This window comes from Ruegeria sp. E5 (assembly GCF_056534105.1).
Genome location: NZ_JBQFPA010000002.1, coordinates 113,725 through 225,585 on the forward strand (window position 1 = coordinate 113,725; position 111,861 = coordinate 225,585).

At 57.2% G+C, this 111,861-nt stretch carries 116 protein-coding genes and 1 riboswitch (2 of these 117 cut by a window edge); of the genes, 41 read left to right on the top strand and 75 right to left on the bottom strand.

The window, feature by feature from the left end; translation table 11 throughout:
- The 3 genes in view from leuS to holA are tightly spaced (each overlapping or abutting the next) and all read left to right on the top strand, a layout consistent with a single transcriptional unit that may run on beyond the window.
- Positions 1-2,128 carry the 3' portion of a leucine--tRNA ligase gene (gene leuS / locus ACR0BI_RS08720; protein ID WP_480562303.1) on the top strand. It extends 425 nt beyond the left edge of the window, so 2,128 of the gene's 2,553 nt are visible here — the last part of the coding sequence; its start codon lies beyond the left edge, outside the window; its stop codon occupies positions 2,126-2,128.
- Positions 2,115-2,606: an LPS assembly lipoprotein LptE gene (lptE, locus tag ACR0BI_RS08725; protein ID WP_170732533.1), complete on the top strand. Its 492-nt coding sequence runs from the start codon at positions 2,115-2,117 to the stop codon at positions 2,604-2,606. Before leuS ends, lptE begins: the two co-directional genes overlap by 14 nt.
- On the top strand, positions 2,603-3,631 hold the full coding sequence (gene holA / locus ACR0BI_RS08730) for a DNA polymerase III subunit delta (RefSeq protein WP_480562302.1): 1,029 nt from the start codon (positions 2,603-2,605) through the stop codon (positions 3,629-3,631). Before lptE ends, holA begins: the two co-directional genes overlap by 4 nt.
- A 3-nt stretch (positions 3,632-3,634) precedes the next feature.
- On the opposite strand, the gene ACR0BI_RS08735 is transcribed toward holA, so the two are convergent.
- On the bottom strand, positions 3,635-4,813 hold the full coding sequence (locus ACR0BI_RS08735) for a TIGR03862 family flavoprotein (RefSeq protein ID WP_480562301.1): 1,179 nt from the start codon (positions 4,811-4,813) through the stop codon (positions 3,635-3,637).
- 44 nt (positions 4,814-4,857) lie between these two features.
- Here ACR0BI_RS08735 and ACR0BI_RS08740 point away from each other — a divergent pair, with 44 nt between their 5' ends.
- Positions 4,858-5,154, top strand: a complete 297-nt coding sequence (locus ACR0BI_RS08740; RefSeq protein WP_480562300.1) for an HNH endonuclease — start codon at positions 4,858-4,860, stop codon at positions 5,152-5,154.
- On the opposite strand, the gene ACR0BI_RS08745 is transcribed toward ACR0BI_RS08740, so the two are convergent.
- From ACR0BI_RS08745 to ACR0BI_RS08755, 3 genes are read right to left on the bottom strand one after another with little or no spacing between them, the layout of a single operon-like run.
- Positions 5,155-5,892 (bottom strand): VOC family protein, encoded by a 738-nt coding sequence (locus ACR0BI_RS08745; protein WP_170562313.1) that lies wholly within the window; start codon positions 5,890-5,892, stop codon positions 5,155-5,157.
- The gene (locus tag ACR0BI_RS08750; protein ID WP_170562309.1) at positions 5,889-6,497 is read right to left on the bottom strand and encodes an enoyl-CoA hydratase/isomerase family protein; all 609 of its coding nucleotides are present in this window, start codon (positions 6,495-6,497) and stop codon (positions 5,889-5,891) included. The genes ACR0BI_RS08745 and ACR0BI_RS08750 overlap by 4 nt, the downstream gene beginning before the upstream one ends.
- Complete coding sequence (locus tag ACR0BI_RS08755; protein WP_170398908.1) at positions 6,494-7,243, bottom strand: SDR family oxidoreductase; 750 nt, start codon at positions 7,241-7,243, stop codon at positions 6,494-6,496. Before ACR0BI_RS08755 ends, ACR0BI_RS08750 begins: the two co-directional genes overlap by 4 nt.
- A gap of 132 nt (positions 7,244-7,375) precedes the next feature.
- Here ACR0BI_RS08755 and ACR0BI_RS08760 point away from each other — a divergent pair, with 132 nt between their 5' ends.
- The 5 genes from ACR0BI_RS08760 (at position 7,376) to lpxK (ending at position 13,375) form a co-directional block, all read left to right on the top strand.
- Positions 7,376-8,899: a DUF2125 domain-containing protein gene (locus tag ACR0BI_RS08760; RefSeq protein ID WP_480562299.1), complete on the top strand. Its 1,524-nt coding sequence runs from the start codon at positions 7,376-7,378 to the stop codon at positions 8,897-8,899.
- Positions 8,900-9,024: 125 nt separating this feature from the next.
- Positions 9,025-10,371: a TldD/PmbA family protein gene (locus ACR0BI_RS08765; protein WP_480562298.1), complete on the top strand. Its 1,347-nt coding sequence runs from the start codon at positions 9,025-9,027 to the stop codon at positions 10,369-10,371.
- Entirely contained in the window at positions 10,358-11,158 is an 801-nt protein-coding gene (locus tag ACR0BI_RS08770) for a 3'(2'),5'-bisphosphate nucleotidase CysQ (protein WP_223117141.1), read from the top strand. Before ACR0BI_RS08765 ends, ACR0BI_RS08770 begins: the two co-directional genes overlap by 14 nt.
- Positions 11,155-12,390, top strand: a complete 1,236-nt coding sequence (locus tag ACR0BI_RS08775; protein ID WP_223117142.1) for a 3-deoxy-D-manno-octulosonic acid transferase — start codon at positions 11,155-11,157, stop codon at positions 12,388-12,390. The genes ACR0BI_RS08770 and ACR0BI_RS08775 overlap by 4 nt, the downstream gene beginning before the upstream one ends.
- Positions 12,377-13,375 (top strand): tetraacyldisaccharide 4'-kinase, encoded by a 999-nt coding sequence (lpxK, locus tag ACR0BI_RS08780; protein WP_480562297.1) that lies wholly within the window; start codon positions 12,377-12,379, stop codon positions 13,373-13,375. The genes ACR0BI_RS08775 and lpxK overlap by 14 nt, the downstream gene beginning before the upstream one ends.
- Before the next feature lie 38 nt (positions 13,376-13,413).
- On the opposite strand, the gene ACR0BI_RS08785 is transcribed toward lpxK, so the two are convergent.
- Both ACR0BI_RS08785 and ACR0BI_RS08790 read right to left on the bottom strand, forming a co-directional pair.
- Entirely contained in the window at positions 13,414-14,079 is a 666-nt protein-coding gene (locus ACR0BI_RS08785) for a DsbA family protein (RefSeq protein ID WP_170398926.1), read from the bottom strand.
- Positions 14,080-14,093: 14 nt separating this feature from the next.
- Positions 14,094-14,600, bottom strand: coding sequence for a DUF721 domain-containing protein (locus ACR0BI_RS08790; RefSeq protein ID WP_480562296.1), 507 nt, complete (start codon positions 14,598-14,600; stop codon positions 14,094-14,096).
- An 81-nt stretch (positions 14,601-14,681) separates the two neighbouring features.
- Here ACR0BI_RS08790 and mutY point away from each other — a divergent pair, with 81 nt between their 5' ends.
- Both mutY and ACR0BI_RS08800 read left to right on the top strand, forming a co-directional pair.
- Positions 14,682-15,737 carry an A/G-specific adenine glycosylase gene (gene mutY, locus ACR0BI_RS08795; protein WP_480502899.1) on the top strand — a complete coding sequence of 352 codons (1,056 nt, stop codon included), beginning with the start codon at positions 14,682-14,684 and terminating at the stop codon, positions 15,735-15,737.
- A 59-nt stretch (positions 15,738-15,796) separates the two neighbouring features.
- A complete protein-coding gene (locus ACR0BI_RS08800) occupies positions 15,797-16,933 on the top strand; it encodes an alkane 1-monooxygenase (protein ID WP_480562295.1) in 1,137 nt (378 codons plus the stop codon).
- Between the two features lie 74 nt (positions 16,934-17,007).
- Here ACR0BI_RS08800 and ACR0BI_RS08805 read toward each other — a convergent pair whose 3' ends face one another.
- The 4 genes from ACR0BI_RS08805 to ACR0BI_RS08820 form a co-directional block, all read right to left on the bottom strand.
- Entirely contained in the window at positions 17,008-18,390 is a 1,383-nt protein-coding gene (locus ACR0BI_RS08805) for an adenylate/guanylate cyclase domain-containing protein (RefSeq protein WP_480562294.1), read from the bottom strand.
- Between the two features lie 132 nt (positions 18,391-18,522).
- Positions 18,523-19,626, bottom strand: a complete 1,104-nt coding sequence (locus tag ACR0BI_RS08810) for a site-specific DNA-methyltransferase (protein WP_170398940.1) — start codon at positions 19,624-19,626, stop codon at positions 18,523-18,525.
- 105 nt (positions 19,627-19,731) lie between these two features.
- Complete coding sequence (locus ACR0BI_RS08815) at positions 19,732-20,349, bottom strand: ribonuclease HII (protein ID WP_170465546.1); 618 nt, start codon at positions 20,347-20,349, stop codon at positions 19,732-19,734.
- A 109-nt stretch (positions 20,350-20,458) separates the two neighbouring features.
- On the bottom strand, positions 20,459-20,938 hold the full coding sequence (locus ACR0BI_RS08820; protein ID WP_170425883.1) for a hypothetical protein: 480 nt from the start codon (positions 20,936-20,938) through the stop codon (positions 20,459-20,461).
- A 175-nt stretch (positions 20,939-21,113) separates the two neighbouring features.
- On the opposite strand from ACR0BI_RS08820, the gene ACR0BI_RS08825 reads away from it, so the two are divergent.
- The 3 genes from ACR0BI_RS08825 to ACR0BI_RS08835 all read left to right on the top strand — a co-directional run bounded on the left by ACR0BI_RS08825 (position 21,114) and on the right by ACR0BI_RS08835 (position 23,724).
- On the top strand, positions 21,114-21,401 hold the full coding sequence (locus ACR0BI_RS08825) for a hypothetical protein (protein ID WP_170398948.1): 288 nt from the start codon (positions 21,114-21,116) through the stop codon (positions 21,399-21,401).
- Positions 21,373-22,074 carry a winged helix-turn-helix domain-containing protein gene (locus tag ACR0BI_RS08830; RefSeq protein ID WP_170398951.1) on the top strand — a complete coding sequence of 234 codons (702 nt, stop codon included), beginning with the start codon at positions 21,373-21,375 and terminating at the stop codon, positions 22,072-22,074. The genes ACR0BI_RS08825 and ACR0BI_RS08830 overlap by 29 nt, the downstream gene beginning before the upstream one ends.
- Positions 22,075-22,164: 90 nt before the next feature.
- Positions 22,165-23,724 carry a DUF427 domain-containing protein gene (locus ACR0BI_RS08835; RefSeq protein WP_170406749.1) on the top strand — a complete coding sequence of 520 codons (1,560 nt, stop codon included), beginning with the start codon at positions 22,165-22,167 and terminating at the stop codon, positions 23,722-23,724.
- 119 nt (positions 23,725-23,843) lie between these two features.
- Here ACR0BI_RS08835 and ACR0BI_RS08840 read toward each other — a convergent pair whose 3' ends face one another.
- The 6 genes from ACR0BI_RS08840 to ACR0BI_RS08865 all read right to left on the bottom strand — a co-directional run bounded on the left by ACR0BI_RS08840 (position 23,844) and on the right by ACR0BI_RS08865 (position 27,531).
- The gene (locus ACR0BI_RS08840; RefSeq protein ID WP_480878501.1) at positions 23,844-24,641 is read right to left on the bottom strand and encodes a DUF1217 domain-containing protein; all 798 of its coding nucleotides are present in this window, start codon (positions 24,639-24,641) and stop codon (positions 23,844-23,846) included.
- On the bottom strand, positions 24,638-25,039 hold the full coding sequence (gene flbT, locus ACR0BI_RS08845) for a flagellar biosynthesis repressor FlbT (RefSeq protein WP_480562292.1): 402 nt from the start codon (positions 25,037-25,039) through the stop codon (positions 24,638-24,640). Before flbT ends, ACR0BI_RS08840 begins: the two co-directional genes overlap by 4 nt.
- Positions 25,039-25,413, bottom strand: a complete 375-nt coding sequence (flaF, locus tag ACR0BI_RS08850; protein ID WP_170425892.1) for a flagellar biosynthesis regulator FlaF — start codon at positions 25,411-25,413, stop codon at positions 25,039-25,041. The genes flbT and flaF overlap by 1 nt, the downstream gene beginning before the upstream one ends.
- 77 nt (positions 25,414-25,490) lie before the next feature.
- Positions 25,491-26,708 carry a flagellin N-terminal helical domain-containing protein gene (locus ACR0BI_RS08855; RefSeq protein ID WP_170406757.1) on the bottom strand — a complete coding sequence of 406 codons (1,218 nt, stop codon included), beginning with the start codon at positions 26,706-26,708 and terminating at the stop codon, positions 25,491-25,493.
- Between the two features lie 210 nt (positions 26,709-26,918).
- Positions 26,919-27,266 carry a flagellar biosynthesis protein FlgN gene (locus ACR0BI_RS08860; RefSeq protein WP_480562291.1) on the bottom strand — a complete coding sequence of 116 codons (348 nt, stop codon included), beginning with the start codon at positions 27,264-27,266 and terminating at the stop codon, positions 26,919-26,921.
- Complete coding sequence (locus tag ACR0BI_RS08865; protein WP_170398972.1) at positions 27,259-27,531, bottom strand: rod-binding protein; 273 nt, start codon at positions 27,529-27,531, stop codon at positions 27,259-27,261. Before ACR0BI_RS08865 ends, ACR0BI_RS08860 begins: the two co-directional genes overlap by 8 nt.
- Before the next feature lie 115 nt (positions 27,532-27,646).
- Here ACR0BI_RS08865 and ACR0BI_RS08870 point away from each other — a divergent pair, with 115 nt between their 5' ends.
- The 3 genes from ACR0BI_RS08870 to ACR0BI_RS08880 are packed head-to-tail and all read left to right on the top strand — an operon-like array spanning position 27,647 to position 30,467.
- Positions 27,647-28,876, top strand: a complete 1,230-nt coding sequence (locus ACR0BI_RS08870; protein WP_480562290.1) for a flagellar hook-length control protein FliK — start codon at positions 27,647-27,649, stop codon at positions 28,874-28,876.
- Positions 28,877-28,879: 3 nt separating this feature from the next.
- Complete coding sequence (locus tag ACR0BI_RS08875) at positions 28,880-29,545, top strand: flagellar hook capping FlgD N-terminal domain-containing protein (protein ID WP_170398978.1); 666 nt, start codon at positions 28,880-28,882, stop codon at positions 29,543-29,545.
- Positions 29,496-30,467 carry a phosphotransferase gene (locus ACR0BI_RS08880; protein WP_480562289.1) on the top strand — a complete coding sequence of 324 codons (972 nt, stop codon included), beginning with the start codon at positions 29,496-29,498 and terminating at the stop codon, positions 30,465-30,467. Before ACR0BI_RS08875 ends, ACR0BI_RS08880 begins: the two co-directional genes overlap by 50 nt.
- On the opposite strand, the gene ACR0BI_RS08885 is transcribed toward ACR0BI_RS08880, so the two are convergent.
- From ACR0BI_RS08885 to ACR0BI_RS08905, 5 genes are all read right to left on the bottom strand, one after another.
- Positions 30,462-31,763: an NAD(P)/FAD-dependent oxidoreductase gene (locus ACR0BI_RS08885; RefSeq protein ID WP_480562288.1), complete on the bottom strand. Its 1,302-nt coding sequence runs from the start codon at positions 31,761-31,763 to the stop codon at positions 30,462-30,464. The two genes, ACR0BI_RS08880 and ACR0BI_RS08885, sit on opposite strands and share 6 nt — an antisense overlap.
- Positions 31,760-32,578 carry an ABC transporter permease gene (locus ACR0BI_RS08890; protein ID WP_170398984.1) on the bottom strand — a complete coding sequence of 273 codons (819 nt, stop codon included), beginning with the start codon at positions 32,576-32,578 and terminating at the stop codon, positions 31,760-31,762. The genes ACR0BI_RS08885 and ACR0BI_RS08890 overlap by 4 nt, the downstream gene beginning before the upstream one ends.
- Positions 32,575-33,465 carry an ABC transporter permease subunit gene (locus tag ACR0BI_RS08895; RefSeq protein ID WP_170398987.1) on the bottom strand — a complete coding sequence of 297 codons (891 nt, stop codon included), beginning with the start codon at positions 33,463-33,465 and terminating at the stop codon, positions 32,575-32,577. The genes ACR0BI_RS08890 and ACR0BI_RS08895 overlap by 4 nt, the downstream gene beginning before the upstream one ends.
- The gene (locus ACR0BI_RS08900; protein WP_480562287.1) at positions 33,465-34,592 is read right to left on the bottom strand and encodes an ABC transporter ATP-binding protein; all 1,128 of its coding nucleotides are present in this window, start codon (positions 34,590-34,592) and stop codon (positions 33,465-33,467) included. Before ACR0BI_RS08900 ends, ACR0BI_RS08895 begins: the two co-directional genes overlap by 1 nt.
- Positions 34,593-34,662: 70 nt before the next feature.
- On the bottom strand, positions 34,663-35,748 hold the full coding sequence (locus ACR0BI_RS08905) for a polyamine ABC transporter substrate-binding protein (protein ID WP_480562286.1): 1,086 nt from the start codon (positions 35,746-35,748) through the stop codon (positions 34,663-34,665).
- A gap of 140 nt (positions 35,749-35,888) precedes the next feature.
- On the opposite strand from ACR0BI_RS08905, the gene ACR0BI_RS08910 reads away from it, so the two are divergent.
- Both ACR0BI_RS08910 and ACR0BI_RS08915 read left to right on the top strand, forming a co-directional pair.
- Positions 35,889-36,572, top strand: coding sequence for a GntR family transcriptional regulator (locus tag ACR0BI_RS08910; protein ID WP_170406782.1), 684 nt, complete (start codon positions 35,889-35,891; stop codon positions 36,570-36,572).
- A 75-nt stretch (positions 36,573-36,647) separates the two neighbouring features.
- Entirely contained in the window at positions 36,648-38,045 is a 1,398-nt protein-coding gene (locus ACR0BI_RS08915) for an aspartate aminotransferase family protein (RefSeq protein WP_480562285.1), read from the top strand.
- Positions 38,046-38,085: 40 nt separating this feature from the next.
- On the opposite strand, the gene ACR0BI_RS08920 is transcribed toward ACR0BI_RS08915, so the two are convergent.
- The gene (locus ACR0BI_RS08920; protein WP_480562284.1) at positions 38,086-39,402 is read right to left on the bottom strand and encodes a lytic murein transglycosylase; all 1,317 of its coding nucleotides are present in this window, start codon (positions 39,400-39,402) and stop codon (positions 38,086-38,088) included.
- A gap of 70 nt (positions 39,403-39,472) precedes the next feature.
- On the bottom strand, positions 39,473-40,180 hold the full coding sequence (locus ACR0BI_RS08925) for a helix-turn-helix transcriptional regulator (RefSeq protein WP_170625762.1): 708 nt from the start codon (positions 40,178-40,180) through the stop codon (positions 39,473-39,475).
- A gap of 82 nt (positions 40,181-40,262) precedes the next feature.
- On the opposite strand from ACR0BI_RS08925, the gene ACR0BI_RS08930 reads away from it, so the two are divergent.
- A complete protein-coding gene (locus tag ACR0BI_RS08930; protein ID WP_480562283.1) occupies positions 40,263-40,961 on the top strand; it encodes a glutathione S-transferase family protein in 699 nt (232 codons plus the stop codon).
- Positions 40,958-41,344: a DUF1801 domain-containing protein gene (locus ACR0BI_RS08935; protein ID WP_170406797.1), complete on the top strand. Its 387-nt coding sequence runs from the start codon at positions 40,958-40,960 to the stop codon at positions 41,342-41,344. Before ACR0BI_RS08930 ends, ACR0BI_RS08935 begins: the two co-directional genes overlap by 4 nt.
- Here the strand turns inward: ACR0BI_RS08935 and rnr are convergent.
- Genes rnr through dapE form a run of 3 tightly spaced genes read right to left on the bottom strand, consistent with a single transcriptional unit; the run spans position 41,335 to position 45,369 of the window.
- Positions 41,335-43,593, bottom strand: a complete 2,259-nt coding sequence (gene rnr, locus ACR0BI_RS08940) for a ribonuclease R (RefSeq protein WP_480562282.1) — start codon at positions 43,591-43,593, stop codon at positions 41,335-41,337. The genes ACR0BI_RS08935 and rnr overlap by 10 nt on opposite strands.
- A 57-nt stretch (positions 43,594-43,650) precedes the next feature.
- Positions 43,651-44,226 carry a TIGR04282 family arsenosugar biosynthesis glycosyltransferase gene (locus ACR0BI_RS08945; protein WP_170611359.1) on the bottom strand — a complete coding sequence of 192 codons (576 nt, stop codon included), beginning with the start codon at positions 44,224-44,226 and terminating at the stop codon, positions 43,651-43,653.
- Between the two features lie 3 nt (positions 44,227-44,229).
- Positions 44,230-45,369 carry a succinyl-diaminopimelate desuccinylase gene (gene dapE, locus ACR0BI_RS08950; protein ID WP_480562281.1) on the bottom strand — a complete coding sequence of 380 codons (1,140 nt, stop codon included), beginning with the start codon at positions 45,367-45,369 and terminating at the stop codon, positions 44,230-44,232.
- Positions 45,370-45,576: 207 nt separating this feature from the next.
- On the opposite strand from dapE, the gene ACR0BI_RS08955 reads away from it, so the two are divergent.
- On the top strand, positions 45,577-46,635 hold the full coding sequence (locus ACR0BI_RS08955; RefSeq protein WP_170514903.1) for a transporter substrate-binding domain-containing protein: 1,059 nt from the start codon (positions 45,577-45,579) through the stop codon (positions 46,633-46,635).
- Here the strand turns inward: ACR0BI_RS08955 and ACR0BI_RS08960 are convergent.
- From ACR0BI_RS08960 to ACR0BI_RS08970, 3 genes are read right to left on the bottom strand one after another with little or no spacing between them, the layout of a single operon-like run.
- Positions 46,632-46,976, bottom strand: a complete 345-nt coding sequence (locus ACR0BI_RS08960) for a hypothetical protein (protein WP_170399025.1) — start codon at positions 46,974-46,976, stop codon at positions 46,632-46,634. The two genes, ACR0BI_RS08955 and ACR0BI_RS08960, sit on opposite strands and share 4 nt — an antisense overlap.
- A gap of 37 nt (positions 46,977-47,013) precedes the next feature.
- Positions 47,014-47,607: a TetR/AcrR family transcriptional regulator gene (locus tag ACR0BI_RS08965; protein ID WP_170399028.1), complete on the bottom strand. Its 594-nt coding sequence runs from the start codon at positions 47,605-47,607 to the stop codon at positions 47,014-47,016.
- On the bottom strand, positions 47,607-47,849 hold the full coding sequence (locus ACR0BI_RS08970) for a hypothetical protein (protein ID WP_255611946.1): 243 nt from the start codon (positions 47,847-47,849) through the stop codon (positions 47,607-47,609). The genes ACR0BI_RS08965 and ACR0BI_RS08970 overlap by 1 nt, the downstream gene beginning before the upstream one ends.
- Positions 47,850-47,991: 142 nt before the next feature.
- Between ACR0BI_RS08970 and ACR0BI_RS08975 the strand changes: the two genes are divergently transcribed.
- Positions 47,992-49,173, top strand: coding sequence for an aromatic ring-hydroxylating oxygenase subunit alpha (locus tag ACR0BI_RS08975; protein WP_480562280.1), 1,182 nt, complete (start codon positions 47,992-47,994; stop codon positions 49,171-49,173).
- Positions 49,174-49,225: 52 nt separating this feature from the next.
- On the opposite strand, the gene dapD is transcribed toward ACR0BI_RS08975, so the two are convergent.
- The 5 genes from dapD to ACR0BI_RS09000 form a co-directional block, all read right to left on the bottom strand.
- Entirely contained in the window at positions 49,226-50,053 is an 828-nt protein-coding gene (gene dapD / locus ACR0BI_RS08980; RefSeq protein WP_170399035.1) for a 2,3,4,5-tetrahydropyridine-2,6-dicarboxylate N-succinyltransferase, read from the bottom strand.
- Positions 50,054-50,145: 92 nt separating this feature from the next.
- Positions 50,146-51,111 carry a biotin synthase BioB gene (gene bioB, locus ACR0BI_RS08985; RefSeq protein ID WP_480562323.1) on the bottom strand — a complete coding sequence of 322 codons (966 nt, stop codon included), beginning with the start codon at positions 51,109-51,111 and terminating at the stop codon, positions 50,146-50,148.
- Entirely contained in the window at positions 51,104-51,691 is a 588-nt protein-coding gene (locus ACR0BI_RS08990; protein WP_480562279.1) for a biotin transporter BioY, read from the bottom strand. The genes bioB and ACR0BI_RS08990 overlap by 8 nt, the downstream gene beginning before the upstream one ends.
- A gap of 121 nt (positions 51,692-51,812) precedes the next feature.
- The gene (locus ACR0BI_RS08995; protein WP_170625755.1) at positions 51,813-52,412 is read right to left on the bottom strand and encodes a GntR family transcriptional regulator; all 600 of its coding nucleotides are present in this window, start codon (positions 52,410-52,412) and stop codon (positions 51,813-51,815) included.
- A 44-nt stretch (positions 52,413-52,456) separates the two neighbouring features.
- Entirely contained in the window at positions 52,457-53,368 is a 912-nt protein-coding gene (locus ACR0BI_RS09000; protein WP_170514917.1) for a threonine/serine dehydratase, read from the bottom strand.
- Between the two features lie 78 nt (positions 53,369-53,446).
- Between ACR0BI_RS09000 and ACR0BI_RS09005 the strand changes: the two genes are divergently transcribed.
- Positions 53,447-54,289, top strand: a complete 843-nt coding sequence (locus tag ACR0BI_RS09005; protein ID WP_170399048.1) for an LOG family protein — start codon at positions 53,447-53,449, stop codon at positions 54,287-54,289.
- A 3-nt stretch (positions 54,290-54,292) separates the two neighbouring features.
- Positions 54,293-55,390: a cystathionine gamma-lyase gene (locus tag ACR0BI_RS09010; protein WP_480562278.1), complete on the top strand. Its 1,098-nt coding sequence runs from the start codon at positions 54,293-54,295 to the stop codon at positions 55,388-55,390.
- Here the strand turns inward: ACR0BI_RS09010 and ACR0BI_RS09015 are convergent, their stop codons facing one another.
- Positions 55,391-55,774 (bottom strand): hypothetical protein, encoded by a 384-nt coding sequence (locus ACR0BI_RS09015; RefSeq protein ID WP_170399056.1) that lies wholly within the window; start codon positions 55,772-55,774, stop codon positions 55,391-55,393. It lies immediately after the preceding gene.
- A 157-nt stretch (positions 55,775-55,931) separates the two neighbouring features.
- Between ACR0BI_RS09015 and ACR0BI_RS09020 the strand changes: the two genes are divergently transcribed.
- From ACR0BI_RS09020 to ACR0BI_RS09030, 3 genes are all read left to right on the top strand, one after another.
- Positions 55,932-56,849, top strand: coding sequence for a DnaJ C-terminal domain-containing protein (locus ACR0BI_RS09020; RefSeq protein ID WP_170399059.1), 918 nt, complete (start codon positions 55,932-55,934; stop codon positions 56,847-56,849).
- A complete protein-coding gene (locus ACR0BI_RS09025; protein ID WP_170611369.1) occupies positions 56,846-57,190 on the top strand; it encodes a hypothetical protein in 345 nt (114 codons plus the stop codon). The genes ACR0BI_RS09020 and ACR0BI_RS09025 overlap by 4 nt, the downstream gene beginning before the upstream one ends.
- A 63-nt stretch (positions 57,191-57,253) precedes the next feature.
- Positions 57,254-58,912 (top strand): U32 family peptidase, encoded by a 1,659-nt coding sequence (locus ACR0BI_RS09030; protein WP_480562277.1) that lies wholly within the window; start codon positions 57,254-57,256, stop codon positions 58,910-58,912.
- Between the two features lie 3 nt (positions 58,913-58,915).
- Here the strand turns inward: ACR0BI_RS09030 and ACR0BI_RS09035 are convergent, their stop codons facing one another.
- From ACR0BI_RS09035 to ACR0BI_RS09055, 5 genes are all read right to left on the bottom strand, one after another.
- Entirely contained in the window at positions 58,916-59,539 is a 624-nt protein-coding gene (locus ACR0BI_RS09035) for a cytochrome P460 family protein (RefSeq protein ID WP_170425939.1), read from the bottom strand.
- 225 nt (positions 59,540-59,764) lie between these two features.
- On the bottom strand, positions 59,765-60,952 hold the full coding sequence (rlmN, locus tag ACR0BI_RS09040; protein WP_170399071.1) for a dual-specificity RNA methyltransferase RlmN: 1,188 nt from the start codon (positions 60,950-60,952) through the stop codon (positions 59,765-59,767).
- A gap of 77 nt (positions 60,953-61,029) precedes the next feature.
- Entirely contained in the window at positions 61,030-61,350 is a 321-nt protein-coding gene (locus ACR0BI_RS09045; RefSeq protein ID WP_480438911.1) for a lysozyme inhibitor LprI family protein, read from the bottom strand.
- Positions 61,351-61,507: 157 nt separating this feature from the next.
- Positions 61,508-61,678 (bottom strand): hypothetical protein, encoded by a 171-nt coding sequence (locus ACR0BI_RS09050; RefSeq protein WP_170399076.1) that lies wholly within the window; start codon positions 61,676-61,678, stop codon positions 61,508-61,510.
- Between the two features lie 176 nt (positions 61,679-61,854).
- Complete coding sequence (locus tag ACR0BI_RS09055) at positions 61,855-62,388, bottom strand: invasion associated locus B family protein (protein WP_170399079.1); 534 nt, start codon at positions 62,386-62,388, stop codon at positions 61,855-61,857.
- 179 nt (positions 62,389-62,567) lie between these two features.
- Between ACR0BI_RS09055 and ACR0BI_RS09060 the strand changes: the two genes are divergently transcribed.
- Positions 62,568-63,566: an asparaginase gene (locus tag ACR0BI_RS09060; RefSeq protein ID WP_480562276.1), complete on the top strand. Its 999-nt coding sequence runs from the start codon at positions 62,568-62,570 to the stop codon at positions 63,564-63,566.
- Between the two features lie 3 nt (positions 63,567-63,569).
- Here ACR0BI_RS09060 and ACR0BI_RS09065 read toward each other — a convergent pair whose 3' ends face one another.
- The 8 genes from ACR0BI_RS09065 to hutI form a co-directional block, all read right to left on the bottom strand.
- A complete protein-coding gene (locus tag ACR0BI_RS09065; RefSeq protein ID WP_170399083.1) occupies positions 63,570-63,890 on the bottom strand; it encodes a YciI family protein in 321 nt (106 codons plus the stop codon).
- 22 nt (positions 63,891-63,912) lie between these two features.
- Positions 63,913-64,341, bottom strand: coding sequence for an SRPBCC family protein (locus tag ACR0BI_RS09070; protein WP_170399086.1), 429 nt, complete (start codon positions 64,339-64,341; stop codon positions 63,913-63,915).
- Positions 64,329-64,658 carry a metalloregulator ArsR/SmtB family transcription factor gene (locus ACR0BI_RS09075; RefSeq protein WP_170399088.1) on the bottom strand — a complete coding sequence of 110 codons (330 nt, stop codon included), beginning with the start codon at positions 64,656-64,658 and terminating at the stop codon, positions 64,329-64,331. Before ACR0BI_RS09075 ends, ACR0BI_RS09070 begins: the two co-directional genes overlap by 13 nt.
- A 39-nt stretch (positions 64,659-64,697) precedes the next feature.
- On the bottom strand, positions 64,698-65,576 hold the full coding sequence (gene serB / locus ACR0BI_RS09080; protein ID WP_480562275.1) for a phosphoserine phosphatase SerB: 879 nt from the start codon (positions 65,574-65,576) through the stop codon (positions 64,698-64,700).
- 68 nt (positions 65,577-65,644) lie between these two features.
- Positions 65,645-67,327, bottom strand: a complete 1,683-nt coding sequence (gene hutU / locus ACR0BI_RS09085; protein ID WP_170562213.1) for a urocanate hydratase — start codon at positions 67,325-67,327, stop codon at positions 65,645-65,647.
- Position 67,328: 1 nt separating this feature from the next.
- Complete coding sequence (gene hutG / locus ACR0BI_RS09090) at positions 67,329-68,120, bottom strand: N-formylglutamate deformylase (RefSeq protein WP_480562274.1); 792 nt, start codon at positions 68,118-68,120, stop codon at positions 67,329-67,331.
- Positions 68,120-69,655 carry a histidine ammonia-lyase gene (gene hutH / locus ACR0BI_RS09095; RefSeq protein WP_480562273.1) on the bottom strand — a complete coding sequence of 512 codons (1,536 nt, stop codon included), beginning with the start codon at positions 69,653-69,655 and terminating at the stop codon, positions 68,120-68,122. The genes hutG and hutH overlap by 1 nt, the downstream gene beginning before the upstream one ends.
- The gene (hutI, locus tag ACR0BI_RS09100) at positions 69,652-70,857 is read right to left on the bottom strand and encodes an imidazolonepropionase (RefSeq protein ID WP_480562272.1); all 1,206 of its coding nucleotides are present in this window, start codon (positions 70,855-70,857) and stop codon (positions 69,652-69,654) included. The genes hutH and hutI overlap by 4 nt, the downstream gene beginning before the upstream one ends.
- A gap of 81 nt (positions 70,858-70,938) precedes the next feature.
- Here hutI and ACR0BI_RS09105 point away from each other — a divergent pair, with 81 nt between their 5' ends.
- The 3 genes from ACR0BI_RS09105 to ACR0BI_RS09115 all read left to right on the top strand — a co-directional run bounded on the left by ACR0BI_RS09105 (position 70,939) and on the right by ACR0BI_RS09115 (position 74,600).
- Entirely contained in the window at positions 70,939-72,294 is a 1,356-nt protein-coding gene (locus tag ACR0BI_RS09105; protein ID WP_480562271.1) for a formimidoylglutamate deiminase, read from the top strand.
- Positions 72,295-72,300: 6 nt separating this feature from the next.
- Positions 72,301-73,005 (top strand): GntR family transcriptional regulator, encoded by a 705-nt coding sequence (locus ACR0BI_RS09110; RefSeq protein ID WP_170399103.1) that lies wholly within the window; start codon positions 72,301-72,303, stop codon positions 73,003-73,005.
- A 77-nt stretch (positions 73,006-73,082) separates the two neighbouring features.
- Positions 73,083-74,600, top strand: coding sequence for a malonate--CoA ligase (locus ACR0BI_RS09115; protein WP_480562322.1), 1,518 nt, complete (start codon positions 73,083-73,085; stop codon positions 74,598-74,600).
- Between the two features lie 3 nt (positions 74,601-74,603).
- On the opposite strand, the gene ACR0BI_RS09120 is transcribed toward ACR0BI_RS09115, so the two are convergent.
- The 11 genes from ACR0BI_RS09120 to glyA form a co-directional block, all read right to left on the bottom strand.
- Positions 74,604-75,332 carry a metallophosphoesterase family protein gene (locus tag ACR0BI_RS09120; RefSeq protein WP_170425965.1) on the bottom strand — a complete coding sequence of 243 codons (729 nt, stop codon included), beginning with the start codon at positions 75,330-75,332 and terminating at the stop codon, positions 74,604-74,606.
- 124 nt (positions 75,333-75,456) lie between these two features.
- Entirely contained in the window at positions 75,457-77,052 is a 1,596-nt protein-coding gene (gene serA, locus ACR0BI_RS09125) for a phosphoglycerate dehydrogenase (RefSeq protein ID WP_480562270.1), read from the bottom strand.
- Positions 77,053-77,110: 58 nt separating this feature from the next.
- Entirely contained in the window at positions 77,111-78,265 is a 1,155-nt protein-coding gene (locus ACR0BI_RS09130; protein WP_480562269.1) for a phosphoserine transaminase, read from the bottom strand.
- Positions 78,266-78,469: 204 nt separating this feature from the next.
- The gene (gene gcvP, locus ACR0BI_RS09135) at positions 78,470-81,325 is read right to left on the bottom strand and encodes an aminomethyl-transferring glycine dehydrogenase (RefSeq protein ID WP_480561996.1); all 2,856 of its coding nucleotides are present in this window, start codon (positions 81,323-81,325) and stop codon (positions 78,470-78,472) included.
- A gap of 111 nt (positions 81,326-81,436) precedes the next feature.
- Entirely contained in the window at positions 81,437-81,802 is a 366-nt protein-coding gene (gene gcvH, locus ACR0BI_RS09140; protein ID WP_170393732.1) for a glycine cleavage system protein GcvH, read from the bottom strand.
- 17 nt (positions 81,803-81,819) lie between these two features.
- Positions 81,820-82,914, bottom strand: coding sequence for a glycine cleavage system aminomethyltransferase GcvT (gene gcvT / locus ACR0BI_RS09145; RefSeq protein WP_170732594.1), 1,095 nt, complete (start codon positions 82,912-82,914; stop codon positions 81,820-81,822).
- A 16-nt stretch (positions 82,915-82,930) separates the two neighbouring features.
- Positions 82,931-83,353: a universal stress protein gene (locus tag ACR0BI_RS09150; RefSeq protein WP_170776276.1), complete on the bottom strand. Its 423-nt coding sequence runs from the start codon at positions 83,351-83,353 to the stop codon at positions 82,931-82,933.
- A gap of 75 nt (positions 83,354-83,428) precedes the next feature.
- Positions 83,429-84,802 (bottom strand): alanine/glycine:cation symporter family protein, encoded by a 1,374-nt coding sequence (locus ACR0BI_RS09155; protein ID WP_480562268.1) that lies wholly within the window; start codon positions 84,800-84,802, stop codon positions 83,429-83,431.
- A gap of 25 nt (positions 84,803-84,827) precedes the next feature.
- Positions 84,828-85,772: a lipoyl synthase gene (gene lipA / locus ACR0BI_RS09160; RefSeq protein WP_170465565.1), complete on the bottom strand. Its 945-nt coding sequence runs from the start codon at positions 85,770-85,772 to the stop codon at positions 84,828-84,830.
- 14 nt (positions 85,773-85,786) lie between these two features.
- Positions 85,787-87,166, bottom strand: a complete 1,380-nt coding sequence (gene lpdA / locus ACR0BI_RS09165) for a dihydrolipoyl dehydrogenase (RefSeq protein WP_480562267.1) — start codon at positions 87,164-87,166, stop codon at positions 85,787-85,789.
- An 11-nt stretch (positions 87,167-87,177) separates the two neighbouring features.
- Complete coding sequence (gene glyA, locus ACR0BI_RS09170; RefSeq protein WP_480562266.1) at positions 87,178-88,431, bottom strand: serine hydroxymethyltransferase; 1,254 nt, start codon at positions 88,429-88,431, stop codon at positions 87,178-87,180.
- Positions 88,432-88,578: 147 nt separating this feature from the next.
- On the opposite strand from glyA, the gene ACR0BI_RS09175 reads away from it, so the two are divergent.
- The 4 genes from ACR0BI_RS09175 to ACR0BI_RS09190 all read left to right on the top strand — a co-directional run bounded on the left by ACR0BI_RS09175 (position 88,579) and on the right by ACR0BI_RS09190 (position 91,641).
- Positions 88,579-89,181 carry a helix-turn-helix domain-containing protein gene (locus ACR0BI_RS09175; RefSeq protein WP_170393747.1) on the top strand — a complete coding sequence of 201 codons (603 nt, stop codon included), beginning with the start codon at positions 88,579-88,581 and terminating at the stop codon, positions 89,179-89,181.
- A gap of 62 nt (positions 89,182-89,243) precedes the next feature.
- Positions 89,244-90,203, top strand: a complete 960-nt coding sequence (locus ACR0BI_RS09180; protein WP_170422500.1) for a dihydrodipicolinate synthase family protein — start codon at positions 89,244-89,246, stop codon at positions 90,201-90,203.
- Positions 90,194-91,126 carry a 4-hydroxyproline epimerase gene (locus tag ACR0BI_RS09185; protein ID WP_170422502.1) on the top strand — a complete coding sequence of 311 codons (933 nt, stop codon included), beginning with the start codon at positions 90,194-90,196 and terminating at the stop codon, positions 91,124-91,126. The genes ACR0BI_RS09180 and ACR0BI_RS09185 overlap by 10 nt, the downstream gene beginning before the upstream one ends.
- Positions 91,123-91,641 carry a putative molybdenum carrier protein gene (locus tag ACR0BI_RS09190; RefSeq protein ID WP_170422505.1) on the top strand — a complete coding sequence of 173 codons (519 nt, stop codon included), beginning with the start codon at positions 91,123-91,125 and terminating at the stop codon, positions 91,639-91,641. Before ACR0BI_RS09185 ends, ACR0BI_RS09190 begins: the two co-directional genes overlap by 4 nt.
- Here ACR0BI_RS09190 and ACR0BI_RS09195 read toward each other — a convergent pair.
- Genes ACR0BI_RS09195 through thiB form a run of 3 tightly spaced genes read right to left on the bottom strand, consistent with a single transcriptional unit; the run spans position 91,629 to position 94,811 of the window.
- Positions 91,629-92,321 carry a thiamine ABC transporter ATP-binding protein gene (locus tag ACR0BI_RS09195; RefSeq protein WP_170393755.1) on the bottom strand — a complete coding sequence of 231 codons (693 nt, stop codon included), beginning with the start codon at positions 92,319-92,321 and terminating at the stop codon, positions 91,629-91,631. The two genes, ACR0BI_RS09190 and ACR0BI_RS09195, sit on opposite strands and share 13 nt — an antisense overlap.
- Positions 92,308-93,855: a thiamine/thiamine pyrophosphate ABC transporter permease ThiP gene (locus tag ACR0BI_RS09200; protein WP_170635730.1), complete on the bottom strand. Its 1,548-nt coding sequence runs from the start codon at positions 93,853-93,855 to the stop codon at positions 92,308-92,310. Before ACR0BI_RS09200 ends, ACR0BI_RS09195 begins: the two co-directional genes overlap by 14 nt.
- Entirely contained in the window at positions 93,831-94,811 is a 981-nt protein-coding gene (thiB, locus tag ACR0BI_RS09205) for a thiamine ABC transporter substrate binding subunit (protein WP_170393759.1), read from the bottom strand. The genes ACR0BI_RS09200 and thiB overlap by 25 nt, the downstream gene beginning before the upstream one ends.
- Positions 94,812-94,843: 32 nt before the next feature.
- A riboswitch (TPP riboswitch) is annotated at positions 94,844-94,949 on the bottom strand.
- Between the two features lie 179 nt (positions 94,950-95,128).
- Here thiB and ACR0BI_RS09210 point away from each other — a divergent pair.
- Together ACR0BI_RS09210 and ACR0BI_RS09215 are read left to right on the top strand one after the other, a co-directional pair.
- The gene (locus tag ACR0BI_RS09210) at positions 95,129-95,359 is read left to right on the top strand and encodes a type II toxin-antitoxin system CcdA family antitoxin (protein ID WP_170393761.1); all 231 of its coding nucleotides are present in this window, start codon (positions 95,129-95,131) and stop codon (positions 95,357-95,359) included.
- Positions 95,359-95,658 (top strand): CcdB family protein, encoded by a 300-nt coding sequence (locus ACR0BI_RS09215; protein ID WP_170393763.1) that lies wholly within the window; start codon positions 95,359-95,361, stop codon positions 95,656-95,658. The genes ACR0BI_RS09210 and ACR0BI_RS09215 overlap by 1 nt, the downstream gene beginning before the upstream one ends.
- A 70-nt stretch (positions 95,659-95,728) precedes the next feature.
- Here the strand turns inward: ACR0BI_RS09215 and ACR0BI_RS09220 are convergent, their stop codons facing one another.
- The 4 genes from ACR0BI_RS09220 to ACR0BI_RS09235 all read right to left on the bottom strand — a co-directional run bounded on the left by ACR0BI_RS09220 (position 95,729) and on the right by ACR0BI_RS09235 (position 99,239).
- Complete coding sequence (locus ACR0BI_RS09220; RefSeq protein WP_170393765.1) at positions 95,729-96,139, bottom strand: universal stress protein; 411 nt, start codon at positions 96,137-96,139, stop codon at positions 95,729-95,731.
- 13 nt (positions 96,140-96,152) lie between these two features.
- Positions 96,153-97,460 (bottom strand): TRAP transporter large permease, encoded by a 1,308-nt coding sequence (locus ACR0BI_RS09225; RefSeq protein ID WP_170393768.1) that lies wholly within the window; start codon positions 97,458-97,460, stop codon positions 96,153-96,155.
- Between the two features lie 160 nt (positions 97,461-97,620).
- Entirely contained in the window at positions 97,621-98,670 is a 1,050-nt protein-coding gene (locus ACR0BI_RS09230) for a TRAP transporter substrate-binding protein (RefSeq protein WP_170393770.1), read from the bottom strand.
- A gap of 68 nt (positions 98,671-98,738) precedes the next feature.
- Complete coding sequence (locus ACR0BI_RS09235; RefSeq protein WP_170393772.1) at positions 98,739-99,239, bottom strand: TRAP transporter small permease subunit; 501 nt, start codon at positions 99,237-99,239, stop codon at positions 98,739-98,741.
- A 616-nt stretch (positions 99,240-99,855) separates the two neighbouring features.
- On the opposite strand from ACR0BI_RS09235, the gene ACR0BI_RS09240 reads away from it, so the two are divergent.
- On the top strand, positions 99,856-101,337 hold the full coding sequence (locus ACR0BI_RS09240; protein WP_480562265.1) for an aminotransferase-like domain-containing protein: 1,482 nt from the start codon (positions 99,856-99,858) through the stop codon (positions 101,335-101,337).
- Between the two features lie 58 nt (positions 101,338-101,395).
- Here ACR0BI_RS09240 and ACR0BI_RS09245 read toward each other — a convergent pair whose 3' ends face one another.
- The 8 genes from ACR0BI_RS09245 to ACR0BI_RS09280 all read right to left on the bottom strand — a co-directional run bounded on the left by ACR0BI_RS09245 (position 101,396) and on the right by ACR0BI_RS09280 (position 108,471).
- Entirely contained in the window at positions 101,396-101,611 is a 216-nt protein-coding gene (locus ACR0BI_RS09245; protein ID WP_170422521.1) for a hypothetical protein, read from the bottom strand.
- A gap of 36 nt (positions 101,612-101,647) precedes the next feature.
- The gene (locus ACR0BI_RS09250) at positions 101,648-102,922 is read right to left on the bottom strand and encodes a hypothetical protein (protein ID WP_170422523.1); all 1,275 of its coding nucleotides are present in this window, start codon (positions 102,920-102,922) and stop codon (positions 101,648-101,650) included.
- Positions 102,923-102,968: 46 nt separating this feature from the next.
- Positions 102,969-103,211, bottom strand: coding sequence for a hypothetical protein (locus ACR0BI_RS09255; RefSeq protein ID WP_170393778.1), 243 nt, complete (start codon positions 103,209-103,211; stop codon positions 102,969-102,971).
- Positions 103,212-103,357: 146 nt separating this feature from the next.
- Complete coding sequence (locus tag ACR0BI_RS09260) at positions 103,358-104,587, bottom strand: AGE family epimerase/isomerase (RefSeq protein ID WP_480562264.1); 1,230 nt, start codon at positions 104,585-104,587, stop codon at positions 103,358-103,360.
- Positions 104,588-104,757: 170 nt separating this feature from the next.
- A complete protein-coding gene (locus ACR0BI_RS09265; protein WP_480562263.1) occupies positions 104,758-105,789 on the bottom strand; it encodes a YeiH family protein in 1,032 nt (343 codons plus the stop codon).
- A gap of 69 nt (positions 105,790-105,858) precedes the next feature.
- Positions 105,859-106,866 (bottom strand): phosphate acetyltransferase, encoded by a 1,008-nt coding sequence (gene pta / locus ACR0BI_RS09270; RefSeq protein WP_480562262.1) that lies wholly within the window; start codon positions 106,864-106,866, stop codon positions 105,859-105,861.
- Between the two features lie 193 nt (positions 106,867-107,059).
- Positions 107,060-107,770 (bottom strand): aspartate/glutamate racemase family protein, encoded by a 711-nt coding sequence (locus ACR0BI_RS09275; protein ID WP_170509055.1) that lies wholly within the window; start codon positions 107,768-107,770, stop codon positions 107,060-107,062.
- Positions 107,767-108,471, bottom strand: a complete 705-nt coding sequence (locus tag ACR0BI_RS09280; RefSeq protein ID WP_170562158.1) for a GntR family transcriptional regulator — start codon at positions 108,469-108,471, stop codon at positions 107,767-107,769. Before ACR0BI_RS09280 ends, ACR0BI_RS09275 begins: the two co-directional genes overlap by 4 nt.
- 111 nt (positions 108,472-108,582) lie before the next feature.
- Between ACR0BI_RS09280 and ACR0BI_RS09285 the strand changes: the two genes are divergently transcribed.
- A complete protein-coding gene (locus ACR0BI_RS09285; protein ID WP_480562261.1) occupies positions 108,583-110,277 on the top strand; it encodes a thiamine pyrophosphate-binding protein in 1,695 nt (564 codons plus the stop codon).
- On the opposite strand, the gene ACR0BI_RS09290 is transcribed toward ACR0BI_RS09285, so the two are convergent.
- Entirely contained in the window at positions 110,238-111,158 is a 921-nt protein-coding gene (locus tag ACR0BI_RS09290) for a LysR family transcriptional regulator (protein WP_170406952.1), read from the bottom strand. The genes ACR0BI_RS09285 and ACR0BI_RS09290 overlap by 40 nt on opposite strands.
- Positions 111,159-111,254: 96 nt before the next feature.
- On the opposite strand from ACR0BI_RS09290, the gene ACR0BI_RS09295 reads away from it, so the two are divergent.
- Positions 111,255-111,861 carry the 5' portion of an enolase C-terminal domain-like protein gene (locus tag ACR0BI_RS09295; RefSeq protein WP_480562260.1) on the top strand. Its footprint extends 527 nt past the window's final position, so the window shows 607 of its 1,134 coding nt (coding positions 1-607); it begins with the start codon at positions 111,255-111,257; the stop codon falls past the right edge of the window.

Sequence of the window (111,861 nt, forward strand, 5' to 3'; positions counted from 1 at the left end):
GCTCGAGGCCGGTCTGGTCTATCGCAAGAACGCCGTGGTGAACTGGGACCCGGTCGATATGACCGTTTTGGCCAATGAACAGGTAGAAAACGGCCGTGGCTGGCGTTCAGGCGCCTTGGTTGAGCGTCGCGAGTTGACTCAGTGGTTTTTCAAGATTTCCGATTATTCCGAGGAACTGCTCGACGCGCTGGATACGCTGGATAACTGGCCCGCCAAGGTACGCCTGATGCAAGAGAACTGGATCGGCAAGTCCCGTGGCCTGCAATTCGGGTTCGAACGCACCGATGGAGGTGAGCCGATCACCGTCTACACGACACGGCCCGATACGCTGATGGGCGCGTCGTTTGTTGGCATCTCGCCCGATCATCCGATTGCCAAGCAGCTTGAGGCAGAAAACCCGAAAGTCGCTGAATTCGTTGCCGAATGCCGCAAGGGCGGCACCACCGAAGAGGCGATCGAAACCGCCGAAAAGCTGGGTTATGACACCGGCATACGTGTTAAACATCCACTCGACCCCAGCTGGGAGCTGCCGGTCTGGATCGCCAACTTTATCCTGATGGACTATGGCACCGGCGCCATCTTTGCCTGCCCAGCTCATGATCAACGCGACCTCGATTTCTGTCGCAAATACGGCCTGCCTGTGGTCGATACATTCTTTGCACTGGATGATGACACTCCAGTCGACAAAATCGCGTTTGTTCCACCGAAAACCGAAAAAGTCCGCTGGGTGAATCATTTTGCGGGTCTCACCGAGGCAACGGGTGACGAGGCCATCAATGCCACCGTTGATTTCGCCGAAAAGGCCGGTTGGGGTGAAGGTGTTACCAAATACCGCCTGCGCGATTGGGGGCTCAGCCGCCAACGCTATTGGGGCTGCCCGATTCCTGTTGTGCATTGTGATCAATGCGGCACGGTCTCCGAGAAGAAAGATAATCTGCCGATCGAGCTGCCTTATGATGATGGCAACGGCAAACCCATAGATTTTTCGATCCCCGGCAACCCGCTGGACCGCCACCCCAGCTGGCGCGACACCCCTTGCCCTTCCTGCGGCGCTCCAGCCAAGCGGGAAACTGACACGATGGACACGTTTGTCGATTCGTCGTGGTACTTCGCCCGTTTCACCGCTCCACGCGCGGAAACGCCCACCGATCTTGCCGAAGCCGAGTATTGGATGAATGTCGACCAATACATCGGTGGGATTGAGCATGCGATTCTGCACCTGCTCTATTCGCGCTTCTTCGCGCGGGCGATGAACATCACTGGTCATTTGCCGAAGAAAGCGATTGAGCCGTTCAACGCGCTGTTCACTCAAGGCATGGTGACTCATGAAATTTATCAAACACGCGACGCCAACGGTCGCCCGGTCTATCACCTGCCCGAAGACGTGACCGACGGCAAGCTGACCGACGGCACCGAGGTTGAAATCATCCCCTCAGCCAAAATGTCCAAGTCGAAAAAGAACGTCGTCGATCCGGTCAGCATCATCTCGGCCTTTGGTGCGGATACTGCGCGCTGGTTTGTTCTATCCGACTCCCCACCTGAGCGCGACGTGGAATGGACCGCGTCGGGCGCCGAAGCCGCGTTCAAACATCTCAGCCGCGTGCACCGCATCGCCGCAGAAATCGCAGAATCGGACTTGCCGGCCACAGCAGATGACGAAACGCTGCTACGTGAGATGCACAAAGCCATTCATGACGTATCGGGCGGGGTCGAATCCTTTGGCTTTAACGCATCTATCGCAAAGCTTTATGCATTCACTAACACGCTTGCCAAATCCAAAGCGGGCTCTGCAGTCAAGCGCGAGGCAGCCAAGACACTAGCGCAGCTGATGTCGCCGATGACGCCACACTTGTCCGAAGAACTTTGGCAGATGCTGGGCGGCGAAGGCCTGGTTGCAACCGCGCCTTGGCCCATCGCGGATGAGACGATGCTGATCGATGACACCATAACCCTGCCGATTCAGATCAACGGCAAGCGTCGGGCCGAGATCAGCGTAGCCAAAGATCTGGATAAAGCAGAGGTTGAAAAAATCGCCCTCAGCACCGAAGCTGTGCAAAAGGCGCTGGATGGCGCAGCACCGAAGAAAGTGATCGTTGTTCCGGGCCGGATCGTTAATGTCGTCGTTTGATCGTAGAACCCTGTTGTTGATGCCGCTGGCGCTCGCCGCTTGCGGGTTCGAGCCGGTTTATGCGCCCGGAGGATCAGGCTCGGCCTTGGATGGCAAGGTCGAGGTGTCAGCGCCGAATACCGTCGAAAGCTTTCTGCTTGTCCAGAATCTGGAACGCAAATTAGGTCGAAGCGCGACCTCGGGCAACGAATACAAGCTGGATGTCGGCGTATCGACGGTCACCCGCAGGGCCTCGATCACCACAGCGAATGAAACCAATCGCTATACGATCGACGGGAATGCGACTTACGCGCTGAAATCCAACGCAACCGGGCAAGTCATTGCCTCGGGCAACGTTACCGAGTTTGTCGGTTATTCTGCTGCAGGCTCGACCGTGTCTACACTGGCAGATGAGCGTGATGCGACCGAGCGGCTGATGGTGATTCTAGCCGATCAGATCGTGAACCGCCTTTACGCCACGCCGGGCCTGTCCACATGAAGTTGAGCCCGCGTGAGGCTGAAGGGTATTTTTCCAAGCCGGACGCGGACAAAGCCGGATTGCTGATCTACGGGGCGGACGCGATGCGCGTTGCGTTGAAGCGTCAACAGGTGCTGGCGGCTTTGCTGGGACCTGGCGCCGAAGAGGAAATGCGCCTGACCCGCATTCCCGGAAGCGATCTACGCAGCGATCCGGCCCTGTTGCTGGACGCGGTCAAGGCTGTCGGATTTTTCCCCGGTCCCCGCGCGGTGTTTGTTGAAGACGCCACCGATGTCGCAGCGCCTGCGATTCTCACAGCCCTTGAAGACTGGGATCATGGTGATGCACAGATCATCGTGACGGCCGGGCAGCTCAAACCCAGCTCAAAAATCCGCAAAGCATTCGAAGCGAACCCTGCCGCATACGCTGTTGGCATCTACGATGACCCGCCCTCGCGCGCCGAGGTGGAGCGCATTCTGGCGCAAGCCGGATTGAAGAATATTCCGCGCGATTCGATGTCGGCGCTAAGCGAACTTGCAATGGCGCTCAGCCCTGGTGATTTCACTCAATCAGTTGAGAAACTGTCGCTTTACAAACGCGGTGACGCCGGTGAACTGACGATTGAAGACATTGAAGCCTGTGCGCCGCGGTCGACCGAGGCGGCGCTGGATGATGTATTGAACGTCGTTGCCGAGGGCCGGGCACAGGAAATCGGCCCCCTTATCCGACGCCTTCAGGCGCAGGGCACCAATGGGGTCACCTTGTGTATTGGGGCGACGCGGCATTTCCGAACGCTCTATGCCTGCGCATCCGACCCTGGAGGCGCGGCGCAGGGAATCGGCAAGCTGCGCCCTCCGGTCTATGGCAAACGACGTGACCGGATCCTGAGGCAAGCTCAGGGATGGGGGGCGCCCAAGCTGCAGACCGCTTTAACCGTCCTTACAGATACGGACCTATCCTTGCGCTCGGCAGGTCAAACCGCACCTGCGATGGCACTGGTAGAGCGTGCAATGATCCGACTGGCGATGCTGGCCCGATCGGGTTAAGGCCTAGCGCGCCAACCACGTTGCCGCCGACTGACCGGCCCAACGTCCCGTCGCCAGACAGGCGGTCAGAAGATAACCACCGGTCGGGGCTTCCCAATCCAGCATCTCGCCCGCGCAAAAAACGCCCGGACATGCTGTCAGCATCAAACCGCTGTCCACGGCACCCAATGCTACCCCGCCAGCGGTTGAGATCGCCTCATCCATCGGGCGTAGCCCAGCATACCTGATGGGCAGGTTTTTCAGCGCACCGATCCATTGCGTTTGCTTCAATGCGCGGCCCTTAGTCATTTCGTGGAACAAAGCGACCTTTTGCGGAGACAGACGCAGACCATTCTTCAACCAATGCGAAAGCGTTGCCTTTGATTTCTTCGCGTCCAATCGCGCCTGCATCCCTTCAGCCGTCACATCCGGGACCAGATCAACAAACAGCGGCGCCCCCATCCGCAGCGCAGGGGTCAGGGCATACATACCGCCACCTTCCAGGCCTTTTGCGGAAATAGTGGCCTCACCACGGCTATCCAGATCGCCCGCCATCCACCGCACCGACTTGAGCGCCGCGCCAAAATGTGGCTGCATATAGGGGCTCCAATCGACTGACAGAGCGGCGTTAGCCGGTGCAAACGGTGTTAGATCAACTCCGCTGTCCGCAAGCCACTGGGCCCAAGCCCCATCCGAACCCAACCGCGCCCAGCTGGCGCCCCCTAATGCCAAAACCGTCGCGTCGGGCGAGCAAAACTGCATGCCATCTGGCGTCTCAAAAGCCAACGCGCCACCTTGCCATCCCTGCCAGCGCCAGCGTGTCCTGATCTGAACACCGGCCTGATCCAATCTGGCCAGCCAAGCCCGCAGCAAGGGTGAGGCCTTCATGACTTTCGGAAACACGCGCCCGGTAGAGCCCGTGAACATCTCTTGCCCAAGATCACCGGCCCAAGCCTTCACCGCCTGTGCGTCAAACGCTTGTATCATCGGATGCAACCAATCCTTTGCATCCCCGTATGCGCCCATAAGCATGTCAAAAGGCTCATCCTTGGTCAGGTTCAGGCCGGACTTCCCCGCCATCAGGAATTTACGCGCGACAGACGGCTTGGCTTCGGCCACTACAACCTCGTGCCTGGCGGCGGCAAGCTGTTCGGCGGCCATTAGCCCCGCTGGTCCTGCCCCGATAACCATGGATTGCGCCATTGTGTCCCTCTTGCCCTGTACACGCATCAGCGCGAAGTTAGGTCATGGCAAATTCCGATCCGATCTGCCCGCTCTGCAACCGTCCGATCCCCGAAGATGGTGGAAGCCTGCACCATCTGATCCCAAAGCTTAAGGGAGGCAAGGGCGGGCCCACCGTTTTATTGCATCAGATATGCCACAAAGAGATCCACGCGACACTGACCGAGGCCGAACTGGCGCGTGACTTCCACACTGTCGATGCACTGCGCAAACATCCGAGGCTTGAGAAGTTTCTGATGTGGGTGCGCAAACGCCCGCCGGGGTTTCGCTCAAAAGTGCCTGGCAAACGACGCGGGCGATGATCAGGCAGGAAGCCAGGGATCACCGAATGCATCCTTTTTCGGGTCAGCCAGCCCTTCAATTTCGATCCCAAGGTAATCCGGCACCGGTGCAAACCGGGCATTTGGGATGTGTTGGTATTCCAACGTGGTATAAGTACGCTTCCACAGCCATTCGCGATTCTCAACCGCCCAGAGATCGGGGTTGGGAGGCTCCTCTGCGGTGAACGCATAGAAATGCAGATCGAACCCGTGAGGTTCGACATCCTGCAAAGACAGCAATGACAGTCCCATGGATCGGCAAAACGCATCTTCGGCGGCAATATCGCCGGTTCGCAAAGTGATCTGGCCGATACGGGCCTTCGCGAAGGGGGCGTCCGGGCTTGTAGCATCAACCGGTCGGTTGCCCTCGAAAACCTGCTGCAGCAGTTCGATGGCAAACCCTTCGGGGTCATTCAGATGGCACATATAGCCGATATCCAGAAACTGCCGCGGCGCGCTGACCGGGATACCCTTCTGGCGCAGGTGTTCTGCGGCAAGATCAACATCCGGCAACGTGATCCCGATCTTCCAATACCGCTGCCCCGGATCATGGCGGTAGCCCCCGCCGCCCGGCATCAGCAACAGATCGGCATCCTGACCGGAATATCCAAGACGACGATTGGCGCCTTCAACCCTGACAGACATGCCAAGCGCATCACGATAAAACGCCGCCAAAGCATCCGGGTCCGCCACCCGCAATCGGAGCGCGGCCAACCTCATGGGCACAATCCGGCTATGCGCGCAGCAACCGACGGATCTGCGGACAGGCTGTCGGCCACAAGCTCTTGTGCAGTTGGTATCAAATGTTCGGGCTCAACCACCCGATCAACCAGCCCAAAGCTACAGGCTTCTTCTGCAGAAATCTTCTGTCCAGCCATCAGTATAAGCCGGGTTCTGGCCGGACCGATCAACTCTGCCATCCGCTTGGGATCCGAGGGCTGCGGCAAGAATCCCAGCTTCATGACCGGGTAAAAGAACTTGGCCGAGGGCACTGCGATACGCAGGTCACAGGCCAGCACCATACCGTTGGCTCCACCGGCCAAAGTGCCGTTGAGCGCGGCCACCGTCAGACAGGGCAAGGCGGCAATGGCACCCGACAACCTCTCCCAAAGATCGGAGGTCGCAAGGCCCGCCCGCGCTTCTTCAAGATCGGCGCCCGCACTGAAGACCCGGCCCGCCCCCGTCAGGATCAATGCACGTGCCTCGGTTGCCGCCTCTGCGATGCGAACCAATTCGCTTAGCATCGCTGAGGTCAGCGCATTGGCCTTGTCCGGATTGTTCAACGTGACGGTCCACAACCCATTATCCTGTGTCAGTTCGATCACGTCAGCCCGACCCTTTTTCGGATGTCTTCGTTGCGCAGCGATATTTCGGTCCCCAAGAACTCATCCGCATCTGCCGAGCACATCCACATCAACGCCCGCGCGGGCCAGTCTGCGGGGATGTGATCGTCCCAATCCAGCTGACTTACTGGATTGATTCCGCTGGCCTTGATCACCCGCTGCATATCTGTGGCCACAGTTCCCGGGGACAGGCCCATTGCGCGAATACCGTGATGCGCCTCTTCCAGATGCAGGCATTCGGTCAGCATCTTGGCCCCGGCTTTTGATGCGCAATAGTGGCTCCAGGCTTCGACCGGGTTCGACGCGGCACCGGACGAGACTGTCAGAACGGTCCCGCCGCCTGCTGCCCGCATGATGGGCAGGACGGCACGCATTCCGTAAAAGACACCCTTCAAGTTGATGTCGATTGCTTGGCTCCAGGCCCGGGTGTCGGCATTCGAAAGATGAAAGATCGGATCAATGACGCCCGCGTTCCCGATTAGCACATCCAGCTTGCCGAACCGGTCGATGCAATCGGCAACTGTCTGTTCGACCTGGGAAAAATCGCTGACGTCGCAGGCCAGCGCCATTGCATTTTCACCCAATGCCGCAGCCAGAGCGTCAATCTGATCGCGGCTGCGTGCGACCAAGGCCACATTGGCCCCAGCTGCGGCAAAAACGCGCCCGGCTTCCGCTCCGATGCCTCGGCTTGCCCCTGTGATCAGTACTGTTTTCCCTTGCATATGCATCGTTTAAATCCCTGCATTTGAAATTGTCTTAACTCGTACCCTGCAAATGGGGAATTGGTCTACCCCTTCCCCCTTGACGCTGGCCGCTACAGGCACGACCATGCCGGCAAATTGATCAAGAAGGGTTCTCTTATGACTGTTTTCCTTCGCCGTAGCTGCGGTGCAGCTTTGGCCTATGCTGTTGCAACCAACGGCGCGTTTGCAGATGTTACCGCCAATGATGTCTGGGCCGATTGGCAGGCATATCTGGGCGGCATGGGCTATGACGTCACTGGCGATCAGAGCGTTTCCGGCAACGTCACCACCATCGCGAACATGACGATGGCCATGGCCATTCCGGACACCGAAGGCACCTTCGACATGGTCATCCCCGAGATGACGTTGACCGAAAATGGCGACGGTACAGTCAATATCGGCTTTCCTGCCAGCTTCCCGATGACAATTTCGGGTGAAGCCGAGGGCGAGACATTTTCGGCTGATCTGATGTACGCTCACGACGCCTTGGAAATGGTCGTTTCGGGTACCCCCGAAAACATGACATATGACTATACGGCGAACAGCCTGACTCTGTCGATGGACTCGATGGAGTTTGATGGCGAAACCGTATCCAGCGACATGTTTGCCTTGAACGTTCAGATGAACGAAATCGCAGGCACATCGCAGATGCAGATCGGCGAGATGCGCGATATCGCGCAGCAGTTCACGGCCAGCAGCCTGTCCTATGATGTGGCCTTCAACGAGCCCGAAAGTGAAGACACGGGCCGGATCAGCGGTAAATTAGATGGTTTGAAATTTGATGGCGATACAATCATTCCACCCGGTATGGATGTCGCCAACATTGAAGACATCTACAAGGCCGGGTTCGCCGCTTCAGGTACATTCACATACGCCTCGGGCAGCACCGAAATGGCAGGCACTGCCGAGGGTGAGCCATTCTCGCTCAGCAGCAGTTCCGAAGGAGGCAGCTTTACCGGCAGCATCGATGCACAGCGCCTTGTCTACGATCTTGCGCAGAACAGCACCAAACTAGCCGTCACTACGTCGGATCTGCCTTTTCCAATCGAAATCGCGATGGCAAATGCAGGGCTGAAATTCGAGCTTCCGGTGCAGGCCTCGGAAGAAATCCAGCCATTTGGATTTGGCATGAACCTGACGGATTTCACCATGTCCGACGTGTTGTGGAGCATGTTCGACCCTGCTAGTGCGCTGCCGCGCGATCCGGCGACCATCGCGATGGATGCAACCGGCACCGCCAAAGTTTTGGTCGATTTCATGGACCCGGAAGCCGTCGAAGAGCTTGAGACATCTGATATCGTTCCGGGCGAACTGCATTCGCTGAAGATCAACAAGCTTCTCGTATCATTGGTCGGAGCCCAATTGAGCGGTGATGGCGACTTTGCGTTCGACAACTCCAACACGGAAGAGTTTGATGGCCTGCCTGCCCCGTCGGGTGTCGCCAACTTGAAACTTGTTGGGGCCAACGCTCTGCTGGACAAGCTGATCGGCATGGGCTTTGTGTCGGAAAACGACGCGCTGGGCGCGCGTATGATGATGGGTCTGATGGCTGTTCCGGGCGAAGAACCGGACACGTTGAACTCGAAAATCGAGTTTACCGAGGATGGACAGATTCTGGCCAACGGTCAGCGTATCAAGTGACAAACAAATCGGGAAAGGCCGCGGCGCTGGCCTTTCCCGCCCGAGGCACATAAAGCCAGTGGGCTGCAGGCCTTGCGGGACAGGCTATCCAAGGCTAGGTCCAGAACAACAAGACCGGAGGCCTCATGACGCGAACACCTCAAACAATCAGTGAAGAGCTGCTGAATGCAGCCCGCAAGGCAGGTGCCGAGGCAGCGGATGCCATAGTAATTGATGGCTCATCCGTTTCTGTGGAAGTACGTAGTGGTGCATTGGAACATGCCGAACGATCGGAAGCGACCGATCTGGGGCTGCGGGTCTTCCTTGGCAAACAGCAGGCAATCGTATCCAGTTCGGATAGTCGCCCCGATACGCTTACCGCGATGGCCGAGCGCGCCGTGGCCATGGCACGGGAAGCGCCCGAAGATCCGTTCACCGGCTTGGCCGCGCCTGACCAATTGGTCGCCGACTGTAATATCGACGAGCTGGAGCTGTTTGACCCAGCCCCTGAACCCAGCGCTGAAGCTCTGATGCAGGATGCGCTGGCGGCAGAGGCAGCAGCGCTGGACGTTGCGGGAGTCTCACAGGTGTCCGACGCTGCGGCCGCCTATGTTACCCACCGGGTCCATCTTGCCGCAACAAACGGCTTTTCGGATGGCTACATGCGCAGCAGCCGTTCAACCTCATGCGTCGCCATTTCCGGCGAAGGGACGGGAATGGAGCGTGACTATGACGGTGACAGCCGGACTTTTCAGTCTGACCTGCGCAGCCCCGCCGAGATTGGTCGCACGGCTGGTGAACGTGCGGTTCAAAACGTGGGAGCACGCAAGCCCCAGACCGGCAGTTTTCCGGTGGTGTTCGACGAACGGATTTCATCATCCCTGATCGGCCATCTGCTGGCCGCCAGCAATGGTGCGGCGATAGCCCGCGGGGCCTCGTGGCTGAAGGAAAGCCTTGGGCAACAGGTTCTACCGGCACATTTGTCTTTGATTGAAGACCCGCATCGCCCGCGCATTTCGGGCTCGCGCCCGTTCGATGCCGAAGGGCTGGCAACACGGCGCAGGACGATCGTTGAAGACGGCGTTCTGACCGGTTGGACGTTAGACCTGTCCAGCGCCCGCAAATTGGGAATGACCTCGACCGGCAACGCAGCGCGCGGCGTATCCGGGCCGCCGTCGCCCAGCAATTGGAACCTGAGCCTGACGCAAGGCGAGAAGACCCGCGCCGAGTTGTTGCGCGACATGGGTACCGGGCTTTTGGTCACTTCGATGATCGGATCGACCATCAATCCGAATACCGGCGACTATTCACGCGGCGCTTCGGGATTTTGGGTTGAGAACGGCGAGATCACCCATCCCGTCAATGAGTGTACCATCGCTGGCAATCTTCGCGACATGCTGATGCGAATCATTCCGGCAAACGATGCGCGGCCTTACCTATCGCGCGTTGTACCCTCGCTGTTGATCGAAGGGATGACACTTGCCGGCAACTGACCTGCCCCTGCTGATCGACGCTGCGCTTGAGGCCGGAAAGATCGCCACGCGCTATTCGGGTCCTGATGCCCAGCGCTGGGATAAACCCGAAGGCGCAGGCCCGGTGACCGAGGCCGATCTGGCCGTCAACGCGATGCTAGAACGTGATCTGCAGGCGGCCCGCCCGGATTATGGCTGGCTGAGTGAAGAGACCGAGGATTCCCCCGACCGTCTGGCCCGTGATCGAGTCTTTGTCATTGATCCTATCGACGGCACCCGCAGTTTTGCCGAGGGGTCGCGCACATGGGCCCATTCGCTGGCCGTAACCGAGAACGGTGAGGTCACGGCAGCCGTCATCTACCTGCCCTTACGTGATCTGCTTTATGCGGCTGCAAAAGGGCAAGGTGCAACGTTGAATGGCACTGCCATCCAAGTTTCAGGTCAAGCACACCTGCCCGAAGCCGAGATTTTGGCGGCAAAACCCAATCTAGATCCGCGCCACTGGCAATCCGGTGCTGCCCCTGACTTTCGCCGTGTATACCGCCCGTCCCTGGCTTACCGGATGGCGCTGGTTGCGCAGGGACGGTTTGACGGGATGCTGACGTTGCGACCCAGTTGGGAATGGGATATCGCCGCCGGAGATCTGATCCTGCGCGAGGCAGGCGGGCTCTGTACCGATCGTTTGGGGCAACCTCTGCGCTTCAACAATACCCACCCGCGCCTGAACGGCGTGGTGGCGGCAGGTTCAGCGGTGCATTCGGACCTTCAGGCCCGGCTTGACCCGAATGGGGCCGGAATTCCGGCATGAGCAAGCCGCGATCTCTGAGCCTTGCGGCCTATCGGGTCCTGTCCTGGGGCGTCCCGCAAAGCACGGGCCACCCCGAGATTGCGCGCCCGGAAGGTGAACTTCTGTGGGTCCATGTCAGTACACCCGATCGGTTGCGGGCCGTCGACAATATTTGCCGTCGGTTGCTGTCTGTGCGACCGGGACTTTCGCTGTTGCTGACCGCCCCACCCGATGTTGATCTGAAGGACTGGGAAGATTGCGATACCCCGATCACAATGCTGCCCGCCGAACATACCGGCGCGGCGCGCACGTTCTTGGATCACTGGCGCCCTGATATGGGGCTGTGGTTTGGCGGTGGGCTGATGCCCAATGTCATAACACGCGCACAGGAGCGGGGCATTCCGCTAATTTTGCTTGAGGCTGTGGTCGACGTGAAAACCGCAAGGGGTGGACGTTGGCTACCTGATATCACGCGATACACGCTGGATTGCTTTTCAGCGATACTTGCGCCCAATGATGACAGCGCACGCCAAATCCGACGCCTGGGAGTGAACTCGGCAAAAATCTCGGTCGCGCCACCACTTCATATCAGCCCCAACCCAGAGCCCTGGCCCGAAGATGAATTGATCGAAACCACTCACACAATGGCCGGGCGCCCGGTTTGGCTGGCCGCATGGGTTCAGGACAAGGAATTCATCTCGGTTCTGACGGCCCATCGTCAGGCCTTGCGGATGCTGCCACGTCTGGCTTTGGTCCTGCATGTGGCGGATATGTCCGAGTCAGCGCCCTTGTTTAAACGCCTCGAAGCGATGGACCTTCGATGCGCCAACTGGGATGAAGGCCATCCAATCGAAGACACCACACAAGTGATTCTAACAGCCGAGCCCGAGGATCTGGGCCTTTGGCATCGTGTATCCGCAGTTACCTTCATGGGAAGTTCACTGGAACGCGGGGCGCGGGGGCACGACCCTCTGACCGCAGTCGCCTTGGGATCTGCGGTAATCCATGGGCCTCATGTCAGCAAGCATCGCAGTCTCTATGACAGATTGGGGCAGGCAAAAGCCGCGTTGAAGATACGAACCGCAACAGAGTTGGGCGATGGCGTTGTCGAATTGTTGGCACCTGACCGCACAGCAGACATGGCATTGGCCGGATGGCGGATTGTCACCGAAGGGGCTCCACAGGCGGACCAACTGATCGATATGGTACAGGATACACTGGACCGGCGAGGGCGTGACGATGCGGGCACCTGACTTCTGGAACTCAGCCCCTGATCGGTTGGATCTGCGCGCCAGGCTGTTGGCGCCACTTGGTCGCCTCTATGCCGCTGCAACCGCCCGTCGCGTGGCGAGCAGGCAAGGCATCTCGCCGGGCGTACCGGTTATCTGCGTTGGCAACCTGAATGCCGGTGGCACAGGGAAGACACCGACGGTGATCTGGGTTTTAGAATATTTGAGGGATACCTGGCATCAACCTCATGTCGTGACCAAAGGCCATGGTGGCTCGCTGGAAGGCCCGGTGCAGGTCGACCCGCGCAAACACACAGCGGCTCAGGTCGGGGATGAACCCCTGTTGCTCGCCGCGTTTGCCGAGGTCTGGGTCGCCAAAGATCGTGCAGCGGGCGCGCAGGCAGCCGCAGCGGCAGGGGCGACCGCGATCGTGCTGGACGACGGTTTTCAGAACCCCGCAGTTGCCAAGGATTTTTCGATCATCGTAGTGGATGCGCAGCGCGGATTTGGCAATGGCCTTTGCCTGCCTGCCGGTCCACTGCGAGAGCCTGTGGCCGTTGGATTGAAACGTGCCGATCTCGTGTTGTCGCTTGGGGACGCCGCAGCGCAGTCAACATTTTCAGAAAGATGGGAACCTGCCCTGACGGTCCCACACGCCACCGGCGAGGTGTATCCGCTCCAAACCGGAATGGACTGGAACAATACACCCGTTCTGGCCTTTGCGGGCATAGGCTATCCGGACAAGTTCTTTGGAACTCTGCGACAGCAAGGCGCTAAACTGCTGCGGGCCGAGGCACTGGATGATCACCAACCACTGACTTCAGCGCTGATGACGCGGCTTGAGAACGAGGCCAAAGCACTGGGCGCGCAACTGGTGACAACCGAGAAAGACGCCGTGCGCCTGCCCGCCACTTTCCGCAGCAAAGTTCTGACCCTACCGGTTCGGTTGCAAATCAATCAGGATGACAAAGTCAAAGAGTTGTTGGCGAAGGCCGCGCCTTCACCTTAGGCAGATGGCCAGCCCAAAACAGGCTGACCATTCAGGATTTAGCTGCCAAGCTCGGCTTCGATCAGCGTCTTGAAGTCGTCATAAGGCTGATTTTCAACCTTCTTCCCATTCACGACGAAAGTAGGCGTCGCCTGAATTCCATCGCGTTCGGCATTTTCCTGATACCAGGCCACCAGTGTCTGCGCGCGGGTACCGTCCTGCAGGCAAGCCTCAAGCTGATCATTGTCTATGCCAGCGAGACGCCCGATCTTGCGCAGTTCATCAACGATCTCGGCAGGACCTCCGGCCCGAGTCCATTCCGACTGGCCTTCATACAGCAGGTCGGTGATGCCAAAGAACTTTTCAGGTCCTGCACAGCGCGCGACCATCGAGGCCCACAGGCCATAGCGGTCGAAATACACCTCACGGTAAGTGAACTTTACCTTGCCGGTATCGATGAAGTCCTTTTTGAGCTGCTTGTACGCGCCCTGATGGAAATTCGCGCAATGCGGGCAGGTGTACGATGCATATTCGATGATCTCGACTGGCGCGTCTTCGGCCCCCTGCACCATCTCGACGATGGTCGAGGTGTCCAAATCCGCCTCTTGCGCCTCAGCAGCACCAACAAGCGGGTTCGAAGGGATCGTGTTACTCGACGTTGTCAGCCAATAGCCGCCAGCGGCCACGGCGACAGCCGCACATATTACGGTTGCAATCCGGCTCATTCATCAGCCCTTTCTTAGCGTTTCTGTCTGGATAAAACGTTGCGGCCCAAACGTTCAAGGGCCGCGCGCAAATCTTCATCATCAACCGCGCGCGACACATTGTCGGCCTCAGCTGCGATTTCTGGTGAAACAACCGGTTTCGCCTGTTTCGGTTTGTGATCGAAACTCGCCTGCCCCTCAGCAAATCCGGTAGGCGCGGTCTGGGTGATACGCACTCGATTGATCGCGTTGTAACCATAGACCGCATTCACTTTGTCGCGCAGCTGTTCTTTCTGCATCTCCAGCATTGGCGCCTGCGGCCCGGTTGTCAGCACCGTCAGTGTCGCGCCAAAGCCACCCTTGGCGTATCCCACATTCACCGGCCGGGCGATCGACGCGATGTCCTGGCCCACAATCTCGGCCCAATGGGTCAAAAGGCGCGAGACGGCAAATCCCCGGCTTTCCCCGGCCTGCCTGATCCGGTCGTTCAGCAAAGTGGCGGTGCGCTTGAACCCGCGGGTCGAGGAACGTCTGCGTTGCATCTGGTTTCCAACTCCTGCGCCGCTATTGTAATAGGCTGATACCCGGACGCCAGTGAAACCCGACAGAGAGTTACATAAAACTTGCGTGACTGCACCGAATCTGACCTGAGCAATACGCTGCTGGATTGGTACGACCGCCACGCACGTGAAATGCCTTGGCGTATTGGCCCGGCAGCGCGTGCCGCAGGCGTAGCACCAGACCCCTACCGCGTCTGGCTATCCGAAGTGATGCTGCAACAAACGACCGTTGCCGCTGTTCGCGACTATTTTGTTCGTTTCACCACGCGCTGGCCAACCGTCGAAGCCCTTGCCAATGCGCAAGATGATCAGGTCATGGGGGAATGGGCTGGCCTGGGCTATTACGCCCGCGCCCGCAACCTTCTGAAATGCGCGCGGGTGGTTGCGTCCGCGCATAACGGGCAGTTTCCCGACAATTACGATGCACTACTGGAACTGCCGGGCGTTGGCCCCTATACGGCGGCGGCCATAGCAGCCATCGCATTTGATCGACCAGAAACTGTCCTGGACGGCAATGTCGAACGGGTCATGGCAAGGCTCTATGATATTCACGAACCCCTGCCCGCCTCAAAACCCCTGTTAAAGAAAAAAGCCGCGGCATTGACCCCGCAGCACCGGCCTGGAGATTACGCGCAGGCTGTCATGGATTTGGGTGCAACGATCTGTACTCCAAAATCTCCGACTTGCGGTATTTGCCCCCTGCATGCGGCCTGTCTGGCGCGGAAGGCGAGGACGCAGGTGGAACTGCCGCAAAAAACGCCCAAGAAGCCCAAACCCACCCGGCTGGGCCACATCTACATCGCCCAACGCGGAGATGGTGCCCTGCTGTTGGAACGCCGACCCGACAAGGGTTTGCTGGGCGGAATGTTGGGCTGGCCTGGCTCGGACTGGTCCGAAACACCGCTGGAAAGCCCTCCGTTCCCGGCGCGATGGCACGAAATCCCCGGTGAAGTGAGACACACCTTCACCCACTTTCACCTGATCCTGCGTATTTGGACAACCGAATTGCCAGACGGTTGCGATCCGAACGGTCTGACTGTCATGGACAAACACCAATTTAGGCCCAGCGACCTGCCCACGGTTATGCGCAAGGCTTTTGACCTCTGGCGCGGCCAATAGACTGCTGGGCAAAGCCCAGTGCGCGGTCTACGGTGCCGCCTACGTTTCGGAGCCTCAACATGATCGCATCTGACACCCTGTCCCGATGGCAATCCGCCCTTCCCTTTTGGGTCTCATACCTCCTGATCCCACTGATCTGGATGACCACTACGGCAGGCGGATGGTGGGTCCTGCTTGTACCGCTTTCGACATGGTGGGTCTTTGCGGTGCTTGACCGGCTGACCGGCCTAAACCTTGAAAACGCCGACCCGGACACGCCAGATGCGGGGCTGCAATGGTATATCTGGCTGACCAAAGCCTGGGCACCTGTGCAATTCCTCACGCTCTATGGGTTGATCTGGTACACTACCCGAGCCGTAGATATGAGCTCGGTCGAAAAAATCGGCGTGTTCTTCGGCATGGGCGTCCTTTCCGGAACGATCGGGATCAACTACAGCCACGAGCTGATGCATCAGAAAGGCAAACTGGAACGCTGGCTTGGCGATTTACTGTTGTCGATGGTCCTTTATTCCCATTTCCGGTCCGAGCACCTGCTGGTTCACCACCGCTACGTCGGAACTCCGCGTGATCCGGTAACCGCTCGCTACAACGAAGGTTTCCACCGGTTCTATCCGCGCGTTCTGCGCCAAAGCCTCATCTCAGCCTTTCGCGCCGAGCTGGAAAAACTGGCCCGCAAAGACCGCCCGTGGACCGACCCAGCAAACCCGTTCTGGCGCTATTGGAGCCTGCAAGGAGCCATGCTGCTGCTAGCATATCTGATCGGCGGATGGGCAGGGCTAGGCCTGTTTTTGGTACAGGCCGGCACCGCGATCTGGCAGCTTGAACTTGTTAACTATGTCGAGCACTACGGGCTGACGCGCAAATATCTGGGCGATGGCAAATATGAGCATGTGCACCCGCGCCATTCCTGGAACGCGTCACAAAAGGCCTCAAACTGGCTGTTGATCAATCTGCAACGCCACTCGGATCACCACTACAAGCCCAACCGCCGCTTCCCATTGCTGCAACACCATACGCAGGACGCAGCGCCGCAACTGCCTCATGGATATCCGGTCATGACCCTTGCCGCGATGATTCCGCCCTTGTGGCGGCGTATCATGAATCCGAGGGTCCGCGCATGGCGGCGTCAATACTATCCCGAAATCACCAACTGGAAGCCTTACAACAAAGCGCACAACCCTGCCCCTCGCACCTGACTGCATCGCGCTGCCCGGCCCAACGGGAAGGATCGCATCTTTGATGCGCTGCTGACAGGCGGGAGCCCTGGTTGCTACTGCACCCAGACATCCATCGGGGCTGTAACACCGCGAACAGGCTGGTCCGAGTGCTGTGCAAACCCGGTCATCATGTCTTGCGCATTTGGCGTCTCGCTTAGAGCCTGAGACCGCAATGCATCGCTGACAATGATGCGCGCTTGAAAATCGCGCGTCAGGGCCTCTAGCTTCGCGGCAACATTCACCGCATCGCCGATCACTGCAAATTCCAGCCGGTTTGCACCGATATCCCCCAGTACGACCGAGCCATAATGAACCCCGACCCCGATCCGAATCTCTGGCTCACCCGCGCGCTTGCGCTCCAAATTCCAACGGTCGATCATCTCGACCATGGACCGCGCGCATGCCAGCGCATTGCTTGCATCCAGTTCTCCGGGTACGGGAGTTCCAAACGTGGCCATCAGCCCATCGCCCAAGTATTTGTCGAGTGTTCCGTGATGGCGAAACACCTCGGTCTCCATTCGGGCGTGGAAACCACGCAAAACTTCAATAACTTCATATGGATCACGGCCAGCCGAGAACTTGGTGAAGCCAACGATGTCGATAAATAGAACCGCGATATCCTCTTTGCGGACCTGCTTCAGAGGTTCGTCGTTCTGGCTCAGCTCATCCACCACATTCGGCGAAAAGTATCGAGACAGATTCGCGCGTTCACGTTCAAGCCCAGCATTGGACATCAGCAAGCGATTGAGGCGGCGCATCGACACCCCAAGCGTCACTGCGACCATGACAAAAACGATCACCTGCTGGATGCGTAGGGTTGGCATGAAACTGTTGGGATCCATGAACTCGGCCACATCCGGGTAGCCTGACAAAGCCTCGGCCACACGCTCGCTAATCCCAGGGATCGGGGTGGCGACCCACCAAGCGATCACCCATCCAGCCGTCCACATCATCGCCGTCCACGAACCAATCGCAATGACAGTGCGCCAGGAATAGGCAAGCGTCCCTGCTGCCAGGATAATGAAGAAATACTGAAAATTGTCGAACCGATACTGCATCGCCAGTGGTCGCACGTCTTCGCTGAACGGGTTGGGCACAATCATCCCCAGCGTCATGATCAGCAGATCGACGAAGATCAAAAGCAACTCGGTCCGGGATTGCCCCACACGACCCGCGCGTTGGATCAGCCAACCATTGGCGCAGATCAGAAGCAGGATGAAATGGTACCATAAGACCTCCCACTGGGGATTCAGATAGATCAGCAACAGCCCGGTCAACGCCATCGCGATCCAGCGTGCACGAACAGCCAGTTCAAGCCCCTCTCGCTTGTGTCGTTCCAGTGCCGCCTCGGTATATTTGTTGTCCAGATCGAAGTTGTCCGGTTGCGTAACAAAGAACCGGCTAAGGCGGGATTGACTGGCGGTGGTCTCGGTCATTGCCTTTATCTCCCAAAAGGGCTGTCAGGGGCTGCCCTATGCAATCATCTCACAGGCAAAAACAAAAGACCCCGCCGGTAACGGCGGGGCAAGGCGTAGTGCCTTGTGTCAGGCCACAGGCACCGGCGGTATTCAGTTGTGCAATTCGGCCCTGATCTGCTGACGCAACACGTCGATGGGCACGGTTTTGCCATCGCGTTTGAAGCACCAATAGGTCCAGCCATTACAAGACGGAGCATTTTCCAGATGCGCGCCAACCTGATGGATCGAACCTTTGACGTTCTGCCCTACCAGAGTCCCGTCGGCGCGGACCTTGGCCTTGTGGCGTTGGTTCATCGAATACAGTTCCTCACCCGGGCGCAGCATGCCGCGTTCGACCAATTGGCCGAAGGGCACGCGCGGCTCAGCGCGCTTGCTAGCGCTGACTTCCAACGCTTCGCGGTCAAACTTACGGACCTTTGAGATACGCTTTTCAGCCACCTTGCGATAACTTTCTTCGCGCTCGATCCCAATGAACTCACGCCCCAGCATTTTCGCTACAGCACCTGTGGTGCCCGTGCCAAAGAACGGATCCAGCACCACGTCACCGGGATTGGTCGAACCAATCAACACGCGATGCAGCAGCGATTCCGGTTTCTGCGTCGGATGCGCTTTGTCGCCGTTTTCGTCCTTGAGCCGTTCATGCCCGGTGCAGATCGGCAGTACCCAATCGCTGCGCATCTGCACACCTTCGTTCAGCGCTTTCAGTGCTTCGTAGTTAAACGTGTATTTGGCCCCTTCGCGCTTGGACGCCCAGATCATTGTTTCATGCGCATTGGTAAACCGCTTGCCACGGAAGTTCGGCATCGGGTTCGACTTGCGCCACACAACGTCGTTTAAAATCCAATAGCCCGCATCCTGCAGGGCGGAACCCACGCGGAAAATGTTGTGATAAGACCCAATCACCCAGATCGCACCATTGGGCTTCAGCAGACGATGCGCAGCCTTCAACCATTCCCGCGTGAACTGGTCATAAGCCCCAAAGCTGCTGAACTGATCCCAGTGATCATCTACCGCATCGACCTGAGAATTATCGGGCCGGTGCAATTGACCTTTCAACTGCAAATTATACGGGGGGTCCGCAAAAATCAGGTCAACCGACGCCTCGGGCAGACTGTTCATCGCCTCGATGCAGTCACCAGATAGAATCGTGTTTAAAGGGAGCGCGGCTGCGCCCTTTGTCTTGATTGTGGTCATATCACTGCCTCAGTTCCACGGCGCTTTTGCGCTCATTTGGTTGAGACAAGGATGAGTCAAAGATGATTCGCCGTCAATTTCTTTTTTGAATCAGCGACTTACGATTTACTCTTGATACAAGATATTGTGGACCGGTTTGAACGAACGTCTATGGTGTGGGGTCACGCCAAGATTTTGCAACGCCTCGCGGTGCTGTTTTGTCGGATATCCGGCATTCGCCTCCCACCCATAGCCGGGATGCTGTTGCGCCAAATCCACCATCAGCTGATCACGCCAGATTTTTGCAATGATCGACGCTGCCGAAATCGACACCGACCGTGCGTCGCCCTTCACCACCGCCTGCGAGGGCAATTTCATACCGCGCGGGATCATGTTGCCATCAATCAGCAAGAAATCCGGAGCCGGGTCCAGCGCAGCTACCGCGCGTACCATCGCCAGATGCGAGGCGCGCAGGATGTTGTGCTGATCGATCTCTGCAACCGTGGCTTCGGCCACCGCGACCTCTGCCCGGTCGCGCAATATCTCATCCAAACCGCCGCGACGCTTGGCCGTCAGTTTTTTTGAATCGTTCAACCCTGCGGGAATGTCATCCGGGTTCAAAATAACCGCTGCGGCTACAACCGGGCCGGCCAGCGGACCGCGCCCAACCTCATCCACCCCGGCAATTCGGACATATCCGCGTGCCAGCAAAGCCCGTTCGAGTTCATAATCAGGTGTCGTCATACCCTTGGCAAATCGCGTTTCGTAGCGCTTCGCAAGAAAAAAGAGAGGGCAGCTTGCGCCACCCTCTCCCGCGCGGCGCTTCTATGGCGCCACTCCTGCTCGAAACCTGTTACTGGTAAACGACGCGGTATCCTTTCTGGCGCAGGCAGGCGGGTTCGTATGCCCGTTTTACCTTTTTACCATTCCAGAAACCAACCTTGCATTGGTGTGGCAGGCTATCGGCATGTTTATAGTACTTCTTCAGGCAATTCGGCCCAAGCAGCGGACGCTTGTTCGAATAGGCATTGAACGTGCGTAGGCAACGCTGCGGTAGGTCATACCGCGCCACCCGCTTTGGCAACGGGCGTACAGCATGTTTTTTCTTGGCCTTCTTCGCCTTGGCTTCAGCCTGCTTGTGACGCTTGCGGCGCTCTGCCTCTTCGTCGCGCTTTTTCTCCTGATGATAGTGGTTGACCGCAGCACCAATGAGCGCGATCGCAGCCAATCCGCCGAGAATATCTCGGGTATCTGCCGCCCGTGCCTGCGACGCTGAGATCCCCGTGATGGCGACGGCGGTTGCTATGATCAGAGCGATAAATTTCCGGTGCATGATGCGTGTCCTTTCGGATAATGGGCAGGCCGGTTACCGACCGCGAATTTGATAACCTGACACTGCGACCACCCCGTCCAGACAAGCAATAACGGCATACTGTTATTCAATATCAGCACCACAAACCCCCTGAGGTTATTGAATATCCGCCCAACCCATGCGCAGGATGCAGCCCATGAAACAGATCCTCTCTTCTCTGGCTCTGACGGCCCTGATATCGGTTGGGTCGCAAGCCATCGCGGCAGATTGCTATGCCGACTACAAGGCCAAGCAGGACAATCCCTTACGCCTGCACTATGGCGTCATGCAGGTCTCAAGCTGCGATAAAGGCTCGGCCCGGAAAGAAGTCGCCAAGCGGCTGAAATCAAACGGCTGGACCCTGCTGAACGTGATGACCGTTTTCGAGGCGGGTGGATTGGATCAAAGGAAGGCCAATGCCGGAAAATACTATCTCCGTTACTGAGGCACGTCGTTCGGGGGTTCGGCTGGTTGGTCTGGGGATTGCGGCAATCGTCGCGATCCTGGTGACTGCAGCGGTTTTCCTGTTCTGGACGCTACCGGACGCAAATGCCTTCAACGCGCGGGTTGAACGGCTGTTTGTCGAGGCTGACCTGACCTCGCAATCGGAAATCCGTCTGCTCGAGATTCTGGCGCAATCTGGCACCGCCTTTGCCGATACGCTATCCAGCTATCGAATGGTCATCTTCGTGCTGTTGGTCTTTGCCAGCGCCATGCTGATCACCGCACTTGTTTTTCTGGTCATGCTGGTTCTACTGAACCGCCGCATGGCCCAGATTGAACGGACGGGGATCCAGGTAACATCCCTGCTGATCAGCCGTGAAGAGAATACCGTTTATCTCAACAACATGGATTTTAAGTTGACCCCCGCCGCGATGGAAACGCTTTCAGTTCTGGCTGAATCCCGGCTGGATGACGAGGTCCTATCGGGTGCCCAGATCGAAGCGATGATCTCGGGCAGAAACGCTGCAGATTGCGATGAGGCCGCCGGGGCAACCCGGATCAAACGCCTGCGCGACGCCTTGGGAAATCAGATGGTCAGTGAGCTGCTGGTGAAGAACATCGCCAAGAAGGGCTACATGCTGTCGATTGAGAAAGACGTTATTCAAATGGTCTGAGGATGCCATTGCGGTAAAATCTACGCGCGCATCTTGGAATTCTTTCCCTCAAGACCCATGATATAAGGGCTTGGCCAAGGGAGGTTGCAGATGAACGTCCATGCCACACCGAATGTCAAAGGCTATGGGATATCCGTTGAGCCGCTGCAGGGACGGATCGCGATCTACCGTGGTGATATACTGCTGGCCGAAAGCCACAACGCCAAAGTGATGTACGAAACGCGGCTACCCCCCGCGATCTATGTTCCGCGCGAAGACCTGTGCGTCGAACTCAGCCCTGAGACCGAATTGCAGACGTTCTGCCCCTTCAAGGGCACCGCAACCTATCACGACATTAGCCTACCGGAAGAGCGCCTTACGAACTCGATCTGGGCCTATGAGGACGCCTTTCCCGAAAGCGCGGCCATCCAGGGCCATATCGGGTTCATGCCGGATACCGCGACGCGGATCGACCTCGGCGACAATCAACTGCGTCAACCTGACGATGGCAATATCAGCGGTCCCCTAATCGATTGGCTGATGCGAGGAGCGTCCGAAATTGACACTCCTGATGCCTTCACAAAAGCGCTGGCCGAGAAGATGCTGGAACATGGCATCGCCATTCAACGCCTAAGCATTCTGGTGTGGTCGCTGCATCCTCTGATCGCAGGCAAACACTATATCTGGGAGAAAGACTCGGCTGAGATTTCGACCCACACTCCGACCTATGAAATTCATGATCACCCTGCCTTTACTAACAGCCCCCTGCGTCACGTTTCAAACGGGTTGGGTGGTGTGCGCCAGCGCCTGAACAACGACAATCCTCATAACAGCTTTCCGATCATCGAAGACCTGCGCGCAAAAGGGGCCACCGATTACGTTGCCATGCCGCTGCCTTTCTCGGATGGGCGAACGAATGTCCTGACGCTGACCTGCGATCATCCCGATGGGTTCACGACTGAGAATCTGGGTCTGGTTTTTGAATGCTCTACCGTCATCGCGCGGTTCTACGAGGTCTTCATGCAGCGCGAAAATGCACAGGTTCTGCTGGAAACCTACGTAGGCAAGCGCAGCGGTGCGCGCGTTCTGGGGGGCGAGATTCGCCGCGGTGATGGCGATGACATAGATGCGGCGATCATGTTTTGCGATCTTCGAAATTCAACCGCATTGGAAGAAAAACTGGGGCGTGATGACTATATCGAGCTACTGAATGCGTTTTTTGAGACAGTTTCAGGGATCGTGCACGACCATGACGGAGAAGTTCTGAAATTCATCGGCGACGCTGTTCTTGCCGTCTTCCCGGCGGGTGACGATGCCGCCAAAGCCCGATCCAGCGCGCAGCTTTCGGCAACTGAGATCGTCGAAAAACTGGGTGAATTGCGCAGTGACGGAAGTGATCATGATTTCGACTGCTCGATTGGTGTCGCCTATGGCCGCGTCACCTATGGCAATGTGGGCTCACGCGAACGGTTGGACTTTACCGTGATTGGTCAGGCCGCCAATGTCGCTGCCAGATTGGGCGAATATGGCAAAACCGTCGGACATAGAATTGTTGTCTCGCAAGATATCGAACCTGTTTGCAAACAGGCGATCCCTTTAGGTGCGATCAAGCTGCACAACGTCTCGCAACCGATCAAATCATTTGCCCTGCAAACCTCAGCCGATGCCTGATTTGACAGTTTACTTCGCAAGAGTTGAACCTCAAATTGTGCCACCCACTATCTCGGATCGGTCAACCTATGGCCCTGCGCGAGATACCGTACACACCGTGTCTGGTTGACATCAATGGTTCAAAAACCACCGCCCAGCAGGATCAGAGCCGTCTGCGCAGGTGAGATCGTCTGTTGGATTTGATTGATCTGATTGCGGGCCAGATACGTGTCGGTCAGTTTGTCGATTGCTTCACCTTCAGTGAACTGCGCCAGATCGGATGAACCCGTAACGCGCTGCAACCGATCCTTGAACACCTCAAGCTGCTTGTCGATATCCAGTTGCGCAAATGCTGATGGCAGGCCCAATGCAGTTTCCATCATACTGCGCAAGGGGGGCAGCCCCATCAGATCAAACCACCGTCTGTCCTCACTGCCACCCTGGCCAGCCAGATCGCGCAATGCATGCTGGGTGTACAACGCGATACGCATCGATTCATCTGCTTCACCAACCGAGATTTCAAATCGCGCAATCAAGTTGTCGTCGGCGATCTTTTCCATGGCGTCCACCAATCCGGTCTTGCGCACATCGCCGGGACCAAGTCCAAAGGCATTGGCAAAATCACGGTACCTGCCGTCGGCCAGCCTGTTCGCAAGCGCATCGTCAGCCTGCGTTCCATCGGACAAGATTTTTTGGACAAAATACCGATTGTCGAGATCACCTTCCAAGCCAAACGCACCCAAAGCCACCTGCAACAACCGTCGGTCCGAAACCAGATCCTCGGCCGTCTGGACCTTGCCAATATTGTCGAGAAAATACCTTGAGTCCCGTTCGTTGATCCCCGAGGTGGAATAGCTTTGAAGCTGCGCATCATAAGTACGCTGCAAAAAGCGCCAGCCAACTAGCCCACTTGATGGTATGACCGGCTGAAAGGTCACTGCTGATATGCCATCAGACGTTCTTCGCGCGGCAACAGTGAACGCAAAGCCTTCAAACACTTATAATATTGCTCTGCCACCAACGCTTCAGTTGCGTTGGCCAGGACCCGGCGACTGTCGGCATCCGTGAAAACCTGGCTCAGCCCTTCCACGCGCCGCAGAAGTTGCTGGCGCGCCAGCTCAGGTTCGGTATCGCCTGACAGAACCAACTGCGCGGCATAGCAGACACGGCGTACCGGCGTGTTGACCTCTTCCGGGTGAATGGCATCGCGCAGGCGCAGGACATTTGCCTGAGGTGTCATGATCGAAAACCGACTGCGTCGATCCCCGTTTTCGATTACAACACCATTGATCAGAACCCGTTCCTTTGGGGCAAGTTTCAGGACCAGACCCCCCATCAGTTGCCCCTCATTTGACGTAACCCGCGCAACACGGCCATGTTGATCTCAAGCAGCGGCTCAACGGTCGCCTTGTTCGCCAGCACCTGGCTGCTGTGTTGTTCGGTAAACTCAGCCAAATAGAAAATCCGCGCCCGCAGATTGCTCGGCAGCCCGTTATCCGCATCCGCCACATCGGTTGCCAGCACAGTCCACAGGCGGCGATTTTCGTGCAAGGCTTGAACGAACCCTCGGAAATCAGCCGTTTTCCGCGTGGAAGCAGCCTTCAACCGATGTGTAATCCTGGAAATCGCCTCATACTCTGTATCCCGAGGTGTTCGCGTCGGTGCAGCAGATTGCGCATAAGCGCGGTGAGCAAGCGTTTGCGGTGTCACTTGAAATCCTTCCAATTGTCCTTCAACGGGCGATCAAGTCCGGGGCACGGCGTGCGTGCCCCGGATCAGTTCCAAAGTTAACGGAACAGCGACAGGATGGACTGTGGCGCCTGGTTCGCGATCGATAGCGATTGGGTTGCCAGCTGTTGCTGGACCTGCAACGCTTGTAGTCGCGCCGAGGTTTCTTCCATGTCAGCGTCAACCAACGAGCCGATACCGGATTTGAACGAGTCAGACAGGTTCGAGATGAACTCTTTCTGGGTCTCGATCCGACCCTGCGCCGAACCAAAAGCCGCCGAGGCATCAATCGCAGTATCGATGAGGCCTTCGATCGCGCCAAGCGCTGCGGATGCGCCGGCAGAAGTCGACACATCAATCGAGGCCAGAGCGCCTAGACCGCCAGAGTTCGCATTGGCATATTGACCGCTGATCTGCAGCGAATCTGACCCTTCGTTGGTGATATCGAGTTGCGCAGCATTCGTACCCGGATCATAGACGACCGAAACATTTGCATCCGAAGCTTCGATGGCAGCTTTTAGCCCCGCAGCGATGATCTCTTCGGGCGCGTTGCCTGCGGCGATATCCTCAGCCCGGACTGTATAAGACGCGACATCGTCGCCCAGTCGGACCGTGAAAGTATCGCCAGCGGACAATGTGCCCGGATCAGCGATCACGATGCTTCCATCATCATCGCTTCCGCCGTTTCCATCCAACGAAAATCCGAATGCGTCGGCCGTATCCGCAGTGACCCCGTCAGTTCCAGTGAACACGTCGGCAGCAGTGTAACCACCTGTCGACAGGTTTTGCGCCGATACGCTAATGGAAGACGCTGTCACGTTGCCTGCATTGTCTCGATCCAAAGAGGACAGAATGCTTGCGCCAGCCCCACCGTTCACCAGATTGAGGCCATTGAACTGGGCAGCGCCGACAACCGATTCGATCTGATCCCTGAGCGCGGCCACATCGGTGTTGATCTTAGCACGATCAACGTTGTCTTCTTGCGCCGCAACGATCTTGCCTTTCATCTGGTTCAGCAGATCCGTCACAGTTTCTGAGGCGTTTCGAGCAACTGCGACAGTGGATTCACCCAAGGCCAGGCTGTCCTTGATCGCATTGAAGCCGTTGACGTCTGATTCCATCACCTTTGAGATGGCCCAGACAGCCGAGTTATCCTTGGCTGTAGCCACATCCTTGCCGGTCGAGATCGCGTTTTGCGTCTGTGCGAGGTTCTTGTTGACCGATTTGAGAGTTTGCAGCGCAACCATTGCGCCATTGTTCGTCAGAATGCTGGACATATTTGTCATCCTCTTAGCGTTCGGGCGCGTTTGACGCCCATGTTGGACCCACCAAACCGGCAGGCATTCTGTCGTTCTGACCTGTGCGTCGTGCCTTGTGGCCTTCGCGCCACCCGTTGTTTCAGGTGCATCGCCACATTTGCCCCCGATCTCCTAACGGAGTGCTAAGACGGGCAAATCCGATATCTCGAATTTGAATCAAACCTGATGCTATGCCCGTTTTTCCAGCTTTGCCCGCGATCGCAAGGCAAACCCACTACGCTGCCCCGAGGCGTCATAAGTACTGAACTCCTGCCGGACCTGTTTCAGTTCCGCCATTCGGTCCGCCACAGCCCGAATACCCTCGGCCGCACTATTCAAAAGGGCTTGATTGCGCACGACCTTCGACCGGATCCGGATCAGATCATCGCTTTCCAACACCTGCAGATCATTTATTGCATCGATCAGATTCTCTTTTTCAGGCACCAATCGATCCAGAGCGGTCAAATCCCCCTGAACCAGGGCTGTGCGCTCCAGATCCAAAAGGTCTTCCAGTGCCTGAATCGGATCTTTATCCATCGGACTTCTCCATCATTGCATTGAACAAAATTTCCGAAAGGCCGATTCCACCCGCCTTTGCCATTTGCTGTGCCTGCTGTTGCACCAGAAACGAAGCAAACTGATCTTCGCCTGCGCCACCGCCAAAGGAACTTCGTGCTTGGCCGAGTCCTGCTGACTTGAGCATTTCAGCCAGAAAAGCGGCTTCCAGCTCAACAGAGGCGGCTTTCAGCTTCTGTGGAATCTGGGCGGAGTGCATGGTCGCACTGGTAGATGTAATCGTCATCGGATTCTCCGAAAATTGCTATGAACTTTCTCGATCAAAGGGGAAAGCGGTTAAAATAAACGTAACTTCCTGTGGGCACAGTGCCGGCCAGATCAAAGAAACCCCGGAGCGAAAAATGACCAACCCGCTGACGATCATGTCGCCTGCATCTGCCACGGGTGACAAACCGGGGGCATCTCAGGGTAAAGAGCGTGATACCAAAGGTGGGTTTGCCTTTGAGGAAGTGCTCAATGAGGATGTCGAACAAATCGAGTTGAAGGATGTAGATCCGTTTGTGGCTGATTCAAACCTGCCATCCGAACAATCAGAAATTCCATCTGTTTCTACGGCAGATTCAACTGAGACAATCAAAACCGACGAACTAGAGCCCGCCCAACTGCAGGTGGCTGCGCAAGAGGTCGCAGATGCGCCGAAACACCACGCAGATTTTGCCGTCGGTGAGACGAACCATGTTGCCGCTCCGCCCAGCCCGGTACAGCAAATTTCGCAGTTGGCCTCTGAAAACTCAACGCTAAGACAAAATGCAGGCTCGCCCGAAGCGGCTGCCCCAAGGCCTGACGCAAACGTTCTTCGAGCGCCAACCCAAGTTCCGATCCCTGATGTTAGCGGAAATGGATATCTACACCATAGGCCGGCCTCACACGCGCTAAATGCTAGCTTTGTGGGGGATACGTTTTCGAAACTGGAACCGCCAAGTCCCGAACCAGAGGTGCCACTCGTCGCACGCGTATTTGAGCCTACAGAGGCTCGAATAACCCAGCAAACTGTCATTTCTGCCGCCTTGAAACCGCAGACAACAGCTTGGAATCTCGACCGGGCTCCGGGCGATGCTATTACTGAAACGGCGATCAGCGCGGAAGTTGATGACCTTTTTGCCGTCAAAGATACCGCGGTGGGCCACACGATACGCGACACGACGCAAGCGATGCCCGTCGCCGCAGCCCGCGCGGAAACGGCACGCACGATTGCGGGGCAACTGGCCGCTTCGATTTCGACCCGACCAAATACCGGTGGCGTTGAAATAGCCCTGAACCCCGAAGAGCTTGGGCGCGTATCAATCACGCTCAACGGTCGAGAAGACGGGTTTCATCTATCGATCGCGGCCGAACGGCCCGAAACACTGGACCTGATGCGGCGACACATTGCGGTCCTGTCGGCTGAGTTCGAAAGGCTGGGTTATGGGGATCTGTCGCTTGATCTTAGCATGTCCGGGGACTCGTCCCAGCATGGTGACCCATCAGAGCCTGACCCTTCCTCAGAAACGGTCGAAATGGTTCGCGACGCGGACCATAAGGCGCCCACACTCCCGGCTGGCCCTGAACGGGGCCTTGATATGAGGCTTTAACTAATGATTTCAGCGACCAATTCAGTGACCGCAACGGGTGCAAATCCCGGCGCAAACAACAATTCGGAACGCTCGGCACTGACGTCAGATTTCGAGACCTTTCTGCGCATGCTGACCGTGCAGGCGCGCAATCAGGATCCGCTTGAACCTCTGGATTCCTCCGAATATGCCTCTCAGCTGGCGCAGTTCTCGATGGTCGAACAACAAGTCAAAGCCAATGAGCTTCTCTCCGGTCTCGCGCTGACAATGGGGGCAGTCGATCTTAATCAGCTCACCGGGTGGGTTGGGATGAATGTCAAAACCGATGCACCGTTTCGCTTTGTAGATCAGCCTGTTCCGATTTTTGCACGGGCCGAACCCACTGCCGACCGGGCCGAGTTGGTCATCCGCAACGACCAGGGCACCATTGTCGATCGCATCCCTGTGCCTACCGATAAGGCCGAATTCGAGTGGGCCGGGGTCAGCAGTGCAGGTGATCCCTTTCCCGCTGGCAGTTACTCAGCTACATTGGAGAGCTTCAAAAGAGGTGAGTTACTAACCAGCACGCCCGCATCTGCCTTCGGTCGGGTGGTAGAGGCACAGGTCAGCGAAGGTGGCATCATCCTGAAACTGGAGAGCGGTGCAGAGGTGTCCGCCGAAATGGTCACGCAAATCCGCACGGGCGCTTGATCTGGAAGGCAAGGCGGGCCAAAGCTTGGCGCATCGCGACTCGCCCCCTAACCCGGTATCTGTCCTGTCTGATCATCACCAACCTCCCCCGGGTCTTGTTGCCCAGCTCAGCACCCAAGGTTTGATCCGCCACGACGTGACCTTCGAGGTGTTGTACGGTGGGCGGACCAATCATGTCTGGAAGGTTTTGTCCGGCAATAGTGATGCCGTGCTTAAGCTATACAGTGCGCGGTTTCAGAACCCCTTGTTTCGCAACGATGCCCGGCTTGAGTCAGAATGTCTGCGCACGCTCAACAGCTTTGGCTTCGTGCCCAATTTACGTGCCACGGGTTCCTTTGGAGACGACAGCTGGGTCTACTATGACCACGCACCGGGCGTCCCTTGGCAGGACGACTTTTCGGGCGTGGCCCATCTGCTTGGAAGGTTGCACCAAATTCCGGTCAATCTGGACCTCCCTAACGGCTGCAATGGCAGCGAAGATCTGGAACAGCACGCGTGTCAAATTCTGGCTGATTGCCACGCGGAAGAGCGGCGATCATTGTTTGCAAAAAAACCTCTGGCCCATGTCCCACCGTTATCCGATCGGCGCCTGATCCATGGCGATCCTGTCGCAGGAAACATCCTACAGTCGGAGAATGGGCTGACGCTGATCGATTGGCAATGCCCGGCCTTCGGTGACCCATGTGAAGACTTGGCGATATTCCTTTCACCTGCGATGCAGCAACTCTATCGTGGCGCGCCCTTGTCCGAGGCCGAAGAGACGCTGTTTCTTAAGGCGTACGACCAACCCGATATCACCGAACGCTATCTGTCATTGAGGCCTTGGTTTGCATGGCGCATGGCCGCTTATTGTCTTTGGCGGGCCGAAAACGGTGCGGCTGATTATGCCATTGGGTATGAGTTGGAAGTTGAGGCCTTATAGGTCCGCCAGACCCAGATACGCATAGGCTGGCGGCATGACAGCGCGACGCCAACGGCCAAAGGGAAACCGCCCCGGCGCACCCGCAATAGGGGACGGAATGTCTGCGGATTGCCCCAGCACCAGTCGCGCCAAAGCACGTCCGCAATAGGTTCCCATCGCCACACCATTGCCGTGGTAAGCAAACCCTGCATACATCCCCGGATGCTCAGGAACCGGTCCAAAAAAGGGCACGAGGTTGCGGGCAAGGCAAACCAAGCCGGACCACGTATGTGTGACATCGACACTGTTCCAGGCGGGGAATAGCCCCTTGAAATCCCTGAAAGCTTTTTGCCGAATGCGCGCCTCAGCACCAGGAGATGATAGCAGCCCCCCTCGTGTCCCGAACAGAAATCGTCGATCAGGCATCAATCGGAAATAGTGCAACAAATTACGCGTGTCATAGGCCATCTGATCCGACGTCCAGCCTTGCGCCTGCAGCTCGACATCAGTCAGAGGCCGCGTCACAAGAACCGTTGACTGTGCAGGCATATAACGCGCGGCCAACCAGGGTGGCAGATCCTCGCTTGAGTAGCCATTTGTGCACACCAGAACCTTCGAAGCACGAACGTGACCCGCAGGCGAGGTCAGCACGAATCCCGAGGCGGCCTGTTTGATCTGCGTGATCGGGCTGTTCTGGAACAGAGTTGCGCCCTTTGCCTGGGCGGCGCCAGCCAAACCGAACAGATACTTTCGGGGGTTGAGGGCAAAGCCAATTGGCGTTGTATAGCCGCCGAAAAACGCCCCACCCAGCCCGAGGCCCTGCAGATCGTCAATCTCATGTAATTGTCCGGCCGGATCGGCCGACCGGCGCAATCGTTCCATCGCGCGCCGTGAATGGGCCAGTTGAGTTTCACCCTTGGAATGCGTTTCGGCGTCGATTTGGTTATCACGCAGAAGGTCAGCAACCAGTGAAACGGCGTCTTCTTCCGCTTGGTAATAGGCCTGCGTTGCCACCTGACCATAGCGACGGGTCAGACCAGCCTTGCTGAGCTTTGACCCGCCCAGACAACAAAAGCCCCCGTTTCGACCGGACGCCCCCCAGCCCGGTGTTTCCGCCTCGAACACAGCAACCGAAACCCCTGCTTCGGACAAATGCAATGCGGCGGACAAGCCGGTAAATCCGCCCCCGATGACGGCGACATCAACGCTGATATCGTCTTCGAGCTTTGGCCAAGCAGGGGTCGCGATCGTCTCGTCCCACCAACAACCCGCGCGTGGCGCAGGTCCGTAGGCGTAATCAGGAAATATACGCCTCATTCAGCGCTTGCCGCGGCCAACTCATCCTGTTTCTGCCGAACCATCGCCCGTTTGGTCACCAGGGACGCGGTAATAACGCCCACCGTGACAACCGCGATCATAAGCGTCGACAGCGCGTTGATCTCGGGGCTGACGCCCAAGCGGACGGCCGAGAAAATCTTGATCGGCAGGGTGGTGGCAGAAGGCCCGGATGTGAACGAGGCAATCACCAGGTCATCCAGCGACAGGGTGAAAGCCAGTAGCCATCCTGAAATCACCGCCGGAGCGATGATCGGCAGGGTGACCAAGCGAAACGCCTGCGCAGGAGAACAGCCCAGATCCAGTGCGGCCTCTTCCAGCGATCGATCAAAGGTCACAAGGCGCGAGGACACGACGACCGAGACAAAACACATCGAAAACGTCGTATGCGCCAGTACGATGGTCAGGATACCCCGATCCAAGCCAATTCCAATGAACAGCAGCAGCAGCGACAAGCCCGTGATCACTTCGGGCATCACCAGAGGGGCGTAAATCATCCCGGAAAACAGCGTGCGCCCAAAGAACCGTCCGCCGCGCACCAGAACGTAAGCTGCTGCGGTGCCCAGAATCGTGGCCAACGTTGACGAGAACACAGCCACACGCAGCGTGACCCAGGCTGCATCAAGAAAGGCTTCGTTCTGCATCAACTCGCCGTACCATTTGGTCGAAAAACCGGCCCAAACAGTGACTAGCTTGCTTTCGTTGAAGCTGAAGATGATCAGGATGATCATCGGGATATACAGAAAGGCAAATCCCAGCGTCAGTGAGACAGTGTTGAACCAGCTCAGCCTGTTCATTGTTCTGCCTCCGTCTGCTTTTGCTGGTTGCGCTGGAACAGCACAATCGGGATCACGAGGATGAGCAACAGAACCACGGCCACCGCGCTGGCGACGGGCCAATCGCGGTTCGAGAAGAACTCTTCCCACAGCACCTTACCGATCATCAAGGTCCCCGATCCGCCCAGTAGCGAGGGGATTACGAATTCCCCAATCACCGGAATCATCACGAGGAAGCAGCCCGCGATAATACCGGGGCGCGACAAGGGGATTGTGATCAACCAGAATGCCTGCAGACGCGAACACCCAAGGTCTTCGGCGGCTTCGATCAGCGACCCGTCCATCCGTTCAAGCGACGAATAAATCGGCAGGATCATAAAAGGTAGGTAGGTATAAACGATACCGATATAAACTGCGGTATTCGTGTTCAGAATGGTCAACGGGGTCGAGATGATGCCCGTCCACAGCAACAATTGGTTCAGATAGCCTTCGTTGCTGAGGATACCCATCCATGCGTAGACCCGGATCAGGAACGAAGTCCAGAACGGAAGGATGACCAGCATCATGAATGTAGGTCGCCACTCTTCAGGTGCGCGCGCCATCGCATATGCGATCGGATACCCGACAATCAGCGTCAACACCGTTGAGATCAGCGCGATCTTTACGCTGGACAGATAGGCCTTCCAATAAAGATCATCTTCAGTGAGCCAGACAAAGTTTTCCAGATCAAGCTGGCTGAAGAATTCCCTGATACCCGCCCAACCAGCGGACAGGTCCAGCGTCGGAGTGTAGGGCGGAATGGCAAGTGCGGTGTCTGAAAGCGATATCTTTAGGACGATAAAGAACGGCACCAAGAACAGTGCCAGCAACCAGACATACGGGACAGCAATAAGAACAGCGCGGCGCATCAGTTTTCCAGCAGAACTGCGGCAGTCGCTGTCCAGGACAGCCAAACCGGGTCTTCCCAGGTGAACGAGCGGCGCGAGATGCGGCGGGTATTCGCTGTTTGCGCTTTGATAATCGTGCCGTTTGGCAGTTCGACATGATAGGTCGACAAGTTGCCCAGATAGGCGATGTCATGCACCTTGCCTTGAATGGCGTTGATCGCATCGACCGGGCGCTCGGCAGATATCGCGATCTTTTCAGGCCGGATCGCCAGATGACAGCTCTGACCATTGGACAGTTGGGTCGCGGAAGACGCCGCTAACGGGGGTTGCCCTTCTGCCCACTCGATCTGATAGCTTTCGTCGCCTGCTGCGGTAGCGCGTCCCTCAATGATATTCACATCCCCAATGAAATCAGCAACATAAACCGAGTTTGGCGTCTCATAGATGCGATCTGGAGTTGCCACTTGCATCAGTTTGCCCTGATCCATCACGGCCACTCGGCTGGCAACGGTCATCGCCTCTTCCTGATCGTGCGTCACGATGACAAAGGTCGTGCCGGTTTTTTCCTGAATGTCCATCAACTCGAACTGAGTATCCTGACGGAGTTTCTTATCCAAAGCGCCCAAAGGTTCGTCGAGCAATAGCAGTTTTGGTGCTTTGGCCAATGACCGGGCCAGCGCAACGCGTTGGCGTTGACCACCCGAGATCTGGTGCGGCTTGCGGCGTGCGAACTGTTCCAGCCGGGTTAGGCGCAGCATCTCATCGACCCGCTCTTCCAGATCACGTTTGGGCATGTTGTCCCGGCGCAGGCCAAAGGCGATGTTGTCCCAGATGCTGAGATGAGGAAACAGCGCATACGACTGAAACATCATGTTTACCGCCCGTTTGTTGGGCGGGATCGGGTCGATATCCTGTCCACCCAGAAGGATGTGACCATCGGTAGGGGTTTCGAATCCGGCCAGCATCCGCATCATCGTGGTCTTGCCGCAGCCCGACGGGCCGAGCAGCGCAAAGAACTCACGCTCGTAGATATCCAATGAAAGATTGTCGATTGCGGTGAATGCGCCAAAACGCTTGGTGACGTTCTGGAACTGGATCAAGGGTTTCGCCTGCGGGTCATCCCACGGCGCAAAGACTTCAGAATTCAAGGCGGCCCCCGTTTATCGGTCAGGATAAAAATGGCGCAAGGCAGCGGGCCCGCCTTGCGCTATGATCAGATCAGGTGCCTGATTTCACTTTGGTCCAGAGACGTGTCACCACCCGCTGGGTCTTTGCCGGATAAGGTGTGGTGATGTAGAGGTTCTGCATGGTCGCATCATCCGGATAGATCGCCGGATCACCGATCACGTCCTCTTCAAGAAACTCCTGCGAGGCCTTGTTGCCGTTGGCGTAGTACACATAGTTCGACGCCGCAGCCATGTTGTTGGCATCCAGGATAAAGTTCAGGAACTGGTGCGCGCCTTCGGGGTTTGGTGCGTCGACCGGAATAGCCATCTGGTCAAACCACATCAGCGAGCCTTCCGCAAAGGGATGGTATTCAATGTCCACGCCGTTATCCGCTTCCGCCGCACGGTCGCGTGCCTGCAAGATGTCGCCCGACCAGCCGACAGCAACGCAGATATCACCATTGGCGAGCGCATTGATGTATTCCGAACTATGGAATTTCTGAACATACGGGCGCACACTGGTCAGAATTTCTTCGGTTTTCCCAATTACATCCGTGTCGTGGCTGTCAGGGTCTTCGCCGATATACTGCAGCACCATCGGAATGATCTCAGACGGTGCGTCGAGGAAATGCACCCCACACGAGGCCAGCTTTTCCATGTTCTCGGGCTTGAGCACCAGATCCATGCTGTTAAGCGCAACATCGTCGCCCAGCATTTCTTTGACCTTGCCGACATTCAACCCGATACCTGTCGTGCCCCACATATAGTTGATCGAGTAGGCGTTGTTGGGGTCATACCCTGCGGTTCGTTCCTGGATCACATCCCATAGGTTGCCTGCATTCGACAGCTTGGCGGCATCCAGTTCCTGGAATGCGCCGGCCTGGATCTGGCGTTGTAGGAACGTGCCTGAAGGCACAACCACATCATAGCCTGACCCACCGGCCAGCATTTTTGTTTCCAGAACCTCGTTGCTGTCGAACACATCGTAGATCAGGGTTAGCCCTGTTTCTTCTTCGAATTTGCTCAGCAGATCTTCGTCGATGTAGTCGGACCAGTTATAGACGCGCACTTCTTCAGCAAACGCGGCCGAAGTCCCCAATGCGACGATCGCTGTCATCCCCAGCGTTTTCAGTTTCATATTTTTCTCCCTGCAACTGTGCGGCCATTTTGACCTTTTTTTGGATTTGATCAAGTTTTGCGTTTCACGACGGTTTCACCTATGGTCGGAATAGGTGAAGATTCTGGCAAGACAGAAACACTTGGATTGGGGCAAACCTTTTGGATTTGATCAAAAATAAAGCAGATACACCTCCGGTAGATGAAGAAAAACGCCCAGCGCACGAACAGGTCTATCGGACACTGAAATCCCAGATTCTGTTTGGCGATCTCGTGCCCGGGCAGCCGGTCACGATCCAGGGCCTGACTGATTCGCTTGGTGTCGGCATGACTCCGGTGCGCGAGGCGATACGCCGTCTGATTTCCGACGGCGCGCTCATTTTTCAGGGCAATCGTCGCGTGAGCGTCCCGCTGCTTTCAGCCAACGACATCGAGCAGATGATTTTCGCAAGAATTTCAATAGAAACAGAGCTTTCCAGGCGATCCACAAAGAACATATCTATAACTGAGATCGACTATCTTGAGCAGCTGGATCAACGATTGGACAATATGATCGCGGATGGGGACGTAGGGGGTTACCTGCGTTTGAACCACGCCTTTCACCAATCTCTGTATTCCCACGCGGACGCTCCGATACTTGTTGATCTAGCCGAACGGCTATGGCTGCGATTCGGCCCTTCGTTGCGCATCGTTTGCGGTCGCTTCGGCACTCAAAGCCTGCCCGACAGACACAAAGACATTATTGCCGCGCTACGTGAGCGAGATGCAGAAAAGGCCGCGTTAGCAACAGCGCAGGACATTGAGCAGGGTATGGGAATGATGGGCGATGCTTTGCCAAGCACCTAGAAACCAGCGATTCGATTGACAGCATAAAATTTGATCATATTCTATCTGGCAACGACGCTTGCTGGAGAATCCGAGATGTCCACCATCACCAATCACATGCCCACTGCCGAATTGCAGGCGCTGGACGCAGCACACCATTTGCATCCTTTTTCGACCAATGAGGCGCTGGCAGACGAAGGTGTCAGGGTCATCACCCGTGCCAAGGGCGTCTATCTGACCGATAGCGAAGGTCATGAAATTCTGGATGGTATGGCCGGATTGTGGTGCGTAAATATCGGATATGGCCGCGACGAGCTGGCCGATGCAGCCGCACGTCAAATGCGCGAGCTGCCGTATTATAATACTTTCTTCAAGACGACCCATACGCCCGCCATTGCGCTGGCTGCAAAACTGGCTGAGCTTGCGCCAGGTGATCTGAACCATGTCTTCTTTGCCGGAAGCGGGTCCGAGGCCAACGACACCAACATCCGTCTAGTGCGCACCTATTGGGCCGAAAAAGGTCAGCCGGACAAGAACATCATCATCAGCCGCAAGAATGCCTATCACGGTTCTTCTGTTGGATCGGCGTCGTTGGGTGGCATGGCAGGAATGCATGCGCAGGGCGGCATTCCAATCCCGAATGTCCACCATATCAACCAGCCAAATTGGTGGGCGGAAGGCGGCGATATGAGCCCGGAGGAATTCGGCCTTGCCCGCGCGCGCGAGCTGGAAGAAGCCATTCAGGAACTGGGCGAAGATCGCGTCGCTGCCTTCATCGCCGAACCTGTGCAGGGCGCAGGCGGCGTGATCATCGCACCCGACACATATTGGCCTGAAATTCAGCGCATCTGCGACAAGTACGATATACTGCTGATCGCGGATGAGGTGATCTGCGGGTTTGGCCGAACCGGCAACTGGTTTGGCTCGCAAACCGTCGGGATCAAACCGCATATCATGACAATCGCCAAGGGCCTTAGCTCAGGCTATGCACCTATTGGCGGATCGATCGTCTGCGACGAAGTCGCCCGTGTCATCAGCGCCACCGAGTTCAACCATGGCTACACCTATTCCGGCCACCCGGTTGCCGCAGCAGTTGCGCTCGAAAATCTGCGCATCCTCGAAGAAGAAAACGTCGTCGATCATGTGCGCAACGTGGCCGCGCCCTATATGAAAAAGAAATGGGACGCATTGGTCGAGCATCCGCTAGTCGGAGAGGCAAAGATCGCAGGCTTGATGGGGTCCATCGCATTAACGCCTGAAAAGGCAAGCCGAGCCAAGTTCGCATCAGATCCCGGCACGATCGGATATATCTGCCGCGAACATTGCTTCAAAAACAATCTGATCATGCGTCATGTGGATGACCGCTTGGTCATCTCTCCGCCGCTGGTCATTACCCCGGCCGAAATCGACGAGATGTTCGTGCGCATTCAAAAATCGTTGGATGAAGCGTTGGTTGAAATCAACGAAAAAGGTCTGATGAAGCCTGCGTCCTGATCATTAGATCATGGGCGACCCAAGTGGGCCGCCCTAATTATCAGCGCATCCTTTCCAGCAGGCCGAGCGACGGGTATCCATCCGGGATCAACCCCTGAGCAACCTGAAACGCGCGCACCGCGTTAATCGTATTTGGCCCGGTGCGCCCATCGATCCCTTGTGTATCGAAGCCCGCCTGAGTCAGCCGACGCTGTAGTTCTTTCTTTTCAGTAAAGCTCAATACGCGATCGCCACGCGGCCAATCGGCCTCAAACGGAGAGCCTCCTGCAAGCCGGTCGGACAGATGCCCGATGCCGATCACGTAGGCATCGGCGCCGTTGTAGGCCTCGATCACTTTGAAATTATTGAAGATCATCAGGGCGACACCTCGACCACCAGCCGGTAACAGAATTGCCGCTTGACCGTGATCGGGCACGGCCTTGCCCGAGTAAGCAAGAACCCCACGGGCCGCCCATTCCGACGGCATCATAGTGAAATCTCGCCGCGCGTTGGCGTAGTCAAAGTCGGATGGTAGTTGCACTTCGACCCCCCAAGGTTGGCCTTTGGTCCATCCATGTTTTGCCAAATAAGAAGCGGCTGATGCTAAGGCATCAGTTGGATTATCGGACCAGATCTCGCGACGCCCATCTCCATCGAAATCAACCGCGTAATCAAGAAACGAGGTCGGCATGAACTGTGTATGCCCCATCGCCCCAGCCCAACTGCCAACCATATTCTCAGGGTCGACATCCCCTGCCTGCAGTATCTGCAACGCGGCGATCAGCTGTCCCTCAAAAAAGTTTGCTCGTCGAGCATCAAAGGCCAAAGTCGCCAGCGACCGAATGGTTTGCTTGCTTCCTCGGTAGGTGCCGAACGAAGTCTCAAGACCCCAGATCGCGGTCACGACCTCTTTTTCGACGCCGTACTGGGCTTCGATCCGGGTCAAAGTCTCTCGGTGCTTGTCTAGCCCAGCGCGACCGTTGGATATCCGCGTTTTTGAAACCGCTCCGTCCAGATATTCCCAAATCGGTTTGGAAAACTCCGCCTGATTGCGATCGCGTTTGATGATGTCACTGTCATAGGTCACCCCAGCCAACGCCCGATCCAGCGTATTGACCGAGATGCCCTGCTCTTGCGCCCGCTTGCGAAATGCCCCCAGCCAAGCCTGAAATCGGGCATTCCCGTCTGCCGATACACGTTGCACCTCGACTTTAGGCCGCAGCACGGGCCGTACCGAGACCGTCACGTCCGCCGAGGCCAGTTGCACATTGTCGACCATAGGTCGGGCCAGAGGCTGTATCGAATTTTCTGTTGTATCCGCCTGCACGATGGATGCCCATAATGCGGCGGTCATAACGCCACCTACACACTTACGCATTCCGTTTTATCCTGATTACTGCTCAGAGCCGATGATAGCGCACAATCGGGATTTCTCAAAACGCAGAACGTCAGGTTTCGTGATCCTGTTCCTCACGTTCCGCGCGAATACGGGCAATGGCATCACGCAAAAGCGATACGCGATTGGGTCGAAAGCTATCCTCGGTCACATCCATGCCCTGCATACGATCCAGCCTAAACACTCGGAAATCCTGGCGCAAGTGACACCAGCTGAGCAGTACGCTGGCGCGATCCATATAGACGATGCTCAGCGGATTGACCCGACGACGGGTGTCTGCGCCTTTGGCATCGGTATAGGCGAACTCGATCACGCGTTCGTCCCACGCGGCTTGGCGCAGTTCGGCGACATCGATGGTTGGCACGGCCGGCCTGTCAAATCGCGTGGCGGTCAAAACGGCGTGGCTCAATCGGTGCGACTGGCGCTGCGGCAACCGGCCCTGCAGCTTGCGTAGGGCCGCGCTTGCGGCATCCGACAGCGCCGGGTCTCCGATCAATTGCACCTCGCGCAAGCCCAACACCAGCGCTTCGAGCTCATCATTGGTGAAACCCAACGGCGGTAGGGTGGCATCCTCGATTAGGGTGAACCCGAAACCGGCCTCTCCGTCGATTATCGCCCCGAGGCCACGCAATGCATCGATATCCCGGTGCACTGTGCGCGGCGAAACGCCTAAATCCTGCGCCAATTGAACCGACGTCCTGGGCGAGGGGCCAGATCGTAGGGCCTGCATCAACTGAAAAAGACGGGCGGTGCGGGACATAGTATATTCTACTCTAAGTCTAATGTCAGAATCTGTCATCAGTCCGACGTATCCATCAGGCGTCCCAACTATGGAGCTGATGATGCTGACCCTTCTCACCTTCCCCTCCGCCTTTGGCCTGTTCAGCGCCAGCCCATTCTGTGTGAAAACGGCCCTGATGCTTCAAAACGCGGGCCTGCGCTGGCAACGGTCCGATCTGCTGGACCCACGCAAGATGCCACACCAGAAGCTGCCGGTTCTTCGCACGCCTGAACGTCTGATTCCGGACAGCGACCTGATCCGCGACTGGCTTGAGGCTCAGGGGGCCGATTTCGATGCTGGCCTGACCGACCTGCAAAAAGCCCAGTCCCGCGCACTGGTCCGCATGGCCGAGGAACACCTTTACTTTCATGTCGTGCAGGACCGTTGGGCCAATGATGAGGTTTGGCCAATCCTGCGCGATACATTCTTTACCGTCATTCCCGCACTGATCCGCAAGCCGGTTTCGAATTCGATCCGGAAATCCGTTCTCAAGGGGCTCGCGTTTCAAGGTGTATCCCGCTTTTCGCCCGTCGAACGACAAGACCGGCTGGAGCGCGACTTTGAGGCGATCTCGGCCTATCTTTGGCAATCGCCTTATCTGATGGGAGAGAAACCTACCTCGGCGGACATGAGCGTCGGTCCAATGCTGGCGGCGATGCGCGCGACACCATCAGACACCCCCCTGACCCGTCGGATTAAACAAGATAAGCTGCTCAACAGCTATATCGACCGAATGGAGCAGGCGATCCCGCTATCATGACAGCCTTTGAGGACAAAAAAGTCGCTGCAGCCTATGAGGCGCTACCAGAAGAGACGCGCAATGGGGCACTAGCGCTGCGCGAGTTGATCTTCGAAACTGCGGCCTCGCTGCCACGCGCTCAGCCTCTGGAAGAAGCGTTGCGGTGGGGCCAGCCCGCCTATCTGGCGCCCAAAGGCTCGACGATTCGTTTGGGCGGACACAAGGCGGCCTGCTTTGCGTTGTTTGTACACTGCCAAAGCCGACTGATGGGGGATTTTACTTCCGCCTTTCCTGGTGAGGATCGGATCGACGGCAATCGCGCGATTCTGTTCGACCGGCCCGATCAGATTGATCCTACGCGCCATGGCTGGCTGATTGCGCGCGCGCTTACTTATCACCTCTGACGGCGTTTGCGTTCGACCTTGCGCTTGATCTTGTCCTTCTTGCGTTTGGTGCTGGCGGCCTTGCGCCGCGTTCCGCGCTTGGCGGGGCCACGGCCGCGCGGCAGCGCCTGATCATCGATGGACAACAACTCCAATTCCAATCCGCCCGTCACCGGCGTCGCCTCGGTCAACCGCACCGTGACACGCTGGCCAATGGCGATGATCAGCCCGGTGTCCGAGCCCATCAGCGTCCCGGCCTCTCGGTCGAAATGGAAAAACTCTCGCCCCAGCGAACGCACTGGAACCAGACCGTCCGCTCCGGTCTCGTCCATCTTCACGAAGGCACCGAACCGGGCAATACCGCTGATCCGGCCAGAAAACTCATTGCCGACCCGCTCGCTGAGATAGGCCGCCAGATAGCGATCAGTCGTATCGCGCTCGGCCATCATCGAGCGGCGCTCGGTATCCGAAATATGGGTCGCCGTTTCTTCCAACCGTGCAATCTCATCCTCGGTCAATCCGTCCTTGCCCCAGCCATGGGCTGAGATCAGCGCGCGATGCACGATCAGATCAGCATAGCGCCGGATGGGAGAAGTGAAATGCGCATAGTTCCGCAGAGCCAGCCCAAAATGGCCGAAATTTTCGGGGTTGTAATAGGCCTGCGCCATCGACCGCAGGGTCGTCAGATTGATCAGCTCCGCATCCTCGGTACCAGCGGCGGCGTTTAGCAGCGCGTTCAGATGTCGGGTCTGCAATACCTGCCCTTTGGCGAGATTTAATCCCGCCGCCTGCGCCGTCTCTCTCAGGCTTTCCAGCTTTTCGGGCGCGGGCTCTTCGTGGACGCGGAACAGTAGCGGGCGGCGTTTGGTGATCAGGGTCTCGGCAGCGGCGACATTGGCGAGGATCATGAATTCCTCGATCAGCTTATGCGCATCCAGCCGGTCACGGAACGCGACGCTGGTCACCTCACCCGTATCGCTGAGTACGATTTTGCGTTCAGGCAGGTCCAGTTCCAGCGGCTGCCGCACGGAACGTGCCTTTTTCAGCGCAGCATAGGCGGCGTAAAGCGGATTCAGCACCGTATCCAACAGCGGCCCGGTGCGGTCGTTCGGGTTGCCGTCGATGGCCTCCTGCACCTCGGTATAATTCAGCGAGGCGGCAGAGCGCATCAGGCCGCGCACGAACCGGTGGCCGATCTTGTTGCCTTCGGCATCAATCTGCATCCGAACCGCGATACAAGCGCGCGGGACGCCTTCGTGCAGGGAGCATAGATCGCCGGACAGGCGATCCGGCAGCATCGGCACTACGCGGTCCGGGAAGTAACTGGAGTTGCCCCGCTTGCGTGCCTCGCGATCCAGAGCCGTACTGGGTTTCACATAGGCGGCGACGTCAGCGATGGCGACCCAGATCACATGGCCACCCGGGTTCTTGGGATCGTCATCGGCATGGGCATAGCAGGCGTCGTCGTGGTCCCGTGCATCCGCAGGATCGATGGTCAGCAACGGCATATCCCGCAGGTCTTCACGCCCTTTCAGTCCAACGGGTTTGGCCTTGTCGGCTTCTTCGATTACCTTGTCCGGGAAGTCGTCGGGAATACCGTGTTGGTGGATGGCGATCAATGAGACAGCCTTGGGCGCGGTCGGATCGCCGAGCCGTTCAACAATACGCGCACGCGGCAGACCCATGCGGTTCTTGGGTCCGGCCTGTTCGGCCTCAACCAACTCACCATCCTTGGCCCCCAGAACGGCCCCGTCCGCGACCAGCCATTCTGTCTGACCAGCCTTGTCGATGGGCACGATCCGCCCGCCTTCGGCCCCTTTGCGGAAAATGCCGACGATCTTGCGCGGGTTGGTGCCGATGCGGCGGATCAAGCGGGCTTCGTAATTGTGATCTTCCTCATGCACCACGGTCAGGCGGGCCAGAATGCGGTCACCCTCACCCAGCGCCGGATCGCTGGCACGCGTTACGAGCAGAACGATGGGCTCGACCCCCTCTCCGTGCCATTCCAACGGGCGCGCAAACAGGTCGCCATCTACGTTCGGGGCCTTCACCTGCAACACGCTGACCGGCGGCAGACGATCCGGATCGCGATAGCTGCGGTTGCGTTTTTCCAGATGGCCGTCGGCCTCAAGTTCTTTCAGGATACGCTTCAGATCGATCCGATCCGCGCCTTTGATGCCAAAAGCCTTGGCGATATCACGTTTCGAGGTCAGGGTAGGGTTCGCCGAGATCCAGTCGAGGACCTCTTGCTTGGTCGGAATGCGTGTCATGAGTTTGGCCTAGCACGGGCATGCGACCGCGTCATGGTCAAAAAGCGGTGCCTCATGTCAGCCGTGCAGATCGGCCACGGTATCCACGTCGCGCAGATGATCCAGCAACGCTACTCGGCACCCGCGAACCGAATTCAGTGTGTCTTTCAACGCGTGTTCCGTTGACCAGCGCACATCGCGGAATAACCCCGAAGGCAACGCGCCATAACGCTGAGCACCAACCAACCAATAGCCGCCATCCGGGGATGGCCCGAACACCATCTCAGCCCGGCCCAACGCGCGAAAGGCCCGCGCAATGTGACCCCTTGTGATGCCCGGAATATCCGCACCGATCAGGCACACCGGACCATCGGGAGCACCGCGCAACATCCGCCCCATACGGTCGCCCAGATCTCCACGCCCCTGAGGCTTCCGGGGTAAATCAACAGGCCAGACCCGACTGTTCATTCCCTCCCTATCCGGAGAGACCGCCAGTACAATCTGCCAGCGCGGATCGCGCAAACGCAGGATCAGGGAACACGTTTGGTGCCGAAACCACCAAGCAGCCCCAACCATGCCGATATTGCGCCCCAAACGGGTCTTGACCCGCCCTGGACGTGGCTCTTTCACCATGATGACCAGCGTTTTCTGCATGGATCAGGCGAAGTAATCCGTCAGAATACGGGTGTAGATCGCCTTGAGTTGATGAATTTGCGCCACTTCGACACATTCATCGACCTGATGCATGGTGTGCCCGACCAGACCAAACTCGACCACCGGGCAATGATCTTTGATGAAGCGGGCATCCGAGGTCCCGCCGGTGGTCGAAAGCTCGGGGCGGATATTTGTTTCTGCTTCGACAGCGCAAGCTACCAGATCAGACAATGCCCCCGGAGGGGTCAGAAAGCTTTCACCCGAAATCTTGATCCGGGTCTCGACATCGACGCCGAACGCCTCGGCAACGGCGGCTGCCTCGGATTGCAACCAATCGCTCAAACTGGCCCCGGAATGCAGGTCATTGAACCGGATGTTCACTGTCCCAGAACATTGCGCCGGTATCACATTTGTCGCCGGATTACCGGTGTCGATCGTGACAACCGCCAAGGTCGAGGCGTCAAAGTGGTCTGTCCCCAGATCCAGTTCGTGGCTGGCCAGCCGATCCATCAGCCGCGCCATCGCGGGCACCGGGTTCTTTGCCCGATGCGGATAGGCCGAATGCCCCTGCACTCCGGTCACAGTGAACCACGCGGTCATCGAGCCGCGCCGACCGATCTTCATCATTTCGCCCATCGTGTTCGGACAGGTGGGTTCGCCCACCAGACAAACCGACATCCGCTCATCCGTTGCGGCCATGTGATCCAGTAAAGCAACAGTGCCATCCAGTGCGTCGCCTTCTTCATCACCTGTGATCGTCAGGATCACCGCCCCATCCGGGGGCGTGTCACGCACAAAATCGATAGCCGCTGCCGCAAATGCTGCCACGCCCGATTTCATATCCGTCGCGCCCCTGCCGTACATCACCCCGTCCCGGACCTCAGCGCCGAAAGGGGGCATGGTCCAGGCCGCCTCATCCCCTACCGGAACTACATCCGTATGCCCGTTAAAGCCAAAGCTGCATGCATGACCCTTCTGCCCCCATCGGGCGAAGAGGTTGCAGATTCCACCACGATCTACGCGAGTGCAATAAAATCCGACCTCCTCCAGCACTTGCTGCAGCAAGACCAAAGCCCCGCCTTCATCGGGTGTGACCGATGGGCAACGGATCAGATTTGCTGTCAGCTCAACTGGATCGGTCATATTGGGCCTCTTGTCCTTAGGGGTGCCTGTGTTCGTGCACAGATTCAACGAATTGCCCGGATTGCCAACCCCGAATAGTCGAATTCCGAGACCGAATGCCCAAGCGGCTTGATTTTGCACCCCAACAAAACATGAGCGTTGACCCAGCGGCTGCCTTGCCGCGCTGCCCTTAAGTGAGTTAGAGGGCCGCGAAACAGGTGATTCCACATGAAGCGTGTCTTCTTCGCATTGATCTGCCTGACTTTCGCGACTCTTGCGCAGCAAAGCCAGGCCCAGTCTCTTACGGTTACAACGGTAACCCGTCCTCCGTTCTCATTTGTCGAGGACGGTGCCCAGACCGGTTTCTCGATGGATCTTCTGGCGGCACTGTCTGAATCGCTCGGCTGGAAATACTCGATCAACCGCGTCGAGACATTTGGAGAAATGTTGGGCGCGGTTCAGGATGGCTCTGCCGATCTGGCGATCGCTAATATATCGATCACCGCCTTGCGCGAAACCCGAATGGATTTCACACAACCGATATTTGAGGCCGGATTACAGATCATGGTCCCGTCAGAGGCCGCTCGCCAGCCATCGCTTTTGCACGCTTTGCTGTCTCGGGAATTGTTCATCGCTATCGGGCTGGCCTTTGCGATCCTGCTTGGTGGCGGCATGCTGATGTGGAGTTTTGAGAAACGCGCGCAGCCCTACTTTGATCGCAAATTGAATGAGGCGTGGTTCCCGTCGTTCTGGTGGGCCCTCAACCTGGTGGTGAACGGTGGCTTTGAAGAGCGGATGCCGCGCACCCCGTTTGGCCGCCTGTTGGGTGTAGTACTGGTGGTGTCATCCCTATTCATCGTCTCCGTTTTCACGGCCCGGATCACCTCGGTGATGACGGTGGACGCAATCACCGGCAGCGTCAATTCGGTCAACGACCTTTACGGCAAACAGGTCGGGACGATTTCCGATTCAACCGCCGCCAGTTTTCTGAACCGGCGCGAGATCGACTATACCGGCTATGGCGATCTGCAGGACATGTTGAACGCGTTTGAGAATAAGGATTTGGATGCGGTCGTTTTCGACGCTCCGATCCTGTCCTATTATGCAAGCCACGAAGGGCGCAGAATGGCGACAATGACCGGGGGCATCTTCCTGCGTGAAAACTATGGGATCGCATTTCCAACCGGATCGCCATTGGTCGAAGACGTCAATCAGGCGCTGCTGTCCCTGCGCGAAGACGGCACCTATGACGAAATCTATCGCAAGTGGTTCGGGGTAAGAAACTAAGCAGTTTCCTCGTCGCCGAAGAATGGCGTCATCTGTGCCACGATAACCGCGTTTTCATCCAGCGCCCGTTGCATCAATGCCCGCTCATCCGGATCGATATCATGTCCTTGCGCCTCACGCTCGGCCAGGGTGCCATAGCCGGTGACATCCAGCGGTGCAGTATCGGCCTGCTTCAGGATCGCTACTGTCTCGCGCACGGCTTCGGCCTCGTCCACGCCGCTGGCAAAACACATCAACGCCGCCCCGGTCGCGCCTTCGGGCAGGCCGTCGCCATCTTTGCGACCGATCTGAACCAACAACGTATAGACTTGCTGGCGCGAAGGTTTTTTCTGCTTTTCCATAGTGCCCGCAATACGCTGGCCCGATGGCACGGTCAACTCAGTCGCAGGTGCTGGCGTATAGGTGGTCCAACAGCATCTGCGCTGCCACGCGCTGCGTGTCGCGCCATTCCGCCCGGGGTCGCAATGGCATCACAGCATCCGTATTGAAATAAATTGCGGACATACCCGCTGCCACGGCTTGGACCCCTTGCACATTGGCAGCAGGCAGTTCGTTCATGATTTCAGCAGCGATCCTTGCCTCGAAGTCATAGACAAACCCAAGCAAGGGTTCTCGCAAATCCGCGTGTCTTTCTGAGGCTGCGACCAAAGCGGCAAAAACCGCAGCACTTTCCGAAGAATAGGTGCCGCGTCCGAACAAAGCGTCCAGCATCGCTGCAACCCGATCAGTGCACGGCAGAGTGTCGAAGAGCGCCTCAACCTGATCCGCGAAGACTTTCAGGACGTGATCTAGCAGCTTGCTAACCATCTCATCCCGGTTGCCCAGATAGTGGCGCAGCAATGGCCGCCCGACGCCCGCCTCTTCTGATATGCGCGCCAAGGTCGAGCCATCCAGCCCGTACCGCGCGACACAACGCATAAATGCGTTCAGGATTTGCTCGGATCTGGCGTCTTTCATACTGGGACGGGGCATCAGAATCCGTTCGCAACTGGTGGAAAAACATCCGCCAGAACGTAGAGAACGCCCAAACCGATCCACAAACCCGTCAGCGACCAGAACAGTGCCGGATCTGTCGCGCGGTTTATCGGTTCGATCAAGAAGGCCTGCCCCGAGCGCACCGCCAAGAGCCCCCAAAATATGAACAACAGACCCCAAAGGCCGTAATACCCGGCGAAGGTCGAGACAAGAAGCGCCGCCAGAATTAGCAGTGTCATCCACCTTTGATTCCTCAGGGTTTGAATAAAAGTCATCCTGCCTCCAAGCGGGTTCAGAAAAATCTTAAGGTGAAATCTGGACATTCGAAGGTTTATTGTCAATATTGATGATTATCATTTTTGACAATAAACGGACTCAACAATGCCGCCTGACGCACTTCCGGATCAACCCAAGCAACAACTGCCGCGTGAGGCATATGTCTCGGACAGTTGGTATGAGGCCGAACAGAAAACCCTGTTCAGCAAGTGCTGGAGTTTTGCCGGCGTGACTATGGATTTCACCGAACCCGGCGATTTCAGGACGATTCAGGCCGGGGCCTACGCTCTGATCGTCATACGGGACGCAAATGGCGACTTGCGCGCCTTCCACAACCAATGCCGCCATCGCGGAACCGAGTTGTTGGAAGGTTGCGGCAACGCAGGCAAGACCATTGTCTGCCCTTATCACAACTGGGTCTACAATCTGGATGGCGCATTGCGCGGAGTACCAGCCCAGCGCGAGTGCTTTCCGGATCTGGACAAGAAGGCAACCGCGTTGTTCGGTGCCTCAGTCGGTGTCTTCCGCAACCTTGTTTTTGTTCACCCAGAACCGGATCAAAGCTTTGACGCGTGGCTTGGCGATCTGGCTCAAATACCTTGGCCTCATGATCTGGCATCAAGCGAGCTACAAGAGAACCCCGACGACGTGGTCTATGAGATCAACTGCAATTGGAAGGTCTTCTTTGAAAATGCAATCGACGGCTATCATCTGGCCTATCTGCACAAAGACACGTTGGGCGGGCCAACCCATGACAAGAATCTTTGGGAGGTTTTTGGCCACAACATGGTCTGGTGGTCGACCGAGCGCGAAGGCGTCAAACATCGTATCCCTCAGTTTGTTGAAAACTCGGCCAAAGGGTCCGGCCTGAAAACGGTACGGAATGCCGAAACGCCGGGCTATGGTGGGGTCTACATGCTGTTTCCGACCACGATCCTGACGCCAAACCCCTGGGGGTTTTCGATATCGACCATGGAACCGGTCGACGCCAACACAACTCTACTGCGGGTCAGAAACTGGTCGCCTAAAGGCTGGTTCACCTATACGCATCGCGCGGCGGACATACCCGGATACGACCCGGAATCCGGTCGGATCAAATCCTCTCACTGGACCCTGCACCCACTGGAGACGGGGGATTTTCAGACCGAGGATGTCTGGGCGTGCGAAAAGATGCAGCGCGCCCTTCAATCGCCCCGATATCAAGTCGGCCCTCTGGCCAAAGGGGCCGGAGGTGAGGCGGCGATTGATTTCTTTCAGCAAACAGTGCTGGAGTTCATGCCAAAATAAGAAAGGCCGCAGAGCATGCACTCTGCGGCCTATTCAAACTGAAACGAGGGGATCAGTCGCGCAGTAGCTCATTGATCCCAGTTTTCGAACGGGTCTTTTCATCGACGCGTTTCACGATGACCGCGCAATACAGGCTTACATTGTTCTTGGACGGCATCGAGCCCGCAACAACCACCGAATAGGGCGGAACCTCGCCATACATGACTTCACCGGTTTCGCGGTCCACGATCTTGGTGGATTTACCGATGAACACGCCCATGCCCAGAACCGAACCCTCGCGGACGATGCAGCCTTCGACCACTTCTGAACGCGCACCGATAAAGCAGTTGTCCTCGATAATGGTCGGACCGGCCTGCATCGGCTCCAGTACGCCTCCAATGCCGACGCCGCCCGACAAGTGCACGTTCTTGCCGATCTGCGCGCAGGAACCAACGGTGGCCCAGGTATCAACCATCGTGCCTTCATCGACATAAGCGCCAAGGTTCACGAACGAGGGCATCAGCACCACACCAGGTGCGACATAGGCCGACTTGCGGACCACACAGTTTGGCACGGCGCGGAACCCTGCCGCGCGCCACTGGTTCTCTCCCCAGCCGGCGAACTTGCTGTCGACCTTATCCCACCAGCCGCCGTCTTGCGGGCCTCCGGTCTGGATTTCCATGTCCTTGATGCGAAACCCCAACAGAACTGCTTTTTTTGCCCACTGGTTCACGTGCCAATCACCACTGTCGAGCTTTTCAGCCACCCGCAGCGAACCGCTGTCCAGCGCGCTCAGCGTGTCTTCGATTGCTTCTCGTTGCTCGCCGGTGGTCGCAGGGGTGATTGTGTCACGTACTTCCCAGGCGGCTTCGATGGCGGCTTCCAGTTGCGCATTGGACATGGGGCGTCTCCCTAGAGAATCTGTTCACGTTGATGTGGCCTATACGCAAGCGAGACCCATGGCGCAATGCGACGCGGATACCTCGGTTTGCGTCAATCATCGGTAAGTGCGCTGAGTGCGGCAAACATATCCCGGTCATTTTGGGTTCCGGCATTGGGTGCGGTCAGCAACACATCGCCGTAGAAAACCGAATTTGCACCAGCCAGAAAGCACAAAGCCTGCTCGGCAGTTGAAAAATCCAACCGCCCTGCGGACATACGCACCCGTGTTTGCGGCATGGTGATCCGCGCGGTCGCAACCATGCGCACCAGATCAAAAATGCCCACCTTTTCTAGATGCGCCAGCGGCGTGCCTTTGATCGGGATCAGCGCGTTTATCGGTACGCTTTCGGGATGCGGGTCAAAATTCGCAAGGACCTGCAACAGCGAGGCACGATCCCGCAGGCTTTCAGCCATACCGATAATGCCGCCGCAGCACAGATCAATGCCTTCGTCCCGGCAATAGCTGAGGGTCTCAAGACGATCCTGATAAGTACGAGTTCCAATAATCTCGCCATAGAATTCCGGCGAAGTATCCAGGTTATGATTGTACGCCGTAAGTCCCGCCTCCGCCAATCGTTTGGCCTGATGTGGCTTGAGCATGCCTAGGGTGACGCAAGCCTCCATGTCCAGATCGCGCACGCCCCGCACCATGTCCAGCACATTGTCGAATTCTTCGCCGTCGCGCACCTGACGCCATGCAGCACCCATGCAAAACCGTTCAGCCCCCGCATCGCGCGCCCGTTTGGCAAGCGAGATGACATGCGCAGGGTTCATGAGCTTTTCCTTGGTCAGCTCGACCTCGCGATGATGGGCGGATTGCGGGCAATAGGCGCAATCCTCGGGACAGCTTCCGGTTTTTATCGACAGCAGGCTGGCTTTTTGGATGTCGTTTGGATCATGATACGTCCGGTGAATTACATTTGCGCGACCTACCAGATCCAACAGTGGGAGGCGCATCAGCGCCTCCACTTCATCCACGGTCCAATCGCTGCGGATATCTTGCCCGGTATCAAGCATCTGGCTGCGGCCCACGGATTTTCTGCATCAGACCCGTCGGCAGGCCAATCACGAGAACGGCTGCCAATGCAATCTTCACGAGATCACTCAGAATGAAAGGGCTGAAACCGTAAACCAGAACCTTGTCTGCAGGCACGAACTGAGCCAACCAACCCAGACCCAGCGCATAGATCACCGCAAGTCCAGCCAGCATCGCCGGAACCAGAAACAGTTTGCGCAGATTGTCCGCGGCCCATCCAACCATTACCGAGGCGACCACGAAACCCAGCAAATAACCTCCGGTTCCGCCCATCATATAGGCCAGCCCGATGCCTTTTTCGGGCGTTCCGGCAAACACCGGCAAACCCACTGCCCCGGCAACCATGTAACCGATCACGGTTGCAGAACCGAGACGCAGCCCAAATGCCGCGGCGATAGCCATGACGGCGGCGACTTGAAGGGTCATGGGCACAGGCCAAAATGGCACCTGGACTTTTGCACTGGCGGTCAAAAGAAGAATACCCAACGCGACACGAAGGATCTGACCCGCAGGGGTTATTACTCCGGCGGCCGGGAGGGTGGATTGCAGAGTGGCTTTCATCGTCATTCTCTTTTTATAGATAATATTACATAGATTCGGAATTGATCATCATTTTTATCTATTAAAAATCAAGTCAAATCTTCTGAGGAGGCACAGATCGTCGTTTCAATGGCAGAAAGTATCAGCTGGCACGACGGATATGGCGCACAAGTATCGAGGTTGCGGCGGAAACGTCTTTACTCTTCAGCGCCTGAATGATCGCAGCGTGATCCGTATCGACGCGCTGCACCCATTTGGGCCGCCAATGTGCAAACAGGTGCCTGGCACTGGCGATGTGCAGGTCATCGACAGAATGCAAAAGGCGGGGCAACCCGCATGGTGTCAGGATGGCACGATGAAACACCCTGTTCCGCGCCTCCCACTGAGGCATGCTCTCTGCCTCATCACACGCCTTTCGTGCATCATCAGCGGCCTTCAGAGCAGATGGGGTCATGTTTTGCACGGAATACTGCATTGCCAGCGTTTCCAGCGCGACACGCATTTCGATCACCTCACGCACTTCGGCAGGGTCCAACGCGGTGACGCGCATGCCCTTTCGCGGCTCGCTTTTGGCCAATCCATGCGCCTCAAGCCGCAGCAGTGCTTCGCGCACCGGCACATGGCTGGTCTCAAAGTCGCGCGCGATATGGTCCTGACGCAGCTTTTCACCGGCAGGAAGATCGCCGGTGATGATTTTCTGGCTCAGGGCATTATAGATTGTGTCGGCAATGGTCGCGGTCATGAATTATAGATAAAATCCATGAACAACATCTACAAGCCGTATTCTCAACCTGTTAGCGGATCTGGCGCGATGTTCCCGCCGCAAATCAGCACTGCGACACGCTCACCCGGCTCCGGCTGGTAAGCGCCCGAAATCAGTGCGGCAAGCGCAGCAGCCCCTGCTGGTTCAACCAGTATTCGATGCGTCTGCCACAGAGCATTCTGGGCTTGCGATATCGCATCGTCAGAAACCAGAACCGAACTCATGCCTTGGGCCAGCCGAAAGCAAATATCACCAATTCTCCGTGCGCCCAGTGCGTTCGCTGCGATGCCCGAAACGGAAACATCAACCGGTTCGCCCGTAGCCAACGCCGCATTCAGCGCGCAAGAGGTTTCCGGTTCGACCGCCACGACTTTGCGCGCACCCTGAAACCATGCCAAAGCTCCGGCAATCAGCCCACCGCCGCCCACGGCCACCAATACTGTGTCCGCCTGCAAACCCTGCGCGTCCCATTCAGCAAAACATGTCCCCTGCCCTGCCACCGTCGCTGGCGCATCATAGGCATGGATTTGCATGGCGCCGGTGCTTTCCTCATGCGCCTGCGCCATGGTCAGTGCATTGGCGTATTCACCCGAAACAACACTCAGATCAGCCCCGATCCGCTTGATCAGCGCAATCTTGGAGGGACCTGCAAGTTCGGGCACAAAAATCTTCGCTGGATAGCCCAGTGATTGCGCGGCATAAGCCGCTGCCGCACCGTGGTTGCCACCGGAAGCCGCCACGACGCCTGCCGCAGGCACATCCATGCTGAGCAGGGTATTGAACGCCCCGCGCGCTTTGAAGCTGCCGGTGTGCTGCATATGTTCAAGCTTCATTTCAATCGGATAGCCCGGAATATGGCTTTCCATCACCGGTGTGACCTGCGCGTGTCCGGCAATGCGATCCCGCGCTGCCAATATTTCACTTTTCCAATCCATTCTTGTCTTTCCGTGACTGGCACTCTGCCCGCGAACCCTATAGCTGTTTTGGAAACACGCAAGCAGGGAACCCCGTTTATGAGAGAAGATCGCCTCAGCCCCTTTCGCGACGCACAGACCGACCGCTCGACCGCAAGCGAGGTACCAGATACCCCGCAGACGCGGTCTTCGGCCTATCGCCTTGCCTTCGCTGATGATGACTTCCTGTGCCGGGATGAGCTGCGCCCCGTACGACTGCAGCTGGAGCTGCTGAAGCCCGAGATGATCATGACAGAGCGTGAGATCACCTCGACCATCGTCATGTTCGGTGGCGCGCGCATTCCGGAACCCGCTCAGAAACACACGGCGCGGACCGAGACCTTGGCCGGGCTGTCGAAATACTACGATGAAGCGCGTGAGTTTGCGCGGCTGATGACCGAGAAGTCAAATCAGACAGGCTGCCGCGAAAATGTGATCGTCACCGGTGGCGGCCCCGGCGTGATGGAGGCGGGTAACCGTGGTGCACAGGATGCGGGCGGGTGTTCGATCGGCCTGAACATCGTGCTTCCGCACGAGCAGGCTCCGAACCTATACGTGACGCCTGATCTCAGCTTCAATTTCCACTACTTCGCCATCCGCAAGATGCACTTCCTTATGCGCGCTCGCGCCATCACCATCTTCCCCGGCGGCTTCGGCACCATGGATGAGCTCTTCGAATCCCTGACTTTGATCCAGACCGGCCGCATGGACCGCGTCCCTTTCCTGCTGTTCGGGCGTGAGTTCTGGGAAAAGGTTATCAACTGGGAAGCGCTGGCCGATGCGGGCACGATCTCGGACGAGGATCTTGACCTGTTCCGCTTTGTCGACACTGCGCAAGAGGCAGTCGAGATCATCGAGAACTGGGAACCCGCGCCCCCACGCGATGAAATACCGGGGCGCTGAGCCATGAGCCCGAAGACCGGAGAAATGTTGCACCTGCGCGGGAATGCACTGAACAAGGGCGAGCCTGTGGCCCTGCCGTTGACCCAAAGCAGCATGTACCATCTGCCCGGCGCGCCGGATGGGCATGCCAGCTATGGCCGGGTCGATAACCCGACCTGGGTGCATCTGGAACACGTTCTGTCGCATCTCGAAGATGCACCCTGCCTCAGCTTTCCTTCCGGTATGGGTGCGATTTCGGCGGCCTTGTTTGCGACGGTCCAAGCCGGGTCGCGGCTGCTGATCCCGTCCGACGGGTATTATGTGACGCGCCTTTTGGCTGATCGTTTCCTGTCAAATCTGGGCGTCTCGGTTATCGAACGCCCAACCACCGACTTTGCCGAAGGTGGCTTTGTTGAATTCGATGTGGTGTTTCTAGAAAGCCCCTCGAACCCCGGTCTGGACATGCTTGAGCTGCCAGTAATCGCCGAGGCCGTGCGCGAGGCCGGCGGCATCACCATCGCCGACAACACAACGATGACCCCATTGGGCCAGCGCCCACTGGACCTTGGCGTTGATGTGGTTGTGAGTTCAGATACCAAAGCGATGGGTGGGCATTCGGACCTGTTGATGGGTCATTTAGCCAGCCGCAATCCGCAAATCATGGAGCGAGTTGAGGAATGGCGCCGCGTCTCCGGTGCGATCCCGGGGCCACATGAAGCGTGGTTGCTACATCGGGGTTTGGAGACTCTGGATGTGCGGTTTGATCGGATGTGTAGCTCAGCACAAATACTGGCTGAACGGCTGGCGGCGCACCCGGCCGTGAAACAGATCCGCTATCCCGGACTGACCGATGATCCGGCGCACACATTGGCGACGGCTCAAACCACGCGCTTCGGGTTTCTGCTAAGCATCACGCTTGAGACCGAGAACAAAGCCGAACAGTTCATCAACAGCTGCCCACTGCTGCGTCCGGCTACATCCTTCGGCGGCGTCCACAGTTCGGCCGAGCGGCGCGCCCGTTGGGGGGATGCTGTCGATCCTGCTTTCATCCGCCTGTCCGTGGGGTGCGAACCGGTGGACGAGTTGTGGCAGGCCATCGAGGCCAGTTTAGACGCGATATGACTATTTCTTAGGGTCGCGCAGTTCGGGAAACACGTAGATCGGCAGCACAATACTGCCGATCAGAGCGCCCAACCATACCAGCAAGGTTGCGGCCAACAGATTTGAGATACCGCCAATGGTCAGACCGGATGTGATCAGATCGGTGACCAGAAGGCCAACAAAGGTCACGATCAAGGCAATTCCGCCCTTCAGCGCCGGTGCCTTCTTTTCCCCCAGCTTCAGGATCAGCGGTTCGGCTATCACCTGGACCAGGGTGAACACGACTACCACCACGATGAAGGAAATCGGTCGGATCGCAAACTCTGACAGCAGCAAACTGGCCAACAACAGCCCGATGGCGTTCCCAGCCAGCAATGCCAGCACCGATTTGAGCCTGCGCGTCATGGGGTGATCTCCGTCAATGATCAATCTGAAACATCTTAATATTAGCAGAGCTTGACAGATTTACGAGACAATTTAGCCGCCTCTTCTTTTTGACCTGTTGAAATCAATTGATAAAATACCTTCATCAAGGCCAAACCCCACATCGACGAGAGGCAAGATGAGCGACGACCCCTATTCCGTACTTGGCGTCGCCAAAGACGCCAGCGATGCCGAAATCAAGAAAGCCTATCGGAAGATCGCCAAAGAATGCCACCCGGACCTCAAGCCGGGCGATGCCGAGGCAGAGGCCAAGTTCAAAGCCGCTGCTGCTGCTTATGACCTGCTGAAAGACCCCGAGACGCGCAAACGCTACGACAATGGCGAAATTGATGCGTCGGGACAGGAACGTCCGCAGCAGCAGTATTATCGCGAATATGCCGAGGCTGCAGGCAACCCTTATCGCGGTCACGCGGCTGAACAGGACGATATGTCCGACATCTTTGCCGAATTCATGCGCGGGCGGGGTGGATATGGACAGCGCACGCAGGAGTTCCATGCACCGGGCCACAACTTGAACTACTCGCTGCAGATCAGCTTTCTTGACGCCGTTTTTGGAGCCAGCCAGAAATTGACCCTGCCAGATGGGAACCGGATTGAAGTGAAGATACCTGCGGGTATCACGACCGGGCAAACCATCCGCCTGCGTGGCAAAGGGGCCCCGGGGTACGGCGATGGGCCTCCCGGCGATGCGCTTGTGACGATCTCGGTTGCGGATCACCCGGTGTTCGACCGTCAGGGCGATGACATCCACATCACGCTGCCCATCACCATTGATGAGGCCGTTCTGGGTGGCAAGGTTCCCGCCCCCACCATCGACGGTGGCGTCAATGTCAGTGTCCCAGCGGGGACCAGCAGCGGCAAAACCCTGCGCCTGCGTGGCAAAGGAGTCAAGAAACGCGGCTCGTCCGAGCGGGGCGATCAGTTCATAGAACTGACCGTCGCAATGCCAGATAAGGTAGACGATGAATTGAAGCACTTCATGGAGACATGGCGCGAAACCCACGGCTATGATCCGCGCAAAGGAATGCCGTCATGAGCCGCACATTGACCGAAGCCGAACTGATCGACGCCATCACCCGCCTGACTTCGGATCGCCTGACCGAATATCTGGCCGCTGAGATCGTGATCCCCGAGCAATCGGAGCAAGGTCTGCGATATCAGCGTATCGACGTTGCACGTCTGGAACTGGCATGCGAACTGCATGACCAGTACGACATGGAGGCCGATGCACTGTCGATGATGATCTCTCTGATCGACCAGATGCATGGGCTGCGCGCCGAACTGCGCGAGGTTTTGAACGCAGTCGAGGCGCAACCGGAACCGGTTCGCCAACAACTGATCGAAGTGATCGGAACAGCGCGATTCCGTCGCAGTTAACGGGGTTTTGGGAGCCGGGATTTTGGCGTAGAAGGCGCCCTTGATCCTTAGCCCGGTATCCCCATGACCCAGTCCAGATCCGAATTGCTGATGCCTGCGGGCAATCTGCGTAAGTTGAAACTCGCCATCCTCTATGGCGCGGATGCGGTCTATCTGGGCACACCGGATATGTCGCTGCGGACAAAGTCCGAGTTCTCGCTGGAAGAGGTGATAGAGGGAGTCGAGTTCTGCCACAACCATGGCCGGCGCGCGTACCTGACACTGAACCTGTTCTCGCACAATAAGGACATTCCGAAGCTGGACGAATACATCGACACTGTCCGCAAGGTGAAACCTGACGGGCTGATCATCGCCGACCCCGGAGTGTTCCAATACGTCCGCGAACGCGCGCCGGAACTGCCGCTGCATATCTCGACGCAAGCCAATATCTGTTCGTGGTTGTCGGTGAAGTTCTGGCAGGATCAGGGGGCCGAGCTTGTGGTTCTGGCCCGCGAAGTCTCATACCCCGAATTGGTCGAGATTCGCGAGGAATGCCCCGATATCAAGCTTGAGGCGTTTGTGCACGGGGCCATGTGCATGACCTATTCGGGCCGCTGCCTACTGTCGAACTTCATGGCCGAACGCGGGGCCAATCAGGGCAACTGCGCCAATTCCTGCCGCTGGAACTATGGTCTGAAACTGCGTCTGAAAGACGGAACGCATCAGGAGCTGCGCATTACCGATGAAAACGCCGACCTATTCGAATTCCTGCTGGAAGAAGGCTGTCGCCCCGGTGATTTGATGCCCATCGAAGAGGATGATCGTGGATCCTACATCCTCAATTCCCGCGACCTGTGCATCATGCCCAAGCTGGATGAATACTTGAAGATCGGTGTCGACAGTCTGAAAGTCGAAGGGCGCGGCAAATCGGAATACTATGCCGCCATCGTCGCGCGCGCCTATCGTATGGCCATCGACGACTATCACGCCGACCCCGAGAACTGGGACCCGAAGCCCTATATGCGTGAACTCGAAACAGTCGGGAACCGCGGCTACACGCTGGCTTTCCACGAAGGCCGCCTGACCAATTATGCACATGATTACGAACACACAGCCTCGATTGCGCAGTGGGAATATGCCGGGATCGTCACCGAGGTGACCGAGGATGCCTTTCTGGTCGAGGTGAAAAACAAGCTGGAACCGGGGGATGTATTGGATTTCGTCTCTCCGATTTCGCGCGAGACAGTTCTGCTGCGGGTCTATGACTTTGAACGCGCGCATGATGGGGCGCGGCTGGACGTTGTGCAAGGCAGTACCAAAACCATCATCCGCCTTCCCTTCACCCTGTTCGATCACGAGGATATCGACGATCTGCGCACCCGTTTCCCGGTCTACTCCGTCCTGCGCAAAGAACGTGCCCTGACCGACGAACATTGGAGCCGCATCCGCTTTGACAAGCTGGTGCAGGGGCTGGAAACCTCAGGTCGCAATAACCCCAAGGCCTATGCCCGCCGCCGTGACGAGCTGGTCGAGAAAATCGGCGAAGACGGCAATGAGCGCCGCTTCAAAACCAATCGTATCGGAACCGAGGGATGTTGCGGCAAAGGCTGCAACGGCTGTTTGATCTTCTGGCAGGATGAGAAATTCGCGCTCGCCCGCGAGGTCCTATCCAAACGCAAACAGGGTGAGCAGCTGAGCCGTCAGGAAGCGACTGAGCTGAAGCTGCCGGACCCGGCGGCCTGAAGATCACTCTGCGACACGATACTCTTCGGGTACGTAAAACGTATAGTCCCGGTCCGCGACGGCCTCGTGGCAGACATGGCAGTAATCGACCTCTGACGCGCGAAAGCCCATCGTATCACCGAACAGCGAACCGTCCGGCATCACCATGATATAACGCCAGTCGGCTGTTTCCGGGTTGGTGCCTTCTGGCAGTTTCTCCATCACGAACAGGGCACCGGGATGGATATTGCCCTCATCTGTGACAGTCATGCTGTCTTTGGCCAGGACCGAGCCCGCAGGCAGCTCTTCGCCTTCTTGCAATGTGCCGTAGTTGTGGGCCATGCGGTTCGCATAGCTGTTGACATAGCGCTGCCCATGCGTGGCCGAGATGTAGGGCGCATCGTTGAACAAAGGCCAGTTCTGATAGTTTCGGATCAAGTCCATCTGTGCCGCCGCATAACCCCGCGACATGCGTCGTATCAATGACTGATAGTGTTTCTGCGCTTGCTCCTTGGTCAGATCGGCTGGGTTTTCAATCGCCAAATGCGCATCCTGATCTTTGGTCTGAGCAGATGCCGCGTGGAGAACAAATCCCGAGATCGCCAGAACAGCCGCGATACCCAAGACTTGCCGGTGACTTACAATCATATTGTGGCCTCCCTGACTGATCAGTTCGCCTAAATGCCGCTTTGCTTCAGAAAAATGGTAGCGGCCTTAATTGGTGTTACCAGCACCGCCCCGGCAATCTCACCACCTTGTGTCTGTCGGTGAGTTCCCCATCCAGAGCGGGTCTGCGCCGAAGATACCAAATTTTGAACAAGGAAACAGCACTCAATTCATTAAGTTTTTCGCGTGAAGCCACGGCGCATGCCCTTAGCGGTTTAGCCCGGCTTCAGCCTCGATCTGCTTTCGCGATTTCCGGGCCCGTTCGGTGGCCGATTTTAACTGGCCACAGGCCGCCATGATATCCTCACCCCGCGTTTTGCGGATGGGTGAGGCATAGCCCGCCTGATAGATGATGTTCGCAAAGGCGCGGATACGATTGTTCGAGCTGCGCTTGTAGGGCGCGCCCGGCCATTCGTTGAACGGGATCAGGTTGATCTTGGCCGGGATGTTATGGCGCTTGATATGTGCGATCAGGCGATGTGCGTCTTCGTCGCTGTCGTTCACGCCATCCAGCATCACGTATTCGAACGTGATCCGTTCAGAATTCGACGCGTTGGGATAGCTGGCCAACGCCTGCAGCAGTTCCTCGATATTCCAGCGCTTGTTGATCGGAACAAGTACGTCGCGAGTTTCATCAGTGGTAGCGTGGAACGAGATCGCCAACAGGCATCCAATTTCTTCAGCCGTGCGCGCGATCTCGGGTACCACACCCGAGGTCGACAGCGTGATGCGGCGACGGGACAGAGAAATCCCCTCGGGGTCCATCGCGATCTTCATTGCGTCACGGACGTTTTCAAAGTTGTAAAGCGGCTCGCCCATACCCATCAGCACGATATTTGACAGCAGGCGTGTTTCATCTTTGGGCGCACCCGGTGTTGGCCATTCCTCAAGATCGTCACGCGCCATCATGACCTGCCCGACAATTTCGGCTGCTGTCAGGTTGCGCACCAATTTCTGCGTGCCCGTGTGGCAGAAGGAACAAGTCAGCGTACAGCCCACCTGAGATGAGATGCATAGCGTTCCGCGATCATCTTCAGGGATATAGACAACCTCAACCTCATGCCCGCCCGCGATGCGGCACAGATACTTGCGGGTGCCGTCCTCTGAAACCTGACGGGTCACGACTTCGGGGATTTCGATTACGAACTGCTCGGCCAGTTGCGCGCGATAGGCCTTGGCCAGATTGGTCATCTCACCAAAATCACGCACACCCCATTGGTAGATCCATTGCCAAATCTGCCCCGTGCGCATCTTCGCCTGCTTTTCGGGCGTGCCGTGTTCAATTAGCGCCTCACGCAATTGATCGCGGGTCAAACCGACAAGGTTCATCTTCCCCTCGGGCAGTTTGCGGGGGATGGTCATGACGTCTTGAGTGATCGGCGCTTTGGGCGACATTGGCGTATCTCGGTGGATTCTGGCTTGGGATGCGCCTCTATATAGGAACACACGTAAAGATCAAAAGAATTCGTGCTTCAATTTGCGTAACGCAACAATTCGTCAACCCGCGCCCGGCCAAGGTCAACCCGACAGGCTGTGATGGCGATCCCCGTACCCGATCCTCCGCCGAACGAAGCACCTACCGCTTCGCACTGCGCATCGCGATAGGCCACCCACGCGTTTTGCGAGGCCTCCAGCGCAGGCACAGCGACGACCCGTCCAGTGACCTCGTCCAGTTCTTGTGCGGAGCCAAGCGCCAGCGAATAGCTGGAGTCTATCGCAGCGTTTACCCGCAACTCCATATCCGAAACACAAGATCCAATTTCCACCTGCGAACCGGCGTCAATACACTCCATAGTTGGATCCGCAATTGCGGATATCGGAAACATCAAAAAAACAAATGCCCATCGCATCCATCAATCCTCCAGACAGAGATATCTGTCTATCACAGATCAAGATGCGCGCCCAATCAAGATGGGCCACTAAAGCAGAAACTTAAGCGGCCCACTGTTGTTAGTTTACTGCGGGCGGGATGTAGCAATCTTCTGCATCCAGGGTCTTTACGGGATCTTCCGGACCACATTGCTCACCCGTTATCGGATAGGTTTCCGATCCTTTCTCACAACCTGCAAGGATCACCGCAGACGCCATCAAGAGCACTGCCAGGTTTTTGCTTAAGTTCATTGCCGACTCCTCAACAAATTCTGAACTAATTAGTTCAGTAAACGGGGACGCAGGCTTTGACACGGATCAAGAAACACCGCTCTACGTGGCGTAAATTTCTGAAAACACACAGGATCGGACCAAACAAATAAAACCCCGCCGGAAAGCGGGGTTTCGGAATTTGATCTGCTTGTGGCTTAGTTCGTACAGCGCGTTTCCGCGTCTTCAATCGCGGCCGTAAAGCCCAGCAACGAGAAGGTGTCCTTGGTCTGCGTACCACGTTCCGAACGGGCGGTCAGCACCGCCTCACTTCCGCGCTTCATCGCTGTGACGATCTTGGCATCGTCCGAGGCGGTCGCAGGCCATGCCCACTCACCATCGGTGAACAGCTCGAACTCGCTGCCATCGACAACCAGATTGACAGTAGAACCAGACGCAAACGGATAGCCGCCGGTAAAGGTCACCTGCCCTTTAACCTCGGCATTCGGGCGATAGAACACAAACAGCAGGATATCGCTGCGCCGAACGGAAACGACCCGGCCACCGCGTGTGTTCACGGTCTCTTTCGGGGCAGATACGCTCCAGCATTCGGTTGGGTCGTCCTCGACAAACACGCTCCAGTCCGTTTTTGCAGCGACGCGATTGGTACTGGTCGCCTGCTGCGCAATTGCCGTTGTCGCCATTCCTGCCATGCACAGGCCCGCGATCACGCGGACGAGCTTTAATCCCATCGGTTCAGCCTCCTAGCCCGACCTATTACCTCATACCCATCGGAAATACGTGCGAACTCTGCCGGTTCGTCTGTTCAGTTGCGTATTCCGATGATTGTCGACATACACACACTAACGCAGGTTTCGCCACAGGCGAAAGAGCGATTGGCAGATTTTTGCGCATGATTGATGGGGTGGACATGACACAAGCCGTACCGATGACAGAACTCTGGCGCGGGTCACTGTTGGAAAGCCTGCATATGGGCCATGCAGTGATCTGTGACGATAGTGGTCAGATCGTGCGCAGCTGGGGTGATCCAAACGCGGTGATCTATCCCCGTTCCTCGGCCAAAATGATCCAGGCCCTGCCGCTGATCACCTCGGGAGCAGCTGCAAAATACGGTTTGAACAGCGAACATCTGGCCTTGGCCTGTGCTTCACATAACGGGGCGCATATCCATACTGACCGCGTGTCCGCATGGCTCGATCATCTCGGTCTGTCCGAGCCCGATCTGCGCTGCGGCCCACAGGAACCTGCCGACATGGCGGCCCGCGACGGGTTGATTCTTGCGGACGATACACCCTGCCAGATTCACAACAATTGCTCAGGCAAGCATTGCGGTTTCCTGACTTTGATGCAGCATATGGGGGCCGGGCCGGAATACTTGGAAATCGACCATCCAGTTCAGCAGGCCTGCCTGTCTGCCATCGAAGAAACCACAAGCGAAACCAGTCCCACCTACGGAATCGACGGGTGCTCCGCCCCAAATTTTGCGACATCACTGGTAGGGCTTGCGCGATCAATGGCTTGGTTTGCCTCTGCCGCAGACCGTTCGGACCGCTCCAGCGAAGCAGCGGTGCAGCTCACAGAAGCGATGGTGAAACATCCCGAACTTGTCGCAGGTGAAACTCGCGCTTGTACCGAGTTGATGCGAGCGATGAACGGGCGCGTTGCAATCAAGACAGGGGCCGAGGCCGTCTTTGTTGCCATCATCCCTGAAAAGCGCATGGGCGTTGCGCTTAAAATCACTGACGGCACTACCCGCGCCAGCGAATGCGCCATTGCCGCGATTCTAGTGCATTTAGGTGTGCTAGAGGCCGATCACCCGGCCACTCGCAAATTCATGAATGCCACACAGTATAGCCGTCGTGGGCTGGAATGCGGCGCTATCAAACCTGCACCGGGCTTCCCCGGCTGAGGATTACATCTCGATCTCGTGGACCTCGGCCACCTCAACCGAACCCGAGCCGTTCACAACCATCGGGCAGCCCTTGGCCATCTCGGTTGCGGCGTCAATGCTATCAGCCTTGACCACCGTGAAACCCGAGGCCGGGTTTGCACCACCATTGTCTTCGATCCCACCACTGCTGACCGTGTAGGACTGGCCTACAGGATTTCCCGGAATCTCTAATGAGCCGCCGATTTCCTGAAACCAAGCGCCCCAAGCGGCCATGGTCGCCTCGATCTCGGCGGGATCGGTTGGGGTGTGACCCCCGTGATAAACAAACAAATATTGGGGCATATCGCTCCTCCCTGATGAAAACCTATTTGCAAAGTGCTTCGAGTTTGCGCAGCGACGATGTCCAGCCTTCGTTGTGGTTCGTGGCCGACTCGGCATCGACAAGTTCACGGTGATCAACCACCAGCCGTGATCCGCTGTTGGTCGCGGTAACCGAAAAGGTCACATGGCTTTCCGCACCGCGCTGGTCCTGATCGTCATGCCAAGCCCACGTAAATCCAACAGATTTTGGTCGATCGATATGGGTAACGTGACCCGAGACTTTGAACTGCTGACCCTCGCCATTCTGCATAACCGAATACCACGGACCAATGCGCGAAAAGTCGAGATCATGTTCCGGTACATGCAACCCTTCGGGCCCCCACCACTGCAGAAGCTTCGCACCATCGCTGACCCATGCGAACAGGACCTCGGGACTAACGGGAAAATCTCGTTCCAGTTTCAGGTCGGCCATGAATTTTCCCTTTCAATAAGCTCTTCCAAACGGTCGAGGCTGCTTTCCCAGAAATGTCGTTTCGAAATCGTCCATTCGGCTATCGCGCGCAGACCCTCGGGCTGCACCGAGTACATCCGTTGCGTGCCGTGTACCCGCTGCTGCACCAACCCGGCCTCGCGCAAAACCTTCAAATGGCGCGAGATCGCGGCCCCTGACATGCCCTTGCCTTCTATCAAATTACCGACGGGCAGTTCGCCTTCGTCCATCAGTTGCTCGACAATCGAGAACCGAGTGGCATCAGACAAAGCGGAGAATGTGACCAGAAGCGTATTCATGGCTTTATTTAACACAATAGTTAAATTAAAGGAAGCCCCTTAGAGGCCTTGAAATTCTGACCTGCCATAGCCCTGCAGATACAACAACGCTGTCAGATCGCCGTGATTTATGCGGACATCACATTCGGCAGCGACCGAAGGCTTGGCGTGCAACGCGACACCCGTCCCCGCCCGACCCAACATTCCCAGATCATTCGCTCCATCGCCAACGGCAATCACGTCAACCTCGGAGATACCTAGGCGTGTTGTGATCTGCTCCAATGCCTCTATTTTGGCCTGTCGCCCAAGAATGGGCCGCTTCACGTCGCCGGTAAGCTTGCCATCCTCAGCCAGCAATGTATTCGCCCGGTTCTCATCAAACCCAAGCGCTTCGGCGACCTTAGCCGTAAAAGCCGTGAACCCACCCGACACCAGCGCTGCATAGGCCCCATTCGCGCGCATCGTGGCAAGTAGCACCTTACCACCGGGCATCAATGTGATCCGTTCATCCAGAACCTTGCCGATCACGCTTTCATCCAGCCCTTTCAATAAGCCCACACGCTCAGTCAGCGCACCTTCGAAATCCAGCTCGCCGTTCATTGCGCGCGCGGTGATGTCCTTGACCCGATCACCGACACCAGCCTCATCCGCCAGTTCATCGATGCATTCCTGTTGGATCATAGTGCTGTCCATATCGGCCAGCAGCATCTTTTTCCGGCGACCGTCAGCTTTTTGCACGACCAGGTCCACGCCCATCTCTTGCAACTCGCCCCAAACGTCCCAGCGATTGTCGGGAATTTCTGGCAGGGAAAACTCGGCCGCCTCATCGAGGCTCAGCCAGTTCGCATCACCCCCGCCCCATGCATTCCGCAACGACTCAACCAGCGTCGCCTCTAAAGAAGGGGCCGCAGGGTTGGTCAGCAGAGTAGCTACATACATGTCAGGCCTCCGATTAGCGCACCTGCGGGATATCGCAGGTGCAGCATTTTCACCAGAGGCAGATTGATCTAACCCAGAATACCCGGCAGGCGCAGCCCATGTTCGCGAGCGCAGTCTTTCGCGATCTCATACCCCGCATCTGCGTGACGCCAGACCCCCGAGGCAGGGTCGTTCCACAGAACGCGCTCCAATCGCCGCGCGGCATCATCGGTCCCATCGGCGCAGATCACAACACCCGCGTGCTGACTAAAGCCCATGCCCACGCCGCCGCCATGATGCAGCGAGACCCAGGTCGCACCGCTGGCCGTATTGATCAGAGCGTTCAACAGCGGCCAATCCGATACTGCGTCCGAGCCGTCCAGCATCGCCTCGGTCTCGCGGTTCGGGCTGGCGACCGAGCCCGAGTCCAAATGATCACGCCCAATGACAACAGGCGCTTTCAACTCGCCATTGGCAACCATTTCGTTGAAGGCCAACCCCGCGCGGTGGCGATCTCCAAGGCCGATCCAGCATATACGTGCGGGCAGACCCTGAAACGCAATGCGTTCCTGCGCCATATCCAGCCAACGATGCAGATGCTCGTTCTCAGGGAACAGCTCCTTCATCTTGGCGTCGGTCTTGTAGATATCCTCGGGGTCACCCGACAATGCACACCAGCGGAACGGGCCGATGCCCTTGCAGAACAGCGGCCGGATATAGGCGGGCACAAAGCCGGGGAAGGCAAAGGCATTCTCCAAGCCTTCATCCTGCGCCACCTGACGGATGTTGTTGCCGTAATCCAGCGTCGGAACGCCCGCGTTCCAGAAATCGACCATTGCAGCGACATGCTGTTTCATCGAGGCACGGGCGGCCTTTTCAACCGCTTTAGGATCAGTTTCGCGCTTGTCCTTCCACTGCGCCATGCTCCAGCCAATCGGCAGATACCCATTGATCGGGTCATGGGCGCTGGTTTGGTCAGTGACGATATCGGGGCGCATGCCACCGGCCTGCATCCGCGCATAAATTTCGGGGAACACCTCAGCCGCATTGCCTAGCAGACCCACAGATTTCGCCTCGCCCGCCTTGGTCCAGCTGTCGATCATCTCAAGCGCTTCATCGAGAGTCTCGGCTTTTTCGTCCAGATACTTGGTGCGCAGGCGGAAGTCGATAGAATCCGGATTGCACTCGACCGCCAAACAACTGGCCCCGGCGAACACTGCCGCCAGAGGCTGTGCGCCACCCATGCCGCCCAGACCGCCGGTCAGAATCCATTTGCCAGTCAAGTCGCCGCCATAGTGCTGACGCCCAGCCTCGGCAAAGGTTTCATAGGTGCCCTGTACGATGCCCTGCGTACCGATATAGATCCACGAACCGGCCGTCATCTGGCCGTACATCATCAGCCCCTTCTTATCGAGCTCGTTGAAGTGATCCCAATTGGCCCAATGAGGCACGATGTTTGAGTTGGCGATCAGAACCCGAGGCGCATCCTTATGGGTGCGGATGATCGCCACCGGTTTGCCCGACTGGACGATCAGGGTTTCATCCTCTTCCAGATCTTTCAGCCCTGCGACGATCCGGTCGAAATCGTTCCATGTCCGCGCCGCGCGACCGATGCCGCCATAAACCACCAGTTCGTGCGGGTTTTCGGCCACGTCCGGGTGCAGGTTGTTCATCATCATCCGCAAGGGCGCCTCGGTCACCCAGCTTTTTGCGTTCAGTTCGGGGCCGGTGGGCGGATAGATATCGCGGGTATTCTTGCGAGGATCGGTCATGTCAAAGCTCCAATGCAGTGTCTTGGATGGCGTCGAGAATATCCACCAACCAGCGACGCAGGCGCTTGGCTTTCGCCTCGTCAAACGCCCACGGAGGGGTTTCGGCGGACAGATAGGTAGATTGCGCCAGCTCCATCTGGATCGCGTGTTGGCCTTCATCAGGACGGCCGTAGTGGCGGGTCGTCCAACCCCCTCGGAATCGCCCGTTCAGGACGGTGCTGTAAGGGGAGGAATGCGAAAATTCATAGGCCGCGGCCTCAATGCCGGGGGCACAGGTCGCGCCACCATCGGTGCCGATGTTCATATCTGGCAGGATGCCTTCAAAGAGGAACGGAATCTTGCTTCGGATCGAGTGGCAGTCAAACAGGATCGCAACACCGTGTATTGCCCGCACCCTTTCAAGCTCTTGCTCAAGCGCGTTGTGATAGGGCGCGTGGTAGGCGGTTCGACGTACCTCGATCTCATCGACTGAGGGCTCCTGCCCCTCGGCCCAGATCGGCTGACCGTCAAAATCGGTCAACGGCACCAGAGTTGTTGTGTTCTGCCCAGGATACAATGATACACCCGCAGGGTCTCGATTAGCGTCAATGACATAGCGGTGGATATGGGATTGCACGACTGTCGCATTGGCCAAGAGCTCATCGTAGAGCTGATTGATATGCCAATCCGTATCCGCCAGAACCTGCCCATTCGCATTCAGTCGCTCGGCAATGTCGTCGGGCACATACGTGCCGCCATGCGGCTGCCCCAGCACGATGGGCCCATCGCCACGCTGAACACTGAAAACCTGCATCACGACAGCTCCGGCATGGGCATTGCAGCTGCCTGCAGAATAGTTCCGCTTTCGACTAGGGACTTCGCGGTTTCCAATTCGGGCGCCAGATAGCGATCATCGCCTAGCGACGGGATATCGTTGCGCAAACGCCCAACCACGCTGGTCAGCGCTTTGCTGGTCGCAAGAGGTGCGCGGAATTCGATGCCTTGCGCGGCGCAGAGCAGTTCGATCCCCAGAATATAGTTCAAATTATCAACCATCCGGCCTAAACGCCGCGCCCCGTGCGCCGCCATCGAGACGTGGTCTTCCTGATTGGCCGATGTAGGTGTGCTGTCGGTCACACATGGGTTGGCCAGATGTTTGTTCTCGCTCATCAACGCAGCCGTCGTGACCTCGGCGATCATCAGACCCGAGTTCAGCCCCGGCTCGGGCGTCAGGAAGGGCGGCAGATCAAAGCTAAGCGCCGGGTCGACCATTAATGCGATCCGACGCTGTGCGATCGCCCCGATCTCTGACAGGGCCAAAGCAATCATATCGGCGGCAAAGCCTACCGGCTCGGCGTGGAAATTCCCGCCCGAAACAATTGCATCCGGATCGGTCAGAACCAGCGGATTATCAGTGGCCGCGTTGGCCTCAGTTACAAGAGTTGCGGACGCCTGCCGGATCACATCCATCGCTGCGCCGGTCACCTGTGGTTGGCAGCGGATGCAATATGGATCCTGCACTCGCGTATCCCCATCACGGTGACTTTCGCGGATCTCAGAGCCCTCCAGAGTGGCCCGCATCGCCGCCGCCGCTTCGATCTGCCCACGATGCCCGCGCAACGCGTGAATCTCGGGTTGCAGAGGGGCGGTGGATCCCATGATCGCATCAGTTGAAGCCGCCGAAATCACCAGCGCATTTTGTGCTGAACGCCAACCTTCGAACAATCCGGCCAGAGCAAAGGCAGTCGAAAACTGCGTCCCGTTGATGAACGCAAGGCCCTCCTTTGGACCAAGTTGAATCGGCTCTAGCCCAGCTGTTTTCAGAGCCTCTGCACCCGGCATAACAACACCGTTCACCTTTGCCTCGCCCTCACCGATCACCACAGCGGTCATATGGGCCAGTGGCGCAAGATCGCCAGACGCGCCGACCGAACCCTGTGCCGGGATCACAGGTGTCACACCACACGCCAGCATCTGTTGCAGCAATTCGACAAGTTCCCAGCGGACACCCGAAGCACCTCGGCCGAATGACAGCAACTTCAGTGACATCATCAGCCGCGCCAGACGACGCGGCACTGCCGGACCCACCCCGCAACAATGGCTGAGGATCAGGTTGCGCTGCAGGGTTGAGGTATCTTTGGCCGCAATCTTGTGACTCGCCAGTTTGCCAAAGCCGGTGTTGACGCCATAGACGGGCTCGGTCCCTTCGGCAGCCTGCGCAATGCGGGCAGCAGCGACCTCAACCTTGGGTCGGCAGGCGGCGTCCAGCGAAATGGCGGCTTCGGTCCAGTAGATCTGGGCAAGCTGATCCAGCGAAACCTGACCAGGGACAAGCAACAGAGGTGTCATTCCAGACCTCCAAAAATACGTTTATGCAGAGGGTTGAAACCGATGCGATAGGACAGTTCTGCAGGATGAGTGGCATCCCAGACGGCCAGATCAGCGCGCAATCCGGGCGCGATCACGCCGGTATCATCCAGACCCAAAGCGCGGGCCGCGACGTGGGTAACACCTGCCAATGCTTCTTCAGGCGTCATGCGAAACAAAGTGCACCCCATGTTCATTGTTAGCAGCAGAGAAGTCAGGGGTGAGGACCCCGGATTGCAATCGGTCGCTAGTGCCATGGGAACATTCTTCTGGCGCAACAATTCAATCGGCGGAGCTTGCGTTTCATGCAGCGTATAAAACGCGCCGGGCAGCAAGACCGCGACCGTTCCGGCCCTGGCCATGGCGGCAACACCTTCGGCGTCCAGATATTCGATATGATCAGCGGATAGCGCTCCGTAAGCTGCCGCCAGCTTAGCCCCACCTAGATTTGAAAGTTGCTCAGCATGCAGCTTCACCGGTAGGCCAAGCTCTTGCGCGACAACAAAAACCCGTTCGATCTGTGTGGGATCAAATGCAATGCCTTCGCAGAACCCATCCACTGCGTCCACCAGCCCTTCGGTATGGGCCGCGCGCAGTGTCGGAATGCAGACCTCGTCAATATAGGCGTCATCCCGACCCGCATATTCTGGCGGAACGGCATGTGCGCCAAGAAAACTGGTGTTGACCCGAATAGGGCGCTCCCGCGCAATTCGGCGCGCCGCGCGCAACATACGCAGTTCGGTTTCGGTATCGAGCCCATAACCCGACTTCACCTCGATGCAGGACACACCTTCGGCCAGCAATGCGTCCACGCGCGAAAGCGCGCCTGCAAGCAGCTCTTCTTCTGTTGCTGCCCGCGTGCCGTTTACGGTCGACAGGATGCCTCCACCCGCGCGGGCAATTTCTTCGTAGGTCGCGCCCTTCAGGCGCATTTCGAACTCAACCGCGCGGTTGCCGCCAAACACAACATGAGTATGAGCATCAATCAGAGCAGGCGTGATCAAGCGGTCACCATAGTCGTTTAGCGGCCACTCGGCATATGACGGCGGCATTGCCGACCGAGCGCCAACCCAAACGATTTCCGACCCATCGATGGCAATCGCACCATCCTCGATCATCCCATAGGGTTGGTCGCCCCCCATGGTGGCTACATGTTTGCTACGAAGAACAGTTTTTTTCGTCATGGCGATTCTTTTGGGCTCCCCCTGCGCTTGATTTTTTCGTATACGGCTAAAAATATAAAGTCTACACAAAATGGAATTACGATGACGGTTCATGCTAAAACGGCCCTGTTAGGCTCTGAGTGGGTGCACAACCTACGAGTCGAAATCGAAGACGGTCGGATCGCTGCGCTGAAATCAGGGACCGAGCCAAAACCCGAAGACACTCGGGTCGACGTGTTGCTGCCCGCTTTGGCGAACCTGCACAGCCATGCCTTTCAACGCGCCATGGCGGGCATGACCGAAACGCGCGTAGCAGGGCGCGAAAGCTTCTGGACCTGGCGTACTTTGATGTACCGATTTCTGGACCGCCTCACTCCTGCACAGATCGAGTCCATTGCCGCATTGGTCTATATGGAAATGCAGGAAGCCGGGTATGCTGCGGTCGGGGAATTCCACTACGTCCACCACCAACCCGGCGGCACGCCTTATGCGAAGTTGTCTGAGCTGAGTCAGCGCATCTTCTCGGCAGCCAGCCAAACCGGGATTGGATTGACACATCTACCGGTGCTCTACACCTATGGCGGCGTCGCGCAAGAGCCTCTGACCGGTGGTCAATTGCGGTTCGGCAATGATGTGGAAAGGTTCCTGCAGCTTGTCGAGGACTGTAAGCCGCTAATGCCCTATGCAGACAGCCAGATCGGCATCGCGCCGCACTCTCTGCGTGCGACCTCGCCTGATGACCTACGGCAAGTGCTGAACGCTACCCCGCGAGGCCCGGTGCACATCCACATCTCTGAACAAGAGAAGGAGGTCACGGATGTAGAAGCCGCTCTGGGTCAACGACCGGTAGATTGGCTGCTGAGCAACGTGGATGTGAACGAACGATGGTGCCTGATCCATGCCACTCATATGACAGACGATGAAACCCGCGCTCTTGCCCGATCCGGGGCTGTGGCCGGTCTGTGCCCGATCACAGAGGCCAATCTGGGGGATGGTATTTTCAATGGTGCCGTCTACATCGAGCAGGGCGGTGTCTTTGGTGTCGGTTCAGACTCGAATGTGCGTATTTCACTGCCCGAGGAATTGCGTACGCTGGAGTATTCTCAACGTCTGCGCGACAAGGCCCGCACTGTGCTGGTACGTGGCGAAGGCTCGGTAGGTCAAACGCTGTATACCGGAGCCGCCCGCGGTGGCGCACAGGCGCTGGGGCGCGACGCCGGAGAGATCGCAATAGGTCATCTGGCCGATCTGGTTGCGATCGATCGAAGTCACCCCACTCTGTGTACTTTGCGCGACGATCAATTGATTGACGGCCTGAGCTTTGCCGCGCCTGACGGAACAGTGACCGACCTTTGGTCTGCCGGGCGACATCAGGTGCGCGGCGGGCGGCATATCGCCCGCGATGCGATCCTGAACAATTATCGTGCCGCGATGAATGACCTTTTGGAAGACATCTGATCTGATATGACCCAAACCAGCGACACAACCAGCTACAAAGACATTAAGCAAACCGTCCTGCGCCGCATCCGCTCGGGCGAGTTGCAGCCCGATGCTCTGCTTCCCAATGAGCAAGAATTAGCGGTCGAGTTTTCGTGCACCCGCACCACAGTCAACAGAGCACTGCGGGAACTGGCGGATGAAGGGTTTCTTGAACGGCGCCGAAAGGCAGGCACCCGGGTCCTTAGCGCACCGCAGCGACAGGCGCGCTTCACAATTCCACTGGTCCGAGATGAAATCGAAGCGGCGGGCGGAACCTATCGCTACGCTCTTGTGTCATGTGAAACGCAGATCGCCCCAGACTGGCTGGCGGCCCGGTTGGCCCTACGTGCTGATCAAAGTGTGATGCACGTGCGATGCATGCATTTCTCCGGCAATTCGCCGTTTCAGTTCGAAGACCGCTGGATCGTGATAGACAGCGTACCTCAGGTCACGCAGGCAGATTTCTCTAGCGTCGGACCCAATGACTGGCTGGTGCAAACTGTCCCGTTCACCAATGTCGAGTTGACCTTTCTGGCCAGCCGCGCCGATACCACTTTGGCCGGTTTTCTGGACGTTCCCGAGGGTGAACCCGTTTTTACTGCCGAGCGTATCACATGGCTGCAGGGTCAGCCGGTAACGTTTGCCAAGATGTATTTCGCGGCTGGCTACAGAATGACCACCGAATTCTGATATTCCGGGCTTTACCCTCTGACATTTCCAATACAGATTTGCGGCACATGTCCGCGTCGAATGGAAAGGATATCGGGATGGGCAACCCGCTCTATGATCGTTTGTTTGGCATCCATGCGGGCAAGGACACGCCGTTTCTGCATCTCGCCGATGGTCAGACACTGACCCATGCTGCGTTTCTGGACATGGCAGCCCGACTGGCGAACGCCCTGACTGGTCTTGAGCTGGAACCGGGTGATCGCGTGGCTGTGCAGGTAGAGAAGTCCGCCGAAGCACTGGCGCTTTATGCCGCCTGCGCGCAAGCCGGGCTGATCTTTCTACCTCTCAATACGGGCTATACGACGCTAGAGCTAAGCTATTTCATCGAAAACAGCGGAGCCTCACTGGTGGTGTGCGATGAGGCAAACGAGGCAGGGCTTGCCGAGATCGTGCAAAAGAACAATGCCCGGCTTGAAACGCTAAACGCCGACGGTTCAGGCAGCCTTATGCGGCGTGCTCTGGGGATGCTTCCGGCCTTTCAGCCGGCCCACCGATCCGAAGATGATCTGGCTGCGTTCCTATATACTTCAGGCACGACGGGGCGTTCGAAAGGGGCAATGCTGACGCAGGCGAATCTGCTGTCGAACGCGGAGACCCTTGTGCAGGAATGGCGATTCACAGATGATGACGTGCTGTTGCACGCGCTGCCGATCTTTCACACGCATGGACTGTTTGTTGCGACAAATGTCGTCCTCGCATCGGGCGGGTCGATGATATTTCTGCCGAAGTTCGACCTGGAAGATATGTTGCGCCTGATGCCACAGGCAACGGCGATGATGGGGGTGCCGACGTTTTACACCCGCCTGCTAAGCGACGACCGCTTCGCCCAAGATCTGACTCAGGATATGCGGCTGTTCATCTCAGGTTCAGCGCCTTTGCTGGCAGATACCCACGTTCAATTTGAAGACCGCACAGGTCATCGCATTCTGGAACGCTATGGCATGACCGAGACGAACATGAACACTTCTAACCCCTATGACGGCGAACGCCGGGCGGGAACGGTCGGGTTTCCCCTGCCGGATGTTGAACTGAAGGTCACAGACTCCAAAACAGGTCAAACCCTAGCAGATGGTGAGATCGGCATCATCGAGGTGCGCGGTCCCAATGTGTTTCAGGGCTACTGGCAAATGCCCGACAAAACCGCCGCAGAACTGCGTGGAGACGGGTTCTTCATCACTGGCGATCTGGGTCGGATCGACGAGGACGGCTATGTCCATATCGTCGGGCGCGAGAAAGACCTGATCATCTCGGGCGGGTATAATATCTACCCCAAAGAGATCGAGCTGCTGCTGGACGAACAACCCGGCGTGCTGGAAAGCGCGGTAATTGGCGTCCCGCATCCGGATTTCGGAGAAACCCCGGTTGGCATTCTGGTCCCTACCCCCGGTCACACGCCAGATATCGAGGCCATCATGGGTGCGGTTCGGGACGCGCTCGCCCGGTTCAAACATCCCCGCCAGTTGATCTTGCTGGACGAGCTCCCCCGCAACACAATGGGCAAGGTGCAAAAGAACATCCTGCGTGACCGCTGCAAAGACCTTTTCACCAAGACCTGATCTTCAAGGCAAAAGCGCAACGCGACCCTTGTCCGTCAACAACCAGCAATCCTGTCCTTCGAACACCGCAACGCCAACCGGGCGGCCATACCCTGCGCCGCTATCCAGGTTGATGCGATTGCCGTAATGCGTTGATTGATCCACCGGCGTATGCCCATGGACGATCAGTTTCGGATGCGGACCTCGGTGGTTGTGAAAGGTTTGCCTGATCCAGACCAGATCATTTTGCCGTTGTTCGCTCAGGGGAATACCGGGCCGAATGCCCGCATGGACAAAAGCAATCTCGCGCGTTTGATGCATGGCGATGAGCCCTTGCAGAAATATCCGATGCGCATCGGGAACCGCACCCCGCGCTGTTGCATGCAGATCCTCGAGCCGTGTCTGCTGATCGAAGAACACGCCATAGCTTTGTAGTGTTTCGACACCACCCAACCGCTCGTGCAGCCAATGATACCCGACCAACATATGCGGATCGTGACGCGGGACATCTTCGAGGAACCATGAAAACATCCGGTCATGGTTGCCCAGCAGAGTGATCCACCGCTTGCCCGCATCGCGACCAGCGATCAGCCGATCCAGAACGCCCCGGCTGTCGGGGCCCCGATCAACGTAATCGCCCAGATACACGATCTCGGCATCGGGGCCGCCATCGCGTTCGATCAGCGCCAAGGAGCGCTCGAACTCATCCACGCGGCCGTGCAAATCTCCAATTGCGTAGATCGGATTGGTCATCAGCTTCCCCTCGGGCAATGGTGATTGCCGCACTTCTGGCGCAAAATCAGCACTTTGAAAAGGCGATGCCCACGCTTTGGACAAGCGCGGGCATCAATCTGTCACAGAAGTTCAACAGCGACCGTCAGGCCACGTCAAACTCCAACGGTTTGATCTGAGTAAACAGACCTGTCTCGGCGAGTTTGGCGCGCGCCTCGGCTGGTACCGGTTCATCAACATAAAGCAACGCAATCGCCTCACCGCCGGCTTCGGATCGTCCAAGAGTAAAGTTCGCGATGTTCACATCGTTCTCGCCCATGGTCTGTCCTAAAGCACCAATGATGCCCGGCACGTCTTCGTTAGTCGTATAGAGCATATGCGCCCCGATCTCGGCATCGATATTGATGCCCTTGATCTGAATAAACCGCGGCTTGCCGTCGCTGAACACCGTGCCACCGATTGAGCGTTCACGCTTTTCAGTCACCACAGTGACCTTGATATAGCCTTCGAACGCACCGGATTTGTCCTGATTGGTGGTCGATATCTGGATGCCACGCTCTCTCGCGACAACCGGGGCCGAGACCATGTTCACCTCGGGATTGAATTTCTTCATGATTCCGGCAACGACCGAACAATTCAACGCAGCCAGGTTCATGTTCGCAGCGACACCGTCATAGAGGATGTTGATTGCCTTGATCGGCTCATCCGTCATCTGACCAATGAAGCTGCCCAGATGCCCGGCCAGCTTGATCCACGGCCCCATGACCTTGGCCTCTTCTGCCGTTACACTGGGCATGTTCAGCGCATTCTCGACCGCTCCGGTCAGCAGGTAATTCGAGATCTGTTCGGCCACTTGCAGCGCCACGTTCTCCTGCGCCTCAGTCGTGGCCGCACCCAAGTGCGGTGTGCAAACCACATTGGGTAGGTTGAACAGGGCGTTCTCCTTGGCCGGTTCCTCACTGAACACGTCAAAGGCCGCACCGGCGACATGACCCGAATGCAACGCCTCGGCCAGCGCGTCCTCGTCGACCAGACCGCCACGGGCGCAGTTGACAATGCGCACGCCTTTCTTGGTCTTGGCCAGGTTCTCACGGCTCAGGATATTGCGCGTCTGATCGGTCAGCGGCACGTGCAGAGTGATAAAGTCAGCGCGGGCCAGAAGCTCATCCAATTCGACCTTTTCCACACCCATCTGCGCGGCTTTCTCTTCGCCAAGGTAGGGATCATAGGCGACGACCTTCATCTTCAGACCCAAAGCACGCTCGCAGACGATGCCACCAATGTTGCCCGCGCCGATCACGCCCAGGGTCTTGTTGGTCAGCTCAATCCCCATGAACTTGGACTTTTCCCACTTACCCGCGTGGGTCGAGGTGCTGGCTTCGGGGATCTGCCGCGCCACGGCAAACATCATCGCGATGGCATGCTCGGCGGTGGTGATCATGTTACCGAACGGTGTGTTCATCACGATCACGCCTTTTTTCGAGGCCGCATCCTTGTCGATATTGTCGGTGCCGATCCCGGCACGACCAATGACTTTTAACTTGTCTGCCTTCTCCAGAATGGTTGGCGTGACTTTGGTGGCAGAACGGATGGCGAGGCCGTCATACTGACCGATCACCTCGGCCAGCTTGTCTTTGTCCTTTCCCAGATCGGGCATGAAATCCACGTCGATGCCACGGTCGCGGAAGATTTGAACGGCGGTTTCGCTCAGCTTGTCAGAGACGAGTACTTTGGGAGCCATATTTTTGGTCCTTGAACATTGTGGAAGGTCCGGGCCGGATGCGGCCCGGTAGAAAAGGTCAGGCAGCTTCGGTTTGCGCTGCAATCTCGGCTTCAAAAGCCCATGCAAGCCAGGGCAGCATCGCCTCGATATCTGATGTCTCAACCGTGCCGCCGCACCAGATGCGCAGACCCGCAGGGGCGTCGCGATAGGCACCGATATCAAGCGCAATGCTTTCGGCCTCAAGCCGTTTGGCGACGGCTTTGGCAAAAACGGCACCATCTTGAATGCGCGTATCGGTGAACTTCAGACAGACCGACGTATTTGATTGAGTTGTCGAGTCTTCGGCCAGATTGGCGATCCAGTCATTTTGGTCGCAGAACGCATGAACCGCGCCAGCATTGGCATTCGCACGAGCAATCAGCCCCTGCAAGCCTCCGACTGAACGCGCCCAATCCAACGCGAAAAGGTAATCCTCAACCGCGAGCATTGAGGGTGTGTTGATCGTCGCGCCGGTGAATATCCCATCAATCAGCTTGCCACCTTTGGTCAGTCGGAAGATCTTCGGCAAAGGCCATGACGGGGTGTAACTCTCCAAGCGCTCGACCGCGCGCGGAGACAGGATCAGCATCCCATGAGCCGCCTCTCCGCCTAGAACCTTCTGCCAGCTGAACGTTGTCACATCCAACTTGTCCCATGGCAAGTCCATCGCGAACGCAGCGGATGTCGCGTCACAGATCGTCAGACCCTGACGATCATCAGCAATCCAGTCGCCATCTGGGACCCGCACACCCGAAGTCGTTCCGTTCCATGTGAACACCACATCGTTGGCGAAATCGACCGACGCGAGATCAACGATCTGCCCGTACTCGGCGGTTTTCACTTCAGCGTCGATTTTCAGTTGCTTGACCACATCAGTCACCCAACCCGCGCCAAAGCTTTCCCAGGCCAGCATTTCAACTTTGCGCTCACCCAGCAAAGACCAAAGCGCCATCTCAACCGCACCGGTGTCCGAGGCTGGTACAATGCCGATGCGATAATCCGCCGGTATGCCTAGAATCTCTCGCGTGCCTTCAATGGCCGCCTTCAGCTTGTCCTTGCCGACAGCAGCCCGATGCGAGCGGCCCAAGGCGGCATCCGCCAGTTTGGTCAGATCAAATGTGGGGGGTTTGGCACAGGGGCCCGAGGAAAAACGCGGGTTGGCCGGCCGCGTCGCCGGTTGTTCGATAGTCATGTGTATTACCCTTCCAGATACACGCCCCTCGTTGGGGAGGGGTGTCCCACGGACAGAGGTATGGGCCGTTTGCACCTGCAGCAAGCGCAAAAGACGCTTCATCAGCGAAAAACGACACTGGAAATGGGCTCAGATCGGAACACAGGTTTCCGATTGGCGAAAACCCCCGCCGATTTCATGGCGGGGGGAATTGTTTTTTGAGGTTTATTCAGCTGCGTCCATGTATTCTGACATTGGCGGGCATGTGCAGATTAGGTTTCGGTCTCCGTATGCGTTGTCGACGCGGTTGACGGGGGACCAGTATTTGTCGACGCCCATGGAGCCTGGGGGGAAGCAGGCCTGTTCACGGGTGTAGGGACGGTCCCAGTCGCCGACCAGATCGCGCACCGTGTGGGGGGCGTTTTTCAGCGGGTTGTTTTCCGCGTCGATCTTGCCGTCGATGATGTCCTGTGCCTCGGAGCGGATGGACAGCATGGCGTCGCAGAAGCGGTCCAGCTCATCCATGGGTTCCGATTCCGTGGGCTCGACCATCAGGGTGCCGGCCACCGGCCAGGACATGGTGGGCGCGTGGAAGCCGCTGTCCACCAGACGTTTGGCAATGTCATCGACGCTGACATGGGCCGCCTCGTCCAGCGGGCGGGTGTCGAGGATGCATTCATGCGCCACGCGACCCGTTTCCGAGGTGTAGAGGATCGGGTAGGCATCCTTGAGCCGCGCCGCGATGTAGTTGGCGTTCAGGATCGCCACCTTGGTCGCCTGCGTCAGACCCGCGCCGCCCATCAGCAGCACATAGGCCCAGCTAACCGGCAAGATCGAGGGCGACCCAAAGGGCGCCGCCGAGACCGGACCCACGGCAGTGCCGTATTCCGGGTGGCCGGGCAGGTGCTCGGTCAGATGCGCTTTGACGCCGATCGGACCCATGCCGGGGCCGCCGCCGCCATGGGGGATGCAGAAGGTCTTGTGCAGGTTCAGGTGGCTGACGTCACCGCCGATGTCTCCGGGACGCGACAGACCCACCATGGCGTTCATGTTGGCGCCGTCGATATAGACCTGACCGCCGTGATCATGGGTGATCTGGCAGACCTCCTGCACGGTGGTCTCGAACACGCCATGGGTCGAGGGGTAGGTGATCATGCAGGCGGCCAGATGATCGGAGTGCTTTTCGGCCTTGGCGCGGAAGTCATTCAGATCAATGTTGCCCTTCTCATCCGCCTGCACAGGCACAACCTGCCAGCCGACCATCTGCGCCGAGGCCGGGTTGGTCCCATGCGCCGAGGTCGGGATCAGGCAGACATTGCGCTGCCCTTCGCCCCGGGCGAAGTGATAGTTGCGGATGGTCAAGAGGCCTGCGTATTCACCCTGCGCGCCCGAGTTGGGCTGCTGGCTGATCGCGTCATAGCCGGTGATCTGGCACAACTTGTCGTTCAGATCATCGATCATCTCATGATAGCCCTGCGCCTGATCTTCGGGGCAGAACGGGTGCAGGTTGCCGAACTCGGGCCAGGTGACCGGGATCATCTCGATCGTGGCGTTCAGCTTCATGGTGCACGAGCCCAGCGGGATCATCGCCCGGTCCAGCGCCAGGTCGCGGTCGGCCAGACGGCGCATGTAGCGCGTGATCTCGGCCTCGGCCCGGTTCTTGTGGAAGATCGGGTGGGTCAGGTACTCGCTTTCGCGCAGCGCGTAATCCGGCAGGCGATAGGCCACGTTCGAGCTGTCATCCTTGCGGTCGATGCCGAAGGCCCCCCAGACCGCCTCGATGGTCTCGGGCCGGGTCTGTTCGTCCAGGCTGATGCCCACTTTCGTGTCGCCGACCTTACGCAGGTTGACGCCCCGGGCCACAGCGGCCTCCATGACCGTTTTCTGCAGATGGCCAACCTCAACCGTGATCGTGTCGAAGAACACTTCCGGCTCCACAGCAAAGCCTGCCTCTTCCAGACCGGCGGCCATACGCGAGGTCTTGCGGTGCACCGATTGCGCGATGGCCTTGATGCCGTCGGGGCCGTGATACACGGCATACATCGAGGCAATCACCGCCAGCAGCGCCTGCGCGGTGCAGACGTTCGAGTTGGCTTTCTCACGCCGGATGTGCTGTTCGCGGGTCTGCAGCGCCAGGCGGTAAGCCTTGTTGCCCCGGCTGTCGATGCTGACACCGATGATCCGGCCCGGCATCGAGCGCTTCAGCTTGTCGGTGGTCGCCATATACGCGGCGTGCGGGCCACCATAGCCCATCGGCACACCAAAGCGCTGGGTCGAGCCGATGGCGATATCCGCGCCCATCTCACCGGGCGACTTCAGCAGCGCCAGCGACAGGATATCGGCGGCGACGATGGCAATCGCCTTGTGTTCATGCAGGGCCGCAATCTCGGCGGTGAAGTCGCGCACATGGCCATGGGTGCCGGGGTACTGGAAGATGGCGCCAAAGACCGCGCCCGCATCCAGCGTGTCCGGATCAGCCACCTGCACCTCGATGCCCAGAGGCTCGGCGCGCGTTTTAATCACCGCGATGGTCTGCGGGTGGCAGTTCTTGTCGACAAAGAAGGCTGCATTGTTGGCCTTGGACCGGCCGCCGCGCTTGGCCATCGCCATCGCTTCGGCTGCCGCCGTGGCTTCGTCCAGCAAGGATGCGTTGGCCACGTCCAGCCCGGTCAGATCGCTGACCATGGTCTGGAAGTTCAAGAGCGCCTCAAGTCGGCCCTGGCTGATCTCGGGCTGATAGGGGGTATAGGCCGTGTACCAAGCCGGGTTCTCCAGAATGTTGCGCAGGATCGGCGCAGGCGTCGTGGTGCCGTAATAGCCCTGGCCGATCAGCGAGGTCAGAACCTTGTTCTTGCTCGCCACTTCTTTCATGTGAAAGAGCGCATCGCGTTCCGTCATCGCCGGGCCCCAGTCCAGCGGCTCTTTCTGCCGGATCGCGGGCGGGACGGTGGCGTCGATCAGCTCGTCCAGCGTCTTGAAGCCGATCACCTTGAGCATGTCGCGCATCTCGGTCGGGCTGGGCCCGATATGGCGGCGGTTGGCGAAGTCATAGGCTTCGTAATCGGTCAGTTTGAAGGCCATGTGTGCGCTCCTCAAGGATAGGTCAGGCCCGGCGGAGACGGCAGGAGCCTCCGGCGGAAGTATTTGGAAACAGATGAAGGGGCGGGGCCGCGCACGGACCCGCCGCCTGAGTTAACCGATGAAGGCCTTGTAGCCGGCCTCGTCCATCAGGTCTTCGAGCTGCGAGGCGTCCGCGATCTTGATCTTGTAGATCCAGGCCTCGCCTTCGGGGTCTTCGTTCAGCGCGCCGGGATTGTCGGCCAGTGCCTCGTTCACCTCGGTGATCTCGCCGTCGACCGGTGCGTAAAGCTCGGACGCCGCCTTGACGGATTCAATCACGCCGATCTCGCCGCCTTTTTCGAACTCGTCGCCTGCTTCCTGCTGTTCCACGAACACCACGTCACCCAATTGCTCGGCGGCGTGTTTGGTGATGCCCAGCGTGGCGGTGTCGCCGTCAACGCTCAGCCATTCATGCTCTTCGGAATAATAGGTTGCCATGTCTCTCTCTCCTGACTTCAACGCTTGTAATTCTGTTTGACGAAGGGCAGCGCCACGATCTCAGCCGGTTGCGGCTTGCCCCGGATGATCAGGTTCACCTTCTCGCCCGGCTCGCCATGGCCTTTGCTCACATAGCCCATCGCCACCGGTCCACCCACCGTGGGGCCAAACACGCCCGAGGTGATCTGACCGATGCTGTTGCCCTCAAGGCACCGCACTTCCACACCCTGACGCGCAGGCGCACGGCCTTCGGGCTTGATGCCCACCAGCTTGCGCGCGGGACCTTCGGCCAGTTCCTTTTGCACGCGGGCCGCGCCCGGGAAACCGCCCTCTTCCTTGCGGCGCTTTTGCATCGCCCAGCCCAGCGAGGCCTCGACCGGCGAGGTGCTCTGGTCGATGTCATTGCCATAAAGGCACAGACCTGCCTCCAGCCGCAGGCTGTCGCGCGCGCCCAGACCGGCCGGCTCGCAATCCTCATGCGCCAGAAACGCCTTGGTGATCTCGATCGCCTTGTCCTCGGGGATCGAGATCTCGTAGCCATCCTCGCCGGTATAGCCCAGCCGCGAGATACGGCACTCAACACCGTTGATATCGGCAACCGTGGTTTCCATGAACTTTAGATCACGCGCGGCGGGGCACAGTTCGCCCACAACGTTTTCCGCCGCAGGGCCCTGAACCGCCACCAGCGCGCGGTCGAAAATCTCGATCACTTCAACGCCTTCAAGGTGCTCACGCATATGCGGAATGTCCTGATGCCGCAGCGCCGCGTTCACCACCACAAAGTAATGATCGCCCGCATTCGACACGATCAGGTCATCCATGATCCCGCCTTCTGCGTTCGTAAAGAACCCGTACCGCGCCTTGCCTTCCTTCAGCGTCGCATAGGCCTGCGGGCAAAGCGCTTCCAGCTTCTCACCCACATTCTCGCCCCGCAAAATCACCTGACCCATATGGCTCACATCAAACACCGCCGCCTTCTCACGACACTGCTTATGCTCCCCCATAATCCCCAAAGGATACTGAACAGGCATCTCCCATCCCGCAAAATCAACCAACTTACCCCCCAACTCAACATGCAAAGCGTGAAGAGGCGTGCGTTTTAATTCGGTCATCAACTTAACCTTTCAATCAGCGGGACTGGTCGCGAACAACCGTGACGGTGCAATGCGCGTTGCGCACGACACGGGCCAGGTTCGGGCCAATCTCATAGTTCGGAAAATCGCCTTTGGTCGAAGCCATGACGATCAGATCAAAACCCTCTTTGTAGGCGAGCTTCAGTATCTCACGATAGACGCTGCCTTCTTCGATATGGATCGCCACATCAGATGCACCGTTGTGATCCAGTATGGCCTGCACCGCATTGCGCACGTGGTCTTTTGCGCCTGCGCCATAGTTGGCGGGCAGGTTCGGCAACTGGATGATCTCAGGAATGACGGCAATCGCGTGCAATTCGGCACTGTAGAACTTTGCTTGTTCTTGTGCGAGCGGCAGGGCGTTCTTCCACGAACGGTCGTCGGTGTGATCAATCGGCAGCAGGATTTTCGTGGCCATCACGTCTCTCCTCGAGAAATGGAATTCTGTTTGAAGCCGGGGGGCCGGGATGGCCCCCCGTATTTTCATCCGAGATTATTCGGCGGGTGTGCCGCCTGGCTCTTCGGACTTGCCACCTGAGGCAAAGAACTCTTTCGTCAGTTTGAAGACGATCGGGCTCAGCAGCGCCAGGGCGATCAGGTTCGGAATGGCCATCATCGCGTTCAGCGTATCGGCCAGCAGCCAGATGAAGCCCAGATCCGCTGTTGCGCCAAAATAGATCATGACGATCCACAGGACGCGGTAGGGCATCAGGGATTTCACGCCCAGCAGGAACTCAACACATTTCTCGCCATAGAAGGACCAGCCCAGAATGGTGGTAAAGGCAAAGATCGACAGAGCGATGGCGATCAGATACCCACCGATACCCGGCAGCGACAGTTCGAACGCGTGACTGGTTAATGCTGCACCGGATTCACCCGATGTCCAGGCACCCGACGAGATGATAGCAAGACCGGTGATGGTGCAGACGATGATCGTGTCGATGAACGTACCCAACATCGCGATCAGGCCCTGGTTGACCGGACCTTTGGTCTCGGCTGCGGCGTGTGCGATCGGAGCGGAACCCAGACCGGCTTCGTTCGAGAAGACACCACGTGCCACACCAAAGCGGATCGCGGCCCAAACGGCAGCACCCGCGAAACCACCTTCGGCGGCCGACGGGGTGAAGGCGTAGGTGAAAACAAGCGACAGAGCGGAGCCGATGTTACCGATGTTGATCAGTAGAACCAGCAGGCCTGCGACGACGTAGGCAATCGCCATGAACGGAACCAGTTTACCTGCAACCGCACCGATGCGGGTGATGCCGCCCAGGATCACGGCCGCGGTCAGAACCATCAGGACAACGCCGGTAACCGAAGTGTTCAGGCCGAAGTTCGACTCCAGAACCTGTGCAACACCATTGGCCTGTACACCGTTGCCGATGCCGAACGCCGCGATTGCGCCGAACAGGGCAAATGCAACACCCAGCCAGGCCCATTTCGCGCCGAGGCCGTTTTTGATGTAGTACATCGGGCCGCCGACATAGTTACCAAGCTCGTCTTTTTCGCGGTATTTCACCGCGCAGACAGCTTCGGCATATTTGGTGGCCATGCCCACCAGGGCGGTCATCCACATCCAGAACAAGGCGCCCGGACCGCCCAGGAAGACAGCAGTGGCCACACCAGCGATGTTGCCCGTACCGATAGTCGCAGATAGCGAGGTCATCAGCGCGTTGAACGGGCTGATCTGGCCCTCGCCCTGACCTTCGCGGCCTTTGAACAGCAGGCTGAAGCCTGTGCCAATGCGCAGGATCGGCATGAACTTCAGGCCGACCTGCAGGAAGAAGCCAACGCCGAGAATGAGAACCAGCATCAGCGGCCCCCACACGACGCCATTGATGGCCCCTACGATTGAATTTAACGCTTCCATGGTTTCCCTCCCATTTGCGTTAGGTTTATGCCCTGTTCGCCAAAGCCCGCTGGCGGGCCTGCTTGAGGGCGGCAAAGTCTTCGTCCGCGTGGAACGATGATCGGGTCAGCGGCGTTGCCGACACGTGCAAAAAGCCCTTGGAACGCGCGATCTGTTCCAGTTGGGCAAATTCTTCCGGTGTCCAGAACCGGTCAATCGGATGGTGTTTAGGGGTCGGTTGCAGATATTGGCCGACGGTCAGGAAATCGACATTGGCCGCGCGCAGGTCGTCCATGACCTGACGGACATCGTCCAGACTTTCGCCAAGCCCGACCATCAGGCCAGATTTGGTAAAAAGCTCCGGGTTCGCGCGTTTGGCATCATCCAGCAGACGCAGCGAGGTGTAATAGCGTGCACCAGGTCGCACAGTTGGATAAAGGTGCGGCACAGTTTCCAGATTGTGGTTGAAAACGTCCGGCGCCGCTTCAAATACGATCTCTGACGCAGTGCCTTTTCCAAGAAAATCGGGTGTCAGAACCTCGACAGTGGTACCGGGGTTCTGATGGCGCACGGCACGGATGGTCTGAGCGATATGCTCGGCCCCACCATCTGCCAGATCATCGCGATCGACCGAGGTGATCACTACATGACGCAGGCCTAGCTTCTTGACCGCTGCCGCAACACGGCCAGGTTCAAACACATCCAGAGCATCCGGGCGACCCGTTGAGACATTGCAGAACGAACAACCCCGCGTGCAAACCTCACCCATGATCATCATGGTGGCGTGGCGCTTGGACCAGCATTCGCCGATATTGGGGCAGGCGGCTTCTTCGCAGACCGTCGCCAGATCATGCTCGCGCATGAGGCGTCGTGTTTCATAGTATTCAGCGCTGTCGCCCTTTTTCTTGCGAATCCACTTGGGCTTGCGCGGGATGACACTGTCGGCCTTTTTGGCTTTTTCCGGGTGGCGAGGACGAAGCTGGATGGTCATCTGGCTGGTCTCCCTTATGCGTGGATCGCGCGGCCCAGGGCGTCGAGGCAGGCTTCTTTGACGGCCTCGCCCATGGCCGGGTGCGCATGGCAGGTTGCAGCGACTTCGGACACCGTTGCACCCTTTGTCATCGCCAGAACCAGTTCAGCGATCAGATCGCCGCCATGGGCTCCGCAAATATGCGCACCCAGGATCTGGCCGTTCGGGTCTGCCAGAACCTTCACTGCACCGTCTGTTTCACCGGTCGAACGCGCGCGTGAGTTCGCCATGAAGGCGAATTTGCCGACCGAATACTCGGCACCGGATTCTTTCAGTGCTTCTTCGGTCAAACCAACCGAGGCGACTTCGGGGTCGGTGTACACCACGCCGGGGACGGTGTTGTAATCGACGTGACCAGCTTCGCCTGCCAGCATCTCAACACAGGCGACACCATCTTCTTCGGCCTTGTGCGCCAGCATAGGTCCGGGAACGCAATCACCGATGGCGTAGATGCCCGGGACAGATGTCTGAAATGCGCCATCAACTTCAATGAAACCGCGTTGGTTCACGGCCACGCCCAGCTCTTCCAAGCCAAGGCCATGTGTGACTGGGCGGCGACCCACGGCGATCAACACCTTGTCGGCCTCGATCACTTCTTCTTTGTCCTTGCCGACGCGGTCCACAGTTAGTGTCAGGCCAGTATCCGTTTTGTCGACGGATTTTAGTGCCCGGCCCAGCTGGAATTTCAGGCCACGTTTTGACAGCGCGCGTTGCGCCAGTTTGGCAATTTCACCATCCATGCCGGGCAGCACGCGGTCTAGATATTCGACGACCGTAACTTTGGCTCCGAGACGCGCCCAAACTTGCCCAAGTTCCAGTCCGATGACACCGGCACCGATCACCACCAGATGCTCGGGCACACTCTCCAGCGCAATCGCGCCCGTCGAACTGAGGATATCTTGCTCGTCAATCTCAATCCCTGGCAACGGGGTAGGTTCGGAACCAGAGGCAATGAGGATGTTCTTGGCCTCATGGACTTCGTTACCCACCTTGACCTGACCAGCGGCCGGAATACTGGCCCACCCTTCGATCAGATCAACGCCGTTTTTCTTGAACAAAAACGCAATACCCTTGGTCAGGTCGCCTATGATCTTGTCCTTGCGTCCCATCATTGCGGGCACATCGATGCTGGCCCCCTCGACCGCAATACCGTGGGAGGAGAGATGTGCAAGTCCGGCATATTTGGCCGAGGAGGTCAGCAACGCTTTGGAGGGTATGCACCCCACATTCAAACAGGTCCCGCCAAGCGCACTGCGGCCTTCAACGCAAGCGACTGTCAGGCCCAGCTGTGCCGCGCGGATCGCGGCGACATAGCCGCCCGGACCGCCCCCGATGACAATAAGATCGTAAGTCATTTGGTCTTCTTTCAGTAGATCGGGTGGCTTGCGCAGAGCGCGCGGACCTTTTCACGGGTTTCCTTTTCGACGGTCTCGTCACCGTCAGACGATTGTGCCAGCGCGTCCAACACATCACCGATCATGTGGCCAATCTGTTTGAACTCTTCTGGTCCAAACCCACGGCTGCAGCCTGCGGCCGTACCAAGACGGATGCCGCTGGTGACAGTGGGCCTTTCGGGATCACCCGGAACGCTGTTTTTGTTGCAGGTGAATCCTGCACGCTCTAGCGCCGCTTCGGCGTCTTTGCCGGTTACGCCGACTGGGCGCAGATCAACCAGCATAAGGTGGTTTTCAGTGCCGCCCGAAACGATGTCGCACCCGCGCGCCATCATCACGTTGGCCAGTGCCGAGGCACTGTCGACAACGCGCTGCATATATTCTTTGAATTCAGGCTGCAGCGCTTCACCAAATGCGACTGCTTTGCCTGCGATCACATGCATCAGGGGGCCGCCCTGCAGACCCGGGAAAACAGCCGAGTTGATCTTTTTTGCCAGCGCTTCATCGTTTGTAAGAATAATCCCACCGCGCGGACCGCGCAGCGTCTTGTGCGTAGTCGACGTAACAATGTGTGCGTGCCCGATGGGCGAGGGATGCAGGCCAGTCGCAACCAAGCCGGCGATGTGGGCCATGTCTGCCAGAAGCCATGCGCCAACTTCGTCGGCAATGGCGCGGAAGCGTGCGAAATCGATCTTTTGCGAATAGGCCGATGCGCCTGCAATGATCAGTTTGGGCTTTTCGGCTTTCGCCAATTCTTCAACCTGATCATAGTCAATCAGCCCGGCCTGGGTCAGGCCATATTGAACCGGACGGAACCACTTGCCGGACTGGGCAGGTTTTGCGCCATGGGTCAGGTGGCCCCCAGCATCCAGCGACATACCAAGAATCGTGTCACCTGGGCTGAGTAGTGCCAGCTTAACCGCTCCGTTGGCTTGCGCGCCTGAGTGCGGCTGGACGTTTGCATATTCACAGCCAAACAGCTTCTTCAATCGATCAATGGCTTCGGCCTCAACCTCATCCACATATTCACACCCACCATAATAGCGGCGACCCGGATAGCCCTCGGCGTATTTGTTTGTAAGTACGGAACCCTGCGCATCGATCACTGCCTGAGAGACGATGTTCTCGGAAGCGATCAGTTCGATCTGTTCAGCCTGGCGTATGCCCTCGCGTGCGATCGATGCTGCGATGACGGGATCAGCCTCGGTGAGCGGTTTTGTGAACATGATCTCCTCCTGTAATCTCGTTTCCAGTGTACGAAATTTTGTTTCCTATAGTGGAATTAGTGTACGCAAGGCAACAAAAATTTCATCACAGTAAAGTTGTTTGGCTCGGGGGAAATGAGTAAGCTTTGATAAAACAAGGAGATTCCCATGTCTGAGGACAACCTGAAAGATGGTGCCGGACCGGAAGAACAGGACGAGGGGGCGGCTTTGGGTCGGTCGATCCGGGATGCACGCCGCGCAAAAGGCTGGACATTGGAGGAGGCCGGGCGCGAAGCGGGAATCGGTCGATCAACACTTTCAAAGATCGAAAACAACCAGACACGTCCAAGTTTCGAGATCGTGCGGCGGCTGACACAGGCCTTGGACATGAACACGCCACAGCTGTTCTTGCAGTCCGCTCAATCGGGAATTTCGGGGCGACGTGATTTTACGCCGAAAGGGCAAGGCGAGATAAGAAATACGCCGACCTACATGCACGAATTGCTGTGCTCGGACCTGACCAGTAAGCGAATGCTTCCTTATATCGCGACGATAAAAGCGCGTGACATATCAGAATATGAGAACTGGATCAGGCACACAGGCGAAGAATTCATGTACGTTATCAGTGGCGAGTTGATATTCGTATCCGAGCATTACCGCCCCTTACCGATGAAACCCGGAGATTCTCTGTACTACGATAGCGGTATGGGGCATGGCTGTATTTCTACGAGTAAGGAAGACGCCAGGGTCCTGTGGGTTTCGCTGGAATGACACGTTAGGCCACGGCGCTTTCGCGCAGAATACCAATACCAACCTGAGCAAACGGATATCTCATGGACCGGACTATTTTCACTGGAACTATGCCTGCCCTTATGACGCCGTGTAAGGCCGACAGGACACCTGACTTTGACGCGCTGGTCAAAAAGGGCAAAGAGATGATCGCGGCCGGCATGTCCGCTGTCGTCTATTGTGGCTCGATGGGGGATTGGCCGCTTCTGACGGATGCCCAACGGATGGAGGGCGTGGAACGACTGGTCGACGCTGGCTTGCCGGTTGTCGTGGGGACGGGTGCCATCAACTCGAATTCCGCTGTGGCGCACGCAGCACATGCACAGAAGGTCGGCGCGGCAGGGTTGATGGTTATCCCTCGGGTTCTGTCACGAGGCTCATCGGTTGCCGCGCAAAAGAACCATTTCAAGGCTATTCTTTCTGCGGCACCGGACGTGCCTGCGATCATCTACAACAGCCCTGTCTATGGGTTTGCCACTCGTGCGGATTTGTTTTTTGCACTGCGGGCCGAGCATCCGAATTTGGTTGGCTTTAAGGAGTTCGGGGGCAAGAGCGACCTGCGCTATGCCGCCGAACATATTACATCGCAGGACGATCAGGTCACTTTGATGGTAGGCGTCGATACTGAAGTCTACCATGGGTTTGTGAATTGCGGCGCCACCGGATCGATCACCGGGATAGGAACGGCGCTGCCCAAAGAGGCATTGTTGCTTGCGGCGCTTTCGAAAAAGGCAGCAGAGGGACATGCCGAAGCACGGTTGCGTGCGCGCGAACTGGACGAGGCATTTGGCGTTCTGGCAAGTTTTGACGAAGGCACGGATCTTGTTCTTTACTACAAGCATCTGCTGGTGCTGAACGGCGAAGAAGAATACCGCCTGCATTTCAATGAAACCGACGTGTTATCCGACGCCCAGAGAAATTACTGCGAGCAACAGTACAATTTGTTTAAGTCGTGGTTTACCGATTGGGTTCGTCAGGGTGGGGTCATTGCGGAATGCATGTGATTGACAGCCATACCGGTGGAATGCCCACACGGGTCATTCTGGACGGGGGGCCTGATCTGGGTTCAGGATCACTGGCTGAACGCGCCAAGCGACTGGCAACGGAACATGAGCGGTTCTACAAGTCTGTTCTACTGGAGCCACGCGGCCAGCCCGGCATGGTCGGGGCGCTCCTTGTCGAACCGGTCAGTGCTGAATGCAAAGCGGGCGTGATCTACTTTGACGCGGATGCGGTACTGGGCATGTGCGGCCATGGGACGATCGGGTTGGGCGTAACATTGGCGCATCTTGGACAGATCGAGGTTGGCGCGCACCGAATCGAAACTCCGGTAGGTGAGGTTAAGATTGATCTGCTGGACGCCAACACCGTGCAGGTCACCAACATTGAAAGCCGCCGCGTACATCATTCCGTGACGGTCGAGACTGCAGAGTATGGCCCCGTCACCGGCGATGTCGCTTATGGCGGCAATTGGTTCTTCATTGTCGAGCCAAGCCCGATCCCGGTTGCGCCTGAGAACATTCGCCCGCTGACCGACATGGCTATCGCAATTCGCGAAGCCTGCATTGCGCAAGAAGTTGGTGGCGAAAATGGCGAGCCGGTTGATCACGTGATCTTTCAGGGCACCTCACCGAATGCAGGTATTCATAGCAGAAACTTTGTTCTGTGCCCCGACGATGACTATGACCGCTCGCCTTGCGGCACCGGCAGCTCGGCCCGGCTGGCCTGCCTCGCGGCCAGTCGGCGCTTGTCCGCTGGGGAAGAAATCGTTCAGGAAAGCATCATCGGAAGTTCGTACAGGCTGTCCTATCAGCCGGGGCAGGGCGGAGGCATTGTTCCCCAGCTAACTGGCCAGGCGCATGTGATGGCAGAGGGTAAGCTCTTCTTTGCGCAGAATGATCCGTTTCAATTTGGTATTGCGCGTTGACGCAGGGAGACGAGCAAGACGGAATCCCATTCGGGCGTCGTGTTCAGAAAATCGTATCAGGTGGACAAACCGGCGTAGACACTGCCGCATTGGAGTTTGCCCGCGCAAACGGCATCCCTTACGGCGGCTGGGTGCCGAAGGGTCGAACAAATGAGGATGGGCTGATCCCGGCTCATCTCAGCGGGCTTGTTGAAACGAAGTCTGAAGATGTCGCTGAACGGACAAGGCTCAACGTCTTTGCCAGTGACGCCACGCTTGTTTTTATCGACGGGTCAGACAGTCCCGGCACGCGGAAAACGGTTGAGTTTGCAGTTGATGCTGAAAAACCGCATCTGGTGGTGGATATCAGAAAAGGAAAGGCCGATTGCGCGCAACAGATACGTGCTTGGCTGAGCGCCAACCCTGTAACAGTTCTGAACATTGCAGGCCCGCGCGCTTCGGAGGCCCCCGAGATTGGTCCGCGTGTGCACGAGGTGCTGGACGCTTGTCTGGATCAGTTCATTCAGCCCAAATAATCGCGCAGCGCTGGCGGAGGATTGTTGAAGAGTGTCTCGGTCTCAGCAGGTGGATGTGCGATTTGATCCGCAACCAATACGGTTTGGTCGGTTATCCGAAGCGCATCCCGTGGGTCGTGGCTGACCATAAGCAGGGTGGTTTTGGTCTCGGCGACTAATTCAGCGACCAGATCGAGCATCTCTGTTTTCAGGGCAGGGCCAAGGGCGGCGAAAGGTTCGTCGAGCAATAACACCTGACGCTTTTGCACGAGGATTCTGGCCAGCGCCACGCGGCTTTGCTGACCACCTGATAATTCAGCGGGCTTTCTGGCCGCCATTCCCTGCAGGCCAACGCGGCCGAGGGCCGATTGAATGTGGTGTTGGTCGTCTGCAGTCAAACCTCCATTGGGCCTTAGGCCCAGGGCGACATTCTGTTCGGCGCTCAGGTGAGGAAACAGGTTTCCGTCCTGAAACAGCATTGCCATCGGTCGACTGCCTGGTGGTAATGTCGATAGGTCATGATCCTTCCAGTGGATGTGCCCACTTCTCAGGTCTCGAAAACCGGCGATAGTTTCAAGAAGTGTTGATTTTCCTGCCCCCGACGGACCGATGATCGCAACGCTGGATCCGGCCTTGACCTCAAAGTCAGCGCTTAATTGGAAATCGCCATTTGCGATGATGCAATTGTCAAGCTTCAGCATGCCAGCGACCCCCTCGATCCAGAACCCAGAAAACACCCATCGATAGTATAAGCAGCAGCAGCGCGCCTCCTGCTGCGGCCTGCATCTGGTAGGCGCCCATCAGGCGGTAGATTTGCAGGGGCAGCGTTGCGATCTGCGCATCTGCAAACAGGGCGATCACACCCAGATCACCCATGGACAGTGCCGCCGTCAGGCCCGCGGCAAAACCGACCTGGGGGCGCAGGCGTGGAAGCATGACACGCAAGAAAAAGGACCAGTTGTTCATGTTCAGGGCCAGTGCCAACCGCCCGTGCCGTTCCAATACATCACGCGCTGCGGGAACCAAAATTCGAAGGGCGAAGGGCAAGGCCATGACCGCGTTCACAAGCGCGGTTACCGGCAACGCAAGAGTTGTCGGATTGGCCAGCGGGCGGATCAGAATAAAGAGACCCGTACCAATGACCAAGGGCGAGGCGGCGAGGCCAAGAAGTCCGCCAAGTTCGACGATGCCGAACCGGCCTGTCGCGACGGCTGTCGCCATGGGCAGTGCCAGCAGTAATAGGAGCATGGTACTGGCGGCGGCAACACAAATTGAAATTATAGCGGCACGGAACACCAAAACCGGCATCTCAAACAGCCCAGCGATACCCGAAATCGTGACGGATGCCAGAGGTAGCAGCAGGAACGCGGCGGCGATGATAATCCAAAACGCATCCAGCAGTGGTCCTCGGCCATCCCAGCGCCGGATCTCACGATTCAGGCCGGTACCGAACCCGTCGCCGCGCGAGAACTTCAAGGCTGCCAACGCAGCCGCTGCAGTCAGGACAAGTTGCAAAGCGGATAATAAGGCGGCGCGCCCTAAGTCAAAATCATATGTAAAGGCCTGATAGATCGCGAGTTCAATCGTGGTGGCGCGCGGCCCTCCACCCAGCGTCAGGGCCACCGCAAAACTGGTCAGGCAAATGGCGAAGATCACGGCCAGCACTCCGGGGAGAATGCGGCGAAGCATTGGCAGTTCGATCAAACGGAACATTGCCATTCCTTCGCACCCAAGTTGCGCCGCCAGCCGGAAACGCTCGGCAGGGATCTCCTGCCAACCCTGCAAGATCAGGCGTGTTGCCAGAGGTAGATTAAAAAATACGTGGGCCAGAACGACACCGTGCAGCCCATAGATTCGAATGGGCGGCAGACCGAAATAGCCCAACGCGTCCGAAATCCATCCTGCCCTGCCAAAGACCTGAAGCAATCCCAGAATGGCGACGATGACCGGCAGGATGAAAGGTGCACCCAACAGCGTGATCAGGACGCGCCTACCGGTGAATCGGCGGCGGGCCAGCGCGCGGGCGACCGGAATAGCCAGACCAGCGCTGAACACTGCAGAGAGTGTTGCTTGCAACAGGGTGAAGCGTAAGGCTGCCCAGTCGGCTGGACCAAACCCACCGCCAGAATCAGCGCGCACCGCCACCATGAACAGTGTGCCCAATATCAGCGCGGCAACGATCGCTGCAGCACTGACACCAGGAAGCGGGTTTACTGGCTGAGTGCGCCCAACCATTCCGAAAGCGCCTGTTCCCGCGCGATGGCGGCTTGGTCCTGATCAAACAGCAAGGACTTCTGAGGGATCGTTAGAGTTTCAAAACCTTCGGGCAGACCGGAAGATGGGGTTACGGCCGGGTACATCCAGTTGGTCGTTGGAATGATCGTCTGAAACGCGTCAGACACCATGAAGTTCAGAAACTGATCTGCCAGCTCGGGCTGATTGGAATTGGCTAGCTTGGCCGCAACCTCGACTTGCATATAATGGCCTTCGTCAAAGGCTGCCGCTGCTTTGCTGGCATCTTCCTCGGCAATCAGGTGATAGGCTGGCGAGGTCGTATAGCTTAGAACCATGTCGGCCTCACCTTCAAGGAACAAGCCATATGACTCGGACCAGCCCTTGGTCACCGTCACGATATTGTCGGCAAGGTCAGCCCAGATTTCTTGGGCTTCATCGCCATACGCGGCCTTGACCCACAGCAGAAGACCCAGCCCCGGCGTCGATGAACGCGGATCCTGAATGATGATCTTGATGTCACTATCTGCCAACTCGCGGAAGCTGTTAGGAGCGGCAAAATCTGCATTGTGAACAAATGCAAAGTAACCCCAGTCGTAGGGGGCAAAAACTGTGTCGGTCCACTCGATGGGCAGTGCATACTCGGCAGTGACTGAATGAGGTGCAAACAGGCCGGTTTCTTTAGCTGCCGATATCAAGTTGGTATCCAAACCCAATACAATATCGGCGTCGCTGTTTTCGCCTTCCAGCCGGATGCGTGACAGCAGTGCCGCGCCATCTTCGACGCCGACAAGGTTCAGGTCGCATTCGCATTGCGCTTCAAACGCCTCTTCGACCTTCGGGCCGGGGCCCCAGTCCGAAACGAAGCTGTCGTAAGTATATACGGTCAACGTGGGCTTATCGGCTGCCACAGCCGAAGTCGCAGTCAGTATTCCCGCAGCAATTGCCAGATGTTTCATATCATCCTCCAATGCGGCGAGAGGGTAAGGATGGATGAAACCTGTACCTTTCCCTCCGCCGGTTCTAGCCGGTTCAGGTTCAACGGGTTTGCCAATTGGCATCTCAGCGCGGTCTTTAGCGCACCCCGAGGTAGGGTCGTGATTAGGGGGATGAGAGGACGATTTCAACCGAAATCGTTAGGTTCTCGTTCAATGAGCATTGAATGAAATACCATAAGAACGAGCCACGATGCCAGAGAAGTCCTTTAGGTGATATGCGCATATTTGACGCGCATATAGTATATTGATATTCTCAGGCACATGGAGGCCAAGACAGAATGAACGCTCAACCACGCAAACCGACCAATCTATCACTTGATAGCGCTTTGCTCACCGAGGCCAGAGCGCTGAACGTGAACCTGTCGCGTGCCGCCGAAGAAGGAGTGCGTGCCGCCGTTACCGCTGCGAAGGCAGCACAGTGGAGGGCCGAAAACGCGGAGGCACTGCAAAGCTCAAACTCGTATGTTGAACGGCACGGGTTGCCCTTGGACCGCTTTCGTCAGTTCTGATGCCGAAATACGATGTATTCCCCAACCCCTCCGGCGATGGCTATCTTCTGGATGTGCAAACCGATCTTCTGAGCGATCTGAATACCCGCATAGTGGTGCCGCTTTTGCCAAAAGCACATGCGCCGAAACCAGCGACCCGCCTCAACCCTGAGTTCCTGATAGATGGTGAGCTGGTTGTAATGGTGACCCAGTTCATGGCTGCTGTTCCTGTGGGACTCCTCAAATCACCAGTGGGTCATCTGAAAGATGATTTCGAGCAGATCACCGTGGCTGTAGACATGCTGATGCAAGGGTTCTGAACGACAATAGCTGGCCTCATTGGCCAGCCACTTTGCGCGCATAACACCTGTAAGGTGTTATGCTTCTGCTCTACTTGTCGCGCAGTACCACGACACTGCAATGTGCATGACGGACCACACGTGCAGCTGTTGAACCGATCAGATAGTCCGAAAGGCCCGGTTGGTGTGACGCCACCACTATGCAGTCCACTTTGTGTTCTTCGGCCCAATCCAGAATGGAATTTGTTGGATGACCTGTAACAACATGAGTGCCGATCTTCGGAGACTCCATCGATGCGTTCAGTTTGTCCTCAAAATCAGAAACGCTTTTCTGAACCTGCTCGGGTGGAAAGTACGACCCGATATACGAAGGTAGTTCTTCGAGAACGGACAGCACCGATACTGTCCCGCCATCCGACAGCAAGCGGCTTGCTGCATCCAGAGATTTGGCACAGTCGTTGATGTGATCAGGGGCGACTGGAACGAGGATATGGTTATACATCTGTACCTCCGGATTATTTCAGGATGTTGGGCAACCAGGTGGCGATCTGCGGGAAGATGAAGATCAGGGTCAGGCCAACGAACTGGAGTGCCACAAACGGGCCAACCGAATTGTAGACATCCCCCATGCTGACATCTTTGGGCAGAACCCCTTTGATCCAGAACAGCACAAAACCGAACGGAGGTGTCAGGTAAGCGATTTGGATGTTCACGATGAACAGCGCGCCAAACCACAGCTTGTCGATCCCCAATTCGTCGATAATCGGGATGAACAGTGGTGTGCACAGCATGATGATGGCCCAATCATCCATCACCATACCCAGGACGAGGATGATCAGCATCATCATCAGCAGGATGCCGGTTGCACCGCCGGGCATGGAAAGAACCAGATTGGTCAGCAGGTCCTGGCTGCCAAGCGTGTTGAACACATTAAGATAGACGGTGGCACCAATCAGAATCCAAAGCCCCATACCGCTGAGCTTCAAGGTGGACACCAACGATTCCCTCAGCACCTCCCAGGTCAGTTTGCCGTAGATCAGGTTGATGACAAAGGCGCCTGCGGCACCAAATGCGGCAGCTTCCGCCGGTGTTGCGATACCGCCCCAGATGACGCCCAGAACGATGATGATGAGTAAGGCAAACGGCCAGATGCTGAGAACGGCGGTCAGTTTTTCGGTGCGGGTGAATTTCTGATCAGCGGGCAGGGCGGGGCCCAGCTCGGGCTGGATTTTACAACGTACGCCGATGTAGATCGTGTAGAACGTGGCCAGCATCAGGCCGGGCAGCAACCCCGCCATGAACAGGTCACCGATCGAAACCTTGGCCAGCAATCCATAGAAGATGAACGGAACGCTTGGTGGGATCAGCGCACCCAATGCACCGCCTGCCGCGATACAACCGATCGCGATACGGCGATCATATTTGTAGCGCATCATCGAAGGATAGGCGATCTGACCCATCGTGGTGGTCGCCGGCGGTGTGATGCCGGTGATTGCGGCAAAAACAGTACAGACCTGAACTGTACCCATCGCGAGACCACCATGAATGTGGCCGATCAGCTTGTAGACGGCGTCATAGGCCGTTTCGGCTATCCCCGAAAATCTTATGAGTGAGCCCATGAACAGGAACAATGGCACTGTGACCAGTACCGAATTCCAAGGCGTTGAATAGAATGCACTGGGTACGGACAACAGCGCGCGAGGTTCGAAAACCAGGGCAAATAGAACCGCTGTTCCACCCAAGCCGAACGCAACCGGCAGCCCCATGAAAAGGATCCCAAACAGTATTAAGAAATACAGCGCTGTAATTAGTTCGAGGCTCATGATCTTTAGTTTCCCTACCTAGTGGCCGTTCGCGCGGTCTTTGCCGGGTTGTGTGTCAGCAGTGCTTTTAGCACTGACATGCGCCCGTCTGGTCCGCTGGCCCGACGATTGGGCCAGCGAAAGAGTTTTAGCTATATTGGAAAGATGACATTGCGCGGGATTATTGCGCGTTCGCCTTGTCTTCCAGGAACCTCTTGAAGATTTCCACGCCTTTGGCGTTGCCCTCGGATGCGGCTGCAACCTGCGGCCACACTTCGGCAATGGATTTCTCGCGCATACGAGCAACTTCTTCATCGCTCAGCTCGATTACTTCACCACCGGCATCGCGCAGGATTTGAAGCGCTTCTTCGACACCTTCCGCATGCATGCGGCTGGTTTCGAAATAGGTTTCTTCGAAAACACCGTTGATCTTTTCGCGCTGCCAGTCGGTCAGGGCGTTCCAGCTCTGCAGGTTGATGAAGATCTCCTGGTGCTGAGCAGGGTTCCAACCGGGCATGATCGCATAGTCGATTACTTCCTGGAACGACATGTCATCGATGCCGCCTGTATCCCAGTAGGTGCCTTCAATGGTGCCCAGTTTGATTGCGGTGTAAATCTCACCACCGTTCATCGAGACCGGCGCGCCGCCCATGGTCGAGTGGAAGATGGCCTGGGGTCCACCGGCGCGCATCTTGCGGCCTTCCAGATCTTCCAGTTTTTCGACACGGAACTTGGTGAACATTGCGTTCGGTCCCTGGTTGGTCCAGCCTGCCCACTGCAGGTTCCGCGCATTGGCGGCCTCTTGCACGATGTCCCCAACGCGGTAGTCTGGGTTGCCCCACATCACTTCCCACGCTTCTTCGGTGTTGTCGGCGCCCATGGCCATGCCAAACGCCAGCATGCCTTCGGGCATGTCGCCACCATAGACTGAACCCCAGCCCGCGTAGCCATCGGTCAGTCCAGCCGCCGCTGCGCCAAAGGCCTCTGCACCACTGACCAGCGCCCCTGCGGGCTCAACACGGATTTTGACCGTGCCTTCAGTCGCTTTTTCAACTGCTTCAACCCAAGGGATCAGGCCATTGTCCCAGCCGGCATCGGTCTGGTCAAATGCGGGCTGGAAGGTCCACTCGGTTACTTCATCCGGCGGCCCATCTTGTGCGACGGCAATGCTTGCGGTCACGGCTATGGCGCCTGCCCACATGGTTGTGTGCACAAACCTGTTTGGTTTCATGTTTATTCCTCCTCGTTAGTGGATCAGTCTGTTTTAGTTTGTATTTGCAGGTGCCCAGGCCAGCGTGCCTAACTGCGCCCGAAGATCGTTTGCAGATCGCGGAGCAAGTGTTTCAGGACCACCAAGAGAACCATTGCACCGCTGAGTGGGATCGCAAATTTGATCGGATAAATCGGGATCGGAATGGATGTCGGGGTCTTCTGATTAAGCATCAGAGACAGCGATGCGGCTTCGTAACCCTTCCAGATCAATGCGACCAGAAACAGGATTGCAATCGGTGCCGTCAGGACATCCAAAATCGCTTTTGACCGCTTGCTGGCGTTTGCATAAAACAGGTCGAGTTTGACGAAACTGTCATGCTGCAACGCATAGACGCCGCCGGTGCAGGCCAACAACACCATCGCAGCTTGCAATGTGGTGCCGATCCACTGGGAGGGCGCGTTCAGTACATAGCGCATGAACACGTCCGACACGCCAAACGCCATGCAATACAAGATGAGAAACCAGCCGATGCGGCCCATGACTTCTGAGATTGCGCTTGTCAGCTTTTCCAGACCGCGCATCAGCATGCCAACCTCGTTGTGTTTTTCATGGATCTGGTTCTCCCTCAAAAAATCTGTGCGCTGAATTGATGTACCGGACCCTTCGCGTCGGGGTTCGGACGGACATCAGAGAAACGTCTGCTGAATCGCTGTTCACAGAGTCGACGCATATCCCACTCCTGCAAAACCATGCGAATGGTCTCCCTCCCTAGTCGCATCGAACGGCCCGGGTGATCCCTAATTTCGACATGGAACTTCCCGGATCGCTACAGCAAACGCGAAGGAGTTCGACTGAGAAAGATACAGTTGTTTGTAATAATGGGTACAGATTTCATCGCGCCAAGTGACTGTTCGATGCCGCGATTCAGTCCCGAGCGTTAAGATGTTACAAGTTCAACAATGGCAGCGCAGGTTGCTTAAGCACATCTCAGGTCGGTATAAGTACTTTAAAAACATAGCGTTGGCTGAAGCCTCTTTTTTGAGTTATCATCAACCCGCTTTTAGTAAGAGCGCTATTGCTTTCAGCATTGCCAGCACAGAATTTGGGAATTTGGCGTCGTTTCCACTTTGCATGGAGCACTTGAAAACATGGATACAGTTTGCAAATCGCGTCGCAGAATTTGCGACTAGAGCCTGACAGGACATGACACAACGGTTGAGCATCGACAAATCTCAGTCCAGCGGTTTGCGAGATCAGATCGTCTCGCAGATTTCACGACTCATTTTTGAAGGTTTGATGCCGTCTGGACTAAAGCTTGCCTCATGTCGGGGGTTGGCGCGGGATCTCGATGTTTCGATCAATACGGTCGTCGCGGCTTATCGAAAGCTTGAAGAAGAGCAACTGATCGAGGCCCGGCCCCGCTCGGGTTATTATGTTTGCTCTGACGTGGGGATTCGCACGGACGGTGATGCGATTGGGCGAACCAACACCAGACAGCGCACATCGATTGGCCAGAAACTGAACAAACTGCGCCGCACCGAAGAGATCGAAACCATCCAGCGCCCGAATGACTGGTACAAGTACGACTATCCGTTTGTGTGCAACCAAATCGATGATGGCGCATTCCCAGTTGCGGATTGGCGCGAATGCACTCGGTTGGCCATGAATCGAAAGCACCTGAAAATCTGGTCTGGGGACGGGCTGTACGAGGATTGCTTTGAACTTATCGAGCAGGTCCGGCAGCGCATCCTGCCCCGTCGCGGTATTTTTGAACCCAGCGATTCAATCCTGATCACATTGGGTTCGCAAAACGGGTTGTTTATCACCAGCCTGTTGTTCGGCGGGCGCGATAAAACAGCGGTCATGGAGGATCCGGGATATCCGGATGCACGCAAGATCCTTCAGGCAAATTTTGGGAATGTAAGGTTTCAACCCATTGATAACGAGGGTCTGATCGTCGATGAACGTCTGCGCGAGGCTGACCTGGTATTCGTAACCCCCAATCGCCAGCACCCAACCACCGTCACGATGTCCGAGCGTCGCCGCAAGGCCTTGCTGCAGGCCGCTGAAGAGTATGATTTTTACATCGTCGAAGACGATTACGAATGCGATGTGGATTACCGGCATTCTACTTTGCTGCCGCTGCGCAGTCTGGATGACACGGATCGACTGATCTATTTGGGCAGCCTTTCCAAAGGTCTTTCACCAGGTTTGCGCCTGGGGTATCTGGCGGCTGCGCCAGAATTTATTGACGCCGCGCGCGATTGCCGGGGCATGATGATGCGCCATCCGCCGATGATCCTTCAGCACACTGCTGCAGCGTTTATCAACTTGGGGTACTATGATGGCTTGTTGCGCAGGGTTCGCCAGAATTATGAGCTGCGCTGGCATCTGGCTGATACGACGATCCGTGAAAAGCTACCCCATTTCCTGAAAACGGGCGAATTTGGCGGAACGGTTTTTGTGCTTTCTGATCCCGAGGCCCGTTTGGATGCCATGACGATATGTCAAGCCGCCCTAAAACGCGGTGTTATTGTGGAGCCGATCGGGCCCTGTTTCTCAAATAAAACCGCAGGGAGATACCACTTTCGTCTTGGCGTCTCGTCAATCCAACCCGGTTCTATCCGAAAAGGGATTGAGCTGTTGTCCGAAGTGATTTCAGACCTACGCGCAACAAACTCGTAATGTACCAGGGCGGGAGGCAAACCAATAGTCCGCAAGCTTAAAAAGATTGATCGATGGTTCAATCTCCGACAGCTGAGTTTTCCCCCCACAGCATACGTGACACCAGGCTGGCTAGAAGGCTCAGGACGTACCAAGTCAGCAGAAAGCCGACGCATTCCAGGGCGAATGACCCCCATTTGTAGAATAGGTCAGCAATAACAAAGGCGATAAGTAGCCAGGGGGCTTCCTGCCGCAAGAATGACTTTACGCCTTGTGATTTAATCGCTCTGTGCATGATGTATATCCCTGAATTATAAATGGTTATAATGTTTTAGACGATAACGGGCGGATGGCGACGTGGTGCGTCATAGCGCTGCTGTGCGAACCAGGTCATGGTTGGTTCGATGTCAGTTTGGGTGTTCCCGCCCTGCAGCGTGTACCCGGCTGCCAGCCAGGTGAAGCCATCATCGGCAACCTCGGCACAGTTGGTGTAGTCGCCCCATTTTCCCAGACCCGGAGTGTCTGTGCCACGTCGAGCGAGGGCCAGCCGCCAAGTCAGATCGATATCGTCGTATGAGCCAACAACATGGCTCGGATGCAAATTCCCACCACCCGCAAAGACCGAAAGCCCTACATCACCAACCCGGTTTACAGCTGTTGAGGGGTAGGCGAACGCGATCTGACTGTTCCAGATATCTGGTTCGTCAATCAATGACATGGTTGCTTCGTCAATGCGGACGGTCCTGACGAAAGGGAGTGGCCTGTTGGTCTGACGATTAGCTGTCCACATAAAGCCCAGAACGCCGCGTCCCAGCCAACCAGCCATAATGCGTGGATCAGTGCGCGACATCCAGTCGCCACCGGTGGTCAGCGCGGAATAATTGCCTGCGGACCAAGGCGTGACATCGATGTCGAATTCATCTACGTCCGAGGCGTTCTCGGCCCATCTGAATACGCGGATCTGCGAGTTCGTGTTGTGGCTGGCAAAGTACATCGCGCCGCGTGCGCCTTGTACGCAGCGCAGAGAGAAGTTGTCTTCTGTTTCGAATATGTCGAATGATAGCGTTGCCGCGGTCGCCAGTTCGTCCAGTGAAATCCGCAGAATGACCGAGCGGGTAAACTGGTTAGCCCCGGCCGAGAACACATTGGTGCCTGCATACATATAGTTTTCGGACAACGAAACGTGGTTATAGTCGAACCACTCATTGTTCCACGCGGGATCAAGCCCGGCGGGGGTGAAATCCCAAATGTTCCATGTGTCGTTCCCCAAGGTGCGCCCTTGTTTGACCGCAACCCGCAGTGTGTTGGTGCCCCCCTGTTCGATATATTGAAGCAGCCAGATAAGCAGATCCCGGCTTGGGTCGTAAATCGTGGTCTGGTCGCAGCAAAACCCCCCGTCAACAGGTGGGAACAACGTGAAAGGGCTCATGTGAGACCAGCTTTGGCCGCCGTCCAGTGACCGACTTGCATACCAGTTGCCAGTGGCCAGAATCTGACCTCCATTGCTGGAAACTGTCGGCTCGCCCACAGTAGAGGTTTGGCCGTTAGTATCGAAATCCGTAAGGTTTATTGTGTTGAAAATCCTTGGCTGATGGGTCGAGGGCATAGCAGCCTCCGTAATCTACTCATGTCAAAAAAATGTGCGTAATTGATTAGTAATCCAGTTCCGTCGGATCAGCGTCATTGCCGGATTGATCCGAATTATCTTCTTCCAAAGCAGGCCCGCCCTTTTTGCGAGTTTTTGAGACGCGCTCATCGCGTTCGCTCAGCATTTGCGGGGTCATGAGGCCTGACGCCCCGGCCCGTTCGCTCAGGGCGGAATGGGCCGATGGTTGTGGTCTCACCTCAAGTGTGCCCTTTCGGGTCGTTCGCTTTCCACGTGCTTGATTTGCCATTCAACTCTCCTATCCGTTCGTCAAGAAACGCATCCGAATTCGCAAGTCGTCGGATGGTGTTGAATGTATTTAACATAGCAGATTTGCTCCGACTCTTCAATTGAGCCGGCTCGATGCGGGTCTCGCTCTGCTTGAATTCGCACGCGCTAAAGCGGCACCATCCGCGATAAGCGCCCCGATAGCGGGAACAGGCAAGCCTGCAATGAATGATAGATATCCGGTTTGCCGTCAAAGATGGATGTCACGATGTCACCGGATTCATCCACCGCAGGGAACCAGCCGCCATGTTGGTGATCCACGAACGTTTCATTCGCAAAGGTCCAGAGATTTCTGTACCAAATTTCATCCTCTTGCCTTTTATCCAGTGCGATCAGGGTTCCAACCGCACCAATGGCTTCAGCTACTGGCCACCAGAACCGCGACGCATTTGCGACCCGACCCCCGAAATCCAGCGTATATGCCATGCCGCCGCCGGGCAGCCACGCATCCTTGAGGGCCTGCTCAATCAATCGTCGCGATGACTCGGTCGCGCCCGAGTTTGGTCGGCCCGATAAATCCCAATGCTGCAGCTGAAGTCGCCCAAGCTCGAACGAATGGCCTGGGGTCGTGCCTGCGGGACGGAACATCGGGTCACCGGCATAGCCCCGGTCAATCTGCCAATCTGAAGTGAAATGCTCGGGCAAGCGCCAGTTTTCAGCAGGTGCGATCCGGCCGATAAAGAAATCCAGAATACGACCGGCGCGGGTAAGAAAGATTTCGTCGCCTGTCGCCTCAAAAGCTGCAAGCAGTGCCTCAACTCCGTGCATATTCGCGTTCATTCCGCGATATGTGGAAAACGGCGTCCAATCGCGGTTCCATTCGTCGCGGAACAACCCGGCCTCATCATCCCAGAAATGTGTGTCCAAAACATCTCGGACTTCGATCAGCAGTTTGTCAGCTTCCGGGTGCTCTATCTGTTTTGCGCTTGAGGCAGCGAGCAGAACAAAGACATGCCCGTAGGCAAGCTTGCGATCATCTTTGATGTTGTCGCCATCCAAAGCCCAAAGGTAACCGGCGTGATCCCGGTCTTTGTGGTGGCTGTTGAGGTAGGCCATACCGTGATCGATGATCCGCTCAGCGCCTTGAAATCCAATCAGATGCCCTAGAGCGTAAGAATGCACCAGGCGTGTAGTCGTGTGCAGTTCCTGCAATGTGTTTGGCAGCGGGCTGCCATCATGGTCGAGGGTGAAAAATCCTGGCTCGGTCCGACAACTTGCGCTGAAAAACGCCAACTGTCGCATAGCCTGATCTTTCAACCACGTGCGGTGTTCAGATGTATCAAGCCAAAAACCCGGTTCGGAATGCGGGCCAGGTGGCAGAGGCAAGGTGTTGTCCATATTCTTCATCTCGCTTGAGGAATCATTCGGAATCGAACGAAAAAACGCTGCAAAGCGCCAGTCGCCAATGAACCAAACACCGCGAACGAAGGCAATCGACAAACCCGCACCGGACTGTCAGGGGTTGCCGTTCAGCCGTCGCAGTTGGCGGAAAACTCTTGGTAACTGCTTCAGGTTAATAGGTTAATCCCGGCCAGAATTACCACGGCGATGAACAACGTCTCCACTATGATGAGGGCGATTGCGGCTGCACCGACCGACAGGATCTGTTTAAGGTTTGTCTTCATCCCAACAGCTGCGATCGCAACAAGCAACAACCATCGAGAGCATTGGCTTAGAAATTCTGAAATCGCTGGCGGGATCAATCCGAATGAGGATGCCGCAGCGAGAACCAGAAATCCTAACACGAATCCCGGCAACAGCGGTGGGCGTTTCCCGTCTGCGTCCATTTCGGCAAAGCCACGAATAATCAGTGAAGCGACCAAAACCACCGGTGCCAGCATCGCCACGCGGAACAATTTGACCAGCGTCGCTGTATCTCCGGTTTGCTCCGAGATCGAAAATCCCGCGCCGACAACCTGAGCCACATCATGGATGGTGCCACCCAGAAACACACCGCCCGCAATCTCGTTCATCCCCAATGTGCGTACCAGGATCGGATAGGCGATCATGGCGATGGTGGACAAAACGGTCACGCCCATGACCGTAAAAATCAGACGCTCTTCCGAGCGTTCGTCCTTGGGCAGGATTGCACTGATCGCCATTGCCGCGGATGCACCGCAAATTGCAACCGAACCGGCGGTCAGAAAGGCAAAGCGCCATTTGTGGCCAAAAAAACGAGCTACGGACAGGCCAAATCCTATGGTCAACAGCACTCCGACGATCACAAGGGCAATCAGGTCCCAGCCCAGACCCAGCATCAGGGTCATCGAAACGCGCACACCCAGCAAGGCCACGCCAAGGCGCAGAAGTGTGCGTGCGGCGAATCCGATCCCCTCAACGGTTTTTCCTTCTTCGCCCAGAAAGCTGACCGCAATCCCCAAAAGAAGGGCAAGCAGCATGGCCGGGGTAGCATAATGCTCGGACAGGAACTTGGCGGCGACGGCAACGGTTACGGCGATCATGACGCCGGGAAAGAGCGTGCGAACACGCTCCTTGCTCCGCTCGGTGAGGGATAGGGCTGAAGGATCGGCGGACGCCATAACGGATGGTCCTTTGTTTGTAATGAATGGGTCGCGGGCCTGCGCGATAAAGCAGGCGGGCTGCCGAGTTTAGGGTTCGCGCGCCTGCAGGATGGTCACCGCGATGATCTGCGTCACATCTTCCGCGCTGCATCCGCGCGATAGATCATTGGCCGGTTTGGCGAGCCCCTGCAAAACCGGACCGATCGCCAGATAACCGCCCAGCCGTTGAGTCATCTTGTACCCGATATTTCCGGCATCCAGATTTGGGAAAATCTTGACGTTCGACTGACCCGCGACCGAGGACCCGGGGGATTTTCGCTCACCAATCGACGGCACGAAGGCGGCATCGAATTGCAGCTCGCCATCCACATTCAACTCTGGGTGTTTCGCCCGCAGTATTTCTGTCGCGTTGACGACCTTGTCCACCGCTGGGTGTTGGGCGCTGCCTTTTGTTGAGAAACTCAACATCGCGATCTTTGGCTCTTCCTGCAGCAATGCCCGCGCGGACACCGCTGAAGCGGCCGCAATGTTTGCCAGTTCTTCGGATGTCGGATCGATCACCAAGCCGCAATCTGAATAGAGCATGGCGCGAGCGCCCTCAGCGGCGGCCTCGGGTGGGTACATCAGGAAGAACGAGGATACCATTCCAACATCGGGCTTCATTCCAATAACCTGGATGGCAGTTCTGACCACATCGCCTGTGGTATGGACCGCCCCGCCCACGGTTCCTGTTGCGTGCCCCATTCGCACCAGCATCGCGGCATAGACCAGCGGCGATTCTGCGGCTTTGCGTGCCTTGGCTTCATCGACACCTTTGTGTTTGCGCAGAGAATAATACTCGGCCGCAAAAGCGTCAGTCAGTTCCGAATGCGCAGGATCATGGATGGCAATACCGTCCCCGGTTGAGCCACCCTCTGCCGCGAGCGCCGCTTTAACGTCGGCCTCAGGTCCAACGAGAATAATATTGGCCAGACCAGCCTTATGGGCGGCTAATCCTCCGGCAACAATGCGGGGATCGGTGCCTTCGCTCAGCGCTACAATTGGGCGGGTTTCCGAGGCACTGGCCGCCAACAGCTCGATCGGTGTTTTCGTCATGCGTCTCGGTTCCTGAACTGTTGTTAATCGGCGTCAGAACAGGTGCCTTGAGGTTAACGATGATCGTTTTGGCGCTGTTCTGATTTCGTTTCTTGATTGCTTGGTTCTGGTTCACCGTCAAGCTGTTGCCGATAGGTCCAGAATCGCCATCTGGCTATAGGCGGCGGCTACTCTGGACTTACTGTTCACTTGATCAGAACCTTGGCGGGTTTAGTCCGGCCTGAAACCAGTTGATGAAAGTAACAATAGAAAACACTGGCAAACCAGTCGCCTGCTGTATGTCCGCCGCGTAAGGGCACATGTTTGTACATTCCAGTACAATTGCACCAAGGTCGGGATTGCCCGCTTGCAGCGCAAGCGCTGCTTCGACATTGTCGTCGCGGGCTTTGTCCACATCCAGCGTCAATGCGTTTTCGAGAATAGCGGTTGTGAATTCGCTGCCGCCTTCGGTGGTGCCAATTGGAGTTCCGTCGGGGACCTGTGCCTTTCGCAGGTGCTCATCCGTAAGTGTTGAGGCGGAGATGGTTAGAATGCCGGCGCGCTTTCCTGCAGGAAGGATACGGTTCACCATATCGACCTGCATCATCGAGGACGTCGCGACCGGAACAGGAACCGCCTCGGCCAGTTCATCCTGAAACAGCGAAAGAAAGCCGCAATTGGTGGTGATCCCGTCTACCCCGTCTTTGACAAGTTCCCGTGCGGCATCGATGAACGCTCCAAGCATTCCTTCAGCACCTTGTCGGACCACAAGATCAGGCGAGGCGTTGCGCACGATGCGATAGAGCACGGGAAACGGCCATGTCCGAGCGTTGCCCATATCACCGGGAATACGTGGAAACTGTGCGTCCAACATCAGGATGCCGACAGATGCGCCGTATATGGATTTTCCGCCCTGCGCGATCATGACTGCGCCTCCTGAATAATGCGGGTCGAGATATCGTCCGACCCTTCCATATAGATGCTTGATATTCCATGGCGCACCGCGTCCTGCACCTGATCCATCCGCTTGTTGATATGGGTGCCCAAAGCCTGCGCGGCCTCATCAGCGTCGCGGTTCATCAAGGCCTGCATGACGCGCTTATGTTCGTCTTTTGAGCGTTGGACCCGGTCCAGACTCATGGAAATCCATCGGATATAGCGAATGCGCTCATTAATCCGCATCAGGGTTTGCAGCAATTCCATGTTGCCAGACAGCCGGGCGATGCCCAGATGAAATGCTTCATCTCGCGTGACGGCCTCTTCAACGGTAAGCCCGGTGATATCGATACCCGTCGCATAAAGTTCGTCGTGAAGCGCCTGCAGTTGTTCTGTGGTGGCCTTGGTGCACGCTGCGCGGACGGCGGCGGTTTCGATGATTTGGCGCAGCTCGAACAGGTCAAAAATGCTTTGGGCATCCAATGGGCGGCAAAAGAAACCCTGTCCCGGGCGGAAGTCGAACAAACGTTCGGCGACCAGCCGGTTCAGTGCTTCGCGCAAAGGGGTGCGGCTGACGCCCAGCTCTTTCGACAGGGCGACCTCGTTCAAACGATCGCCGGGACGCAGGCGGAATGAAACCGCCATGGCCTTCACCTGATCGTAGATATCATCAACGCGTGGACCTGCCATTGGTATTGCCTTTTGGTCGTTGCCCCACAGGTGCCACAGGCCAGTCTTGAAATCAATATACAAAGCTGTATACAGGTCTGTGTGCAGATTGGATCGAGGGAGTCGCCGACCATGACAGGAACGAATTACCTGACCGGAGCCGAGGCAATGGTCCGTATGCTTGAGGCGCATGGCGTGAAGCACATGTTCGGCCTATGTGGTGATACAACCTTGCCATTCTATGATGCGCTATCTCGGATGGATCACGGTATTCAGCACATTCTGACGCGGGATGAACGTCATGCGGCCTACATGGCGGATGGTTATGCAAGGGTGACAGGTAAGCCGGGTGTCTGCGAAGGCCCGTCTGGAGGCGGGGCGACCTATATTCTACCTGGCGTGGTCGAAGCCAACGAAAGCTCGGTTCCTATTCTTGCGATCACCTCGGATGTGGCAACAACTAGCCGGGGAAAGTACCCGCTGACCGAATTGGACCAACCCGCGCTGTTCAAGCCGCTGGCCAAGTGGAATGCGTCGCTGGATGACGCCACACGATTGCCGGCCATGGTTCGGGCGGCATTCCGTGCAATGACCACCGGTACACCTGGGGCCACACATCTTGCCTTACCCTTCGATACTCAGAAAGCGCCGGTGGACGAGGCAGAGATCTGGGCGGATGCAAGACATCGCAGCTATCCGGCGGAACGTGCAGGCCCCGACATGGATGCGGTCGAGGCGGCAGCAGAGATACTTTCAAAGTCTAAATCCGCCGTAGCCGTTTGTGGCGGTGGACCCGTTCTATCAGGGGCAAGCGACGCACTGCGCCGGGTTGCGGGACTGTTGGATATGCCTGTCGCCACGACCGTGTCGGGGCAGGGCTCGATTGCCGAGACAGACCCGCTCGCGCTTGGTGTTGTCGGATCGAATGGCGGGGTGCCTGCCACCCGCGCTGTGGTAGATGCGGCGGATGTCGTTCTGTTCATCGGATGTCGCGCAGGATCCGTCACGACCGAGCGCTGGAGAAGCCCTGCTCGCGATGCCACCATCATTCATATCGACAGTGACCCGATGGTGATCGGAGCCAACTATCCGACCGAAGTCGCTATTTGTGCCGACGCGCGTCTCGCGCTGGAAGCATTGGCGGACGCATTGGCGGCACGCCAAGACCTGCCCAGGCTGGGCGGGGCGGCCAAATCAAGCGCGGCATGGGCGGCCAAACTGGCTGCGTTTGCCCCGCTTGCAGCCAGCCGAGAAACGCCGATCCGGCCCGAGGCTGTCATGGCTTCGCTAATGGATATCCTGGATGATGATGCAATTGTTGTCGCTGATCCCGGCACGCCATGCCCATATTTCAGCGCGCATTACCGCTGGCGGACACCAGGCCGGCATTTCATCACTAACCGGGCGCATGGGGCGTTGGGGTATTCATTGGGTGCTGCAATGGGTGCGCATATTGGGCGGCCTTCGGTCAAAACCTTGTCGGTGATGGGTGACGGCTCATTCGGCTTTGCCTGTGGTGAGTTCGAAACCATGGTGCGGCACAACATGCCGATCACCTCAATTGTATTCTCGAACTCGGTCTTTGGCTGGATCAAGGCCGGACAGGACGCAGGGTTTGGGCAGAGATACTACAATGTTGATTTCAACCGCACCGACCACGCCGCTGTTGCAAGCGCCTTTGGTGTGAAATCATGGACTGTCAAAGATCCCGAAGACCTGTCCAAAGTTCTGAAACAGGCTATCGAGCATGATGGCCCGACATTGGTCGACATTTACTCACAACCGCTTCACGAGGCCGCTGCACCGGTTTCGGAATGGGTGGCATAAGAAGCGATCGAAGGGGTTAGCTGAGCCAGAAAATCCTGTGCAATCGTTGATAGGGGTCGCCCTTTCGCGGTGATAATGGCCAGATCAAGCATCACAGCCGGTCGGAAGGGGCGGGTTTGATACCCGCTCTCGTCGTCAAAGGTGACAGTGAAGGGATCGATCATCGCGACCCCCATGCCCTGCTTGACGAAACTTAGCAGGTTTTCTGACAGATGGGTGTGAATCTGGGTCCGCCAGTTGCGCCCCGCTGATTGGAAGATGTCCCGAGTTCGTCGGTGGGTTTGATGCTCTGGCCCCATCACGATGAATGGTTCGTTTTCAAGAATTTCAGGTGTGAGCACATCATAATCTGCCAAAGGGCTGGTTTCCGGAAAGGTCGCCAGCGTTTCGAACTCAAAGACCTGATAGTTCAGTGTGTCATGCAGAATGGGCATCTCGACAATGCCGATCTCAAACAGGCCAGAGATTACCCATTCTTGAATCTTCGAGGAATACTGCGACTGAAAACTCACCGACAGGTTCGGGCGGCTTTCTGCGAAGCGAGCGATCTCACGCGGCATGAAGCCGAAGGATAGCAGATGTGGTGCGGCGATCTGCAATTGACCCGGATGCTTGTTCTGCAGATCCGTGACCGCCTGCGCTACGTGATCCAGCCCCCGAACAACCGTATCAACCTCGCGGTATAGAAGTTCAGCTTCTGGTGTAGGCAGCAACCGGCCTTTGTTGCGTTCAAACAGCGGCAAACGCGCTTCGCGCTCTAGCTGTGCCAACAGATTGCTGATCCCGGGCTGTGAAATCCCAAGCACCGAGGCCGCACCCGTGACAGTGCCGGTTTCCATGATGGCATGAAAAGCCTGTAGCTGACGAAATCGCAGGGACATCGCTATGGTATCATTTTTCCTGATGACCTCTAGATAATATAGTATTTGAAATGATATCCTCGTCAAGGCAGGCTTCGGCCATTGGCAGGGGGTGCAATGGGCGATCTGACACAGAAAATCATCGGCTATGATCTCTGGCACCTTGAGTTGCCCGTGACGTCTCGCCGTGATCATGGCATCGGGTCCGTCGAAGGAACATGCGAAGTCGTCGTCCTGCGGCTGAGATCCGAGGACGGCAGTGAAGGATTTGGTGAGGCCTCTCCCTGGTCTGTCTTCACGGGCACCCCAGAGGCCACTTATGCAGCCCTTGATCGCTATTTGCGCCCACTTGTGGTTGGGGCCAGAGTGGGCGACCGTTCAGCGATCATGGCACAGGCAGCTTATGCCGTGGCTCATTGCACCGAGGCAAAGGCTGCATTGGAAACTGCTTTGCTGGATCTTGCGGGCAGAATCAGCAAGGTTCCTGTTTGGTCTCTGCTGGGCGGGAAGTGCCGGGGAACCATTCCACTCAGTTGCTCAATTGCGAACCCGGATTTCGCTCAGGATGTTGAGTTGCTGGCACAATTGCAGGCCGATGGCGTTCGGATTGTAAAGCTCAAGACCGGGTTCAAGGATCACGCCTTCGATATCATGCGGTTGGAATATCTCGCGCAGAACCATCCGGATTTCAGGGTTCGTGTTGATTACAATCAGGGGCTCAGTA

Coding starts and splice junctions, on each gene's coding strand:
- glyA (WP_480562266.1), bottom strand. CDS start 88,431: ATGTTCACAAAACCGCTCACCGAGGCTGATCCCGTCATCGCAGCATCG.
- ACR0BI_RS08970 (WP_255611946.1), bottom strand. CDS start 47,849: ATGACACTGCTAATTCTGGCGGCGCTTCTTGTCTCGACCTTCGCCGGG.
- ACR0BI_RS08890 (WP_170398984.1), bottom strand. CDS start 32,578: ATGAACAGGCTGAGCTGGTTCAACACTGTCTCACTGACGCTGGGATTT.
- ACR0BI_RS08735 (WP_480562301.1), bottom strand. CDS start 4,813: ATGGCGCAATCCATGGTTATCGGGGCAGGACCAGCGGGGCTAATGGCC.
- serA (WP_480562270.1), bottom strand. CDS start 77,052: ATGGCTCCCAAAGTACTCGTCTCTGACAAGCTGAGCGAAACCGCCGTT.
- ACR0BI_RS08865 (WP_170398972.1), bottom strand. CDS start 27,531: ATGACGATTACATCTACCAGTGCGACCATGCACTCCGCCCAGATTCCA.
- gcvT (WP_170732594.1), bottom strand. CDS start 82,914: ATGACCGAATTAAAACGCACGCCTCTTCACGCTTTGCATGTTGAGTTG.
- ACR0BI_RS09020 (WP_170399059.1), top strand. CDS start 55,932: ATGAGCGACGACCCCTATTCCGTACTTGGCGTCGCCAAAGACGCCAGC.
- gcvH (WP_170393732.1), bottom strand. CDS start 81,802: ATGGCAACCTATTATTCCGAAGAGCATGAATGGCTGAGCGTTGACGGC.
- ACR0BI_RS08990 (WP_480562279.1), bottom strand. CDS start 51,691: ATGAAAGCCACTCTGCAATCCACCCTCCCGGCCGCCGGAGTAATAACC.
- ACR0BI_RS09010 (WP_480562278.1), top strand. CDS start 54,293: ATGAGCCCGAAGACCGGAGAAATGTTGCACCTGCGCGGGAATGCACTG.
- ACR0BI_RS09175 (WP_170393747.1), top strand. CDS start 88,579: ATGTCTGAGGACAACCTGAAAGATGGTGCCGGACCGGAAGAACAGGAC.
- thiB (WP_170393759.1), bottom strand. CDS start 94,811: ATGAAACATCTGGCAATTGCTGCGGGAATACTGACTGCGACTTCGGCT.
- ACR0BI_RS09035 (WP_170425939.1), bottom strand. CDS start 59,539: ATGATTGTAAGTCACCGGCAAGTCTTGGGTATCGCGGCTGTTCTGGCG.
- ACR0BI_RS08790 (WP_480562296.1), bottom strand. CDS start 14,600: ATGCAACGCAGACGTTCCTCGACCCGCGGGTTCAAGCGCACCGCCACT.
- ACR0BI_RS09115 (WP_480562322.1), top strand. CDS start 73,083: ATGGGCAACCCGCTCTATGATCGTTTGTTTGGCATCCATGCGGGCAAG.
- ACR0BI_RS08885 (WP_480562288.1), bottom strand. CDS start 31,763: ATGAGGCGTATATTTCCTGATTACGCCTACGGACCTGCGCCACGCGCG.
- ACR0BI_RS09070 (WP_170399086.1), bottom strand. CDS start 64,341: ATGGCCGACCTGAAACTGGAACGAGATTTTCCCGTTAGTCCCGAGGTC.
- ACR0BI_RS09280 (WP_170562158.1), bottom strand. CDS start 108,471: ATGGCAGGTCCACGCGTTGATGATATCTACGATCAGGTGAAGGCCATG.
- ACR0BI_RS09225 (WP_170393768.1), bottom strand. CDS start 97,460: ATGAGCCTCGAACTAATTACAGCGCTGTATTTCTTAATACTGTTTGGG.
- ACR0BI_RS09220 (WP_170393765.1), bottom strand. CDS start 96,139: ATGTATAACCATATCCTCGTTCCAGTCGCCCCTGATCACATCAACGAC.
- ACR0BI_RS08760 (WP_480562299.1), top strand. CDS start 7,376: ATGACTGTTTTCCTTCGCCGTAGCTGCGGTGCAGCTTTGGCCTATGCT.
- ACR0BI_RS08860 (WP_480562291.1), bottom strand. CDS start 27,266: ATGGATAAAGATCCGATTCAGGCACTGGAAGACCTTTTGGATCTGGAG.
- rlmN (WP_170399071.1), bottom strand. CDS start 60,952: ATGTCGCCCAAAGCGCCGATCACTCAAGACGTCATGACCATCCCCCGC.
- ACR0BI_RS08925 (WP_170625762.1), bottom strand. CDS start 40,180: ATGTCCCGCACCGCCCGTCTTTTTCAGTTGATGCAGGCCCTACGATCT.
- ACR0BI_RS08785 (WP_170398926.1), bottom strand. CDS start 14,079: ATGAGCCGGATTGCAACCGTAATATGTGCGGCTGTCGCCGTGGCCGCT.
- lpdA (WP_480562267.1), bottom strand. CDS start 87,166: ATGACTTACGATCTTATTGTCATCGGGGGCGGTCCGGGCGGCTATGTC.
- flbT (WP_480562292.1), bottom strand. CDS start 25,039: ATGGGGGGTCTGGTCCTGAAACTTGCCCCAAAGGAACGGGTTCTGATC.
- ACR0BI_RS08820 (WP_170425883.1), bottom strand. CDS start 20,938: ATGCACCGGAAATTTATCGCTCTGATCATAGCAACCGCCGTCGCCATC.
- ACR0BI_RS09060 (WP_480562276.1), top strand. CDS start 62,568: ATGACACAAGCCGTACCGATGACAGAACTCTGGCGCGGGTCACTGTTG.
- ACR0BI_RS09200 (WP_170635730.1), bottom strand. CDS start 93,855: ATGGTTGGGCGCACTCAGCCAGTAAACCCGCTTCCTGGTGTCAGTGCT.
- ACR0BI_RS08895 (WP_170398987.1), bottom strand. CDS start 33,465: ATGCGCCGCGCTGTTCTTATTGCTGTCCCGTATGTCTGGTTGCTGGCA.
- ACR0BI_RS08765 (WP_480562298.1), top strand. CDS start 9,025: ATGACGCGAACACCTCAAACAATCAGTGAAGAGCTGCTGAATGCAGCC.
- rnr (WP_480562282.1), bottom strand. CDS start 43,593: ATGACACGCATTCCGACCAAGCAAGAGGTCCTCGACTGGATCTCGGCG.
- lpxK (WP_480562297.1), top strand. CDS start 12,377: ATGCGGGCACCTGACTTCTGGAACTCAGCCCCTGATCGGTTGGATCTG.
- ACR0BI_RS08775 (WP_223117142.1), top strand. CDS start 11,155: ATGAGCAAGCCGCGATCTCTGAGCCTTGCGGCCTATCGGGTCCTGTCC.
- ACR0BI_RS08920 (WP_480562284.1), bottom strand. CDS start 39,402: ATGCGTAAGTGTGTAGGTGGCGTTATGACCGCCGCATTATGGGCATCC.
- ACR0BI_RS08745 (WP_170562313.1), bottom strand. CDS start 5,892: ATGAGGTTGGCCGCGCTCCGATTGCGGGTGGCGGACCCGGATGCTTTG.
- ACR0BI_RS08805 (WP_480562294.1), bottom strand. CDS start 18,390: ATGACCGAGACCACCGCCAGTCAATCCCGCCTTAGCCGGTTCTTTGTT.
- hutU (WP_170562213.1), bottom strand. CDS start 67,327: ATGACCGATCCTCGCAAGAATACCCGCGATATCTATCCGCCCACCGGC.
- ACR0BI_RS09250 (WP_170422523.1), bottom strand. CDS start 102,922: ATGCCCTCGACCCATCAGCCAAGGATTTTCAACACAATAAACCTTACG.
- lipA (WP_170465565.1), bottom strand. CDS start 85,772: ATGACCATCCAGCTTCGTCCTCGCCACCCGGAAAAAGCCAAAAAGGCC.
- hutH (WP_480562273.1), bottom strand. CDS start 69,655: ATGACACCTCTGTTGCTTGTCCCTGGTCAGGTTTCGCTGGATCAGCTT.
- ACR0BI_RS08915 (WP_480562285.1), top strand. CDS start 36,648: ATGTCCACCATCACCAATCACATGCCCACTGCCGAATTGCAGGCGCTG.
- ACR0BI_RS09260 (WP_480562264.1), bottom strand. CDS start 104,587: ATGGACAACACCTTGCCTCTGCCACCTGGCCCGCATTCCGAACCGGGT.
- ACR0BI_RS09195 (WP_170393755.1), bottom strand. CDS start 92,321: ATGCTGAAGCTTGACAATTGCATCATCGCAAATGGCGATTTCCAATTA.
- gcvP (WP_480561996.1), bottom strand. CDS start 81,325: ATGGCCTTCAAACTGACCGATTACGAAGCCTATGACTTCGCCAACCGC.
- ACR0BI_RS09105 (WP_480562271.1), top strand. CDS start 70,939: ATGACGGTTCATGCTAAAACGGCCCTGTTAGGCTCTGAGTGGGTGCAC.
- ACR0BI_RS08945 (WP_170611359.1), bottom strand. CDS start 44,226: ATGCAGAAAACGCTGGTCATCATGGTGAAAGAGCCACGTCCAGGGCGG.
- ACR0BI_RS09110 (WP_170399103.1), top strand. CDS start 72,301: ATGACCCAAACCAGCGACACAACCAGCTACAAAGACATTAAGCAAACC.
- ACR0BI_RS09255 (WP_170393778.1), bottom strand. CDS start 103,211: ATGGCAAATCAAGCACGTGGAAAGCGAACGACCCGAAAGGGCACACTT.
- ACR0BI_RS09120 (WP_170425965.1), bottom strand. CDS start 75,332: ATGACCAATCCGATCTACGCAATTGGAGATTTGCACGGCCGCGTGGAT.
- ACR0BI_RS08935 (WP_170406797.1), top strand. CDS start 40,958: ATGACAGCCTTTGAGGACAAAAAAGTCGCTGCAGCCTATGAGGCGCTA.
- ACR0BI_RS09240 (WP_480562265.1), top strand. CDS start 99,856: ATGACACAACGGTTGAGCATCGACAAATCTCAGTCCAGCGGTTTGCGA.
- ACR0BI_RS08810 (WP_170398940.1), bottom strand. CDS start 19,626: ATGACCACAATCAAGACAAAGGGCGCAGCCGCGCTCCCTTTAAACACG.
- ACR0BI_RS09130 (WP_480562269.1), bottom strand. CDS start 78,265: ATGACTATCGAACAACCGGCGACGCGGCCGGCCAACCCGCGTTTTTCC.
- bioB (WP_480562323.1), bottom strand. CDS start 51,111: ATGCTTGATACCGGGCAAGATATCCGCAGCGATTGGACCGTGGATGAA.
- ACR0BI_RS08740 (WP_480562300.1), top strand. CDS start 4,858: ATGGCAAATTCCGATCCGATCTGCCCGCTCTGCAACCGTCCGATCCCC.
- ACR0BI_RS08855 (WP_170406757.1), bottom strand. CDS start 26,708: ATGTCCAGCATTCTGACGAACAATGGCGCAATGGTTGCGCTGCAAACT.
- ACR0BI_RS08930 (WP_480562283.1), top strand. CDS start 40,263: ATGCTGACCCTTCTCACCTTCCCCTCCGCCTTTGGCCTGTTCAGCGCC.
- ACR0BI_RS09030 (WP_480562277.1), top strand. CDS start 57,254: ATGACCCAGTCCAGATCCGAATTGCTGATGCCTGCGGGCAATCTGCGT.
- ACR0BI_RS08825 (WP_170398948.1), top strand. CDS start 21,114: ATGAAACAGATCCTCTCTTCTCTGGCTCTGACGGCCCTGATATCGGTT.
- ACR0BI_RS09075 (WP_170399088.1), bottom strand. CDS start 64,658: ATGAATACGCTTCTGGTCACATTCTCCGCTTTGTCTGATGCCACTCGG.
- ACR0BI_RS08875 (WP_170398978.1), top strand. CDS start 28,880: ATGATTTCAGCGACCAATTCAGTGACCGCAACGGGTGCAAATCCCGGC.
- hutG (WP_480562274.1), bottom strand. CDS start 68,120: ATGCAGGTTTTCAGTGTTCAGCGTGGCGATGGGCCCATCGTGCTGGGG.
- pta (WP_480562262.1), bottom strand. CDS start 106,866: ATGACGAAAACACCGATCGAGCTGTTGGCGGCCAGTGCCTCGGAAACC.
- ACR0BI_RS08955 (WP_170514903.1), top strand. CDS start 45,577: ATGAAGCGTGTCTTCTTCGCATTGATCTGCCTGACTTTCGCGACTCTT.
- dapD (WP_170399035.1), bottom strand. CDS start 50,053: ATGTCCAATGCGCAACTGGAAGCCGCCATCGAAGCCGCCTGGGAAGTA.
- ACR0BI_RS09180 (WP_170422500.1), top strand. CDS start 89,244: ATGGACCGGACTATTTTCACTGGAACTATGCCTGCCCTTATGACGCCG.
- ACR0BI_RS09050 (WP_170399076.1), bottom strand. CDS start 61,678: ATGAACTTAAGCAAAAACCTGGCAGTGCTCTTGATGGCGTCTGCGGTG.
- ACR0BI_RS08870 (WP_480562290.1), top strand. CDS start 27,647: ATGACCAACCCGCTGACGATCATGTCGCCTGCATCTGCCACGGGTGAC.
- ACR0BI_RS08905 (WP_480562286.1), bottom strand. CDS start 35,748: ATGAAACTGAAAACGCTGGGGATGACAGCGATCGTCGCATTGGGGACT.
- ACR0BI_RS09015 (WP_170399056.1), bottom strand. CDS start 55,774: ATGACGCGCAGGCTCAAATCGGTGCTGGCATTGCTGGCTGGGAACGCC.
- ACR0BI_RS09215 (WP_170393763.1), top strand. CDS start 95,359: ATGCCGAAATACGATGTATTCCCCAACCCCTCCGGCGATGGCTATCTT.
- ACR0BI_RS08965 (WP_170399028.1), bottom strand. CDS start 47,607: ATGCCCCGTCCCAGTATGAAAGACGCCAGATCCGAGCAAATCCTGAAC.
- ACR0BI_RS09005 (WP_170399048.1), top strand. CDS start 53,447: ATGAGAGAAGATCGCCTCAGCCCCTTTCGCGACGCACAGACCGACCGC.
- ACR0BI_RS09275 (WP_170509055.1), bottom strand. CDS start 107,770: ATGATCGCGCAGGGCGGAAAATCCATATACGGCGCATCTGTCGGCATC.
- serB (WP_480562275.1), bottom strand. CDS start 65,576: ATGTATGTAGCTACTCTGCTGACCAACCCTGCGGCCCCTTCTTTAGAG.
- ACR0BI_RS09045 (WP_480438911.1), bottom strand. CDS start 61,350: ATGGAGTGTATTGACGCCGGTTCGCAGGTGGAAATTGGATCTTGTGTT.
- ACR0BI_RS08975 (WP_480562280.1), top strand. CDS start 47,992: ATGCCGCCTGACGCACTTCCGGATCAACCCAAGCAACAACTGCCGCGT.
- ACR0BI_RS08755 (WP_170398908.1), bottom strand. CDS start 7,243: ATGCATATGCAAGGGAAAACAGTACTGATCACAGGGGCAAGCCGAGGC.
- ACR0BI_RS09025 (WP_170611369.1), top strand. CDS start 56,846: ATGAGCCGCACATTGACCGAAGCCGAACTGATCGACGCCATCACCCGC.
- ACR0BI_RS09290 (WP_170406952.1), bottom strand. CDS start 111,158: ATGTCCCTGCGATTTCGTCAGCTACAGGCTTTTCATGCCATCATGGAA.
- ACR0BI_RS09285 (WP_480562261.1), top strand. CDS start 108,583: ATGACAGGAACGAATTACCTGACCGGAGCCGAGGCAATGGTCCGTATG.
- ACR0BI_RS09150 (WP_170776276.1), bottom strand. CDS start 83,353: ATGGCCACGAAAATCCTGCTGCCGATTGATCACACCGACGACCGTTCG.
- ACR0BI_RS09055 (WP_170399079.1), bottom strand. CDS start 62,388: ATGGGATTAAAGCTCGTCCGCGTGATCGCGGGCCTGTGCATGGCAGGA.
- ACR0BI_RS08800 (WP_480562295.1), top strand. CDS start 15,797: ATGATCGCATCTGACACCCTGTCCCGATGGCAATCCGCCCTTCCCTTT.
- ACR0BI_RS08835 (WP_170406749.1), top strand. CDS start 22,165: ATGAACGTCCATGCCACACCGAATGTCAAAGGCTATGGGATATCCGTT.
- ACR0BI_RS08960 (WP_170399025.1), bottom strand. CDS start 46,976: ATGGAAAAGCAGAAAAAACCTTCGCGCCAGCAAGTCTATACGTTGTTG.
- ACR0BI_RS09185 (WP_170422502.1), top strand. CDS start 90,194: ATGCATGTGATTGACAGCCATACCGGTGGAATGCCCACACGGGTCATT.
- lptE (WP_170732533.1), top strand. CDS start 2,115: ATGTCGTCGTTTGATCGTAGAACCCTGTTGTTGATGCCGCTGGCGCTC.
- ACR0BI_RS09245 (WP_170422521.1), bottom strand. CDS start 101,611: ATGCACAGAGCGATTAAATCACAAGGCGTAAAGTCATTCTTGCGGCAG.
- ACR0BI_RS08995 (WP_170625755.1), bottom strand. CDS start 52,412: ATGACCGCGACCATTGCCGACACAATCTATAATGCCCTGAGCCAGAAA.
- ACR0BI_RS09210 (WP_170393761.1), top strand. CDS start 95,129: ATGAACGCTCAACCACGCAAACCGACCAATCTATCACTTGATAGCGCT.
- ACR0BI_RS09230 (WP_170393770.1), bottom strand. CDS start 98,670: ATGAAACCAAACAGGTTTGTGCACACAACCATGTGGGCAGGCGCCATA.
- ACR0BI_RS09000 (WP_170514917.1), bottom strand. CDS start 53,368: ATGGATTGGAAAAGTGAAATATTGGCAGCGCGGGATCGCATTGCCGGA.
- ACR0BI_RS09235 (WP_170393772.1), bottom strand. CDS start 99,239: ATGCTGATGCGCGGTCTGGAAAAGCTGACAAGCGCAATCTCAGAAGTC.
- ACR0BI_RS09265 (WP_480562263.1), bottom strand. CDS start 105,789: ATGGCGTCCGCCGATCCTTCAGCCCTATCCCTCACCGAGCGGAGCAAG.
- ACR0BI_RS09155 (WP_480562268.1), bottom strand. CDS start 84,802: ATGGAAGCGTTAAATTCAATCGTAGGGGCCATCAATGGCGTCGTGTGG.
- ACR0BI_RS08830 (WP_170398951.1), top strand. CDS start 21,373: ATGCCGGAAAATACTATCTCCGTTACTGAGGCACGTCGTTCGGGGGTT.
- ACR0BI_RS08815 (WP_170465546.1), bottom strand. CDS start 20,349: ATGACGACACCTGATTATGAACTCGAACGGGCTTTGCTGGCACGCGGA.
- hutI (WP_480562272.1), bottom strand. CDS start 70,857: ATGACGAAAAAAACTGTTCTTCGTAGCAAACATGTAGCCACCATGGGG.
- holA (WP_480562302.1), top strand. CDS start 2,603: ATGAAGTTGAGCCCGCGTGAGGCTGAAGGGTATTTTTCCAAGCCGGAC.
- dapE (WP_480562281.1), bottom strand. CDS start 45,369: ATGACCGATCCAGTTGAGCTGACAGCAAATCTGATCCGTTGCCCATCG.
- ACR0BI_RS09065 (WP_170399083.1), bottom strand. CDS start 63,890: ATGCCCCAATATTTGTTTGTTTATCACGGGGGTCACACCCCAACCGAT.